Origin of the sequence: Neolewinella antarctica, from assembly GCF_011927835.1 — a bacterium.
Classification (GTDB): domain Bacteria; phylum Bacteroidota; class Bacteroidia; order Chitinophagales; family Saprospiraceae; genus Neolewinella; species Neolewinella antarctica.
In genome coordinates, this window is sequence record NZ_JAATJH010000011.1 from 1 (window position 1) to 100364 (window position 100364).

The 100364-nt window shown below is 55.4% G+C and carries 67 protein-coding genes; 19 read left to right on the forward strand and 48 right to left on the reverse strand.

Annotation, left to right across the window (positions count from 1 at the left end; genetic code table 11):
* Positions 1-52: 52 nt before the first annotated feature.
* The 5 genes from GGR27_RS18760 to lhgO form a co-directional block, all read right to left on the reverse strand.
* Positions 53-2149, reverse strand: coding sequence for a DEAD/DEAH box helicase (locus GGR27_RS18760; RefSeq protein ID WP_168040230.1), 2097 nt, complete (start codon positions 2147-2149; stop codon positions 53-55).
* Positions 2150-2161: 12 nt separating this feature from the next.
* Positions 2162-3466, reverse strand: a complete 1305-nt coding sequence (locus GGR27_RS18765; protein WP_168040387.1) for an ATP-binding protein — start codon at positions 3464-3466, stop codon at positions 2162-2164.
* 1 nt (position 3467) lies between these two features.
* Positions 3468-5834 (reverse strand): tellurite resistance TerB family protein, encoded by a 2367-nt coding sequence (locus GGR27_RS18770; protein WP_168040232.1) that lies wholly within the window; start codon positions 5832-5834, stop codon positions 3468-3470.
* Between the two features lie 190 nt (positions 5835-6024).
* The gene (darG, locus tag GGR27_RS18775) at positions 6025-7065 is read right to left on the reverse strand and encodes a type II toxin-antitoxin system antitoxin DNA ADP-ribosyl glycohydrolase DarG (RefSeq protein ID WP_168040234.1); all 1041 of its coding nucleotides are present in this window, start codon (positions 7063-7065) and stop codon (positions 6025-6027) included.
* A gap of 144 nt (positions 7066-7209) precedes the next feature.
* Complete coding sequence (gene lhgO, locus GGR27_RS18780; protein ID WP_168040236.1) at positions 7210-8415, reverse strand: L-2-hydroxyglutarate oxidase; 1206 nt, start codon at positions 8413-8415, stop codon at positions 7210-7212.
* 331 nt (positions 8416-8746) lie between these two features.
* Between lhgO and GGR27_RS18785 the strand changes: the two genes are divergently transcribed.
* From GGR27_RS18785 to GGR27_RS18800, 4 genes are all read left to right on the forward strand, one after another.
* Complete coding sequence (locus GGR27_RS18785; protein WP_168040238.1) at positions 8747-9079, forward strand: DUF6660 family protein; 333 nt, start codon at positions 8747-8749, stop codon at positions 9077-9079.
* Positions 9080-9221: 142 nt separating this feature from the next.
* Positions 9222-13553 (forward strand): CusA/CzcA family heavy metal efflux RND transporter, encoded by a 4332-nt coding sequence (locus GGR27_RS18790; protein ID WP_168040240.1) that lies wholly within the window; start codon positions 9222-9224, stop codon positions 13551-13553.
* Positions 13554-13761: 208 nt separating this feature from the next.
* Entirely contained in the window at positions 13762-15003 is a 1242-nt protein-coding gene (locus GGR27_RS18795; RefSeq protein WP_168040242.1) for an efflux RND transporter periplasmic adaptor subunit, read from the forward strand.
* Between the two features lie 23 nt (positions 15004-15026).
* On the forward strand, positions 15027-17498 hold the full coding sequence (locus tag GGR27_RS18800; protein WP_168040244.1) for a heavy metal translocating P-type ATPase: 2472 nt from the start codon (positions 15027-15029) through the stop codon (positions 17496-17498).
* A gap of 160 nt (positions 17499-17658) precedes the next feature.
* On the opposite strand, the gene GGR27_RS18805 is transcribed toward GGR27_RS18800, so the two are convergent.
* Genes GGR27_RS18805 through GGR27_RS18815 form a run of 3 tightly spaced genes read right to left on the reverse strand, consistent with a single transcriptional unit; the run spans position 17659 to position 20230 of the window.
* A complete protein-coding gene (locus GGR27_RS18805; RefSeq protein WP_168040246.1) occupies positions 17659-18933 on the reverse strand; it encodes a TRAP transporter large permease in 1275 nt (424 codons plus the stop codon).
* Positions 18930-19406, reverse strand: a complete 477-nt coding sequence (locus tag GGR27_RS18810) for a TRAP transporter small permease (protein WP_168040263.1) — start codon at positions 19404-19406, stop codon at positions 18930-18932. The genes GGR27_RS18805 and GGR27_RS18810 overlap by 4 nt, the downstream gene beginning before the upstream one ends.
* The gene (locus GGR27_RS18815) at positions 19403-20230 is read right to left on the reverse strand and encodes a TRAP transporter substrate-binding protein (protein WP_245184763.1); all 828 of its coding nucleotides are present in this window, start codon (positions 20228-20230) and stop codon (positions 19403-19405) included. Before GGR27_RS18815 ends, GGR27_RS18810 begins: the two co-directional genes overlap by 4 nt.
* Here GGR27_RS18815 and GGR27_RS20210 point away from each other — a divergent pair.
* The 3 genes from GGR27_RS20210 to GGR27_RS18825 all read left to right on the forward strand — a co-directional run bounded on the left by GGR27_RS20210 (position 20174) and on the right by GGR27_RS18825 (position 23578).
* Positions 20174-20359: a hypothetical protein gene (locus GGR27_RS20210; protein ID WP_245184762.1), complete on the forward strand. Its 186-nt coding sequence runs from the start codon at positions 20174-20176 to the stop codon at positions 20357-20359. The genes GGR27_RS18815 and GGR27_RS20210 overlap by 57 nt on opposite strands.
* A 448-nt stretch (positions 20360-20807) precedes the next feature.
* A complete protein-coding gene (locus GGR27_RS18820; RefSeq protein WP_168040265.1) occupies positions 20808-22289 on the forward strand; it encodes an SUMF1/EgtB/PvdO family nonheme iron enzyme in 1482 nt (493 codons plus the stop codon).
* Positions 22289-23578 (forward strand): T9SS type A sorting domain-containing protein, encoded by a 1290-nt coding sequence (locus GGR27_RS18825; RefSeq protein WP_168040267.1) that lies wholly within the window; start codon positions 22289-22291, stop codon positions 23576-23578. Before GGR27_RS18820 ends, GGR27_RS18825 begins: the two co-directional genes overlap by 1 nt.
* A 144-nt stretch (positions 23579-23722) precedes the next feature.
* On the opposite strand, the gene GGR27_RS18830 is transcribed toward GGR27_RS18825, so the two are convergent.
* The 3 genes from GGR27_RS18830 to GGR27_RS18840 all read right to left on the reverse strand — a co-directional run bounded on the left by GGR27_RS18830 (position 23723) and on the right by GGR27_RS18840 (position 27560).
* A complete protein-coding gene (locus GGR27_RS18830) occupies positions 23723-24265 on the reverse strand; it encodes a PepSY domain-containing protein (RefSeq protein WP_168040269.1) in 543 nt (180 codons plus the stop codon).
* 332 nt (positions 24266-24597) lie between these two features.
* Positions 24598-25785, reverse strand: coding sequence for a hypothetical protein (locus GGR27_RS18835; RefSeq protein WP_168040271.1), 1188 nt, complete (start codon positions 25783-25785; stop codon positions 24598-24600).
* A 200-nt stretch (positions 25786-25985) separates the two neighbouring features.
* Positions 25986-27560: a glycine--tRNA ligase gene (locus GGR27_RS18840; protein ID WP_168040273.1), complete on the reverse strand. Its 1575-nt coding sequence runs from the start codon at positions 27558-27560 to the stop codon at positions 25986-25988.
* A 475-nt stretch (positions 27561-28035) separates the two neighbouring features.
* On the opposite strand from GGR27_RS18840, the gene GGR27_RS18845 reads away from it, so the two are divergent.
* Positions 28036-29244, forward strand: a complete 1209-nt coding sequence (locus tag GGR27_RS18845; RefSeq protein ID WP_168040275.1) for an ATP-binding protein — start codon at positions 28036-28038, stop codon at positions 29242-29244.
* 97 nt (positions 29245-29341) lie between these two features.
* Here the strand turns inward: GGR27_RS18845 and GGR27_RS18850 are convergent, their stop codons facing one another.
* The 9 genes from GGR27_RS18850 to GGR27_RS18890 all read right to left on the reverse strand — a co-directional run bounded on the left by GGR27_RS18850 (position 29342) and on the right by GGR27_RS18890 (position 44437).
* On the reverse strand, positions 29342-31579 hold the full coding sequence (locus GGR27_RS18850; protein ID WP_168040277.1) for a xanthine dehydrogenase family protein molybdopterin-binding subunit: 2238 nt from the start codon (positions 31577-31579) through the stop codon (positions 29342-29344).
* A 20-nt stretch (positions 31580-31599) separates the two neighbouring features.
* On the reverse strand, positions 31600-32616 hold the full coding sequence (locus GGR27_RS18855) for an FAD binding domain-containing protein (protein ID WP_168040279.1): 1017 nt from the start codon (positions 32614-32616) through the stop codon (positions 31600-31602).
* Positions 32609-33100 carry a (2Fe-2S)-binding protein gene (locus GGR27_RS18860; protein WP_168040281.1) on the reverse strand — a complete coding sequence of 164 codons (492 nt, stop codon included), beginning with the start codon at positions 33098-33100 and terminating at the stop codon, positions 32609-32611. The genes GGR27_RS18855 and GGR27_RS18860 overlap by 8 nt, the downstream gene beginning before the upstream one ends.
* A 253-nt stretch (positions 33101-33353) precedes the next feature.
* On the reverse strand, positions 33354-34640 hold the full coding sequence (locus tag GGR27_RS18865; RefSeq protein ID WP_168040294.1) for an amidohydrolase family protein: 1287 nt from the start codon (positions 34638-34640) through the stop codon (positions 33354-33356).
* Between the two features lie 210 nt (positions 34641-34850).
* The gene (locus tag GGR27_RS18870) at positions 34851-37880 is read right to left on the reverse strand and encodes an amidohydrolase family protein (protein ID WP_168040301.1); all 3030 of its coding nucleotides are present in this window, start codon (positions 37878-37880) and stop codon (positions 34851-34853) included.
* Between the two features lie 308 nt (positions 37881-38188).
* The gene (locus tag GGR27_RS18875) at positions 38189-40543 is read right to left on the reverse strand and encodes a TonB-dependent receptor (protein ID WP_168040303.1); all 2355 of its coding nucleotides are present in this window, start codon (positions 40541-40543) and stop codon (positions 38189-38191) included.
* Entirely contained in the window at positions 40536-41450 is a 915-nt protein-coding gene (locus GGR27_RS18880) for a DUF4249 family protein (protein WP_168040305.1), read from the reverse strand. The genes GGR27_RS18875 and GGR27_RS18880 overlap by 8 nt, the downstream gene beginning before the upstream one ends.
* Positions 41451-41545: 95 nt before the next feature.
* Entirely contained in the window at positions 41546-42712 is a 1167-nt protein-coding gene (locus GGR27_RS18885; protein WP_168040307.1) for a hypothetical protein, read from the reverse strand.
* Positions 42713-43414: 702 nt separating this feature from the next.
* Positions 43415-44437, reverse strand: a complete 1023-nt coding sequence (locus GGR27_RS18890) for a glycosyltransferase family 4 protein (RefSeq protein WP_168040309.1) — start codon at positions 44435-44437, stop codon at positions 43415-43417.
* Between the two features lie 174 nt (positions 44438-44611).
* Here GGR27_RS18890 and GGR27_RS18895 point away from each other — a divergent pair, with 174 nt between their 5' ends.
* Together GGR27_RS18895 and GGR27_RS18900 are read left to right on the forward strand one after the other, a co-directional pair.
* Positions 44612-46330 (forward strand): mechanosensitive ion channel family protein, encoded by a 1719-nt coding sequence (locus GGR27_RS18895; protein ID WP_168040311.1) that lies wholly within the window; start codon positions 44612-44614, stop codon positions 46328-46330.
* Between the two features lie 102 nt (positions 46331-46432).
* Positions 46433-47788, forward strand: a complete 1356-nt coding sequence (locus GGR27_RS18900; RefSeq protein ID WP_168040313.1) for a hypothetical protein — start codon at positions 46433-46435, stop codon at positions 47786-47788.
* A gap of 138 nt (positions 47789-47926) precedes the next feature.
* On the opposite strand, the gene GGR27_RS18905 is transcribed toward GGR27_RS18900, so the two are convergent.
* From GGR27_RS18905 to GGR27_RS18950, 10 genes are all read right to left on the reverse strand, one after another.
* Positions 47927-50311, reverse strand: a complete 2385-nt coding sequence (locus tag GGR27_RS18905) for a TonB-dependent receptor domain-containing protein (protein ID WP_168040315.1) — start codon at positions 50309-50311, stop codon at positions 47927-47929.
* 302 nt (positions 50312-50613) lie between these two features.
* The gene (locus GGR27_RS18910) at positions 50614-52566 is read right to left on the reverse strand and encodes an ankyrin repeat domain-containing protein (protein ID WP_168040317.1); all 1953 of its coding nucleotides are present in this window, start codon (positions 52564-52566) and stop codon (positions 50614-50616) included.
* Positions 52563-52952, reverse strand: a complete 390-nt coding sequence (locus GGR27_RS18915) for a BlaI/MecI/CopY family transcriptional regulator (protein ID WP_168040319.1) — start codon at positions 52950-52952, stop codon at positions 52563-52565. The genes GGR27_RS18910 and GGR27_RS18915 overlap by 4 nt, the downstream gene beginning before the upstream one ends.
* A 755-nt stretch (positions 52953-53707) precedes the next feature.
* Positions 53708-54760 carry a mandelate racemase/muconate lactonizing enzyme family protein gene (locus GGR27_RS18920; RefSeq protein ID WP_168040321.1) on the reverse strand — a complete coding sequence of 351 codons (1053 nt, stop codon included), beginning with the start codon at positions 54758-54760 and terminating at the stop codon, positions 53708-53710.
* A gap of 221 nt (positions 54761-54981) precedes the next feature.
* A complete protein-coding gene (locus tag GGR27_RS18925; RefSeq protein WP_168040323.1) occupies positions 54982-56046 on the reverse strand; it encodes a DUF1611 domain-containing protein in 1065 nt (354 codons plus the stop codon).
* A 51-nt stretch (positions 56047-56097) separates the two neighbouring features.
* Positions 56098-57138: a pyridoxal-phosphate dependent enzyme gene (locus tag GGR27_RS18930; RefSeq protein WP_168040325.1), complete on the reverse strand. Its 1041-nt coding sequence runs from the start codon at positions 57136-57138 to the stop codon at positions 56098-56100.
* Between the two features lie 102 nt (positions 57139-57240).
* Complete coding sequence (locus tag GGR27_RS18935) at positions 57241-58494, reverse strand: TolC family protein (RefSeq protein WP_168040327.1); 1254 nt, start codon at positions 58492-58494, stop codon at positions 57241-57243.
* Between the two features lie 25 nt (positions 58495-58519).
* Positions 58520-59515 carry an HlyD family secretion protein gene (locus GGR27_RS18940; RefSeq protein WP_168040329.1) on the reverse strand — a complete coding sequence of 332 codons (996 nt, stop codon included), beginning with the start codon at positions 59513-59515 and terminating at the stop codon, positions 58520-58522.
* A 2-nt stretch (positions 59516-59517) separates the two neighbouring features.
* Positions 59518-60258: a DUF4956 domain-containing protein gene (locus GGR27_RS18945; RefSeq protein WP_168040331.1), complete on the reverse strand. Its 741-nt coding sequence runs from the start codon at positions 60256-60258 to the stop codon at positions 59518-59520.
* A 54-nt stretch (positions 60259-60312) separates the two neighbouring features.
* On the reverse strand, positions 60313-60807 hold the full coding sequence (locus tag GGR27_RS18950; RefSeq protein WP_168040333.1) for a hypothetical protein: 495 nt from the start codon (positions 60805-60807) through the stop codon (positions 60313-60315).
* Between the two features lie 282 nt (positions 60808-61089).
* Here GGR27_RS18950 and GGR27_RS18955 point away from each other — a divergent pair, with 282 nt between their 5' ends.
* The 3 genes from GGR27_RS18955 to GGR27_RS18965 all read left to right on the forward strand — a co-directional run bounded on the left by GGR27_RS18955 (position 61090) and on the right by GGR27_RS18965 (position 68048).
* Entirely contained in the window at positions 61090-61791 is a 702-nt protein-coding gene (locus GGR27_RS18955) for a GNAT family N-acetyltransferase (protein WP_168040335.1), read from the forward strand.
* A 264-nt stretch (positions 61792-62055) separates the two neighbouring features.
* The gene (locus tag GGR27_RS18960) at positions 62056-63684 is read left to right on the forward strand and encodes a plasmid pRiA4b ORF-3 family protein (RefSeq protein WP_168040337.1); all 1629 of its coding nucleotides are present in this window, start codon (positions 62056-62058) and stop codon (positions 63682-63684) included.
* A gap of 170 nt (positions 63685-63854) precedes the next feature.
* On the forward strand, positions 63855-68048 hold the full coding sequence (locus GGR27_RS18965; protein ID WP_168040339.1) for a hybrid sensor histidine kinase/response regulator transcription factor: 4194 nt from the start codon (positions 63855-63857) through the stop codon (positions 68046-68048).
* Here GGR27_RS18965 and GGR27_RS18970 read toward each other — a convergent pair.
* Positions 67975-68961, reverse strand: coding sequence for an aspartyl protease family protein (locus GGR27_RS18970; protein ID WP_168040341.1), 987 nt, complete (start codon positions 68959-68961; stop codon positions 67975-67977). The two genes, GGR27_RS18965 and GGR27_RS18970, sit on opposite strands and share 74 nt — an antisense overlap.
* A 200-nt stretch (positions 68962-69161) precedes the next feature.
* A complete protein-coding gene (locus GGR27_RS18975) occupies positions 69162-72764 on the reverse strand; it encodes a DEAD/DEAH box helicase (protein ID WP_168040343.1) in 3603 nt (1200 codons plus the stop codon).
* A gap of 180 nt (positions 72765-72944) precedes the next feature.
* On the opposite strand from GGR27_RS18975, the gene GGR27_RS18980 reads away from it, so the two are divergent.
* Entirely contained in the window at positions 72945-75038 is a 2094-nt protein-coding gene (locus tag GGR27_RS18980) for an APC family permease (protein ID WP_168040345.1), read from the forward strand.
* 3 nt (positions 75039-75041) lie between these two features.
* Here GGR27_RS18980 and GGR27_RS18985 read toward each other — a convergent pair whose 3' ends face one another.
* On the reverse strand, positions 75042-75407 hold the full coding sequence (locus GGR27_RS18985) for a SnoaL-like domain-containing protein (protein ID WP_168040347.1): 366 nt from the start codon (positions 75405-75407) through the stop codon (positions 75042-75044).
* Between the two features lie 158 nt (positions 75408-75565).
* Here GGR27_RS18985 and GGR27_RS18990 point away from each other — a divergent pair, with 158 nt between their 5' ends.
* The 4 genes from GGR27_RS18990 (at position 75566) to nadB (ending at position 79797) form a co-directional block, all read left to right on the forward strand.
* On the forward strand, positions 75566-76792 hold the full coding sequence (locus tag GGR27_RS18990) for a class I SAM-dependent methyltransferase (protein WP_168040349.1): 1227 nt from the start codon (positions 75566-75568) through the stop codon (positions 76790-76792).
* A gap of 19 nt (positions 76793-76811) precedes the next feature.
* Positions 76812-77396 (forward strand): STM3941 family protein, encoded by a 585-nt coding sequence (locus GGR27_RS18995; RefSeq protein ID WP_168040351.1) that lies wholly within the window; start codon positions 76812-76814, stop codon positions 77394-77396.
* 57 nt (positions 77397-77453) lie between these two features.
* Positions 77454-78050, forward strand: coding sequence for an STM3941 family protein (locus GGR27_RS19000; RefSeq protein ID WP_168040353.1), 597 nt, complete (start codon positions 77454-77456; stop codon positions 78048-78050).
* Positions 78051-78195: 145 nt separating this feature from the next.
* Positions 78196-79797 (forward strand): L-aspartate oxidase, encoded by a 1602-nt coding sequence (gene nadB, locus GGR27_RS19005; RefSeq protein WP_168040355.1) that lies wholly within the window; start codon positions 78196-78198, stop codon positions 79795-79797.
* A gap of 221 nt (positions 79798-80018) precedes the next feature.
* On the opposite strand, the gene GGR27_RS19010 is transcribed toward nadB, so the two are convergent.
* The 14 genes from GGR27_RS19010 to GGR27_RS19075 form a co-directional block, all read right to left on the reverse strand.
* On the reverse strand, positions 80019-80732 hold the full coding sequence (locus GGR27_RS19010) for a hypothetical protein (RefSeq protein WP_168040357.1): 714 nt from the start codon (positions 80730-80732) through the stop codon (positions 80019-80021).
* A gap of 136 nt (positions 80733-80868) precedes the next feature.
* A complete protein-coding gene (locus tag GGR27_RS19015; RefSeq protein ID WP_168040359.1) occupies positions 80869-81303 on the reverse strand; it encodes a type II toxin-antitoxin system VapC family toxin in 435 nt (144 codons plus the stop codon).
* Complete coding sequence (locus tag GGR27_RS19020; protein WP_168040361.1) at positions 81300-81581, reverse strand: AbrB/MazE/SpoVT family DNA-binding domain-containing protein; 282 nt, start codon at positions 81579-81581, stop codon at positions 81300-81302. Before GGR27_RS19020 ends, GGR27_RS19015 begins: the two co-directional genes overlap by 4 nt.
* 139 nt (positions 81582-81720) lie before the next feature.
* Entirely contained in the window at positions 81721-82890 is a 1170-nt protein-coding gene (locus GGR27_RS19025) for a thiolase family protein (RefSeq protein ID WP_168040363.1), read from the reverse strand.
* A gap of 143 nt (positions 82891-83033) precedes the next feature.
* Positions 83034-85433: a 3-hydroxyacyl-CoA dehydrogenase NAD-binding domain-containing protein gene (locus tag GGR27_RS19030; protein WP_168040365.1), complete on the reverse strand. Its 2400-nt coding sequence runs from the start codon at positions 85431-85433 to the stop codon at positions 83034-83036.
* 132 nt (positions 85434-85565) lie between these two features.
* Positions 85566-86201: a hypothetical protein gene (locus GGR27_RS19035; RefSeq protein ID WP_168040367.1), complete on the reverse strand. Its 636-nt coding sequence runs from the start codon at positions 86199-86201 to the stop codon at positions 85566-85568.
* A 121-nt stretch (positions 86202-86322) separates the two neighbouring features.
* Positions 86323-87021, reverse strand: a complete 699-nt coding sequence (locus tag GGR27_RS19040; protein ID WP_168040369.1) for a Crp/Fnr family transcriptional regulator — start codon at positions 87019-87021, stop codon at positions 86323-86325.
* A 233-nt stretch (positions 87022-87254) separates the two neighbouring features.
* Positions 87255-88325 carry a hypothetical protein gene (locus GGR27_RS19045; RefSeq protein ID WP_168040371.1) on the reverse strand — a complete coding sequence of 357 codons (1071 nt, stop codon included), beginning with the start codon at positions 88323-88325 and terminating at the stop codon, positions 87255-87257.
* A 51-nt stretch (positions 88326-88376) separates the two neighbouring features.
* The gene (locus GGR27_RS19050; RefSeq protein ID WP_168040373.1) at positions 88377-89618 is read right to left on the reverse strand and encodes an alanine dehydrogenase; all 1242 of its coding nucleotides are present in this window, start codon (positions 89616-89618) and stop codon (positions 88377-88379) included.
* Positions 89611-90042 carry a tRNA (adenosine(37)-N6)-threonylcarbamoyltransferase complex ATPase subunit type 1 TsaE gene (gene tsaE, locus GGR27_RS19055; protein ID WP_168040375.1) on the reverse strand — a complete coding sequence of 144 codons (432 nt, stop codon included), beginning with the start codon at positions 90040-90042 and terminating at the stop codon, positions 89611-89613. The genes GGR27_RS19050 and tsaE overlap by 8 nt, the downstream gene beginning before the upstream one ends.
* A gap of 225 nt (positions 90043-90267) precedes the next feature.
* On the reverse strand, positions 90268-90432 hold the full coding sequence (locus GGR27_RS19060) for a hypothetical protein (RefSeq protein ID WP_168040377.1): 165 nt from the start codon (positions 90430-90432) through the stop codon (positions 90268-90270).
* 299 nt (positions 90433-90731) lie between these two features.
* Complete coding sequence (gene pgl, locus GGR27_RS19065) at positions 90732-91472, reverse strand: 6-phosphogluconolactonase (protein WP_168040379.1); 741 nt, start codon at positions 91470-91472, stop codon at positions 90732-90734.
* Positions 91473-91587: 115 nt separating this feature from the next.
* Complete coding sequence (locus tag GGR27_RS19070; protein WP_168040381.1) at positions 91588-95724, reverse strand: DEAD/DEAH box helicase; 4137 nt, start codon at positions 95722-95724, stop codon at positions 91588-91590.
* Positions 95725-95957: 233 nt separating this feature from the next.
* Entirely contained in the window at positions 95958-96110 is a 153-nt protein-coding gene (locus GGR27_RS19075; protein ID WP_168040383.1) for a hypothetical protein, read from the reverse strand.
* A gap of 14 nt (positions 96111-96124) precedes the next feature.
* Between GGR27_RS19075 and GGR27_RS19080 the strand changes: the two genes are divergently transcribed.
* Complete coding sequence (locus tag GGR27_RS19080) at positions 96125-97585, forward strand: BNR repeat-containing protein (protein WP_209038004.1); 1461 nt, start codon at positions 96125-96127, stop codon at positions 97583-97585.
* Between the two features lie 187 nt (positions 97586-97772).
* Here the strand turns inward: GGR27_RS19080 and ligA are convergent, their stop codons facing one another.
* Positions 97773-99896, reverse strand: coding sequence for an NAD-dependent DNA ligase LigA (gene ligA / locus GGR27_RS19085; protein WP_168040385.1), 2124 nt, complete (start codon positions 99894-99896; stop codon positions 97773-97775).
* Between the last annotated feature and the right edge of the window lie 468 nt (positions 99897-100364).

Consider the following 100364-nt stretch of genomic DNA (forward strand, 5'->3'; position numbering starts at 1 on the left):
CCTACACCCGCAGTTAATTAAAAAAGTGTGGCCGGAGGTGGTTAACTTCGGACTACGTACGGCCCGAGCAGCCTAAAAACCTCCCCGGACCATTGTTAGATGAACCACTAATTAGAACAAAACGACCTTCTAAAGTAGCATCAAGACCAAACTGCCTGATCAGTAGACATAGTGTTTCCGTAGCAGCGTCGCCCAACCAGGGTGACAATACAATTCCGCCTTCCATTTCGTGTATCCAGCTTTCCGCAAAGCCAATTTCCTCATAGGCTGTACGTCCTTGCTTTAACAAATCTGTAGCTTTAGAATCCAAATAACTATATGCTGTTTTCGAGCTGAGCACCAGTTGCATCTGTTTCACTACGCCCGTATGTAATTGGCCGATGCCACCACCAAACGTGATAGGGTGCCCGCCCCTGCTGGGCTCTACCAAGATGGCCGCCCGATCGGCATCCACACCTGTTACTCGCCAATTTTTTCCGGCAAAAACAATGGTATCCTTAGTTGTGAGAACTTTATTGATGGGTATGGAGCCTAACTTCTTACCCCGATGCAGGATAGTAAACTCACGGTCCGTTTCAAAGGCAGCGTAGAAAGTGTAATGGCTACTAATTTTTTCACCCTCCCGCCCCAGCAACAATAAACCATCCGAAGATTGTTGGATAACAGACTTTGTCCCTAAGGATTTCAGGACCCTGGAAAATATAACCGGAGAAACAGCCTCGAACGGCCCCTGACTGCATAATGCACTATAAAGGTCCTTAGCGTGTGCACCACCATGTTGGACGATGACGCTGATTATTTGCTGTACCAGGGTAGATAAGTGGAGTGCCCCCGCCCGCTCGGGCTCGTACCAATTACGGAGGAGTAGTTCCACAATAGCAATGGATTGAACTAAATCCAGACGTAGGCGGTGAGATAATGGCGACTTTGGATTAAGGTCCGACTCCGGCACGTACATCCGCAGTATAGCATCTTCTTCATCTCGACGACCAGATCGGCCTAACCGCTGTCTTAAACTAGCAACGCCATGAGGTGGTGTGATTTGAGCGACGGTGTGGACGGCACCTATATCAATGCCTAACTCAAGGGTAGAGGTACAAACGGCCGTGGTGATCTGATCCGACTTCAATCTCGCCTCAAGCGTTTCCCGAAGATTTTTGGATAGATTACCATGGTGCGGGAAAAACTGGGGCGGGATACCTTTTTCCTCGCAGCGTTCCCGAAGTTTACTAGCAAGTGCTTCAACTCGTGAGCGGCTATTGGCGAAAGCAAGGTTTGTCCGACCATTCAAGTGCCGAAACAGATCGTCAGCAATAACGTCCAGGGCAGTAGTATTCTCGTCTTCGGGGTTGACGTCGTCCGCCGAATCCGTTGTGCCCGTGGTGGTTTCTGGCGGTTTAATTTCGTATCCCTTTACTTGAATAAGGAGTCGACTCGACTCAGCGGCATCGTTGATGACACGGGCGTCTCGTTGTCGACCGGGCCGCAAGAACCGGCCGGCTTCCAACATATCCCCCAGCGTAGCAGAAAGAGCTATTCTGCAGGGCCGCCGCCGGGTGGCTAGCTCAACCCGGTGTAGTAAACTTTGTAATTGCCTTCCTCTCTCGGAGCCGATGAATACATGCAATTCATCAACTACGATATAATCCAAATTAGCAAACCAGGTAGTCACATCTTGGCTCCGCCGCACAAACAGCGCTTCTAAAGATTCGGGCGTCGTTAAAAAAACCCCGCCCGGTTTTTTGAACGCCTTTGACTTTTCGGTGGCGCTCACGTCTCCGTGCCTCCGGTGAACGGCCACCTTACAACTCTCCCCCATACTTTTAAGTCTGACGTACTGGTCGTTAATGAGCGCCTTCAATGGGCTTATACAAAGTACTTGAAAAGACCCCTTACCAACGGCATCATTTATGGACAACTCAAGGTGGGAGAAAATAGGAAGAAATGCCGCTTCCGTTTTCCCACCTGCGGTGGCGGCCGTAATGATGACGTCCTGATGCGTCGCGGAGGTTTCGTTACGTTCGCTAAGAATAGCCGGGATTGCCTCGGCCTGCAAGGAGCGTAGTTCAGACCAGCCCTGTTGATATATCCACTTTTTTGCACCGTTACTAAGTTGGTCGTAAGGAGATCGCTCACCGGGGTTCTGCATACTGAGTAATGCTTATAAAGTGAAAGCTGTCAATTCATCATCGGCATTCCCTTGAGAATTGGTACCGTCCGGTTGCTCAAGTGGGGCTAGGTCCGGGTTGGACTCAACTCCGATGCCGACATTCTCGATCAGGTCGGACCACACCGCGTCCGGGTTTTGTTTGAGTACGGCAAGTAGATCGGAGAAGGCGCGGACCGTACTACGGGGTGTTCTGAAATAGGCATCACCGATTGTTTTTTGACAGTGGAACATAAAGGATTTCAGTGCGGCGTCCGGCACGATGAGTTCATCACTTTCGGAGAATACTCGTCGGATGTTACCTAGCAAGATAAATACATCTTCCGGAGAGAGATTCTGTAAACGAATAACGGGTCCGGAAAGATCGACGAGCCCGTTTGTGGCAAAGCTATTTTCAGCAAGGCGCGTCTGCAAGGCTTCGTAACTGTAGAGACCGCGGTAAGGATCCTGCAGAAAGTCGGGCGTACCGCCAAAGATGAATCCGATATGGCTAGCTAGACCCTGAAGGCTATCGTTTAGTATCGCTAATATTTGTTCGTAGTTTCTCGTTCGAGAAACTTTGTGATTGAGTTTATACAGATTGACCAACTCGTCAGCGAGTACCATTATTCCGTTATAGCCGGCCAGTCGGACGAATTGCGAAAGAAGTTTAAGGTAGTCATACCAGTTATCATCATCAATGATCGTAGTAACGGGCAAATCTCTTTTCGCAGCGGTTTTGTTGGGGTACTCTCCACGCAACCACCGGATGGCAGCAGACTTTACAGCTTCATCGCCAGATGTGTACGCGGCGTAATAGGTTGAGATGACGGCGGCAAAATCGTGGCCACTGACGTAATCCTGTAAGGGCTGCAGGGCAGCACGAATGGCAGCCGACCCGTCCTCACCCGTAGGCACCGTACGGCTAATAAAGCGCTCTACAATGGAGGTTAATGCACCACCGTCAGGTTTCGTCCGAGTAGCCAGATTTTTAATGAACTCTGAGTACAGGGCACGTGCGTGCCCCCCGGTAGATTGCAGACGTCGATCCGGGGTCAAATCCGCCTGCACGGTTACAAGCCCTTGCTCTAGAGCCGTCAAGCGAATCAGGTTGAGAAAGAACGTTTTTCCTGAACCGTATTCACCGATAATAAACCGGATCGTGGAGCCACCGTCAGCCACGTGATTTATGTCATCGACCAAGGCGCTCAACTCACTGGCCCGACCGACTTGAATATGTTGTAGACCGCTTCGGGGCACCACGCCGGCACGTAGTGCTTGAATAAGACTGCGGCGGTCCCGGGACCGTAGTTTAGGTATGCTAGGCTGACTCAAGTAGTAATGATTTTAATTGTGGTAATATATCAGGGTTCAGTGCTACGTCCTCATCGTCATTCAAGATAAAATCGTCAAACTTCTCGAATCCCCATTCGTTAATGGTTTCCATAGCACCACCGGGCATCAAACCTCCCTCCTCAGATAACTTGACAAATGGTACTTCTCCGCTTGGGGACTTGAGCTCAAAAATCAATTTGATCAGGTTACTGTGCTTGACGTCTAATCCGGCTATCAACTTACCCGCATTAGTGTCTCTATTGTCCGCTGTATTCTCACTTTCCTCCATTTCTTCTTCAAGTTCTTCTTCAAAAATCGACGCTAAGAGGTTAGCGGCACGAGCAGTCTCAGCACGTTTAGCGGCGATTATAGAGAAATCGAGTGACAAACCGGGTTCGGCTATGATCTCTTTCGTAGTCTCTTCCTGGGGGGTATAGGGCGGTACACTAATTCCTTTCGCCCGGTTGGGTGGTGCCTGTCTTACGACCACCGGCTCGTCACTTATCGGGGGCAGGTATTTCGTATTGTTCGACTGCCTCTGTTTCAGACTATTGATATCGTTGAAAATTTCTGACTCAGCCAGACCGAGTACGGAATAGAGTTTACGCATCATTTTCAGTTCTACTTTTTCTAAGGAGCCGTCGGCCATCGCCACCCGTAAAGCAGCATCAGCTACTATTCGCCGTTGAGCCAGGGTATGGCTAATTTCCTTAGTAGCTGAACCAAGCGTTGGCGGGGCCGCCGTGTAATAATTGACCAACGCATGTAATCTCCGTCTTTCCTGATCGGTTGGCACGGAAGACTTAGCCACGTATTCGCTCATTTGCGCTAGCTCATCATCGTGAATGAGGCCATCTCCAGCCGCTACGGTAGCTAGTATCTTCAGGGTAGTTGCGGCAATAACGTAATCAGAACTCGGTGCTATATCCAGGGGTTTCATTTCCTTATACAGGACAACCGAACTGTCTACGGATAGCTTTCTCTCCCCCAATCGTATATCCGGTACAATAGCAATATCCAGCATTTCTAGCAGACTGCATAAACCAATGTTCGCCGATTTTTTTAGGGAGCCGCTTTGTAATCGTGCTGATTGACGATCATCGTAGCGGTCAAGCAACTCACAAGCCGGAATCACTACGTTCCCCGCATCGGGTACTTGCTCTTTGAGCCAGTGAATTAGGGGATCATCCAATTTTCTTACTCGGTCAGCAGCAATTTCTTGCGGGAGTAGCGCGTAAGCGGCTTTTGTGCCTATTGCTTCTGGTGATTTCCCTATAAACCTACTGTAGCGGTCGAGCTCCGTAACACAGTCTTGTACGATATCGCCGAGACTTTTGGCCATATTGGCTAATCTAGCGGTATTTCTCAGGTTATTCCCAGGCAAAAGTTCTTTTGAAAATTCACCCGCCGCAGCTTTATAAGTAATTGATAGTTTGCTTTTGTTCTCCTTTAAAGTCATACCGTCCCCATGTGCCTCAGCGTACCGCACGGCAAATAGTTCCTGCAACTCCGGGAGGCAACGACGCATTACGGTCGTCCAGCTAACGCTTTCATGGGTTAGGGCTAATTTCAGCGCCCAGGTAGAAGGTAGCGCAACTCCGTCCTTTGCCACTTGAGACAGTGCTAACCGGGTAGGTATATCGATTTCGTATTGCTCCGCGTAACGTGGGATTGATTCATAAAATGGTATCCCGTCACCCCGTTGAAACTGGTCGGCAAATAGAAAGTCAGAGAGGTAATGATTTACGGATGGACGATCACCGAAGACAACAAGTAACCTAATAACTTCTTCCCGTATTTTCCGCCGATCCGCTTCCGTAGGCTGATCGTAAAATCGCCGGTACTCAAGGCCATAAAAGTACAAAAACACGAACCCCGTCTGCGCGTCCGTATTTCTTGCACCGCTGCCCAACCAATCCAGGTAAGCTCCCCTTAGCCCGGGCTCCATGTAGCTATACCTAGGCCAATAAGACAAATCACCACCGAATTTACTTGAGGACACATTTTCTTCGGGGTCAATATAATAGCGGGTCAGACTGTAGCGGTAAGGATCATCGATTACCCCTACGTAGACGCCGCCGGGTAAGTTGCGGCCGTGCACTTCGGTAGTTGACCCGAAGGGTACCCACCGTGGTTGATCCGCCCTGCGGTTTTGCCTAGAGCTGGCAAAGTTTTCAGCGATATCGTAAGAAACATCATCTCCGCCCATGGTATTGTCAAACCCGATATTTTCAAAACTTCTAGTGCTTTCATCAGCGGAAGGGGGCTGATAACTATCTGGTCCGGCCTCTTTTCCTTTCAGAAAGATGCGGTAAAGGATGTAGAGACCCAATAGGGTGAAAAAAAGAGTCATACTAACTAGATTTGACCTACAGTGCACGGCCGAGCCTCAAGGTATAAAAACTCTAGCTAATGTTTTACGGCATATCGTGTTTAGTCGCAAAACCCTTATGTCTTTAGGTCTAATCGATAGTCACTATACCAATCCACTCTTGAGAAAAGAATTGTATTCAATTCGCTCTAGTGAAAATCCTTCGGATTTGTCAAAAGGTCAACTTCCCCGCAAACCGATCCAGCCGACCAAAAGCGCCGGCGACATCCTCCGCACTGATCTCTTCGGAAGTCCGCTGCAACCAACCACGAGCGAACTCCACCGTCTGGGAAAATATGTCTTGCTTGTAGTGATACCGGATCAGGTGAACGGTTGCCAGCAGTTCAAGCCGGAAGACACTTTCGTGGCCCTTGATTAATTTCATTACATCCTCCAGCATCTGTTGCTGGGGTTTACTCAGTTGTTGGTCGGTAAACTGGCGGACGTAGGGATACGTCTCGTTCATAAATTGTAGCGGAGAAAAGTCATCACTGGTTAATCCGGTAAAATAATGGTTATTCAGACGCTTTAGGACGGTCGCGACGGCCGGCGCGGCGGGGCCGTGCGCAGAATTGACGAACGTCACGTTAGCGCCGAACGGTCCGCCCATCCGCTTCAGAAAGTAAACCAGTTTGTGGGCGACGAAGGGCGTGACGGGAAGTCCGCTCCGCTCGTAATTGATTAGGGATTGCAGCAACATGGCGCTGCCGTGTTTCAGGGGCGTCCCGATAGCTATCGGGACGGGTGCCAGGGTATTGGGTAATACAGACGTAGGCTGGAAAATGAAAATACTATTGGACAAACCACTCAATTTTTCCTGTATAATGGCTTTAACGTCCTCCCACGGTAATCCACCCGGAGTGCAGCCGAGGGCGGGGAGGGAGACGGAGCGTGTGGGGTTGGCCAGCAAGTATTCTCGTAGTTCATCGAGCCCGGTTGCGATCCACGGTAGGCGTGATTTCAGGCGCCAGTTGGCCTGGGTAGCGAAGTTGACGATGATTCGTTCGCCGGCCGCGTCGCGGTTTTCCGTGATGAGTAAGCGCCCGGGCTTTAGTTTACCCGCTTTGCAGGCCGCGCGGTACGTTGCGTAGTTTCCTGGGTAGCGATTTTTGAATTCCAGGGCAAGACCTTTATCTGCTTTACCCACCGTGTTGACGGGGTTGACGAGTACGTCGGTAAGATGGGTGAAGAGATCGCCCCGCGTAAAGACCATGGAGGATACGTATTTGCTTCGAGCCGGCCGTCTGGCAAAAAAACCCGGCACCCGCGACCGCGCAAAATTAATTTTTGGCACGGTAGAATGATTCAATTGGTCGCCGTCCGGCAAAAACCTACGGTAAAAACAGTAGCTCCAGTGTTACCCAAACCCCGCCCGCAAGCAAATAGCCTCCCCAATCGCCAAACTAGCCGTCGCGGCGGGGCTCGGCGCGTTCAGGACGTGGAGGCTGTTTTCACCCTCCAGGATGCGGAAATCACTGCGCGTGTCTCCTTCCGGGGACAGCAGGACGGCGCGGACACCAGACCGACCGGGGCGGATATCGGCTGCCGTCAGATCCGGAAGCAATCGCTGTAGGGTGCGTAGAAACTGACGTTTACTAAAAGCGCGGTGATATTCCTTGAGACCGAAGCGCCAGTGGTTGGCGAATAATTTCCAGGTCCCGGCGTACCCGAGGGCGTCGCGGGTATCGGCGAGGTTAAAGTCCGTTTTTCCGTAGCCCTCTCGCTTAAAAGTGAATACCGCGTTGGGCCCGCACTCGACACCGCCCGCGATCATTTTTGTGAAGTGAACGCCGAGGAAGGGGAAGGCGGGGTCGGGGACGGGGTAGATGAGGCCCCGAACTTTAGCCTGGGCTTGCGGCGTGAGCTCGTAGTAATCCCCGCGAAAGCCCACAATGCGCTCGGGGACGTTCAGCCCCTGCCCCCGGGCAAGCCGGTCGGCAAAAAGGCCGCCGCAAACGATCAGCTTAGCGGCCTGAAATTTATCGGTGCCGGTGTGGACGTGGTGGGTACCCGCTTCGGTGGTGATGGAGCGAACTTCCTGACCGGTTAATACCCGTGACCGCGGTTGCAGGCGTTCAATTTCTTCGGCCATTTTGAGGGCCACCTGGCGATAATCAATAATGCCGGCCTCGGGGACGTGCAGGGCGGCAATCCCACCGCAGTGTGGCTCGACTTCTTTAAGGTCTTCCCGATCGAGCAGGCTTAGCTGACTTAGTCCATTCTGCTTTCCGGTCTCCATGATCTGGCGCAGGCGTGGCAGTTCGGCCTCTTCGGTAGCCGTGATGATCTTACCACAGATGTCGTGGGGAATATCGTGCTCACGGGCAAATTCGATCATTTGGGCCAGCCCTTTGCGGCACATCCGTGCTTTCAGCGACCCCGGCGTGTAGTACACCCCGGAATGCAGCACCCCGGAATTGTGGCCGGTCTGGTGGGTGGCGAGTGAGGGCTCTTTCTCCAGTACGGTAATCTTGAGCGAGGCGTCCGCGCGTTGGCAGGCCAGTGCGGTGGCCAGGCCTACGATTCCGCCCCCGATGATCAGCAGATCGGTCGTTTTTTGCATACGGCGAAGATAGCCATCAACTGGCGTTTGCGGTTGGGGCGCAAATCGAGGCGCGGCGAACGGCGTGTGAATAGTATCCCCGCCTGCACCGGACGAAACAATACCCCATTAAGAAATATTTTGCAACCCAATTAATCCGAGTAAGACCGCCCAAACACCCCCGCGAACGCCAGCGTCGCCCCCTAGCCGACGCTAGCGGCACCGGCCCTTCCATCCCCAGCCGGGCGAACGGTAGCCAGCACTTCCGGGCGGAAGCGAGCATCAATAAACTTCCATTCAAATCAAAACCCTGAATTAAACAATCGTGCGTGCTCAAAGCGTTACCAGTCGAGTGCGCTTAATCCACCTGATCTTTTCGCTGTACGTCCTCCTCCTGGCCTTCGTTCCCTGCCAGGATAATTTCTCGTTGGTCGCCAACGGGGCCGCCGGTTCCGTGCACGCCGAGCACCCGGACCACGACCACCCGGAGTCGGACCACGAAGACCACTGCACCCCCTTCTGTATCTGCGCCTGCTGTGGTGCCGTGCTCGATGCACCGCCCGCCCTACTCGCCTTTACGGTAACGCAGCCGTTGCCGCCGAAAGGAAGCACCCAGCCCACCACAACCCAGAATTGGAACCCCGGCACTTTCGCCGCGTCCAGCTGGCAGCCACCCCGAGCGTAGTTAAACCGTTTTAGCGGGACACCCTCGTCCCGCCGTTACCTATCGGTTTAACCGGTGGGTTTGTCCGTGCGTCAGCCTTGCAGATACGTAGCACTACGCAAATTGGCGAGACTACGGACAAGCGCATCAGCAATTCTCCTTCATGTTCGATAAGATTATCGCGTATTCCGTCCGGAATAAGCTGGTGGTCGGGTTGTTCGTCCTGGCGCTCATCGCCTGGGGCGTCTTTTCCCTGCGCCAGATCCCCATCGATGCCGTGCCCGACATCACCAACAACCAGGTTCAGATTATTACCTCCTCCCCTACCCTGGCGACCCAGGAAGTGGAACAGTTCATCACTACACCCGTCGAGCTGGCCCTGCAGAACCTCCAGGACCTGGTCGAGATCCGCTCCATCTCCCGGTTCGGGCTGTCCGTCGTCACGGTGGTGTTCGAGGAAAGCACCGATACGTACCTCGCCCGCCAACTCGTGAGCGAGCACCTCCGGGAAGCCGAAGAGAACATCCCGCCCGGGCTCGGCACCCCGAAAATGGCCCCCATTTCTACCGGCCTGGGGGAGATCTACCAGTACGTAGTCCGCACCGAACCGGGCTACGAGGACCAGTACTCGCCCACCGAATTGCGGAGCATCCAGGACTGGATCGTCAGCCGCCAACTCTCCGGCACCGAGGGCGTGGTCGAGGTAAATACCATGGGCGGTTTCCTGAAGCAGTACGAGGTGGCCGTCGATCCCGAACTACTTAAATCCGTCGGCATCACCATCAAGGATGTCTTCACCGCGCTGGAGAACAGCAACGAAAACACGGGCGGCGCCTATATCGAAAAGAACCCCCGTACTTACTACATCCGCACCAACGGCATCGTCACCAGCCTTGCGGACATTCGCAAGATCGTCGTCGACGTCCGTGGTGGCCGACCCATCACGGTCGAGGACGTGGCTACGGTCCAGTTCGGCCGGGCTCCCCGTTACGGTGCACTGGTGCGCAACGGCGAGGAGGCCGTCGGCGGCCGCGTCATGATGCTCAAAGGGGCCAACTCGGCCGCCGTCACCGAACGCGTCAAGGAACGGGTGGTCCAGATTCAGAAATCTCTCCCCGAGGGAGTCATCGTCGAGCCCTACCTGGTGCGCGACAAGCTTGTTTCCACCGCCATCGGCACGGTAGAAAAGAACCTGCTCGAAGGTGGCCTGATCGTCGTTTTCATCCTTATCCTACTGCTCGGAAACTGGCGGGCCGGGCTGATCGTCGCCTCCGTCATCCCCCTGGCGATGCTCTTCGCCATCAGCATGATGAACGTGCTCGGCATCTCGGCCAACCTGATGAGCCTCGGGGCCATCGACTTCGGGCTCATCGTCGACGGCGCGGTCATCATCGTCGAATCCATCGTCCACCGCCTCCAGGCTGGTTTTGCGGGGCAAAAGCTTAGTCAGGAACGGATGGATGCAGAAGTGACCGACAGTTCCATCAAGATTCGCAGCTCGGCCGCCTTCGGTGAAATCATTATCCTGATGGTCTACATCCCCATTCTCGCCCTCGTCGGCATCGAAGGGAAGATGTTTGCCCCCATGGCCAAGACCGTCATGCTGGCCATCGCCGGCGCGCTGATCCTGTCGTTGACCTACGTGCCGGCCATGTCCGCGCTTTTTCTGAATAAAAACATCACCAATAAGCGTACCGTCGCGGACCGGATTATCGACTTTTTTCAACGCTTGTACACGCCGGTACTGCGGGCGGCGCTGCGCTTCAAGGTAGTGTTCGTCGTTGCCACCACTGCTCTTTTCGCCGTCGCGCTCTTTGTTTTTTCCCGGATGGGCGGTGAGTTCATCCCCACCCTCGAAGAAGGGGACCTGGCCATGCAGCAGATCCTGCCGCCGGGCACCTCGCTCAGTCAAAGCATCGAGATGACCGAGTTGGTGCAGCGCAAGCTGATGGGTGACTTTCCCGAGATCGAAGGCATCGTTACCGCCATTGGTTCGGCCGAAATTCCGACCGACCCCATGCCGGTAGAAATCGGTGACTACACCATTGTCATGAAACCCAAAGAAGAATGGACGTCGGCCGGCAGCCGCCAGGAAATGTTCGGGGCCTTTGAGGAATCCCTGCGGGTTTTCCCCGGTCTCGGGCTCGAATTTTCCCAGCCCATTCAGTTGCGGTTCAACGAGCTTATGACGGGCACCAAGGCGGACATCGCCATCAAACTTTACGGCGAGGACCTGGACCTGGCCTTCTCCAAGGCAAAGGAAGCGGAACGCATCATCAGCGGTTTAGACGGCGTCGGCACGGTGACCGTAGAGCAGACCGTCGGGATGCCCCAAATCGTCGTAGATTTCGACTATCCGAAAATGGCGCAGTACGGCCTCCGGACCCGCGACGTAAACCGCGTGATCGGCACGGCCTTTGCGGGGGCCTCCGCCGGCACCGTTTACGAAGGCGAACGCCGGTTCGACCTCACCGTCCGGTTGCGGGAAGGCAACCGGGCGGGGATCGCCGACGTGCAAAACCTGTTCATTCCGTTGGAAAACGGTAGCCAGGTGCCCCTGCGCGAGATCGCGAGCATCCAACTCGTCGACGCTCCCATGCAGATCAGCCGGGAGAATACCAACCGGCGAATTGTCATCGGCGTCAACGTTGGCGACACGGACGTAGAAACGCTGGTCACCGACATCCGCGCCGCGCTCGACGGGGGCATGGAGCTGCCCGCCGGCTACTACTTCACTTACGGCGGCCAGTTCGAAAACCTTAAAGCCGCGACCGACCGCCTGGTTATTGTCGTGCCGGCGGCCCTGGCCATGATCTTCATCCTGCTGTTCTTCACCTTCGGCAGCTTCGGCCAGGCCGCGCTCATTTTCGTGGCCATCCCGCTGTCCGCCATCGGCGGCATTCTGGCGTTGGAGCTGCGCGGCATGCCCTTCAGTATTTCCGCCGGCATCGGCTTCATCGCGCTGTTCGGGGTGGCCGTGCTGAACGGCATCGTCCTGATCGGTTACTTCAATCAGCTCAAGGAAGAGGGCTGGGACGACGTGCGCGCCCGCATCATCGAGGGCACGAAAGTCCGCCTGCGGCCCGTCATCATGACGGCCTCGGTCGCCTCCCTCGGTTTCCTTCCCATGGCCCTGTCTAACTCCGGCGGTGCGGAAGTGCAACGCCCCCTGGCGACCGTCGTGATCGGTGGTTTGCTCACCGCCACCTTCCTCACGCTAATCATCCTTCCCGTTCTCTACAGTTGGATGGAAAGTTGGAAAAAGCGGCGCGGAGGCGTGGGTAAGGCCGTCGTGCTGGTCCCGCTGCTCCTGTTTTCCTTCGGGGCGCGGTCGCAGGTGCCGGGTGATTTGGAAGAGCAAGGTATCCCTACGCCAATGACCCTTACGGAAGCCCTCGCCGTGGCGAATGCCCGCAACCCGACCGTTACCGCCGCCAACCGACTGACCGAGCAGAGCCGCAGCCTGCAAAACCTGCCCTACTCCCCCGGCAACACCGACATCAGCTACCGGGGTGACGGCCTTTTTCGGGAAAACGAACAGCGGGTCAACCAATTCTCCGTCGTACAGCAGTTCGCGCACCCGGCCGCCACCCGGGCGAATAATACCGCCCAGAAGGCCATCGTGCTGGCTAACGAAGTCAGGGGCCGACTCACCGCGGCAGAACTCACGTTGGAAGTCAGTAATCGCTACTACGAACTCCAACAGCGGGAAGCATTGTTGCGGCTCTACGAAGGATTGGTCGCAACCTACGCCGAGTATTACCGCACCGCACTGATCCGCGTGGAAGCGGGCGAAGCGAACCGGCTCGAAGTCCTCAACCTGAGTTCCCGCCTACGGGAACAGGAGTTACTGGCCGAACGGGCGCGGATCGCCGTCGGGTCGTTACGCCAACGGATCGGGGTTTTGATCGGGGTCGACGGTGGCGTTACCGTCGCCGATACGCTCAGCCAGGTTGCTTCTCCCTTTACGACCGATACGTCGGCAAGTACGCTGGCCGTCCGACTTGCCGGGCAGGACATTGCCGTTGCCCGCGCCGGCATCGAACGGGCGCGCGCCGACCTCAAGCCCGGCTTTCGTCTTGGCTATGCGGCCCAACGGTATTTCGCGGGTGGTTACCTCAGCGGCATCGAGGCCGGGGTGACGCTGCCGCTTTTCAACAAAGTGACCAAGCGGCGCGTCGAAGCCCAGCGTCTGGGCGTGGCCGTTGCGGAATCCCAGCTGGAAGCCACCCGCCTGCGCCGTCGCAACCAGCAGCTGGCGGCCCTGAACGATCTCCGCGAGACCGAAGCTTCCCTGGCTTTTTACCGGGAGCAATTAAGTACGATCAACCCCGAGATCGTCCGAATTTCCCGGCTCAACTACCGGGCCGGCGAGATCAGTTACCTCGAACTGCTTAATGCCCTCGACCTCCTGGCCGACAACGGTGTCGGCTACCTCGATAGCTTACTGCTTTATAACCAGGGTGTTGCTCGGGTTCTGTTTCTTAATAAATAATGAAACTAGGGATAATGAAAACGTGGGCTGCACCCTACGCTACGGTATACGCCCCTCCGGGAATAAATAAAATAATAAAATGAATTATATAAAACGTATAGGTGCTTGGACGAATTTATCGCTACTTCCTTCTTGCTCCATCGGCTATGCTGTCTCCCCTCTGCCTTTGGAGAGGGGCCGGGGGAGAGGGATACGAGATATTCGTTTAATGGTATCGAAGTACTTAGGTGGGGGTCTTTCCGCACTGCTCCTCCTGTTCCTTCTTTGCACCTGCGACCGCGCCCAAGAAGCAGGAGATGACCAAGAAATTGGGACAGTAGTTAATAATAACAACACGGTCCAGGACGACCACGCCGACGAAGACCACGACGATCACGGCGGGGAGGAAGGGATTCACCTCACTACCCTACAGTTGGAAACCATGGACATTGGTTTCGGTGATTTCGTTAATCTGAAGATCAACGACTTTGTCTCCGCCACCGGCACCCTGGACCTGCCGCCCAATGGCTACGCCGACGTCAGTGCCCGCGCGCGGGGCTTCGTCCGTAACGCCCGCAATTACGTCGAAGGCAATTACGTGAAAAAAGGGGCCGTGCTCGGCTACCTCGAAAATCCCGATTTTATCGACCACCAGCAACATTACCTGGAAGTAATTGCGGAATTAACCTTCTTACGGCAAGAATTGGAACGCCAGGAGGTGTTACTGGCCGCCGAAGCCGGTATTTTAAAGAATGTCCAACGGCTCCGGTCCGAGGTCGCGGCGAAAACGGCTCAGCTGGCTGGCATTAAGCAGCGGCTGGAATATCTGGGCATTAGAACCGCCGGCCTTTTGCCCGATAACATCACTAATCGCATCACGCTTTTCGCTCCGCGCGCCGGCTACATTACCAGCATTGCCATGCACGAGGGGATGTACGTCGAACCCAACATTAAATTAATGGAATTAATTGACGAAAGTCATTTTCACCTCGAGCTCGACGTGTTTGAGCGGGACGTTGCCAAGATCAGCAAAGGCCAACGGTTGACTTACACCATTCCCTCCCTCGGCCCCGAACGGTACGAAGCTACCGTACACGTGATCGGCAAAGAATTTAACGAAACCAATAAGACCGTGCGCATCCACGCGCACCCGACCGGCCGGCAACCGCCGTTCGTGCGGGGCCGCTTCGTCGAAGCGCGCATCTTTCTTACCGACCAAACCGTGCGGGCCCTTCCCGAAGCCGCCGTGCTGCGCGACGGTGAATCCGCCTACATTTTCGTGGCCCCGGCCGAAAACGATGGAGACGAGGTGGCATTCGAACGCCTCCGCGTCAACCCCGGCATCACGGACGGGGGCTACACCGCCGTTCGCCTGATCGACCCACTACCGGAAACCATGCGCATCGTTACCCGGGGCGCGTACTTCGTCTACGCCCAGAGCCAGGCCGGAGAGCTCGAACACGAACACTAAAATTACCCGACAAAAATAATATCATGCGTAAAATACAACTGGACCTCCCCGTCCTCCTCCCCCAAATACCCGACGAACGCGATCAGTGCGTCACTCGCCTCCTAACCGCGCTCAATGCCGAGGGCGGCATTGAAAAAGCCCACCTTAAAGAAGGCCCTACGCCGGAAGTTTGCATACACTACGATTCCGAGCAATTGTCCCTGAAAAAAGTAAAAGCCATCGCCCGACGTACCGGGGCGGAAATTACCGGCCGCTACCGACATTTATTAGTTGACGTGACGGGTATTCGCCACCAGCGGCACGCCCGCCAACTCGGCGACCAAATTGGTAAAGCACCCGGCGTGCTGGAAGCCGTCGTATCCGGTGCCGGGGTTGCCCGGATCGAATACGACAGCACCCTGACGGACGAAAGTGCCGTGCGGACGGCAATTACTAAGACCGACCTCCGGGTGACCGGAAAAGTAACCGAGGACAATCACGCCGGCCACGACCACGGGCCCGGGGAGCACGGTAAGGAAAAACATGGGGCCGGCGACGGGCATAACCACGACCACGGCGGCATCTTCGGTGAGAATACGGAACTGTACTTCGCCATCGGTAGCGGTGTTTTCTGGCTGACGGGGCTCGTGCTCAGTTTCCTGGCCGGAGTTGCGGAGGTCATCCCTACGGTACTGTTCGTCATTGCTATTTTGCTCGGGGGATACTTCATTCTCATCGAGGCGATTCAGACCATCCGCCAGGGGAAGTTCGAGATCGACTTTTTGATGCTCGTTGCCGCCGCCGGAGCCTGCGCCCTCGGCGAATTCCAAGAAGCCGCGTTGCTGCTGTTTCTGTTCAGCATCGGCCACGCCCTGGAAAACTACGCGATGGGCCGCGCCCGCAAATCCATTGCCGCCCTCTCCGATCTCGCGCCGCCCACCGCCCTGGTCAAACGCGACGGAACGACCACTGAGGTCGGTGTGGAGGAATTAAAAATTGGCGACGTGATCGTCGTCCGGCCCAACTCGAAGATTGCCGCCGACGGTGCCGTCGTCAGCGGAACCTCCGCCGTCGACCAGGCACCGATTACCGGCGAGAGTGTCCCCGTTGACAAAAGCCCCCTACCCGACCCCTCCGCTACCCCGGAACTCGGTACGCTGGCCCCCGAACACCGCGCTTTTGCCGGCACCATCAACGGCAGTTCGCCGCTCGAGATCCGGGTGCTCAAGCTCGCTGGCGACAGCACCCTTTCCCGCCTCGTCACGCTGGTGAAGGAAGCCGAAACGCAGCAATCCCCCACCCAGCAGCTGACGGATAAGTTCGAGCGCTATTTCGTCCCCGCCGTAATTGCTTTGGTGGTCCTGTTGCTCTTTGCGTTCCTGGTGATCGACGAGCCGTTCTCCAAAAGCTTTTACCGGGCGATGGCCGTGCTGGTGGCGGCCTCCCCCTGTGCGTTAGCCATCTCTACACCTTCTGCCGTGCTAGCCGGAGTCGCCCGCGCCGCCCGGCAGGGGGTGCTCATCAAAGGCGGGCGACCGCTCGAAGACCTCGGCGGCATTAACGCCCTGGCGTTCGATAAAACCGGTACCCTGACGGAAGGCAAACCCCGGCTTACGGAAGTCATCCCGTCCGCGGGAGTGACCGAGACGGAGTTGTTAACCGTAGCCATTGCCGTTGAGGAATTGAGCGATCACCCACTGGCCGCGGCCATCGTCAAGGGGGGTAAAGAAAGGCTCGGAGGAACGGTCGATATTATTTCGGCGGAAAACCTCGAAGCCCTCACCGCCCGGGGCGTCAAGGCAACGGTCGCTGGTAAAACGGTCCACATCGGTAACCGCCGCTTGTTCCGCGAGTTGACCGAGGCCGACATCCCCGCCGAGATCGACCAGCGGATGGCTAAGTTGGAAGACACCGGTAACACCGCCATGATCGTGCACCAGGACGACCGCTACCTCGGTGTCATCTCCGTGATGGACGTTGCCCGCCCCGAAGCAAAAGCAACCCTCGCCGCGCTTAAAAAACTCGGCATCGAGAAGATGGTTATGCTCACCGGCGACCACCAGAAAGTAGCCGACGCCGTGGCCGCTGACATCGGTATCACCAACCCACTCGGCGGTTTGTTGCCCGAAGACAAAGTCGCGGCCATCGAACGGCTCCGCGCGGAAGAAGGCATGGTGGCCATGATCGGCGACGGGGTGAACGACGCCCCCGCCATGGCTAAATCCACGGTCGGCATCGCCATGGGCGCGGCCGGCTCCGACGTCGCCCTCGAAACGGCGGACGTGGCCCTGATGGCGGACCGGCTGGATAACCTTCCCTTCGCGATCGGGCTGAGCCGGAAGGCCAAGTCGATCATCAAGCAGAACTTGATCATGAGTTTGGGTATGGTGGCGATTTTGATTCCGCTTACGCTGCTGGGTATTGCGGAGATCGGCCCTGCGGTGATCGCGCACGAGGGCTCTACGCTGGTGGTGGTTGGTAATGCGCTGCGGTTGCTTGGGTATAAAGCGCCTTAGTACCGCCTTTCTTTTCCTTGACGGGTAATGTCGAGTGTTCGAATAATTGACTAGCCGCGCTGCTTACCTTATCCATCCGAACACTCGGCTGCCCGTATTTCCCCTGCACCCGCGACGCATAGCTAATCCCGCACTTAGTCGAGGCGACCGCGCAAAAAAATCAATCCAAAAACAAGCGCGGCAACCACAGCGATAATTCTGGAATCAGCGTAACCAAGGCGAGGACCAGCAAACTAACCAGCAAGAAAGGAAACCCCGCCCGGCTAACCTCCCCAATCGATACCTTGCCAATGCCCGCCGCGACGAATAAGCAAACGCCCAAAGGCGGCGTCGTGAGGCCGATCATCAAATTGAGCAGCGCAATGACGGAGAAGTGAATCGGGTCGATACCCACCGCCAACGCGACTTTGAGCAGGATCGGAAAAAGGATGAGCAAGGCGGCAATGGTCTCCATGAAAGTGCCGACGAAAATGAGTAGTAAATTGATCAGCAGCAGGACCACGTAGGGATTGGTCGAAAAGCCGAGGATTTGCCCGGAGACGATCTGCGGCAACTGCTCCGTAATCAGAATATACCCAAATAAATTAGCGAAGCCGATTAAGACCATTAACGATGCGGAGGTTTTCATGGAATCGAGAAAAACCACCATCGCCCGGCGCAACGTCAGTTTTTTATACACAAAAATACCAATGACCAGCGCATACAGCACCGCCACGATCGACGCCTCCGTTGGCGTAAACAAACCACCGATGATGCCGTAGAGAATGATCACCGTCATCAGCAAGGCCCAGAACGTATCGATGAATCCCTTGCCGATTTGCCGCAAACTACTCCGCTCATGCTTCGGGTACTGCCTTTTACGCGAGATATAGTAAGTGTACCCCAGTAAGCTAACACCCAGCAAAACACCGGGGATCGCCCCGGCCAGGAACAACTTACCGACCGACAACCCAGTCAGCGTAGCGGCAATAATCATCGACACGCTCGGCGGAATGATCGGCCCCACGGTGGACGACGAAGCCGTTACGGCACACGCGAACGCCGCGTCGTACCCTTCCTTCTTCATCGCCGGAATCATGACGGAGCCAATACTCGCGGTATCGGAAATGGCCGTCCCCGAAATACCCGCGAAAAGCATGGACGCGGCAATGTTGGCCAGCGCCAATCCGCCCCGAATGTGCCCGACCAAATGATTACAAAAAGCAATGATCTTTTCCGTCAGCCCGCCGTGGTTCATCAAATTACCGGCCATGATGAAACCGGGAATGCTCAATAAAACGAATACGTCGATGCCCGAATACATTTTCATTGGGATGACGATGAGCGGTGTGCCCTCTACGAGCAAAAAAAGCAGGCACGAGATACCCAGCGAAAAGGCAATCGGAAACCGCAGCAGGATGCAGACGGCGAAGGTGCAGAGGAGGAGCGCGATCATTGTCCGGCGGCGTTGGCGGTGAAGTATTTGCGCAGCCGGTCGACGGCGTACACCAGGAGCGACAGCCCCATAATGAGCATCCCCGCAAACGGAATCGCCATCGGAAACTTCAGGCTCGGCGAGCTCTCCGCCCAGCCCATCAGCGTGAATTGCACCGCAAAAAAGGTGAAGATGGCGAAGAGCACCACCGTGAGCAGATCGATTATAAAAGATATCCGGCGTTGCCAGGGTAGACTCATCCGGTCGTAAAAGAAATCAAAATTCACGTATTCCCCACTCCGCAGCGCCAGCCCGGCCGAGAAGCCAATGGCGATGATGAAAAACAGCCGGGCGGCCTCCTCCGTCCAGGACGGCGCGGTCGGCAGCAACAGGCGGGCAAAGATCTGGAGCAGGATGCAGCCCACGAAGCCGAGCGTGCTGAGCAGCGTCCCCCACTTCAGGGCCACACCGACGTACTTGACGAATGGCCTCATTGGATGGTGTCTTTTAGGGAGAGGTAAACTTCTTTCATCGCGGGCGAAAGGGTGTTATAAATGGCGTTCCCGTGCTTTTTCACGAAGGCGGCGCGGTCGACTTCAATAAATTCCATTCCCTTCGCTTCGAGCGCGGCGCGCACTTTGGTGTCGTTTTCCGTGAACAGTTGCCGCTCGTAGACCTGCATTTCCCGGGCGCACTCCAGGAAAATGGCTTGCAAATCCGCCGGCATCCGTTGGTAGGTTTTCTCGCCGATCACGGGGTAGGTCCAGCCGAAGTTGTGGCTGGTCAGGTTCACGTAGTCCTGCACTTCGTACATCGCCGCCATGTTGGTTAGCGGCAGCGGATTTTCCTGGGCGTTGATCACACCCTGCTGGAGGGAGGTGAATACTTCGGAAAAGGCGATGGGGGTTGTCTTGGCGCCGAGCGCATCCCAGGCGGTGATGAAGGCGGGAATACTTGGGATGCGGATGATCAATCCGCTCAGGTCGTCCGGGTGGCGGATGGGCCGGTTGGAGGTGAGGTGGCGGGGCCCGGCCTGGAAGTAGCCGACGGGCCGCAGTCCGGTTTTGGTGATCATTTCGGCGTTGATCCGCGCGCCGACCGGTCCGTTCAGCATCGCGTCGGCTTCCTCCATACTTCCCATCAGGAAGGGCATTTCACAGAAGGTCATGATTTCGGTCCAGTTGCTGAGTAGGGCGCTGGTGGTGGTCATGTCGATCACGCCGGCCTGGATCATGCGGATGGCTTCGATCTCTTTGGCGAGTTGCTCGGACGGGTAGGTTTGGAGTTTGATGCGGCCGTTGGAGCGCTCGTCGAGCAGTTCGCCGAAGTGCTCGAAGGCGCGGAACCAAGTGTGGTCTTCGGCTACCAGGAGGCTGGCGCGGAGAAGGAATTCTGGTTCGTCGGGAGCCCGGCAGCCCCACGCGCCGGTCAGGAGGAGGCCAATTAGCAGGTAGCGGAGTAGTCGGATGGCGGGGTTGGCTTTGGGTTGGTGGTAAGGAAGGGCAATTTAGTGATTGTTCGGGAGTTGGGCGCCCCGATAGCTATCGGGGCGGGTGCCGGGTTTTCTGGGGGGAGCAGCCGAAAACAGTGGGTAGCCAGTAAGTTAGGAACCGTTGTTGAGCGCAAATCTTGATCTGGGACCGTCAGGTAGATATTCCCGGCCAATCTGCGGAAGTCCCAAAGTAGGGCTACCGACCGACGCCAAAACCTTTACCACGAGCGTCAGTGTCCCTTTATCGCTACGGCAATCGGTAAGCACACGCCCCCGGCTCTTCACCAATTCTCTCTGCACCCGCGGCCGCGCAAAAAAAGCTTTCCCAAATAAAAATTTGCGTCCAGCGTGTAACGCAGTCACTCACTACGGCCATAGAAAGGTAAACCAACAATTCTTCGCCATGAGAACACTACTTACGCTCACCTTTTTATTTTCCTCGCTGCTGAGTTACGCGGGCAACGTACAGATCACCAACCTCACCCTGCAGTCGGACAACGGCCAACTGTACGTCACCTACGACCTGAGCTGGCAGAACAGCTGGCGCGTTAGCACCGGCCCGGCCAACTTCGACGCCGTCCACTTATTCGCCAAGATCAGCCGCAACGGCGGGGCCTGGGAAACGGCGCGGATGGACGACGTGCTCAACCTGCCCGCCGGCTTCACTTACGTGAGCAACGCCGACCGCGTACTCGTCCACCCCAGCGCCGATTACGCCGGCAACGTCTCGCTCAACGGCCTACGAACCGACCTGCCGACCCTCCCGACGGATAACAACGCCGACATCGAAGTCCGCATCTTCGGTATCGAAATGGTGTACATCCCCGCCGGGGGCTACTTCCTCAACGGGCTCGGTAGTTTCAACGAACGCGCTTTCAATAGCTGGTACGGCAGGACCGCCACCGGCCCGTCCGCCGACTTTACGAACTACCGGGTAACGAACGAGAACGCCATCTCCTGGGGGCCCACTCAAGTACTGGCCTTAGAACAAACCGACAGCGACGCCGGTCCCGAAACCGGTACCATCGGCGCGGACTTTCCTAAGGGAACCGAAGGCTTTTTTGTGATGAAGTACGAAACGACCCAGCAGCAGTACGCCGATTTCTACAACACCCTCACCTTTAATCAAAAGACCAACCGGGGCCTCACCATCGATGAATCTTTTCCCGGCCGCAACGAACTCACCGTCACCGACGGCGAGATGAGCACCACCCTACCCCACGTACCGGTTAACTACATAAGCACCAACGCCATGTTGGCCTACCTGGCCTGGGCAAAGATGGGCCCGCTGACGGAACTCGAATACGTCAAGGCGTGCCGGGGCCCGAACCAGCCCAGCGGCCTCGACTACGTGTGGGGGACGCAGCGCATCGCGACCACCACGTACACGATCGTCAACGAAAACTCGAGTGCCGAAACGGTCAAAGTTGGTACTAACCTGCCGCGCAACGTTGGTAACGCGATTTATATTCGAACCCGACCAACATTTATCAACGCCAGCCCAGGAAGTAGCCTCGGTCCCATCCGTACCGGCGGCATCGCGGCCGGCTCCCCCGTAGCGGCCCGCGAGGAAACGGGCGGCACTTATTACGGCGTGATGGATATGGCCGGCAACCTCCTAGAAATGACGATCAATGCCGTCAACGGGGGATCCCGAAGCCTGGGGTGGTCCGACCAGGGTAATTCCCTCAGTGCCTCCGGCGACGCGGTGGCCGACACCTGGGGCAACCCACTGGACACCGAGGAAATCATCTGCTACAAAGGAGGGAGTTTTGCCTCTAACGTACCCCGGCTCCTTATCGACGACCGCTTCAATGGCGAGATCGCCGGTACCGCATTTGGGGTATCAGGTTTCCGGGGTGTAGTCCGTATCACCGTACAGTAATGAAATACGTAATCCTAATTCTCCTCCTGTTACCTTCCCTGACTTGCCAACTCTACGGCCAGTTCCTGGGAAGCGACGACGACGGCTACGCCACGGCCGCCCGGGCTTCGGAGTTCGGCCCGCAGTTTCCCGAAGTCTACGGCGCCAGCGCTGACGACGGGTACGCCTTTGCCCTCACGAGCGCCGCCTACAGCCCCGCCGAGTTAGCCGCCCTGTTTCTGGGGAGTAGCGACGACGGCTACGCCAGCGCCGGGGCCGACATCATGACGATCATCGCCGAACTGACCGCCCTCTACCGAGGCAGCGCCGACGATGGCTACACGACCGCCCGCGCTAACCTGATGGAAAACATCGCCGGCCTGAGCGCCCTCTACCGGGGAAGCGTGGACGATGGCTACACCAGCGAAAAAGCCGATCTGAATATGATCATAAACGTGCTTGGCGCCCTCTACCGCGGGAGCGTGGACGACGGCTACGCCAGCGCCGCTACCTTTTTGGAGTTGGTGGCGCTGGAGCAAGCGTTGCTGTTCCGGGGTGGCATCGACGATGGTTACGCCACCGCCGCGGCTGCGCTGGAACTGATGGGTCCTGAACTCGCCGCGCTCTTCCGGGGCAGCGTTGACGACGGCTACGCGACGGGCGGGGTGTCGGTGATGCTGATGTCCGCCGAGTTGGCGGCACTGTTCCGCGGCAGCACGGACGACGGGTACGCCAGCGCCACGACGGCCGTTGCCCTGCCCCTGGCATTGATCTCCTTCGAGGCAATCCCGCACGAGAAATTCGTCCTGCTCAAATGGGTAACGGAGAATGAGGTGGACACTGACTTCTTCACCATCGAGCGCACGACCGACGGCGTTGCGTACACGGAGGTCGGCACCACGCTGGCCGCCGGCTTCACCGAGCCGGGCGAGCAGCCCCACTACGAGTTGCCCGACGACAGCCCGCTGCCCGGCACGAGCTACTACCGGGTCCGGACGACCGATTTCGACGGCACCTTCCAACTGAGCGGCCTGCGCGAGGTCTTTTACGAGGACGCCGCCGCAGAGTGGGATTTCCGTCTGTTCCCCAACCCTGGCGATGGCCGCACGGTCAACGTCGAGCCGGTTGGTTTTGCGGGGGATGCCGCACTGAGCGTTTACGATGTCGCCGGCCGGCTACTTCAGCAGTCGGTGGTGGTTGGCGGGGCGATTACGCCGGTTGATTTTCGGCGGAAATTGGCGGCTGGTAGTTACGTAGTTCGGCTGATGGTCGGGGGGTCGGTGCGTAGTAAATTGATTATTGTGCGGTAGGGTTTGGGGGCGCGGTCGCGGGTGCCGGGTTCTTTAGGAAGGCTCAATATCCTGGTACTTCGGTCGTTGCGAAGTGGATCTCATTTTAAACCCAAAACCGTTCTTCGTAGAGCACTTGTTCTACCCTCTCGTTGCGCAAGCCCGTTACTTCCCCGCCCGCCGCATCACCTTCGGCCCGTACCAAAGCCAGAAGCCCGATACCGTAAAAACAACCGTAGCCAGGCCCATAATGCTGGAGTAGATGACTTTAAACGTATCCCCGACAATACTCCCGTCGTGGATCTGCTCGATAAGGTCAGCGCGGCGCACGCCAATGCTCAGTAGCGCCCCGGTAGCGCCGTCGAGTTGAACTTCCCACGTATGGTCCTTGAAGAGGAATTTGACGATGCCTTTGCCCGGTCGGTAATCCAGCCGGTCGATTTCGGTGGGATGGTTGCTACCTAATGAGTCAGTTAGCGCCGTTTGGGCTAGCGTAAGTAGCCCGGCGGCCGGCAGCCATTCGGTCAGTTCGGTGGCCGTCCCGCTCCGGGTAGCCGGTTGTAAATATTCGCTGTTCTTCTTCCAGCCGAGTAGTACGCTAGTTACGCCGACTACGAAAAAGAAAACGAAGAGGGTCACGCCCGTCCAGCGGTGGAGGCGGCGGGTGCGGCGGAGCCAGGTGGCGTGGTGTTGGCGGCGGGTGGGCACGGGGGTTAGGATAGGTTAAGACGGGGTTACTTGGTCGGCGGGAATAACCTTTTTCGCGGGTAGCCCGTGACGAAAGATAATCGTAGATCGTACGACTCACCAAACATACTGTCGGTACTCGAGACAAACACAGGTTGGCGGCCACCCTTAGTTCGTATCCCCACAATCCACGAACCGACGACGAATGGCGGTTGCTTTGACTGCCTAGAAAGATACGCAACGGTCAACGGGTAGTTCAATGAGCGCGCAGGAACTAAGAAAAACCAACACTGCAAAGTTGATCGCAATCAGATCAGTTAAATCAACGACAATTAGAATACTTACCTCTCGCCTCAAAACGGTGAATACCCAATGATGAGCGACAGCGTTTTAAAACTCGAAGTGAACCCCCCGTAACTGTTCAGTACGTCCCGCCCCGGCTGATACCGCACTTCGGCAATCACCTTGTCTCCGTAACGAAAGCCGATCCCCCCAGCAACACTGCCCTGAAAGCCAAAATTTAAACCGTTGTCGTTACTGAACGTAATCGCCTTCTTTTTCCCAAAATCCAGCAAGTAGAGCGCGTTCAGAAAAATTGCGGATTTATCGTTCAGGTAGAAGTAATGCCGGACGCCTCCCGGTAATTCAAAAGAACTGTAATTGACTTCGGGTGTCTGGCCCGGGTTCCGGTTCTTCGTCGACGCGAGCGAGTGGTACGTCGGTTCCACCAAGAGCGCCCACTTGTTTCTATGAAACGCAAGGTTAAACTCTAACTCCACCCCAAGCCGGTAGCCGAGTCCACTTAATTCTACGTCGCGTACGCCATTATTATTAAGTCCATATGCCAACGAAGCCGAGTAAATGCCGGGACGGATGCTTAACCTGAAGGCGCTTTTCGAAGTTGTTTTCGTGAAGGCTACGAACGGTTCGTTACGGCACTCGTTGTAGCGCACGAAATAGTCCACCAATGGGCGCTGGGAATAATCCAGGTTTGCAGTTGAGTTTTCAGACGCCCCCGGGCAGAACACCTCCGTCGCCAGTTGAAACCGGTACCGGTCGTTCGTGCCTACCGCCATGGTGCTCGTTAGGTATTTTTTGTAGGTGAGCGGCTTGATCGGTCCGTCGCCAGTACTGAAAAAGAACCGGAGTAAATTACCGCTCACGTATTTGTACAAACTCGCCTCCCCGACCACCAAGGCCTCCAGGAAAAGCACTTCTCGGGTAGTATCCACCGCGCGGTAAACGCTCAGCTCCTGAACATTCTTGCTGGACCGGTCGAGTTGCACCCCGGCGCGCAGGTACCTGGATTGATCGGTTACCCCAAATTCCTGGACGTTGCCCAACTCTGCCCACTTCTCCGGTTCTTCTTCGGATCGTTTGTACCTGAACCGGGTCGGAGTATTCATCCACTCTACGTTCTTGATAAGGCAGTCGACCCGCCGGCCGTCATTATCAATAAAATAGCCTTTTTCGAAAGTGATTTGTGCGTATGTGGAAATGCTCAGTAAAGTAATAAATAACGCAAATAAGAAACGTAGCACGGGGGGGTGTTTAGGGTTTACTTTCTACGGCGGCAAAACGTAGTAATCGCTGGCCGTATGAGAGAGACCCGTAATATATGAATATTAAGGTCTGTACAGGAAAAGTGTGATCTCAAATGATTAAATAGGAATAAATTACTTTTAGCCGAGCATCGTGCCCGTCCGAAAGCGTAACTAGTTTCGCAGGCGGTTATTCAATCCTACTCCCCCGCCGCCAACAAAACCGCCATATCAACCTTAGGCCCAATAAACCCAACCAAATCCTCGATCCGCACCCGCGTCTGCGCCAGCGTATCCCGGTCCCGCACGGTGACGGTGCCCTTGTTCTCGCCTTCCTCGATCGTATCGAAATCAACGGTAACACAGAACGGCGTCCCCACCGCATCCTGCCGGCGGTAGAGCTTACCGATCGCGCCGGTGTCGTCGTACTGGCAGTCGAACTTGAAGCGTAGCTCGTCGAAGATACCCTTGGCGACCTCCACGATCTCAGGCTTATTCCGCTTCAGCGGCATGATGGCAACTTTGATCGGCGCGATGGCCGGGTGCAGCTTCATCACGTCACGCACGTTATTCTCGTCGTCCTGTCCGGGCACCATTTCCGTACGCAGCGCGTGGCTCATCGTGGCAAGGAACAGCCGGTCGGCACCGATGGAGGTTTCCAGCACGTAGGGCACGTAGTTCTCTTTCGTTTCGGAGTCGAAGTACTGTAGCTTTTTACCGGATAGTTCCATATGGGCGGTAAGGTCAAAGTCCGTCCGGCTGTGGATGCCTTCGAGTTCCTTGAAGCCAAAGGGAAAGTCAAACTGAATATCAACGGCCGCGTCGGCGTAGTGGGCCAAATTATCGTGGTCGTGGAAGCGCAGTTTTTCGGCGGGGTGGCCGAGCGCGCGGTGCCACTTCATCCGGGTCTCTTTCCACTTATTATACCATTCCATCTGCGTTCCGGGCTGGATGAAAAATTGCATCTCCATCTGCTCGAACTCCCGCATCCGGAAGATAAACTGGCGGGCGACGATTTCGTTCCGGAAGGCTTTTCCGATCTGGGCGATGCCGAATGGAATCTTCTGGCGGGTAGATTTCTGGACGTTCAGGAAATTCACGAAGATGCCCTGGGCCGTTTCCGGGCGCAGGTACAACTTACCTTCCTCGCCGGCGATGTTACCGAGTTGGGTGGAAAACATGAGGTTGAATTGCCGCACGTCCGTCCAGTCCGCCTTACCGGATTCAGGGTCATTGATCTTGAGGTCCACCAGCATTTGACGGAGTTCCTCCATATTTTCGTCGGTCATCGCGGTGGCCAGGCGCTTAGCCACGTCGTCCATTTCGCCCTGGTAGCGTTTTACGTTACCATTTGTAGCGCGGTACTCCGTTTCGTCAAAAGCATCGCCAAAACGCTTTTTCGCCTTCGCAATTTCCTTATTCAATTTGCCCTCGACTTTGTCGATGTGGTCTTCAATCAGCACGTCGGCCCGGTAGCGCTTTTTGCTGATCTTGTTGTCGACGAGCGGATCGTTGAACGCATCCACGTGGCCGGAGGCTTTCCAGGTTTTCGGGTGCATAAAAATGCTCGCGTCCAGCCCGACGATGTTATCGTGGAGTTGCACCATCGAGCGCCACCAGTATTCCTTCAGGTTGTTCTTCAGCAGTACGCCGAGGGGGCCGTAATCGTAGGCCGCGCTCAATCCGTCGTAGATTTCGGAGGATTGAAAGACGAAGCCGTTGTCTTTGGCGTGGGCGGTTAGTTTTTTGAAGTCGGCGAAGATGGGGGCTGGCATTTTTTGGTCTTTGGTCTGGGGTCTTTAAAGTCTGTGGTCTGTGGTCTGTGGTCTGTGGTCTGTGGTCTGTGGTCTGTGGTCTTACCATAGACTACAGACTTTAGACCTTAGACCATAATTCCGGCAAAGATAGCAGCTTGGAAGCAACATTCTAGGGCGCGGTCGCGGGTGCAGGGTTGATAAAAAAGCAAAATTAATTGAACCCCTCATAGTGCATAATCATTATTTTCGATCTTTCTGTGGGTCAATACAGCTATACATGACCGACATTTCCTGCTTTACAGAAAAATGAACTACTGAAGGTTCACAATTAGACGGCAAAGTGAACAATCCATTGTACACTTGTAATCATACTTTTGTATTATTGCCTTTCTAAAAGTACAGAAAACTATTTTTTCGAACTTTCTAAAGTGCGAATTTAGTATATTTACGGACGAATTTACCTCTGGCACATTTTTGCACTTATAATAGTACAATGGACTTAACTCAATTTCAGAAGGAATCCAACATCGCGCTTGATCAGATAACGATGAAGCGGATTCGGCCTTTGTACGAAAAGATTCACTGGCCGGATCGGTTGATCGGAATCAGGGGCGCCCGGGGCGTAGGCAAGTCTACGCTCCTTTTACAGTACGGCAAAAAAATGCGGGATGAGGAAGAGCGGAAAGTTCTTTACGTATCGTTGGATGAGATTTTCTTCAAAACGCATACGCTGGTGGATACTGGTCGTGCCTTTAAAGATGCCGGAGGGGAAATCCTGATTTTGGACGAGGTACACCGTTACGGCCCTGACTGGTCAGTCGAGATCAAGCTTCTTTACGACAAGTTTCCTTCCCTAAAAATTCTCTTTACGAGCTCCTCCATCATGGAACTTTACCAAGCACGGGGAGACTTGAGTCGTAGATCTTCTATCTATGATATGTACGGATTATCTTACCGGGAATTCATCCACTGGAAGTACCAGCTTTACATCCGCCCAATTTCGCTCGATGACATAGTTAAGCACGGGAAAGAATTAGCGGAAGATTACATCGCGGAAAATCATCAGCCATTGACCTTGCTTAAGGAGTACTGGAAGGTTGGCTATTACCCTTTTTACTTTGAAAATGAGGCGCAGTACTACCGCAGGTTAAGAGAAGTAATGTCACTCATCCTGGAGATCGACCTACCTAATTACTACAACCTTACACCATTAACGGGTAAAAAACTTGCTACCCTGTTATCAGTCATTACAGAAAGCGTCCCCTTCACACCCAACATCTCGAAGCTCGCGACATTTTTGGAAACCAACAGGGAGCACGTTCAAAATTATCTGTACTATCTGCACCAGGCGAAATTGATTGGCTTACTCCCCCGACAAGTAAGGGGCATGATTCGCACCCAAAAGCCCGAAAAAATCTACCTGGACAACCCCAATTTAATGTACGCTCTACCCGGAGCCGACCCCAACCTCGGTACCATCAGGGAAACGTTCGTCTACAATGCGCTATCAACTGTTGATATCGACTTAGGCTATACCAAACAGGGTGATTTTCAAACGGATAACTACATTTTTGAAGTTGGTGGTCGGAACAAGACCAACAAACAGCTAGCTGGCCTACCCAATGCTTACCGAGTGGTGGATGATCTCGAAGTTGGGTTCGGAAACCGAATCCCCCTCTGGCTATTCGGTCTGCTGCGGTAGGACAATAACACAAGCAACCGCGCGACTTCTTGGGGATTCAAAAACCCTGCCTTCCCCATTCCATTGCACCCGCGTCCGCGCCCTAGTTTAAAAAAAGCTAGAGCAAATCCCCCACCTTCAACGGAAGCGCCGTGACCAATTTCCCGGTGGCGTTGTAGACTGCATTAATGATCGCCGGAGCCATCGAGATCATCCCGATCTCCCCGATTCCCTTCGCGCCAAGAGCGTTGATGATTTCATCGTGCTCTTCCACAAAAATCACCTCCAGGTCATGAATGTCAGCGTGGACGGGCAGGTGGTACTCGCCCAGGTCATCATTGACGTATTTGCCCATCTTTTTATCGAGCAAACTCTCCTCGCGCGTAGCCAGGCTGATGCCCCAGACCATGCCGCCCAGAATCTGGCTACGGGCCGTTTTGGGGTTCATGATCGCTCCGGCCGCCACCGCCGTGACCGCGCGGGTCACGTTAACGATGCCCAACTGCTCGTCTATTTCGACTTCCACAAATGAAGCTGCGTGCGCCGCCCGGGTGTACTGCTTGAGTTTGAATACGTTGGGGATGTTGGACTTGGAAGCCTTTACCGGCTTGCCCTGGTTAAAGGCAACCACGTCCGTCAACTTCACCCGAATCGTGGGGTCTTTTTTTACGATGATTTCCCCATCCATGAAGTCGACATCCTGGGGTAATGCGTCACCGAGCGGGAAACCGTCCAGGATCTGCGCGAGCTTGAAAAGCTTATTTCGCAGCGCCAGACAGGCTAACTTAACCGCCGAGCCAACCACACCCGTGGTGTAGGAACCGCCCTGAATCGGGGACAGCGGAAGCTCACTATCACCGTACACAAATTTGACCGATTCTAAAGGCAACCCGAGTTGGTCCGCCGCAATCTGACTGAACACCGTGTAGGCTCCCTGGCCGCAATCGTTCACCGCGCTACTGACGACCAATTTCCCCTCTGCATTAAACTCCGCGGTGGCCTTACCCGGCAGGGCAATGACGTCCCACAATCCGGAACTCATACCGCGACCCACGATTCGGTTCCCCCGTTTTTCGGGTTGCCCCGTCGGCCGGCGATCTTTCCAGCCGAAGCTTTCCGCGCCCTGGCGGTAACACTCCCGAAGTTCCTTACTGGAAAAGGGTTTGTCGGAACTGTGGTCCCGCTCGGCGTAATTTTTCAACCGAAACTCCAGCGGATCCATACCCAGCCGGTCGGCGACCTGGTCCATCGTGTTTTCCACCGCGACCATTCCCGTGACGCCACCGGGCGCGCGCATGTCCATCGGCGTAGAAACGTCCAGTGGGACGAGCTTGTAATCGAGCGTAACGTTCTGGGCGGGGTAAAGCATGCCGGCGTGGTTGACGACCACCTCATTGTAATCCTCGTAGCGCGACGTTTCCGAATGCGCCACGTGGTTAACCGCCGTTAGTTCTCCATCCGCCGTAGCACCGAAGCGAGTGTGCTGAATGGTTTCCGGCCGGTGGCCGTAGGTGAACATCTGGGAACGGTCCATCGACACGCGCACGTTGCGCTTTAGGCAGAGCGCGGCCAGCACGGAGAGCACTAGCTGGTGCTGAGGCCGGAGGCCGGAACCGAATCCACCACCTACGTAGGGCGCGATTACCCGGACGTTACCCATCTTCAGTCCGAAGATATTACCGATGAACAGCTGGGAGTTATTCGTGCCCTGGGTTTTGTCGTAGATCGTGAGTTTGCCTTCGCCTTCGTAGACGGTCGTGCTGGCGAACATCTCCATTGGGTTGTGGTGCTGGGCACCGTGGTGGAATTCACCCTCGAACTTAGCGGTGGCAGTGGCGTAGGCAGCGTCAAAATCTCCGCGCGGGCCGGGTGGCAGGGGCTTAATTAATGTAGCCAGACCCATGGACGGCTTCTTGGCGCGGTCCAGATTGGTCTTGAGGTTGACGTCAAATTCCTCTTCCGTATAAGTTATTTTCAACAGGGAGGCGGCGTAACGTGCGGCCTCAAAAGTTTTCGCCACGACGAGCGCGATGGGCTGGCCGTGAAACTTTATTTCAGCGTCGTAAAGCGGGCGGAAAGGGGAGCCGGGAGGGGCGTCCATATCCGAATACTGCATATCGAAGTAGGCCATCTTCGGCCGATTCTCATGGTGGATTATGTCAACGACACCGGGGACGGCGCGGGTGGCCGCCTCGTCGATGCTTTCGATCTTACCCTTTACGATGGTGGCGTTTACGATGTAACCGTGCAGCAGGTCCGGCACGTTATATTCGGCGGCGTACTTCGCTTGTCCGGTGACTTTCAGTTCCCCTTCGATGCGGCGGCGGGCGCGGCCTATTTCTTTATTCTTGGTCATTATTTATCTGGGTAGAAGGATTAAAGGGAAGGTGGGGCGCCGGGGCGTTGGCAAGAAGGGTCGAGGGCCATCATGCCACTGCGGACGATGGTGCGGCGGGCGAGTTCGATCTTGAAGGCGTTGTGCTCGAAGCCCTGTGCGCCGGCGAGAATCAGATCGGCGGCACCGGCAAAGGATGCTTCGGTGGGTGCTTTCCCTTCCAGGTAGGTTTCGGCGGCTTCGACGCGCCAGGGAATATGGGCGACGCCACCCAGTGCGATTCTGGCGTTGGCGATCATGCCCGCTTCGAGTTCGTAGCCCGTCGCGACACTCACCAACGCGAAGGCATAAGAATTTCGGTCGCGCAGTTTCAGGTAGTTGTGGTGCTCGGCGTAGCCGCGCGGTGGCAGGTCGATGGCGGTGATCAGTTCATCCTGGCCGAGGGTGTTGTCCAGTTCCGGCCGGTCACCGGGGAGGCGGTGGAAGTCGGCGAAAGCGATTTCCCGGGAGCCGTTCGGTCCGGTGACGCGCACGACGGCTTCGAGCGCGGCGAGCGCTACGCACATATCGGAGGGGAAGGTGGCAATGCACTTGTCACTAAAACCTAGAATGGCGTGGAGTCGGTTCTGCCCCTCGACGGCCGGGCAGCCGGAGCCAGGGTTCCGCTTATTACAGGGGGAAGCCGGATCGTAGAAGTAGTAGCAACGGGTGCGTTGCAGTAGATTACCACCGTTCGTTGCGCTGTTGCGAATTTGGGCGGTGGCTCCGGCGAGAATAGTCCGGGACAGCAACGGGTAACGCGCTTCGACGAGCGGGTGATAGGCGGTGGTGTTATTAGTTACCAGCGCACCTAACCGCAGACCGCCGTTCGGCAATTCCGTAATGGTTTTTAACTCCTCGATGCCGTTGACGTCCACCATCTTTTGCGGGTGGGTCAGGTCGTACTTCCAGAGGTCGAGAAGGTTAGTTCCCCCAGCAATAAAGTAATTCTCTGCGCCCTTACCGGCCAGCACCGCTTCGTCGACGGAACTCGCTTTCGTATAATGAAAATTATTCATGGTTGCCGTCCTTTACCGCCATGATGGCGTCGATGATGTTAGTGTTTGCTCCGCAGCGGCAGAGGTTGCCGCTCATGAGGTCTTTGACTTCTTCGCGCGTCTTGCCGTGGCCGGCTTCGATCATGGCCACGCCGCTACAGATTTGCCCCGACGTGCAGTAGCCGCACTGGTAGGCATCGTGCTCGAGAAAGGCTTCCTGGAGCGGGTGCAGATTACCCGGTTGGCCGAGGCCTTCGATGGTTGTGATTTCGCTACCGTCCTTCATCACCGCCAGGGTCAGGCAACTGAGGATGCGTTCGCCGTCGCAGATAACCGTGCAGGCGCCACACTGACCGTGGTCACAGCCTTTTTTGGTGCCGGTCAGGTCGAGGTCGTGGCGGAGGGCGTCGAGTAGCGAAACCCAGGGCGCTACTTCTAGCTGGGCGGGTTTTCCGTTGACGCGCAGGCTGACGCTGCGGGTGGCGGGGGGTGGGATGTTTTGCATGATTGAGCGGGGTAGCCCGGCGCGGTGGTGCGGCCGGATTATACATCACTGCAAACCCAACCATCGCGCCCAAGTTCCCGCAATAACCTTGTTATCGGAGGAAAAGGAGATGTTAGCCAAATAAAAGTTTACACGGCAAACGCTACGCATACTACTTGACCACACAGAACACAAAGGCCACAAAGTGTTGCTCTTCTCTGTGGCCTTTGTGTTCTGTGTGGTTAAGAAACATCATGCCAGGTCGTACCCGCAACTACCGCCCCCGACTAAACTTCTCCCGAAACTTCTCCGCCAACTCACTCTGCTTATTAGAAAGATCGACCATCCGCCCGTCGATGAAGGCCATTTCAACCTCACTCGTCCGCATATCCAGCACGTCGCCGGAAACGACGATGAGCGTGGCGGATTTGCCGTTTTCGAGGCTACCGTAGCGATCGGCGACGCCGGTGATTTGCGCCGGGGTCAAAGTCAGGGCCGTGATGGCGGCTTCATAGTCGAGCCCGAAAGCAACCGCCTGGCCGGCGATGAAGGGGATATTCCGCTGCTGCCAAGTGCCTTCGTGGGAAAGGGCGAACGTCACGCCCGCCGCAGCCAGCAAGGCCGGGTTGCGGAAGGGCTGATCAATCGCGTCGTCCTGATTATTGGGTAGCGCCTGGGTGCTGCTGAGAATGACGGCGACGTCCTCTTTCTTAAGAAAATCCGCCACTCGGTACGCTTGGTAACCACCAACGATAACGGGTTTCGCGCCCATCTTTTTCAGCAGCGTCACGCCCTCCTGGATGTCCCGCGCCTCGTCGGCGTGGAGGTAAACGTTCTTCGTTTGGCTCATCGCATCACACATGGCTTCAAGTTTGGTGAGCCGGTCGCCCTGGCGGTCGGCACCGCAGTAGGCGGCGGCTTCCAGAAGAAAGCTTTTGAGGGCGGTGACGAGTTCTTCGTACTTCTTGTTCTCGATCAGCCGGCCCGTCTGCCAGTCGTAGCTGTTACGGCGAGGCCAGTTGACGTGGACGCCGTCGTCGATACCGACGCCAGCATCTTCGAAGTTCCAGCCATCGAGTTGCATCACGCTGCTCCGGCCGCTGACGAGGCCACCTTCGGGTGTCGCCTGGGCGAGCAAAACACCGCGGCTGCGGACGGTCGGGATGACCTGGCTATCGGTGTTGAAAGCAATCAGTGCCCGGGCGTTGGGGTTCACGACGCCGACCTCCCGTTGGTCGTTTGTGGCGCGTACGGCGTCGATCTCGACTAATCCGAGTTGGCTGTTCAGCGCGAAAAGTCCCGGGTAGACGTGTTTCCCTGCTCCATCCACTTGCTTGGCATCCGTCCCGACTAAGTCGGGACCCACGTTTTGACCTACTTGCGTAATCCTGCCATCTTCAAAAAGTATGCTTCCATTTTCGATCACCGTGCCGTTACCAACGTGGATGGTGGCGTTGGTGATTAGGATGGGTTGTGATTGCTCTGGGGCCGGCGTGGGGTTTTGGGCGTGGGCGCTGGTGCAGAGTAGGAGGGTTAGGAGCGATGTATATAAGTAGTGCATGTTAGTTTTTGTGTAGCTTAAAAATCCTCTCCCCCGGCCCCTCTCCGAAGGCAGAGGGGTGAAGCTTTTGTGGAGAGGAAATGCTATATTATTAGGTAGGGATGTATTGACGGACCGCCGATAATCATAGATGCCAAAGGCAATCATCTGACCACGTCAAATCAATCACCCCTCTCCTCTTCCGGAGAGGGGCAAGGGGGAGAGGGCTACCTAGTGCGAGTGCCCCCCCAAACTATGCTCCAAAGAATCACAATGCAACATCCGCCGCATTTTCCCCTCAGGTTTCTGCGTCTTATCGCCACCATTCTTAGCCGCCAGCGATTTCTGAATCAACGCGTTCCGCTCCTCCGCAATGTCACCGCGCAGCTCCTCATCCCGTTCCCGGTTGAAGTATTCGATGCCGTCAACAAAGGTCCGTTCGGCCTTGGCGTAGATGCTCATCGGATGATCCGACCAGACGACGACGTCCGCGTCCTTACCAGCCTTTAAACTACCCACCCGGTCATCGAGGTGAAGCATTTTTGCCGGGTTTAAGGTCACGAACTTCCAGGCATCTTCCTCGGAAACACCCCCAAAAAGTACCGCCTTGGCCGATTCCTGATTCAAGCGTCGCGCCATCTCCGCATCATCTGAATTGAAAGCCGTCAAAACTCCTTGCTCGTGCATGATCGCCCCGTTGTAGGGAATAGCTTCGTTGACTTCGTATTTGTAAGCCCACCAATCCGAGAACGTAGAACCGGCCGCGCCGTGCTCCGCCATCTTGTCGGCTACCTTATAGCCTTCGAGAATGTGGGTGAAGGTGTTGACCCGGAAGCCGAACTTCTCCGCCACCTTCATGAGCATGTTGATTTCGCCCTGCTGGTAGCTGTGGCAGGAGATGAAGCGCTCGGAATTGAGAATTTCTAACAAGGTTTCCAGTTCCAGATCGCGCCGTTGCGAGCGGCCGGCCTTTACGTTCTCACCGTATTCTTTCGCCCGGCTGAAGTAGCTTTCAAAGACCTGCTCCACGCCCATCCGCGTCTGTGGGTAGCGGACGCGATTGGCGTCGCCCCAGTTGGACTGCTTGACGTTCTCACCGAGCGCGAATTTGATGAAGGGGTCAGCGCCTTCGAAAAGCATCTCGTCCGCCGTCTTTCCCCAGCGGAGTTTGATGATGGCCGACTGTCCGCCAATCGGGTTGGCCGATCCGTGGAGCAGTTGGCTGACCGTCACGCCACCGGCTAGTTGCCGGTAGATATTCTCGTCGTTCGCGTCGACGACGTCTTCCATCCGGACTTCCGCGCTGGAAGCCTGGGCGGATTCATTAACGCTCGTCAGGGCAATGTGGGAATGCTCGTCGATGACGCCGGAAGTGACGTGTTTGCCCGTCCCGTCAATCACTGTCGCGCGGCCGGCGTTGAGGCCGGTTCCTACACCAGATATCTTTCCGTCGACAATGAGTACGTCGGCATTTTCGAGAATACCTTCGGATTCGTTCGTCCAAACCGTAGCGTTACGAATCAAGAAAGAGCCCGTTTGCGGCTGCGAAAGCATTCCGTAGGCAATATTGGGATAAGTAAGTTTCCCAACGATAGAATCGTTGCTCTCCTTGTCATCCTTGTCCTCGTCATCCTTGTCCCCCGTTCCCCCCGTAGGCGTAGCGCTCCAGGTGATAATCTTACCCTGCGGATCACGACCGGTTCCGGAGTAAGTTCCGTTCGCATCGGCGAGTCCACTCAGGCGGTAAAACCCATCTTCCCCCTTCGGCTGATAAGCGAGCGAAATCAGACCGCCGGAGAGATTCAGTTTAGCATCGGTTCCGGTCGTATCCGAGTCTGTAGTCACCTTCATTTTCTGGCTCCCGGCTTCTCCAGAGAGTTTACCGACATACGTTTTGTTACCAACGTTAATCCGGTATTCCTTTTCGAGCTCAACCATTTCAAGGTCCTTGATCGCGTAAGGATTACCCTGTACCCAGTGTTGGTAAATCGCGGCTTTCTCTTCGGAGAAATAGTCTTTGTCGGTTATGAAGAAGCTGGCGAGTTTACCGTTTTCCAGCGTGCCCGTCATTTCGCTGATGCCAAGAAGTTCGGCGGGGCTAGTGGTGAGGGCGGCGAGGGCTTGCTCGGGCGTCAACCCAGCTTTGATGGCTTTGCGGAGGGCGGGGGCGAAGTCGGACATCTTTTTCAGCTCGTCCGTCGTCAGCATGAAAGGAATCCCGGCTTCAGCGACGGCGGCGGCGTTCCCCGGCGCGCGTTCCCACTGGCGAAGTTGGCCGAGGGTCACGATGTCGGCGGCAAAGGGATCGGTGACGTCGTAGGCTTCGGGGAAGGTCACTGGGAGAATGAGCGTAGCCCCGGAAGCCTTAATGGCGGGAAGGCGTTCGAATTCGTCGCCGCCGCCTTTGATGACGTATTGTTTGCTGAATTCGTCGCCCACCAGGTCGGCACGGAGGGCATCCTGCCAGTTATCGACTTCAAAGATTTGTGGAAGGTCTTGCGCGTCGGTCCACGCCTGGATGCTCAGGTTGGTTTCTTCGCCGCGCTGTTTGCCGTACCAGTCCGCGTCGAGGTACGTCTGGCGGAGAAGGGCCATCGCGCCCATGCGGGAGGTGGGGTAGTTTTGCTTGGAGGAGCCCTTGGAAAAGCTCAAATGGTGGGCCGCGCCGGTTTTGATGAGGACTTCGTTCTCGGTCGTCTCGGCGGTGCTGACCACGGCGGCCGTGCCCCGGCTAATGCCATCGTGGTGGTGGGTGCTAACGAAGCCGAAGCCGGCTTCCCGTAAGGCTTTTGCGTCCTCCTTATTGATGGTAAACACCGCGGCGGCATCCGTTTCGGAGCGGAGAGCTTCGTTCCAGGAAAAAGCGCCGTCTTTGTTGGATAGTAGTTGGGGTGGGTCGTTCCAACTTCCCTCGGACGCTTTTACTTCGGGCATTCCGTAGCTGCCGTAGGGCTCGATGAAACTTGGGTAGATGTGCTTGCCCTTTAGGTCCACTTCCACGGCACCCGCGACCGCGCCAGAGGCACTTCCTACACTGACAATTTTACCCCGTCGGATAATCAACGTTCCGTTCTCAATCGTCCGCGTGGGGCTGACGTGGATGGTCGCGTTAGTGAAGGCGTAGTGGCCGTCGCGCTGGTCGTAAACGCCGTTGTAAGGGTAGGTTTGCTGGGCGCGGACGCCGGTGCAGAGAAAGACCGTGAAGAGCAGGGTAAGGAAGGCAAATACCCGTGCTTGATGGTTCGTTTTGGTGCTTAGCATATTGTGGTTGCTGGTTGGGGTGGGTAAGGTCGGCAAAAATATCGAACCCTTCCGCAAACTAACACAAACAAGCTAAGAGCATGTTGGGACTTTGGGTTCCTGGTCGGTTTTGAGGCATTTTTGTGGTGGTTGAGGCAGTAAAACCGGAGTTTAGCCATAGCTAAATGAGGATTTTGCTAACGAAAACCAGCGCAAAAGTGACCAAAACAAGGCCGGAAGGCAAAGTCCCAAGATGCTCTAAGCGGCCGATTCCGGATGATGTGTGCACTACTCAAACTCAAATAAGAATACGTAATATGCAGGCGCGATTACTTACGGCCGATTATGTTGACTTGATAGGAAACACCTGGAATAAAACCGAAAGCGGCGCGCGTAGTAGCTATGCGCCTGACCTGTACGACTTCTTGCCCCGTCACCTCATCTAATATCGTGTTACGCGCAATCTGAATGTTAATGAAGTAAGGATTTTTACGCGCATAAGCATTGTACAAAGAGAATGTCAGCGAGTGCTGCTTCCCACTACGTTTTTTAGCCGACCAGACTTTACGGCACGCTAAGTTCAGTCGATGAAAGTCAGGATAACGACCATTGTTTATACCATCGTAGATGTCAAAATTTCCCGCAGTGAGGATAGGTGCAGTAAAGGCTATTCCACTTTGAAAAGTGAAATCCGCGTTAGCAGTCCAACCATTCCCAAGCGTGTAGGCGACTTGAGCATTTATGTCGTGCGGACGGTCAAATGTGAACGGGAAGGTTCGATCCTCATTGAGGTTCTCATACCTCCGCTCACTTGAGCTGAGTGTATAGGCAAGCGACAAACGTAATCTATTTTTTTGGTGGCGCACATAAAATTCCAAACCACGCGCCACACCAGTTCCGTTGAAAGCATAGTTACTACCGTCGTAATCCTGGTAGAGGGTAGTAGAGGCTACCCGACCGGGCCGAATTTGTGTCAGACCCTCCATGGATTTGTAAAACCCTTCTACGGACCACACCGTTGACCCGATACGTCCGCCCACTCCCAAATGAACCTGACTGCTACTACTTTCGCCCCTACCGGATTCCGCTAACAGTAATATATCCGTTGGAAATAGAGAAACGGTTGTTTGAAGTTGATTTTCAAATTGTACGTTCAAATCATAACCAGCATTCACGTATGTATTTGTAAGTACCTCATAACTCAGGCGTAGCCGCGGTTGAATTATTGGTAGTGCGGTGAGCCCAGATACCAGATCACTTCGTAACGTTGCCATAATTCTGAACAACTTGTTGCGAGAAGTGTAGTCGGCTTGAACAAACGGACTCGCGGAATTCAAGGTTTGCATTATTCCATTTTGACTGCCGTCCGCTACGAGTTCCTGCCTCTGACCATCATTTGTGCGTCGGCTTAGTTCTAACCCGGCGCTGACATCCAAGGCATTATTGATGTGATACAGAATCCTACTTTCGGCCGAAAGCCTACCATATCTCAAACCGTCAGTCTGGTTGAATACTACGTTTCTATCTCCATCTTGCCGCCGCACGAAATCCGTAAATTCTTGATTGTATTGTAAAAAACTTATTTGGTTAATCCACTCCGCCCGTGCCCCCAAGAACCGTCGGGCACGCAATGAGTAAACTTGATTGCTCCATTCAAAGCTTATATTGTCAAGTAAAGTCTGACCATCAAATTGGTCGTATCCCTGATCTCCACTAAGAAATATGGTAAACCCTAATTGCCAGGGGCCGAGTTGTGTGGTGACCTTTGCTAATGCGTCGCCTAACCATACGTGCTGATTAGTTCCTTTATCATTTTTACGGACGCTACTTCCCTTAATTAGAGAGCGTAGGAGCGTAGGGTAGCTTAATCTACCATTTATTAGAAAGCTACTTTTTTTACCTAACGGACCTTCCAGCCCGGTTCTAAGTAAACCAAGACCGACGGTGTGTTCCCTTAGCGTAACATCCTTACGCCCATTTCGGAACTGAAAATCAACCGTTCCACTTAGTCGACCACCAAAGCGACCCGGCATCCCCCCTTTGTAAACCACTGCTGATTTTAGTCCAAAACTTGGTACAGCGGAAATGAAACCACCAACGTGATTAATATTAAGTAATTGGACCCCATCTATAAGCAGATTAGTTTGATTCGCATTGCCTCCTCGAAGCAACAATGCCGAAGTTCCCTCTACTCCGACGCTAATACCCGGTAGGGCTGAGAGTGCTTTTAACGGATCGACTTCACCCGCCATAGCAGGTGTACTTTTCAGGTCTTTGATGGATGGTACCACAACGGAACCTGAACCAATTGCGAACTGATACGGGACAGTAACCTCAATCACTGGCAACACCGCCGTAGCAGATAACTGAATGCGGGTCGTCTGTTTCTCCTTCCAAGCCCCAGGGTTTATACGTTGAGTTGCATATCCGACGTAGGAAACTAGAATCGTATCGTATAGCGCAATTTCCTCCGGGACGACAAAATAGCCATCAGCATCCGAGTATATAGAAAAATCCGCTTTAGCTGCGGAGATTGTAGTAAATGGTAAACTTTCACTGGTAGTTGCATCGAGGACGAGCGCACGAAAATCTTGCGCTGGCAATCCTCCTCCGCAGAGTAATAGCCATAGTAGAGAAACGAGACGTTGAAATGACTTTATTATAGTTTTATAATTTTTACTCATCACAGACAAATTTACTGTCGATGACGGTAAAGTAGCCGAAACCATCCGTAAAATTATCTGGTAATGGTTGGCCGTTATATCTCGGGTTGGCTACTTCTTCGCGGTCTTGTGTCGAGTACAATTCAGCAAACTCTAAGTAATGTCGAGTCCGGTGTGTTATGTAACCACAAAATGGTGTTTCATCTGGGCTATAGTCATCTTCGAAGATGCTATTTTCTGGAATGACCTCTGTGTAAGAGCCAGCTCGGATATCTACACCGTATATTGGCCGGCTTACGGAAAGCTGGTACGGGTCAGCTAACCAAAATCTATTTATGTAAGTGTTGTCAATATCTTGGTTCCACACAAAGGCATCGAGGGTGATCTCACCCTGTACATTCTCAGTTATATTAAAATTGATAGTATCCACAAAGTACAGTCGTCCGTCCGTATTTTTAGTGATTGTGCGGGCGGCGGTTGCCTCACCGATCACTTTCGTGAATTTTACTGCACTACTTTTGGCAACATTATATCCAGGTGCACGAACCTCAACTCTGTAGAATGAATTATCGCTAAGCTGGGCTTTTTCAGTACTAACATAAACGCTCGGAGAGACCGGTATATCGCTAGCGATATACCGGTCCATTGTTCGTTCTGTAATAGTGTATACGGGAACATCATCTTCAAATACCGTTATTTCGGCATCACTAACGCGGTAGTCGACTAATTCATTCGTAAAATTTTGAACCGTGCTAACTATCACACCAATGGATTCCCCGTTTCTAATTACGGCAAGTATAGCCAAGCTCTTTCCATCATCTTCCACATCGTTAATACCTATATCATTTTGGCAACTTACTATTGCTAGTAAGCAGACCGCTACTAAAAGATATTTGTAGCGTGAAGCTCGAGGAATAAACCTGTTCATTCTGAAAGTTTATAATCAAATTACACATTCAACATTTGTTAGAAATAAACATGCCCCCCGAAGAATTATTGCTCGGGGGGCATCTTGAACTTTATCTACCTACAATTATACTCGACCGAAATAGGATCATTATCTACATCATCGCCACGGTTCGTCCAACGCGCCGAAATTGTGCCATCGTGCTGAATATGCTGAAAGCGAGTTTCAACAATAGTACCAGGTACAAGAACTTCAAAAAGAGCCGAAAAATCATCAATCACTACAATACGGCCTGCAGATCCATCGCTAGTTACGGTAATCGGAATGTTGTCGTGCTCCGTCAAAAAAGTTTCTAAAAGAGGGGCATTCGCTTCATCTTCCGTAAGGTTATCCCGGACAATTGTTCCATTCTGATCGATGAACGCTGTAGCCCAGCGAGAGATTATCAACGGATCTATAGTCGAACCAGGTCTACTACCATTGTCTTTTTCGTATCCTATTCTAACCTTTGGATAGATAGACCGCCAACCGATCCATCGTTTTCTTTGGGTAACTAAGCCCATTGTGGAGGACCATACTATATCATATGTCCTTGATTGTGCCGAACCGGATAATGTTTGCACCTGCCGGATCCACGCGCTTTGCATACGCTCGCGATTACCATCGAATCTTTGTTCATCTTCCAGAGCAAATCCTGATACTGATCTACCATTCCTGTCTACGGTTGTACGATCCAAGTGGCTATTTATGCAAAAGAGGTTACCTTGTTGAACTTTTTCGCTCGCAGCACTCTGGCCAAATTTATTCTGATTTGAGTACACTAGCGGTTCATAAATAACTCCGGTGCTGTAATTAGTTATTCGATCAATCTTAGCCCGTTCAAGCGTGGCTAACTTTTCATCGGTGACTAATATGTGGTGTTCACGGGTAAATTCGTGCAAACCATCACCAATCTTCAGGCGACCATCGTAGTTTACGAGGTAAGGCGCTGCTTGACCAAACATAGTTAGCATTGGCGTACTATCCTGCATGACAATGTACTTTCTGTCCTGATTAGATAGCAGAGCCTCTTCGTCAGCGTAAGAATTACAGGTAGTCTCTACTTGCTGTCGGATTTCTAACATTCGAGATTGCTGTGTTAGTATACCTAATTTTTCTACCCATTCACGATATTCTTGGGCTGAGCTACGTGTTGTAGCGTGAATCGCTTCCCGATAGGCCTTCGAATCTGGAAATACAAGCATACCGTCTGCTACGTCTACCCGAACTTGGGATAAGGGCAAGTCTTTGTTGACTGGAGGTTGAACCTGAAGTCGGGTCGTTATTGAAGAGTCAGAGTTGTCGACTTCAACATCCTAGAGGTCTTGTTCACATGACACAAGGGTCAATACAGATATGAACATGAAAAGCCCTGTTAAAACAAGCGAATGAAATGGGGGGGGGAATAGCGCATGGTGCGATGGTTTGGGTTAGTTACCTACGACGAATGTCAAAGTGTATTATATTGCCTGTAGGTTAAATTTTTCGGTGTTAATTATTTGAGAGGCAGTTCTAAATCACCACAGCACTCTGGAGGCCGTGTTGTCTAACAATAAAGATAACCAAGACATATCAAACATACAACTTTTAGAGTATACAAATTGATCGGGCCTTTCTGATTGACTATCAACAATGCTTGTTGTGGCCGAAGATTTTAACCTTCTACTAATTAGCTTTCAAAAGATATATAACGATTACAAATGGTAAGCAGTTAATGGACTTAATCAAAAGCAGTTTTCCAATTTATAGCCCCACTTTGATGCAACTTGCGAAGAGTTTTATAAAATAATTTTTTAGCTGATTATACTGCGCAAAATTAGCCACAGGTCCAAGAAAAAATAGGAAGCGTCCAGGAGGATCAAAAAGTGAAAAATTAGACAACTGGTTACGGACTAATTAGCATCTTTTTGCAGGAGATATGGGTTAATTCAAATTCTGACCACTACCTATCTATTCGGTTGCTCCATTAGTAGAAACTTGTAAATATCTAGATATCCCGCTACCATTCTCTCCACCGAGAAACGGTCCAGCGCCCGGTCAGCTACGTAGCGCCGGTCCAGGTCACTAACTTTTTCAACAGCCGCTACCGCAGTTTCAACACTACTCGTCAAAAACCCCGTCCGCCCGTCCTCAATCAACTCCGGCATCGAACCCCGGTTCGTCGCAATCACCGGCGTGCCCGTCATCATCGCTTCAGCGACGCTGAGGCCGAAGGGCTCGTCGAAGCTAATGGGGTGCAGCAGTGCCAGCGCACTACCTAGAAGTTTGTCCCGCTCGGCCGGACCGACGTTACCGACGTAGCGCACGCGGTCGTCATCAATGAATGGCTTTACACGATTGTTAAAGTACCCTTCGTCCTGCACCAACCCAGCGATAATCAATGTCTTCCCCGCACGACGCGCGATGTCAATGGCTTCGGCCGCACCCTTTTCCGGGTGAATTCTACCGAAGTAGAGCAAGTAGTCGTCCGGTTCCTCGCGGAAGGTGAACTGGTCCACGTCAATACCGTTGTAGACAGTTGCCGCGTAGTCCAGCCGCGCATCCCGGTTAGCGTCGCTGATGCTAACGTAGGCGCAAGTTTTGTTGTAGCGCTCGTAGAGGGGGATGATGCGTTCGGAGCTGAAACCGTGCACGGTCGTCACCATCGGTACGCCGAGGTGAGGACTGAAACTGAGCGGCATGAAGTCGAATTGGTTGTGGATCAAATCGAACTCCCCCACCCGATCCATCACCTGGCCGATGTGGCTGTATTCCATGACTTTTACGTCGCCACCTGGCCGTTCCGCGTAACCTGCCGGGACGGTCGCGACCAGTTTACCGGCCGTCCGGCTCGTGCCGGTCGCGAAGAGCGTTACGTCGATGCCGCGGGCGACGAGGCCTTCGGTCAGGTGGGAGGTGACTTGTTCCCAGGGGCCGTAGGCGGCGGGGGGCGTGGCCCAGGCTATGGGGGCTAGCATGGCTATTTTCATGGATATTGGTCTGGTGGTCTGGTAAGGAACTGGGGTATGAGGTACTGATTTCGGTTTTTGGGTAATAACGCTGCTTTCGTACGTACTTGCTTGCACCCGCGACCGCGCCCTGAATATTTAAAGCAGGAATGACGGCAAAACGAACTTCGGCAACGCCTATTCTTATATAAGAATATGCTGAAATTTACCCATTTATTCCTGTTGTTGGTGTCCGCTACGAGCCTAGTCGCGCAGCAGGGGGATGATGACCTACCGACCCGCGACAGTATTTTCGAGTACGCCGCCGACCGTGAAATCAGTAACACGCTCGGGGAGTACAACGCGGCTTATTACCAAGTGGATGAACTGAACCCCGGCCTGGCACCCCGCCCCGACGGCATGTCTTTACGCACGCCGCAGGCGACCCTGGAATTATTCATCAAGCAGGCCCGCAAGAATAACTATGGCCTCGCCGCCCAGGCCCTCAACCTTAATTTGTTACCAGCGGACCTACAAAAGTCCGAAGCCGCCACCCTCGCCGAAAAACTCCATTACGTCATCCGCCAACGCGTCCCGATCTCCTGGGGTGACCTGCCCGACCGGCCCGACGGACAAACCAACCGCAGCACCACGCAGGAAGCCATCGCCGGTGAACCGCGCCGGACGATCAACTTCGGTTCGCTGGATGTCGACGGCCGGAAGGTCACCCTCAGCCTGCAACGCCTCCGCGTCAAGGAAACACCGCCCGTGTGGGTCATCAGCGCCGAAACAACCGAAAACATCGAGGCGCTGTACACCGCTTACGGACCGACCTGGCTCAACCGCGTCATGCCCGAATGGGCGGAGCAGCGCGTGCTCGGCGTCAAGGTCTGGAAACTCGTCGGGCTAGTAGTTTTTGCCCTGTTGTGTTACTTAGCGGCCCTGCTGATTTACCGCTTTGTCGCCTGGCTCGTCGGGCAATCGGACGCCGAATGGGTGAACGACCTGGGCGATAAGATGGCTACGCCGATCAGTCTGGCCGGTGGCAGTCTACTGTTCTACATCGTCATGAACGACTTGTTGAAGATTGCCGGCGGTTGGTCGCCCTACCTGTATAGTTTGCTCCTGGCCGTGGTCATTCTTTCCCTTACCTGGTTGATCATGCGGGTGATCGACTACGCGATCGAGCGGATCCGGGACCTCAAGGTCGCCGACGTTTCCGACGAGGATAACCTCGAAAGCCGTCGTTTGCTCACCTACATTTCTGTTGGCCGCTGGGTGCTGACGACCATCGTCGTGATGGTCGGCATCAGCGTCATCGTCGGCCAATTTCCACAGTTGCGGAACCTGGGCGTGAGCCTGATCGCTTCGGCGGGGATTGCGACCGTCGTGCTCGGTATCGCCGCGCAGAGTACGCTCGGCAACGTCGTCGCCGGCCTCCAGATCGCCATCACCAAACCCGCCCGGATCGGCGACAGCATCATTACCTCGAACGGGGAATACGGGACGGTAGAGGACATCCGCTTTACTTACCTGGTCGTCAAGACCTGGGAAGCGCGGCGGCTAGTTATTCCTTTAAAGTACTTCATCGACCACCCGTTTCAAAACTGGTCGATGAACGATCCGCACATGTTGAAGCCGATCGTTCTGTACGCTGATTTTGGCGTGGACGTGGAGCGGATTCGGGAGAAGTTTATCGGGCTTTGCAAAGCCAACGAGCATTACGATGGGGAATCGGAGCCGAGCGTGCAGGTGGTTGGTTCGGATAAGGAAGCGCTAAAGATTCGCTGCCTTACCTCGGCTAAAGATGCGCCTTCGGCCTGGACTTTGCACGTGGAGTTGCGGGAGGCGATGGTAAAGTGGCTGGCTGGTTTGGACGGTGGTGGGAATTTGGCCCGGGAGCGGGTGCAGGTGATTTCCGAAGGGGAGCAATAATCGTTTGGCGTAACGCCCCAGGATTTATTCAGTAGAGCCGGTTCCCTAAAAAATGCCGGGGCCAATTACGGCGGATCGACCATTGCGAATTATCTTCCCAGCATGGACGAGGAACCAAAGGGCGCTCCCGCCCCCATCACGGACGATAAAGCGTGGCTGGACCGCCTCCAACAGGAAAGTTGGCAATTAGAACTGATCATTAGTGACTTCTCCATCTTTTTATTGCTGGCTGGTCTGGATCCGTTCCTGAGCAGCACGCCTTCCGTCTTTGCCCTGACCGATCAGGCCCAGCAGTACTTTATTTTCGGCCTCATCACGGGGTTTATGAGCATCGCCTACCTGGCGCTACTGATCTGCCTGATCGTCCACGTCGTGTTTCGGGGGCTCTGGATCGCCGCAATCGGTTTGCGGTACGTATCCGGCGACATCGACTACGTAGCCCTGCGTTACCAACCGACCTACCAAAAATGGCTCCGGCGGCGGCTCGGCACGTTTGACGAATACATCCTACGGTTGGAACGCTACAGCAGCGTGATCTTCTCCGTCGCTTTTCTCGTGCTGTTTTGCTTCATCAGCGTGACCGCTTTTTTCGCGTGGATCTACCTCCTCCAGCAACTCGACGGTTGGCTGACTGGCGTAGAAATGTCCGAGAATGGGGTATTCGCCGGTGGCGGAATATTCGGCATTACTGGCTGGGTTTTGGGGCTGCTTTACCTAATTGATTTCTTTACCCTCGGTTTCTTTAAGCGCAACCGCTTCACGGCCAAAGTTTACTACCCGATCTACCGGCTCATGGGCTGGGTAACGCTCGCCAACCTTTACCGCCCGCTGTACCATAACCTGGTCGACGATCGGTTCGGCCGCAAACTCGCCCGGCTGCTGCCCCTGATCGTGATCGGCGTCATGTGCCTGGTTAGCCTGCGGATTATAACGCACCCCTACTTTCCCGGCTATTTCCGCGACGGCGAGGTGTGGGTAGACTATCGCAATTACGCAGACGAAGGTGCCGATATTCGTGGCCAGCGGTTCCGCGTCACCCTAGCTAGTCGGTACGTCCAGCACGATTACGTCGAAGCGTTCGCCAGCTACCGACCCCGCAATCAGGATCCGGCGATCGAACGTAAGTTCCCCGACCTGGATTACGCCCGCTACACCGGGCTGAAACTGGGCGAACCCATCCAGCTCACGCCCATCTACAATTTCGACCCCGCGTACAGCTACGATACTTTGCTCCTAGCCCTTAGCAGCGTGTACCGCTTATACGTGAACGACAGCCTGCGCCAGGACGTGCCCGCGCGGTTCTTTCACAGCGAGTGGCGCGACCAGCCCGGGCTACTGTACATGATCCCCACCCACGACCTCCCCGTCGGCGAGCATATTTTGCGGGTTGACCTGCAACGGTTACGGAACGATTCGTTGGTTTGGGAACGGGGAGATGGGGTTCGTTTTTACAAATAGGTAGTTTGTGTTTTTGCTCGCTTTCAAAGGGAGGCTAAGTGCACGGCCCTACGTATGCGTTGCAAAAACCCCGGCACCCCCGATCCCGATAGCTATCGGGATCGGGGTCCGCGCCCCAGATTTAAACGGTGCCGAATCCTATCGAATACTCCCCCGGATTCGCCGCTCGTCCGAGCCCGCACCGCGTTCGAAGCGCCAGCGGAAGGACACCCCACCCCGCCAGCGCGTCCACTCGAATTCGTTTAGTTCGGTGAACGTCGGTTGGTTAAATTCCGTATTGCGAAAGCGGGGGCTGCGTAGGTAAGCACTTACTGTGTACTTGCCCTTCCACTCCTTGCTCGCCCCAAAATTCGCGGCCCAGGCGGGTAAGTTCACGCCCTGCGCATCCTCGCGCCGCGCCTCGTAGAAACCCTGCACCTGGAGTCGAACATCACCCGGAACGGTCAGTCGCCCACTGAGACTGCCTGACCAAGTGCCGCCGGTAGCCGCGAAATCCCGACCTTCTACCGTGCCTTCCTCGCGAAAAGCGAAGTAGTTGATTTCCCCGGAAAGCGTCAGGCTTTCCGTCGCCAGGTAGTTGGCCGTCAGCTCCACGCCCAGCACTTGTTCTTTGCCGAGGTTCACCGGCCGGGTGACGATCGTCCCCTGTTCCAGCCCGAACACATTTTCCGGCGTTTGCTCGACGACGACCTTCCAGAAATCCCGTACCTGTCCGGCGTAAACGGCCGGGTTCAGCGTCAGTTTTTCCTTGCGGTAGAGCACGTTCCATTCGATCCGGTCGAGGTAGATGGGGTTGATGTCCGGATTACCGACGTAGAGGGTGGTCGGGTCGGAAATACCGCCGAAGGTGTTGATGAAGTAGAAAGGCGGGCGGCGAATCCGGCGGCTGTAACTGACTTGGCTGGAGGTGGCTTCGCTGAACTGGTATTGCAGACTCAGGGAAGGGAATAGGTTAAGGTAGTTGTCATCTACCTCCGGTGTTTCCACCCGGTTTTCGGTGCGGACGGAGGTGAATTCGGCGCGAAGGCCGGCCTGGACACTAATCTTCTCCTTCGACCAGCCGTACTGCCCGTAAGCTGCGGCGATTCGTTCGAAATATTTTAACTCATTGGTCAGGGCGGCAACGGGCCGGAATAATTCGCCGTCGGCTAGTTCCGTGATGTAGTCCGCCCGGATGATGCGGGTTTCGGCGCGGGTGCCGAGCTCAAGTTTTCCGTATTCGCCGAGGGGCGTGGTGTAGTCGGCTTGCAGGAGGTAATCGTTGCTGCCTTCTTCGGTGTCGGTACGGTAGCGGAAAGAGTTTTCCGGGGTGGCGGCGGTGAGCGTCACGTCTTCGTATTCCGGCTCCGACCAGCGGTCGTTCTTGAAGTAGACGTTCAGGGTGCGACCTTCCGTGGGGTAGGTTTTGCTGAAGGTGAGGTCGGTTTGCTGGTAGGTGCCTGGTTCGAGGTAGTCCCTGAATTGTTGAGAATTTTGCGTGGACGCGGGTGCCAGGTTAGGGAAGGAGAGCGCAAAGTCTACGGTCGTTTCGTCCTTGTTGCGCTGGTGGTAAAGCGAATAGCTAGCGCTCAGACTGCTGGAAGAAGTCAGTTGGTATTCAAGCCCGAAAAGACCGCTCCCGGCCAGGTCGTTCCGGTCCATCGCCGTCGTCTGGCGGAATACGGACGGGTTGTCGTTCAGCGTGCTGGACCGGATCAGATCCCCACTCCCGAAGTAATTCGAGTAGCGGCCGCCGACGTTCAGGTAAGCCGAAAATTTCTCCCGACGCAGGTTCAAACTCAGGTCGATTGTGTGCTGGTCGGGAATGCCCGTACCGACGTTGAGCGTCCCGCCGTAACCCCTGGTAGCTTCCTTTTTCAGGATAATGTTGAGAATACCAGCCGTCCCCGCCGCCTCGTAAATGGCCGAAGGGTTAGTCATGATTTCCACCCGCTCTACACTGGAAGCTGGAATGGCGGACAACCCGCCCCGATCGGCCAGCGCGGAAGGCCTTCCGTTGATGAGGATCTTAATGCCCCCGTCCCCCCGGTAGGCCACCGCACCGTCTACCCCGACGGTCACCGACGGGATTTGCTCCAGGATTTCGTTGGCCGTCCCGTTAGCACTCAGGGCATCTTCCCCCACGTTAAAGACTTTCTTATCCAGGCTCAGACTCATTTGGCTGCGTTGGGCACTCACCTCCACGGCATCCAAATCAACCGCCCCGGAGCTTAAGCGCACGGCTTCCATAACCAACCCTGCATCCAGCGACAGCGCCACCTCTTTTGCCGCGAAACCGATGAACTCGAAACGTAAGCGGTAATTACCTTTTGGTAAGGATAATTCCCAGCGGCCGGCCACGTCGGTGATCGTCCCGTCCACCAAAGTCGAATCGGGCGCAAAGGCGGAAACGGTCGCGTATTCCAACGGCGGCCCGCTTTCTGACAGGATGATCCCGGAAAGTAAAACCTTGGTTTCGGGCAAAGCAGTAGCTGGGAGGCTGCCGGCAAGCGCCAGCAGACTCAGGAGGAAGAAGAGTCGCATTGGTGTGTTTATTTGTGACGCCGACTGGTGGGTTGGCACTAGTGTTTCATTTACACATCTGATGAACTTTTGGCTTTCATCGCTGCGCGCTGAAAGTCAAAAGATGCATCCGATGAGAAATGAAGATTTCGCTACGTTTGATGATTACGTAATGACAGCGAAAATTGAATTGAAGAAAATGTATTAATTAAGTCAGTTCTAGCTGCGCTGCTGCCAACGGCGGTCATCGGATGCATCTTTGGTAGGTCGTTGCGGAGCAATGATCTACCAAAGTTCATCAGATGTGTAACTGACGGGATAACCTACCGCGTAGCCCCCGCCTCCAGCAAATAGTCAACAATCCAACCATTCCCCTCCTCGGCGGCGTAGCTCAGCGCCGTCCGGCCGTGGAGGTCCACGACGTTCACCCCAATTCCCTGCTCCAAGAGGTACAGCACGATCCGGTTGTTCCCTTCTTCCGCCGCGTAGTGCAACGCCGTGCGCCCGTGGCCATCGAGTGAAATGATGTCAGCACCGTTAGCAAGCAAAGATTTAACGATTGAAAGGTGGTTTTCCTCGGCCGCGGCGTGCAGCGGCGAACCCATTTTCCGCAGGGCGTTGATGTCAGCACCAGCCTGAACCAGGACCGTGATCATCTCCGGGTGGCCCTCGCTGGCGGCCATCGTCAGGGCGGAGCGGGGGGTGCCCGGCACGTCCGCTTTGGCACCCCGGCTCAGCAGTAATCTGGCTACGTCCACCGCATCTTCGTCGGCGGCTTCGATGAGTGCCGTCCAGCCGTTACTGTTGACGTAATTGACGTTAGCGCCGCGCTCGATGAGTAACAATGCGGTAGCTTCCTGGTGCTCGCTGGCGGCCACCATTAGCGGTGTCCAACCGTCAGCGTCTTCGCCGTTGACGTCCACGCCGAGGCTGAGAAAATACCGGACGCGTTCTTGATCTCCTTCATCCACCGCGCGTAGGAATTGGGTGAATTGCTCGTTCTGCCCCTCGTTAATGTCGAGGTGTCGGTTCACCCGATTTGCTGCCATCTCGTCTTCTACTTCCGTTTCTATTCGAACGATTTCGGCGTTGGGAACCGGGGGTTCAGGTGCTGCGGGCGGCGCAGTTGGGGGCGGGGGCGGTGGAGCGGGAGGTAGCGGCACCATCGAATTTTCGCTTGCTTCCGTGAAGTCGTTACCAGCCAGTCGGAGTTCGTTGTCGGGCTGACTGGAAAGCGTGATCGCCAACGCCATAATCCCAAAAATAATGACGGCGGAAGTGAAGCCTTCTCCGTACGTACCCGTGCCGAGGTAGCCGGTCAGCAGGCGTTTCACCCGTCCCTGGAACCCGCGGCCACGCCCCTTGAAGGCCATTGCCAAAGCAGGCGTTAGTTCTGATTCTTTCAGTTGAATGAGCGTCTTTGCGTACCCGACGCGTTCGCCGGTAACCGCAATGGCCAGGTCGTCGCAACAGTGCTCGCGTTCCTCCTCGATCCGCGCCGACATCCACCAGACGGCGGGGTGATAAAAGAACAGGATGCAGAAGAGCGTTTGGCCGAGGTTAACCAGAAAATCGTGGCGTTTGACGTGGGCCAGTTCGTGGGCTAGGATGGTGCGCAATTCCGGCTCGGCCAGTTGCTCTAGCAGGGTGGCGGGGAACATGACGACGGGTTGCAGCCAGCCGACCGTGAAGGGGGAAGTTACGCGGAAAGAGGTCAGGTAGCGGACGGCCTTTTGCAAGCCCATCTTTTCCTCCAGCTCCCGCAACATCGGCGCATATTTGGCTGAAAAAGACTCCGCGCCGTAGTTTTTGAGCCGTTGCAGAAATACTAACTGCCCAATGAACCTCAGTTGGAGCACCAGCACGCCGAGTAGCCACAGCGTGACGATGAGCGGTAGGTGCTCATTATAATAACTTGTGACGCGCTCCAGAAAATTTGCTTCGTAGCTATTTCCCGTATAATTATTTTGCGCAGTCGCGGGTGCCAAGTCAGTTTGTAAAGCGATGCTTGCGGGTAAGCCCCCCGCTTCCTGGATAACGACGGAAGCAGTTGTAACATCCGCCCCGTAAAGAGAAGCAAACGTCAGCCCCACCGTCAGGAAGAAACCACCCAGCATCGCGATGGACACGTAATACCGCGCCCGAGCACTGTACTTCCGCAAAGCCAGCAAAACCAAGCCCAATCCAAGGGCAAAAGCCGCCGCCTGCCAGAGCGAATGCACGAGCGTCCAGCCGGTAGCGTGGACGAGTTCCGGAGAAAAGAGTTGCTCGATCATGACTGGTCTTTTTCGATTTTTTCAATCAGGGCCTTGAGCTCGTCGAGGTCCTCTTTGCTGGTCTTGTAGTTACCCAAAGCCCGCATCGCAAGCTTCTTAGCCGAGCCCCCGAAAGCGCGGTTGACGAACGTGTCGAGTAAACTATCCTGGGTCGTCTCCCTGGCAATGGCCGCGCGGTAGATGTGCTTGCGCCCCTGGCTCTCCCGGTCGAGGAAGCCGCGCTCTAGCATCACTTGCATTGTTTTAAGGATGGTCGTGTAGACCACCTCTTTCTCCGCAGAAAGCCGCTCGTGAATGACCCGGACGGGCTGCGGACCGTCCTCCCAAAGGATCGCCAGGATGGCAAGCTCGGAGGCGGTTGGTTGGGGATTAGGATCTTTGGGCATAGCTCTATTACGATTTTTGTCGTAGTAAAGGTACGGGTGTAGTCGTAGTTAAACAAGTTTTATTACGATTTTTATCGTAATAGATGTTTGGGGAGGTTTAGCTCAATAGTGTATTCAATAATTTGAATAGACTTCGATGAGGTCTGAGAGGTAAAATATCAGATAGGTAAGTAAGTGGATAATATTGAATTGGCATTCTAAAACCCTCTCCCCCGACCCCTCTCCAAAGGTAGAGGGGAGACAAGGCAGCTCGCTGCGCTCGTCGAAATGTTACAATAATATTGTCTGACTACTCAAGCAGAATGTTATTTGTGCCGAGTATCGTTTCTAATCTAAGGCGATTCCTAGGTACTTGTTGAACGTCCCTTGAGTCTGGCCAATGTATTGGTGCTTGAAAGGCGTTAAGAAATCCGTACTGTTTGAGCCCCCACTAATTACAGATCAAAACCACGAGCTAGTGTTTCCGATAAGCATAATGTTGAAACACAGAGTGAGTGGCGAGTTTACGGATTTTAGCCTTTCAAGCACCAATACATTGATCAGCCAGGCTCAAAGGACAAGAATTTTGTTTCTTTTTTTCCAAAAAGAAAAGCAAAACGGGCAGAAACGAAAGCGAAGCAGAGGTGTATGAATGCTATATACTATAAAAAGCAGCATATCGATACACCTGTAATTTTATTAATCTGGACTCTGGCAACTAAGTATCAGTCTCATTCCAATGAATAATTTTATACCAAAATCCAATATTACAAATCCTACTCCCGCCCCAACCCAGCCACCCCATTAGGCCGCATCACCCCCTTCTCAATCGTAAACAAATCACCAAAAGGATCCTCCACAAAATCCAAATGCCCGTCCAGATCAGCATAAACAATATTCCGCCGACTTAGCGCAAAATGTAACCCGGCAGAAATCCCCAATCCGCACTCATCCAAACACCCCACCATCACCTCGTTCCCCGCCGCGAGGGCTACGGAGTTGATGTGCAGCCCCGGCGTCAGCCCACCCACTTTTTGTAACTTGATGTTGATCATATCCGTAAAGTCGTTCCGCGTCAGGCGGAAAGCGTCTTTCAGGGTTTTCAAGCTCTCATCCGCCATCACCGGCAGCGTCCCGCCCATACTCACTTCGCCCATCAACTCCTCATCTTCGATCGTAGTCGGCTGCTCCAGAATTTCCACCCCGATCGGTTGGGCGGCCGTGACAAAGCGCAAAGCCTGGTCGAGCGAGTAGCCCTGGTTACCGTCGAACCGGAGCGTCAACTTGGGATACTTGTCGCGCATGGCTTGTAGGCGCGCGAGATCCTCCTGCACGTCCAACCCACCCTTCAGTTTGATAATTCCGAATCCCTGGTCAACGTACTGGGTCGTCTTAGCCATCGTCTCCGCCATCGTCGGCATGATGGTGACGGTAACGCTCGTAGCGATGCAATCCCGGTAACCACCGAGTAACTGATAAAGCGGCACGTCCGCCTTCTTCGCCATGATGTCGTGCAGCGCCAAATCGACCATCGCCAGCGCGGATGAATTGAGCCGGCTGCGGAGCGATTCAATTAGAAAAGCGTAGTTCAGCGGGTTTTGACCGAGCAGGGCGGGCGTGATGACCGTCCGGATGATCTTTTCCACGTCGTCGCCCGTCTCGCCCGTCACTTCCGGGTCGGGCGCGGCACAGCCCATGCCGATGATGCCCCGGTCGGTCCCGAGGTAGAGAATTAGGTTGGACGCCCGGCTGATGGTTTCGTAGGCGATCGTGTAGGGCTCGGTGAGTTCCAGGTCCAGGCGCTCGTAGTCGACGGTGGTTATTCTCATGTTTTGGGTGGTAGGCTAGTAGGCGGTAGTTTGGTAGGCGGTAGTTTGGTAGGCGGTAGTTTGGTAGGCGGTAGTGCTTACCGTCGCTTTTGCCATCCTCCGAGCGTAGTTAATTTCGTTATTACTGTTTACGTATTGTTAGTCCGGCTGAAAGAACAGGATTTAGGCTAGTACCGCTCGCTGCCACCCTCCCCGGCACCCGCGACCGCGCCTATCCGAACCTACTTGATCTGCTTAGCAACAAGCGTCACCAATTCCCCGGCACCCCGCGCCAAAACGTCGAAACAAGGCAAGCCCGTCTCCGCCGTAACCGCCGCGCAGGCCGCGTCGATTTCATTGTCTTTTAAGCCTTCGTGATTAAGCGTAATGGCCAGTACCTCCCGCCCAGAGACGACTTTAATGGCGTTAATCTGCTCGTTAATCGAATGCAAGCGGTAACCAGGAAAACCATCGTATTCCTTCCGCGTCGGCGCGTGCTGCATGATGACGAAATCGGGCCGACCGGCGGCGAGAATTTCGAAACCACCGGGGTAGGCGGGGTTCATCAGACTTCCCTGCCCCTCAATCACGACGACATCCGGCGCCTCGTTCCGGTAAGCGCTCACCACCGCGTGCTCGATCTCACCGGCCACGAAGTCGTTGATGCAGCTATCCATGATCATGGAGTATTTCGCGCCCTGCATCCAGCCCGTCTGACCGGTGCCAATCATCTCGGCCTTCTTACCCGCGTCACGCAGTCCGTGGACCAGCAACCAAGCCGTGGTCCTTTTACCAATCGCGGAATCCGTACCCAAAATAGCAATTTTCAGACAGTCTACTTCCTCGATGTCACCACTAAAAAAGTGCAACGTATCCCGGTCCGGCGTCTTACGCACGTCGCGAATCCGCAGACCTTTCCGCTCCGCGATCTCGGCGATGCTCTTGTCGTTGCTGAGGAAATCGTGGAGACCAGAGTCTAAGTGCAGTCCTTCGTTTAGCGCATCCCGCAAAGTCTGCCGCGCTACCTCCGGCAAGCGACCACCGTCGGGGGCCAGACCGATCACCAAGTATTCCGCACCACTCTGCGCGGCGTACGCGTCGGCGAAAGAAGCGTAGATGGGAATACCGTTTGGCTTATTATCTAATACCTGGCCGCTGTCCTTACCCGCGTAGTTCGAGTCGATTACCCCCAGTACTTCGTAGCGGTGGGTAAACCGAACCAGCCCGTGGGCGGTCTTGCCGCTGGGCGTATTAAATGCGTTTTGGCAATAAACAATTGCTTTGCCGTCGAGTGGATTGGTGCTCATATTTTAGTTTCTCTTTACTCAAATTATATATTTAGCCTGGCGGTAAAGTTGTTACCGCTTAGCCGTCAAAATAGCCACGTGCTTCCCTTCCCCCAGAACGCCTTCCTCGTGCATTCTCAGCAAAGAAATTAATCCGGCGGTAGAAGCGGGTAGCACCCGCAAGGCTTCTTTATTGGCCAGGTAACTCGTCATCTTCCGCATCCGCTCGTCGCTGATGTTGTACGCCGCGCCTTTGGAAGCATGAAGCGCGTTCAGTGCTTCCTGCCCGTCAAAGCTATGCCAATTTATGAGGGGTTCGTTAATTCTCGTCTCTTTCATTTTGGCCGGGTCAAGGTCAACGCACTCGGTCAGGCCCCGGCGGAAGGAATACACGATCGGGTTCTTGGCCGTGGACGAGCCCGCAACGTAGCGGGTACTCCCGGCCGCTTTCGTGCCGTGGTGGATGCCCGCCAGGAGAGTACCGTTGGAGACCGGGACGGCGCAGGTGGCCGGCGCTTCGCCCAAGTCGGCGATCAGTTCTTTGCCGATGCCGGAGTACGCTTCGATCTGTAATTGAGCGTTTTTTCCACCGGGGTTCGCGTTGTACCAACCTTCGTCGGCGGCGCGGAGGCTGCTGTGTGCGACGACGGTTTCGTAGGTACCATCGGGTCGGTAAATTTTACCCCCGAGCGCTTCCATCTCGTGGAGGCGGTCGGAGTGGTAGCCGGCGGGGAGGAAAATGTGGCAATTCAGTCCGGCCAGTTGGCACGCGAGGGCGACGGCGACGCCGTAGTTACCGCAAGTAGCGAGCGCTACGTCGTTCTGTCCGTTTTCGAGCGCTTCGGCGACTTGCGCGAAGGCAATCCGGTCTTTCTGCGTGCCGGTGGGGTTGTCGCCCTCAAATTTTAGGTACAGGTTTTCCAACCCAAAATCTCGTTCAAACGCCTTGCTCGGACGCATCCAGGTCTGGCCGACTTCCTTGGCGATGATGGTTCTAAAGGCTTGGGCGCGGTCGCTGGATGCCAGGTTTTTGTCAGCAGCAATGCGGGCGGATTCCCGGGCGAGGGAGCCAATCGTGTTGGCGGCGGTGGTAACGTTATCGCGTAAAGTCATTCAGGGGTAAAGTGGCCGGTTAGGGAATACTAGAACAATTATTTAGAAAAGATGGTGGGTCCGGAAGCAAAATTATTCCGAACTACGTATACAAGATGGACACTAGCGACGCAGATAAGTTCCGCCCGGCTCGGCACAAAGGGCGCTGGCCTCCCGCAGCCCTTTCAAATAATCGTCCGTCAGCCGGAGCCGCCGATCCAGCAAACGGAGTTCGTTACGGACCTGCCGCTCCCGTACGTTGAGCAGCAAATCAGGATCGGTCGCCGTAGCCCGGGCGATTTGGGCGGTGAGTTCATTGAAGTAAGCCAACTCTTCGGCGTATAAATCCTCCCGTTCCGCATAAGCCGCCACGTCCGCGCGCAAACGGGTGCTAACTTCTTCCCGCATGGTAGTCGTTTCGGTGAGGATGGTAGCTTGCTCTATCTCGAGTTGTTCCCGTTCTATCTCCAGCTCTCTGACCTTCAGCCGGTCGTTCCCGTCGTTGGGTATCCGAAATCCTAACCCAACCGAGAATCGCTCCCGGAAAAAGTCATCGTTCGGGCCGCGATATTTAAATTGCAAGAAGTCGAAATACTGTTTTTGCTCGGCCCGCTCCAACGCCAGTTCCGTCTCGATGAGCGACAGATCGTAATCATTCTCCCGGGACTTCGTTGTACTGCCGCCCACGGATGAATCCGCTACGTCTAAAGAAAGCTGCCTGGGTGTCGGGAAGTCGGCAAATAGGAGGCTATCGCCACCCAGTCCATAAGCCGTCAGCAGGCTATTCTCCTCCGCATTCATTTCACCCAGCCGGATCGTCAAATCCGTCCGGGTAGTGCGCAGTCGGATCAGCTCCGACCAGTCAAAATCTAAACTCCCGGCCATCTTCCCGAGGATGGTTTCCCGGTCCTGCAGGACGGCCAGCAATTGTTCCAACAAAGCTTTCTCCTGCGTCAGCGCAAACAGGTCCAGCCAGTCTTCGTAGCGTTGTTCGATTACTTCACACGCCCGCTCCGCCGCGTTAAAATCTGGCATCGACTCCCGCGCACGGCCAAGATTTTGCTGGGCGCGGCGCTTGCCGGGCGTGCTCGGAAGGAGGCGCATGGTGAACTCCTGAGAGCCCGGATCAAAATCCCGCGTCTCCGTCCGGAACACGTAGCGTTCAATCCACGGCATCCGGGGCACGCCCGTGGACGACGCCCCGATTGCTATCGGGGTTGGTCCCGACGCGACCGAGGTAGCCGGGTTGGCGAGAGGGATTAACGTTTGACCGGCGGGAATGGCAAAGAACCGGTCGGCCGTAATCGTCCGCTGACCGTCAGCAGTCGAACCAGCCAACAGCAGTAAAACCAAGAAAAATAGGGGGCGGACATTCATAAGCAACGCAGGGGTTCAACGGTAATCAACGGGGCGTCCGCAGCCCCACTTTTTCTTTCTGTAAAAAACCATTATCCAGCGTGATCTCCACAATCACCTCCCGGCCGTACGTCTCGAAGTCCGGTAATTTCCGGAGCCGCGTGGGGATGCTTACGATCCGGGAGCCGAGGCCGACGACGGTGCCCGCGTAGATGAGTTCGGGGTTTTTCAGGGAGAAGACTTCCAGTTTATCGCCGGTTTCTACGCGCAAAGTCTGGTCTTCGTGCAGGTAGCCGCGGACGATGCCGGAGTGGGGTTCGTAAAAAGATAATAAGGTTTCGTAGGACGGTACGTGCTCTTCTTCCTTCACGGACAGGTTACCGATCAGCCCGTCGGAAGGAGCCGTGACGGCGAAGGGTTGAACGCGTTGGCCTTCGTCAAACTGGGCTTCGGCGGATAGCCGGTCGATCTGTGCCCGGTAGGGGTTGCCACCGAGATTTAGCTCACGTCTTAGGCTTTGCTCCTTCTCCTTTCCTTGCACCTGCGTCCGCGCCAACTCTTCCTTCAAAGCGATAATTTTATCTTCCTGCGGTCGGTAATTAGAAGTGGGAACGGTCACGCTCGTTAGGCCTTCTGACAGGCTGCGCTGATAATCCAACTTACGTTCGGCTTCCTCGATTTCTCGACTCAAACGTACCGTAGCATCCGTCATTTTACGATCGGTTTCCGCCAGTTCATCCTGCTTGCGCCCGCGCCAGATGCTTTCCTCCGACTGGAGTTCCCGAATGCGAAACTCCTGGTCGGCCAGCGTCTCTTTCGACCGACGGCGGCTGACCTGCAACAACACCTCCCCGGCCTTCACCGCCTGCCCCGGCCGCACGAGAATTTCTTCCACGACCACCGGGTAATTGTAGTTGATGGCCGTCTCGTTGCTCTCCGCAAACCCGTAGAAATTCAGCTCACTTTCCACCGGCGGCTGAAAGAGAAAAACGAGGGCGACGCCGACCAGCGCCACGGCGGGGTAGAATAGATTGAAGCGCATGGTTACAGTTTGGTGTCGCGTTGGCGGAAGCTGAGGCGGAGGCCGTCCAGCTCCCCGATTTCTTCGAGGGATTCGCCGAGGGCGCTGACGCTGCCCTTGTGTTTCAGCTTAATTAGGTAGGTGAACTCCTGCAAGTTATCCCGGGAGTATTCTTCGACGGTTGGGATGCCGTTCTCGTCGTAAGATTTGACGCGCTTCGGGTTTAGAAAGCGGACGCGCTCCAGTTCGATGTCGCGGCATTCCCGGTGCAGGATACTTTCGATAATGCCCTTAAATTCATCTCCCTTCGGCACCTGCAAACGGACCTCTCCGATCAGTTCGTTCGGGTTACTCAGCGGCGAGAAACGCAGGATCACGGCGGCGAGGCAGAACACGATCGTCCCCGTCAGCGCCACCGAAAAGCCGAGGACGCCCGTGGCAATCCCCGCCCCCAGCGAGGCGAACATGAAGGTGATGTTACGGGGGTCGTCGAGCACCGTCCGGAAGCGGATGATCGACAGCGCACCGATGATGCCCAGGCCACGCGCGAGGCTGTCGCCGATGGCCTGCATCACCATCGCGGCGACCATGCCGATGAGGATCAGCGCCTGCACGTAGTGCGCGCGGCGGTAGATGCTCCGGGTCGTGAATTCGTAGGTAATCGCGATGGTCGAGCTCAGGACAAACGCAAAGAGCGTCGTGAGTAGGACGACGTAGAAACTAGGCGTTTCGGGGTCGTAATTGAGCCATTCGATGTTGAACATGGGCGGGGTGCTGGGTAAAAGAAAGGGCTGTACCTAACGGGCTTTCCGTCAGAATTATTCCGCCTTTTGTTCGCGGGGCAAGTTCAGTATGGCCACTTCGTGGAGCCGCGCCGCCTCGCGCATCCAGGACGGGCCTTTTTTGCCGAGGTAATCGTCGAGGCTAATTTGGTCACCGAGCACGACGCCGACGGTGATGTCCTTGTCCTCGGTCGTTTTGTAGTGTTGGCGCAGGAGGGACAGCTTCAGCACGTCCGCGCTGATTTTGCGCTTGACGCCGGAATTGAGGCCGCCCTGCTTGGGGTGGATCTCGAAGGCGAGGCCGGCGTCGAGGTTCAGGTAGCCGACGCGGATGGTGGCGTCGTTAGCCTTCACCTGGCCGGGTGTGAGCTTGCAGCCGTGGGTAGTTTCGAGGCGGGTGAGGAGGGCGGCTTCGTGAGCTTTATCCTGGGCGGCGGTGTTTGCGGGCTGCGGGTTACGGCCGGTGCCGGCGGGTTTGCTGGCGGGGCTACGTTTGCGGAAGCCGGGGCTGGGGTTGGGTCTTTTGGGCATGGGGGCGAAGGTACGGGTTTGGGGTCTTTGGTCTGTGGTTTTTGGTCTTGAGTCTGTGGTCTGTGGTCTTCAGTCTTCAGTCTGCGGTAGTGGACCAAAGACTTTATTTTTTTGGTCCCGACTAAGTCGGGACGGGTGCCAGGTATTTTAGCTTGTACGTACCGGCAGCAGTTACGATTCAGAAATATTCGACCAAGAACGAAAAAGCTGGTACCTGCGTTAAGCTAATTTTTTAAGAAGCTAAGGTTACTACTGAAGCCAATGCCGTGGTAAATTAGCCTTATGGCTACGTCAAAACACCCAGTTGGTCTTTACCAGGAGTTACCGATTAAGCTCACCGCCCACGATATGTTTTTCATCCACCGCAACCTGGGTCGCCCGCCGCGCTGGACTTTTCCCGGCGTGATCACCGGCTACGGCTTACGGTGCATTCGGCTGAGTTTTGAGAATTTCGATCAACTATGGCCTTTACTGGCCGAAGGGGACACGACCTACGTCGACGAGGAGTACCGGGAGCGGGCGGGGTTGTACGAAACGCTACTGCACCGCTACGGTCACGACGTTTACAGCGGTAAGCACGGGGCTTGTGATTGGCTAATCGTGGAGACGGACAAAGCACCGAAAGCACCAACTAGTTATGATGGTTGGGCGCAAAGCGGGAACGTCAGACTAAGGGACGGGGAACGGCTGGTGGGTGTGCTGCACTTGCACGCGCTGAGTGCGGAGCGCCTTGGTTACGGGATGCCGAACCCTTTCGTCGGCGTTCAATTAAGTGACGCGGACCGGGGCCGGGGCCTCGGCGGGCGGGCGATCGGTTTACTGGAGTGGTTCGTAAGTAGTACTTACGAAGAAGCTACCGGGGTCACGGCGCATATTTTGGCTGGTAATACGCGGAGTTTGCGGCTGTTTGAGAAGCTTGGGTTCGTAGAGAGTGATGCCTACGCGGGGCGGGCGGGGGAGGTGTTTTTAGTTAAAGAGCTTTAGGGCAGCAGAAAAATGTTATTAAGGCGTACGTTGAAAATTTACGCGCGTATGGACGTACTCGTCAGGTCATCGTGGATCATTCGGTAGATAAGTCGGGGGGCTCTATGCTTACAAAATAGCAAATCAAAATCGATGATTCACTTTGCTCTTACCCCCTACCTTGCACCGGTCCCGACTTAGTCGGGACGCAAAAACAGCCTATGGTCTATGGTCTGTAGTCCAATTACTCCAGACCAGAGACCCCAGACCAAAACCCCTTCCGCCATGCACCCCCAAGTCTCCCTAATCCTAAAAACCTGCCAAACCGCCGCCGCCACCGGCATCATCACTCAGGACGACCATTTTCTTCAAGCCCTGACTAGCTACCGCGACTACTTTACCGCCCTCACCACCGGCCGCGAACCAGCTAGCAGCGACTTCCCCGATCCCGTTGACCAACTACTCGACCTTCTCGAAGACGCCCTCGCCGACCGTATGGACTTGGGGCTAGATGACTTGCTCATCCCCGGTGAGTATCCATCACTCGATCGCCTGAGCGCGGACAGTTTCACCGAAATGCTCGACATGATCGACGAAGCACGGGAGGCGGGGTACACCATACAAACCTGGTTGGCGGACATCAACCAGGTCATCAGCTTCGACTACCGCTGGCTACGGGATGCGCGGAGGATTCGGATCACGCCGAACCCGGTACGCCCGCTCGGTGAACGTTTGCTTGCCCCCGGCTCGGTCGGTGAGTTTGACCCGGAAGAATACGAGGACCAACTAGCCCGGCTCGTGCAGGATTACCCGGACCACCCGTTGGTCGTTGGGGAGCTGATCCAGTACAGCTCGGATAACAAAATATTGCGACGGGTCGAGCGGCATTTGCGGCCCCTGACCGACTTCCCTGCGGGTGAATTGGGTTTCTACCAGGACCGGGAGTACGTTTCTATCACGATGGCGCACGCCCGCGTGGCGGCGATGAATGAGGACGTCGATGTTTTGTATGAGTGCGGCGAAGACCTGTTACGCCTCGGCGTCCCGAGTGATAACCTGATGATGATCGGGACTGCTATCGCCGCCATTATTATTGACAATGGCAACCGGGAAGGCAACATCACGCACATGCTGGTGGGCCCACCGGCCCGGCCCAGTCATCCGCTGGCGAGCGCGCTCGTGGCCGAAAGCTTTTCTTTAGTCATGGAAGTAGGGCTCGGTCAGCTGGGGCTTTCCGAAAGTGAGTTGACTACCATGCGCATGCTCTCCGGGCTAGGGGACGGCGAATCGGACTCCGGGCCGCGCACTTCCGCTCCGGAGTTCCTGCAGGCCTTCGGGCCAATCGAGCCAGTGGCTTCTCCGGCTGATCTACTGCAAGTTCGGGTGGACCTACGGGGGGCTAAACCACCCATCTGGCGGCGTTTGACGCTACCGGCTACGACCTCAATGGCGGACCTTCACCGTATCCTTCAGGCCACTTTCGATTGGGAAGGTTACCACCTCCACAATTTTATCTACGGGCGGCGCTTTTTCGGACCCGCTGACGATCAATTTTCCGACGCCGAGCCGTACCACGATATCCGCCTCGGCGACCTGCTAGTCGAGAAAAACGATTCGGTCACGTACTGGTACGATTTTGGGGACGACTGGCACCACGCCGTCAAGTTGGAGAAGGTGCTTCCCCGAAAAGCAAACCAACACCACGCTACTTGCACGGCCGGCCGCAACGCCGCTCCGCCGGAGGATTGCGGAGGGATCTGGGGGTACGAAAGCTACCTCGAAGCGCTGAAGGACGGGCGAAAGAATGAGTATTATGAGGACGCAGTGTATGCGCTGGGAAAGCGGTTTGATCCAGCTGCGTTTTCGGTGGAGGAGATTAATGGGCGCTTGAGTAAGGTGGTTATTGCTGATTAGGGTAGTTCGTGGTTTGTGGTCTCCTGCGACTAAAGACCACAGACCGCAGACCCTAGACCAAGCCCCCCCCAGGACAAACCGCCCAACCCCCGGACGAACTACCCGTTCACCCCGTTTTCCCTACCTATCCACGAAAAAAGCCGGTACATTACGTTCATCCTCAACCGGCCATGTCAACAAGATTTTTGCGCACGCGCACTGCCTATTTATTATTCTACTACTTGATTTTATCGGGTCCCCTACTCTTTGCCCAGAGCGACGGTGGGGGGCCCGACTTTTTTTTCGAGCAGTTCCAACTCCCGCGCGGCCTCAATGGCAACCACGTGCAGGCCGTAGTGCAGGATTCCGTCGGGTTCATGTGGTTCGGCTCTCAGTCCGGCCTGCACCGGTGGGACGGCTACGAGATGCGCACCTACCTGCACGACCCGGACGACTCGACCAGCCTGGCGTCCAGCTACGTCGAGTACCTGTACGTAGGCAAAGACGGGAGCCTCTGGGTCGGCACCTACGGCTACGGCCTGGACCGCTTCGATTACCAGCGGGAGCACTTCGACCACATCGAGTACGCGACGGAAAGCCCCGAAATCAAAGACCAGGGCTACGTGGCGGGAATCACGGAGGACCGGGACGGTCACCTGTGGGTGGCTACCTACGGTGGGCTGTACCGCTACGACCTGGCCACCGGTAAATCGCGAAGATTTCTGCACCAGTCCGACGATTATAACAGCCTCAGCCACAACCTGAGCCGGGTCGTTTACGTCGACCGGCAAGGAACCCTTTGGGTAGGTACCGGGATGCCGTGGGAAAACAACGAAGACGGCGGCCTGAACCGCTATCGCCCGGAAACGGAAGACTTCGTGCGCTACCTCCACGAACCGGGGGACACGGCCGGCCTGGCCAGCAACAAGGTGACGGCCATCTTCGAAGACTCCCGGCAACGCCTCTGGGTCGGTAGCGGCAATAACGGCCTCCACCTGCTCGACCGGCCCAGCGATGAGATCAGCAAGGTGTCCGGAAAGCTAAGCGACGTCCTTTCCCGCTTTTACAAGAACGAACAGCACGTACGCTTCATCTTTGAGGACCGGGACCGCCGCCTTTGGGCCGGGTACTGGCGGGGGGGCATCACCTCCGTCGACCTCGCTACGGGGGAAGAAAGCTTTTACGAATACGAATTCGACGACCCGAACGGCTTGCCGGAGCCTTACCCGTGGAACATCTTTCAATCCCGCGACGGCACTTTGTGGTCACTGACGGCCGGCCCCAACGCGCGGGTTTCAAAACTGTTGGACAACGCTTGGACCGTCCACCCCCTCCCCGGCTTGATCAATGACGTGACGGCCTCCGGAGAAGCGCGTAACGGAGACCTCTGGCTTGGTAATGCAAAGCAGGAATTATCACGCTTCAACACCCGTACGTACGAAATTACCTCCGTCGGGGCGGCGGGCTTGATACCCAAGTATCCAGGAGAATTCGTGGAGGACGAGAATGGCCACCTGTGGATGAATAACCGCACGGACGGCGGGGTCCTGCGCTACGACCCCGCAAGCGGGCAAAAGTGGTTGTACCCCCACGAGGCTTCCGACGAAAGCAGCCTTGGCCCCGGTATGATCATGGACATCCACCAGGACCGTAAAGGGGGCATCTGGATCGTGACCGGCCTGGGCTACCTCTGCCGCTACCGCCCGGAAATCGATGGATTTTCTAACTACCCGATACTGGACGTCCTGGGCCAGGATATTATAACGGAGTATTTTATTGACGTCAGCAATGCGGCCGACGGCGGAATCTGGATGATCGGGTCGGGCTTCGCGCGTGATAGTTTGGAGACAACGGTCCGCCGTTTCTCACCGGAGACGGGGACCGTTGACCTGGAAGTCGATGCGGTGCCTTTCAGCAAGTATTTTTCCAGCGACGAGCGCATTCAGCAGGCGAGCAGCGATTTGGCGGGCAATTTGTACTTAATCACGGATCGCCACTTTATTGCCATCGGGCCGCAGGGAGCGGATAAGCTAGTACTCGACGCGACCCACTTCGGGGCGGAAGGTTTTAATGACCTGATGGTCGACGGCCAACAGCGGGTGTGGTTGACTACCGACAAAGTACTTTTACTCGACTCCGACTCAGAGGGTTTTTCCGTCATCGCGACGCCCGGCAATTACTCAGACTGGGTAAGTCAGAACGGGTTGGGATTTTACGCCAGCTCAGGGAAGATCTACACCGGCACGGACGAGGGCTTGCTGGAGATCGACCCCACCAAAGTGGGCCGTGTTTGGGATTCCGGCGCGGCCGCCAGCATGATCAGTGATTTTGCGTTGTTGGTAACTGGCCAGGATTCGAGTGAGTCGGTCGTCACGCTCCCGCCCCGTGGCAGTAGTCTACCCATCCGGCTAGCCCACGATCAAAACGCCTTCAGCATTCACTTCGGTAGTCCCAATTTCCGCACCTCGGAGCCCGGGCGACAGGAGATCAAACTCACCGGCTACGACGGTATTTGGCGGCCGGCACCCAGCAACGGCGAGGCGAATTACCTGGGGCTCAGCCCGGGGAAATATACGTTCGCGGTGCGTACGGCGAATGAGAATGGAACGTGGGGCCCGTCGTCGAGTCTGGAGATAATTGTCGCCAGCCCCTGGTGGCTGACCTGGTGGGCCTACTTGGCTTATCTGCTCCTGACGGCAGGAGTGGTAACCTTGATCTATCGCTTTCAGCTTAAGCTGCGTCTCAACGAAGAAGAAGCGCGGCGAATTAAAGAACTGGACAGCGTCAGAACAAGATTATACACCAACATTACCCACGAATTCCGCACGCCCCTCACCGTTATTTCCGGCATGGCCGCCCAGATAGAATCCGACCCCGACCGCTGGCTGGGCGAAGGACTGACGATGATCGAGCGGAACGCCCAGCGACTGCTCGGCCTGGTCAACCAGTTACTCGATCTGAGTAAACTCGACAACGGCAGCACCCGGGTAGACGCGCGGCGCGGCGACGTAGTGGCTTACCTCCGCTACGTGGCGGACAGCGTAAACGGGCTGGCCTCCCTCAAAAACATCGGCCTTCATTTCTACGCCGAGGAAACGGGTATCGAAATGGACTTCGACCCCGAAAAGCTGCAACAGATCTTCGTCAACTTGCTGTCCAATGCCGTGAAGTTCACGCCGGAGGAAGGCAACGTGTACGTGACGGTGCGGAAACTACCGGCGGGGGACCCGGCCAGCCTTCCTGGCAACGCCCCTACTTTGTACTTACACGTTCGCGATACCGGCCCGGGCATCCCTGAGGATCGGTTGCCGTACATTTTCGATCGGTTCTACCAGGCGGATGATTCCGACACGCGGCGGGCGGAGGGCACGGGTATCGGTTTGGCGCTGACGCAGGAGCTCGTGCGGGTTTTACAAGGGAGCATTGTCGTCAGGAGTCAGTTCGGCCAGGGAACGGAATTTACCGTTTTGCTACCCGTAAGTACCCACGTCGATACTCCGGTATTGACTCTGGCACCCGTGGTTTCTCCCACCACCCCCGCTCCTCCACCCGACCTTGCACCCGCGACCTCGCACTACGATCCTGAGTCGAAAAACCCGCGCGTGTTGCTCATTGAAGACAACGCCGACGTGGTCGCTTACCTCGCGACTTGCCTGGGAGATGACTATGAATTACTCGTGGGTCGGGACGGGCAGGAGGGTCTGGAGATCGCCCGGGAGCACATTCCCGACCTCGTCATCACCGACGTCATGATGCCGCGCAAAGATGGATTTTCCGTCAGCCGCGACCTGAAGCGCGACACCCTGACCAGCCACATTCCCGTCATCCTGCTGACGGCCAAGGCGGACGAACAAAGCAAACTCACCGGACTGGAAACGGGGGCCGATGCCTTCCTCACCAAACCTTTTCACCGCCGGGAACTGCTGCTGCGGGTAGAAAAACTCATCGAGGGCCGAGCGCGGATGCGGGACTACTACCGGCGGGTGGCGGGCGCAAAAAAAAGCGCGCCCCGGGAAGCACCGAAGGAGGAGAATCGCCGGGAGCAGGAGTTCGTCGAGCAGTTGAGGACCACGGTGGAAGCGCACATGAACGACTACGAATTTACCGTCGAAAGCTTCTGCAAGGAGGTCGGCATGAGCAGCTCACAACTCCACCGCAAACTGACCGCGCTGACGGGCCTTTCTCCGGTCCGCTTCATCCGTTACGTGCGCCTTGCCCGCGCAAAAACCTTGCTGGAAACCACCGACGAGAGCATCAAAGTAGTCGCCTACGACACCGGCTTCAGCGACCCCAGCTACTTCAGCCGCTCCTTCAAAAAGGAGTTCGGAATGACGCCCATGGAATACCGCGATCAACTGCCGGCACGGGAACGGGGGCCGGAGTGAAGCGGTGTACGTAGAGCATCCGGCGGGGGTAATCGATGGTGAAGACCCAGGGGCCCAGAAATTCCCGCCCGAGAATGCCGTCTAATTCGGTGCCATAGATATCCTCCAGGTGGGACAAATCGACCACGAGCGTGCCCATTGCCGCGCAAGTGTGACGTTGCCCCAGTAAAACTCGGTAAAGTTTCCCGCCCCTTATCCTGGCCGACCGTCCGTCGGCGGAGAGCACCCTAACCTTTCTTTCCCGCTTGAAATACGGTGTGGCGTGGTCGGCGTGGCGGGGGTCGAGAAGGTTATATTCCGCGCCGGTGTCCAGCCCCATGCGCAGGGAACGACCCGCCAACGTTACCTCAATTACGGGGATGAAATTTTCCAACTCAAAGGCGAAGCTGTCGGCGTACTGGCCGGCGAAGGGGCTAAACGCATTCGCCGGGCTGAAAACAACTACTTGATTCCGGTAGTCCAGCGTAATCGCGTAGGCTTTTAAGGTAGCGTGGCCGAGCAGGCCCAAGAGCTGGAAATCATGGTTGCGCGCCAGGTGTTCGAGGTCGACGACCGCCGCCCGGGTGGGCACCAATTCTAAACCACCAACGGATAGTTGCCGGACCCAGGCTTGGGCTGCCTCGACGTCTCCGAACAGACCCTTGGAATTAGTGTGATTGCGAGCGCAACCGGAGAAGTACTTTTGGTTAAGTACTAAGCCTTCGGCACCCGTATCGAGAATGAGTTTGCCCGTCCGCCCGTCGACGACGGCGTCGATCAGTAGCTGCCCGCCCACTTCCGTGAAGGGAATGACGGTGGAGTTTTGGGAACTGGCCTGCAGCGGGGTGGCCGACGTTAGCAGGAGTGAACAGTAGAGTAGAAACGGGATGAAGGAGGCGTTTGCTAACGTTCTCAGTCGAAATGAAGCGTACATTTTGGGCGGGTTTTCGCCGGGCCGCTAGTGACTCGGTCGTTATCCCAAAATTGGTGGCCGGTGTAGTTTTCGGCTTGGAGAAACTCGTTTTGTGGTGGACTGGGGTGGGGAAATGGTTAGGACATTTCCCCGGTATCAATTCTGATTGGCTCGTGAGTGTCTAGGCGAAATGTCCTACAAGAGTGCAACACCACCCTCACCTACAGCTTAACCAACGCCCGCAAATCACCATCCGACATCCGCCCCAGGAAGCTCCCGCCGGAACCGACACTCAAGTCCGCCAAATCCCGCTTACTACTGATCAACTCATCGATTTTATCCTCAAAAGTGTTCTCCGTCACGAGCCGGTGGACAAACACCGTCCGCTCCTGCCCGATCCGGTAAGCACGGTCGGTCGCCTGGTTTTCGACGGCCGGGTTCCACCACAGATCGTAGTGGACGACGTGGTTGGCCGCCGTCAGGTTCAGGCCGGTGCCGGCGGCTTTGATGGATAGTAAAAAGATGGGGCAGGCGGGGTCGTTCTGGAAGCGGTCGACCATTTCTTCGCGCTGTTTGATTGAGGTACCGCCGTGGAGAAAGGGTGCTTTGATACCGAATTCGTCTTCGATCATCTCCGCCAGCAAATCGCCCATCTTGCGGTACTGGGTAAAGATCAACACCTTGTCGCCGGCATCCAGGATGCTTTCCAGGCGCTCACGCAGGAGCAGGGATTTTCCGGAAGCAGCAAAGGTGGGGCGGCCCGCCTTCAGGAATTGTACCGGGTGGTTGCAGCATTGTTTGAGGGCGGTGATGAGTTTGAGGATCAAGCCTTGGCGGCCGATGCCTTCACTTTCCTCTACCCGCCGCATATTCTCGTCGAGGATGGATTGGTAGACGGCCGTTTGCTCCGGCGTTAAGGTGCAGGTTTCGGTCTGGACAATCTTGTCCGGTAAGTCCGAAATGATGGATTTGTCCGATTTTAGTCGGCGCAGTACGAAGGGCTCCGTCAGGCGGCGGAAGCGATCGGCGACTACTTGGTCACGTTCCCCCTGGATGGGCCGGGCGTAGGTTTTTTTGAAGTAGGTTTTGGAACCGAGGAACTTTGGTAGTGTGTAGTCGAGCAAGCTCCAGTAGTCCAGTAATTTGTTTTCTACCGGTGTGCCGCTCATGGCGATCTTGATCGGGGCCTTCACTTTCTTGATCGCCTTAGTCTGTTTGGCGGAGGGGTTTTTGATGGCCTGCGCTTCGTCGATGACCATGATTTGCCAGCCGGAGCCTGCGAAGGTTTTTTCTTCGCTCCGCAAAACGCCGTAGGTTGTTAACAGTACGTCGTAAGAAGAAGTCTCGGGGATTTCTCGCGTCGATCCGTGGTAGATATGCGCCCGTAGTGCCGGGGCAAAACGCTCGATCTCCCGCCGCCAGTTACCGAGCAAGCTCGTGGGGACGACTACCAGTGCTTTTTTCTTGTCCAACGCGCCTTCTTCCCGGTATTTTTCCAGCAGCGCAATGACTTGGAGTGTCTTTCCTAGTCCCATATCGTCGGCGATGATGGAACCGAAACCTAGTTGTGAGTTCGAGTAAAGCCAGTCGAAGCCCACCTTTTGGTAGGGCCGCAACGTAGCGTTGATTCCCGCCGGAACGAGTGTAATTGTCCCCTCCCGCAGCTTATTGATTTGCTTACGCAAGCGCGGAGAAAGCCGCACCGGCTCGCCGTCGTATTCCTCCGTAAAGACAGCCTCTAACCGCTCGTGCTGTTTGAGTTCCGGCGGACCGGCTTCCAGTTGGTCGAGTAGTTTGGCGATTTCAGCGGGGTCGACGAAGGCGTAACCTTCCTTGAGCTTGACGAGTCCTTCGGTGGAGTCGAGCAGTTTACGGAATTCCGCTTCCGTCAGGTCGTTTTCCCCGAGCGCCGCCTGCCAGTTGAATTGGAGAATGTTGTCGAGCGAGATAATACCTGAGAGTTCGGAAACATCCTTGTCGCCCTGGCTGTCCGCCCGCAAAGCCAAGCTCGGACGGAGGAGTTTGCGCAGCGCCGTGGGGAGCATGACCGTCAAGCCGAGTGCTTCCAGCGCGGGTAAAGCAGCCATCAGCACCGGGGTAAATTCCGGAACGGAGTACCGTAATGCTTTTTCACCTCCACCGGATAAATACCGCTCCAGGTCCGGAAAGTGGCGGGTCAGTTTTCCGAGTAGGGTGAGTACTTCCACGGAGTTCGCTCCCTGGCCCGCCTCCGATCTCTGCCACTCGTCGAACTTACTCGGCACCCAAGAGCGCGACGCGTCAGCAAGTCCCGTACTCTGTCGGGACGCCCTATCCTGAATCAGGATGTCGATGAGCAGATCATCTTTATCCTCCTCAATGCGGAAAACCGGCTGAAAAGCGCGCTCCGAAAGGTGTAATTCCGAGAGCCAACGCTGGATCGCCGCCGGGAAACCGGTCGTGCCAACCAGCGTAAACTGTTGAGGATTTTGCAGCAAGAAGAGTTTGCGGGCGGGCGCGTCGGAGGATAAGAGTGCATTCTGCACCGCCGTTTGCACCAGCAGGCCGATCATCAGCGAAAGCAACGCCCGCGGGGCCTCCTTCGGCAAAAACTCCAGCGTTTCTTCCGCAGCGGAATAGTAGTAGAGCAGCGTCGGCGAAGCGAGCGCGTAGGTCCGTTCGAGCAGTTCGCGTGCTCGCTCGTCGTTGGTGGCCGGGACGTACCGCAGCAGGTAATCCCCATCGCCGCCGTCGAAAATTTCGGGCACGTAGGCGCGGGTTTCGGCGATGCGGCGGGCCAGTTGGAAGAAGAGTAACATTGTCCGCGCTTCGGCGTCGAGGTGGTGGCGTTCCTGGGATTCGAGGCGTTGGAGCCAGTCCACAAACATGGGTCGGCCGTCGATCCGTAGCAGTTCTTCGTCCTCGCCGTCGAAGCTGGCCAGGAAGTCGAAGGCCAGGTTTTGGTCGAGGTGGACTTCCAGTTTTCCACCGGGCGGAACCAGGTCGGCGGCAGCGTAAGTAGCGCGGCCGGAAGCGTATAGTTTTTCGGCGATCCGTGTGGTTTTGCCGTAAAGTGTATCGAGAAATTTAGTCAGGTTCCCGTCGCCGTCAAAAGATGGGTTATCGGGTAATCCGGCGAGTGCGCGCCAGCCGGCGTCGGTGAGGACGTTGAAGTGGAGGGCTTGGTAGGCGGTCTCGTCCCAGCGGTATGCGGGCGGGTCGGTGACTGCTTGCAGTAAGTCGGCTAGTAACGGAACTTCGGCCTTGGCTTGGCCACCGCGCAGGTCTTTTAGGGCGGCTTTCAGATCGAGGCCACGCAGGGCGAAGAGCTGGAACGGGTCACCGTCAATGTCGGCGGCGATGACGAAAAGCAGGGCGGCCTGGTGCTTGCAGGGCGTGGCGTAATCGGGGCAACTACAGGCCAGATTGAGGTCGCGGAAATTGCGGGGGAAGATGTCCAGGCCGTGTTCCCGTAAGTTATTCAGTAAGCTTTCCGGCAATTCTCCGGCCAGGAGTTGGGCGAGCAGGGCGGCGTTGCCGGTGATCTCACCAAGTATGGTTTCGGCCTGCTTTTTCGTCCACGGCCGCCAGTTCATCGCGATGCGATAGGGCTTGGACATACTGCCCTGGATTTCGGCGGTTAGTTCCCCCGCGCCGGCGCTGTCGATGTTGAGGACGAGTCCCTTGTTAGCGTAGGTTTTTCCGCGAGCCAGTCGGCCGGTGTTATCGGCGCGTTGGAGGGCTTCGAGGAACTGGGCTCCCCACCAGGTGGTGCCGTATTTGCGGCGGTAGGCGCCGGCTCGGGCGGCGGGGGCTGGGTTGTATTGGGTTTGCCAGTTGGGCATTTTTGGTTTTTGGGCTAGGGTCTTTGGTCTAGGGTCTGTGGTCTGTGGTCTGTGGTACTACAGACTATAGACCATAGACTACAAACCCTTTCTCTGCAAAGTAAAGGCTTGGGAGTGATGGAAACATAATTTTAAGATTTTGCCCCGAACGCAGAACCCTTAGTCAACGCTTTACTAAGCATGGCTGACCAAAACCCTGACGAAAACCAAACTCCACAATCTTTAGAACGCTCCCTGGGGCTGCCCGCCGCCCTTGCTATTGGGGTTGGGACAATGGTCGGCGCGGGCGTTTTTGTTTTTCCGGGGTTGGCCGGTGGGGCCGCGGGCGCGGGTGCCAGCATTAGTTTCGTGATCGCTGGGTGCATTGCTATGTTGGTGGCGCTGTGTACGGCGGAGTTGGCAACGGCGATGCCGAGTAGTGGTGGGGGGTATTTTTTCGTTTCGCGGGTGATGGGGCCGCGTTTGGGTACGCTCGTCGGGTTGGGGCAGGGGTTTGGGTTGATCTTCGCTACGGCGTTTTACCTGACGGGGTTGGCTAAGTATCTACTAGAATTTCTGGCTGAATTCAACATTGATATGGGCGAGCCGGTCGCGCTGATCGGTGTGGGCTTTGCTATTTTGATGCTGGCGCTCAATTTATTCGGGACGGAGAAAGTGGGGCAGGCACAGAATTACATTGTAGCCGGGTTACTGGTCATCCTGCTCACGCTGTTCGGCTACGGCGTACTGAGCGTATTTGGCGTTGTGGGGGAGAGCAACTTACCGGAAGCGTTCGTTCCCGAAGGCTGGGGGCCGGTGTTTTCGACGACTGCGTTGGTGTTTACTTCTTTTCTCGGCTTCGTCCAGATCGCCACGGTGGCCGGGGAGGTGAAGGCACCGCACAAGACTTTGCCCCGGGCGCTGATCGGGAGCGTGTTGATCGCCACGTTCATTTACGTGCTGGTGCTGTTCGTGACGACCAGCCTTTTTCCGGCCGAAGAATTAGCCGAGATGGGCGAGACGGCAACGGTGGAAGTGGCGCGGTCGCTGGTGGGAAGATTTGGCGCAATAGCCATATTATTTGCCGGTTTACTGGCGACTTTGTCTTCCGCCAATGCGTCCATCATGAGTGCGTCCCGGACGGTTTATGCGCTCGGTAAGGACAAGCTCCTGTCGGAAAGAGTCGGTCAGTTGCACCCGAAGTACGGGACGCCGCACATCGGCCTGGCCGTCGTCGGACTACCGATCATCGCCTGCATGTTTCTGGGCCGGATCGAGGTGCTGGCCGAGGTAGCTAGTTTACTTCACTTGATTTTGTACGGACTGATCTGCGTGACGCTCATCCTCTGCCGCAGACGGAAACCGCTGTGGTTCGCACCTACCTATCGGATTCCTGGCTACCCAGTCGTACCGATCATCGGGGCGATCGCCTGTTTCGCACTGATCGGCTGGATGGAATGGCTGTCGATGGCCATTGGCGGTGGGGTGATCGTACTTTCCCTGATCTACTTTTATGCGTTCGACCGGGGCAAAAAAGTCTCCGCTCCTTCCCCCACCCACATTGCACCCGCGCTCCGTCGCCCTTATATTTTGCTCCCCATTAACGTGGACCCGGAGATCGACGATCTACCGCAGCTCGACTTCATCGACAACTTCGGCCGCCTCGAACTACTGGCCCTGGGCTACTACAAAATCCCCGAACAAACCACCACCGACCAGGCGCGGGAAGAATACGGTGAGGCGGTGAAAAAACAACTTGAGACCGATTTAGAGTCCCTGCCCGTAGCCGGCAAAGCCATCAAGTCCGAAACGGCTTTCACCAGTGATCTGCCCGCGTTGATGGGGCGCTACCTGGAAGAAGAAAACTGTCAGGCCATCCTGTTCCACCACCGCGCTACCCGCATCGAGCGCCTGGTGCTACCGGTGAGCGAACCAGAGGAATTTGGTATACGCATGGTAACCGTACTGCGTGAACTCGTGCAGGGTCGCCAACTTCCCGTGCTGGTGTTGCTGCTCGACGAAGGGGAAGATGAATGGTCGGAAACCTTTGAGGAAGACGCCCGGGGGCTGATGAACCGCGCCGGCGTCCGGGCCGGAGAGTTTACCGTGACCCACGCCGACACGAACGACCTCACCGACGCGCTCGCCAACCACACGGAGGCCAACGACTTTATTCTGCTCCGCGAAACCGAGCGCGATAATCGCCAAAAGAACATGAAACGCGTGCTCAATGACACCGAAACCGCCGTGTTGCTGGTGTTGGAAAAGCGGGAGACGGACGCCGATGAGCGGTAGCGATCACCCCATCGCGTAGATAAAGCGTTCACTCTGAATTTTGCCGTTGCGAACGTGGTAGACGCAGATCTCCTGCTCAAGACCGCTGCGGGTGCCGTCCTTTCTCGTCACGTCGATTCCCATCCCGAGCGCAATGAATTCTCCGTAAATGACGGGGTCGCTCACCTCCATTTGGTGAACCTCGGTGAAGCCTGTGTCGTAAGCGGCGCTTTTAGCGAGAAGGGCATCGAGGCCTTTGGTATCTCCGTCCGGCACGCCGGGCATTTCGTGAGAAGTGGCTTCTTTAGCAAATAGCTCTTTGTAGGCTTGCTCGCTCTTACCTTCCCGGGTAAGCGTTACGAGGCGGTCGGCAACTTGTTGAATCGTCATGATGGATGGATTTACGTATGTGTGCAAACAAATATAAGCATTTATCCTAGTACCAACAAAATGTTTTTATTGGTTTATTTACAAACTTTCTCTTGTTAGCGTATTCATCCGCCCGTTGCGTTCCGTGAATGATACCTTTACAGTTCATTTTCTGTCCTATGGCCCTCTCCCCCCAACTCCACCAATTCTGGACCGCCGCCCGCGTCACCATCCAGGCCCGCGAACTAGTTAAGATTACCCTCGCCAAGCCCGCCCGAAAGTCTACCGACAAGCCCAAGAATCTCTACGCGCGTTTGGTGGAGATCAAGGGGCAAACCGTTCTCCAGATCAACCACCGCTACCACGACCGGGAGGAGGTGAAAAACTACGATATTACCGAAGGGCTGGGCATCCTACGGACCAAGCTTGGCTTTGAGTATTTGAGTGGTGATCTGTTTACGGTCCACGATCACGTGAGCGTCGTGGTGAGCCGGAAGGGGAACGCGCGGATTCGGTCGCAGAATAACCTTTTGGGCGGGCCAACGGATGCAGCGGCGTCATCCAGTGACGAGCCCGCGCTGGTGGCCAAACCGATCGTGCAACCGCACGACCGCGCGAAGCACCGGGACATCACGGCCGATAAACCTTACTTACGGAGCCTCGGCATTACGAACAAGGAAGGCGTCGTCCTCCCCGCCGGCAAACGGAAGTTTAAGCAGATCAATAAATTCGTCGAGATTATCGACAACCTCGTGAAGGAGCATCCGCTGAAGGCCGGCGCGCACGTTGTCGACATGGGTTCCGGTTCCGGGTATTTGACCTTTGCGCTGTACGATCATTTGGTTAACACCCTTAAATCAAATGTCCGGGTCACGGGCGTGGAGTTGCGGCCGAAATTGGTGGATAAATGCCGGGAGATTGCCGAGGAAAATAAGTTTACGGATTTGCGTTTCGTGGAAGGTTACATCGATACTTACAAACCCGCGAGTATTGAAATGCTCATCGCCCTCCACGCCTGCGACACGGCTACGGACGACGCACTTTATCAGGGATTACTGAAACAGGCGGAGATTATGGTGGTAGCCCCGTGCTGCCAGAAACAGGTGCGGCGGGATATGGACGTGCCGGCCGATTTGAAGCCTTTACTCAACAATGGAATTTTACTGGAACGCCAGGCGGCGATGCTGACCGACGGGTTGCGGGCGCTGATTCTGGAGACGCAAGGGTATAAGACTAAATTATTTGAATTCATTCCGTTGGAGCATACGGCCAAGAACGTGATGATTACGGCCATCAGGGTCCCGACTAAGTCGGGACGGGAGCAGACGGAGAGTAAAATAGCCAAGCTGAAAGAGACCTTCGGTGTGACCAAACACCGATTAACGGATCTAATAGCTCAGCGGTAAGCACGACCAAATTTAAATAATGGATTACCCCTATCTAATACAACGCAGCAAAAAGAAGAGTTACCTCGCTATTTTGGCTTGCCTGCTCTTCGTTGGTCTGGGTGTTTTCACGCTGGCGTTGGACACGAATGGCACCGGGTCAGCTATGATAATGACCGTAATCGGCTGGTTGAATATTATCCTCTTTACCCTAGGGGCCGTCTTTTTTGCTTCCCGCCTCCGTAAAAAACAGCTTCCCCTGGAAATTACCGACGAGGGCATTCGGGACAATAGCAGTTTCATTACCCCGGGTTTGACCCGCTGGGAAGACATTAAGGGCTTTAGGTTTAAGAAGGCCATCCCGCAGAGCGTGATCCTAATTGACGTACACGACCCGGAAGCCTACGTGCAAAAGGTGGACCACCCTACCCTGCGGGCGAATATGCGGCATAACGTAAAAACATTGGGCAGCCCGGCCATCATCAATACCACCGCGATCGACGTCTCCCCGCGGAAACTATTTGAATTGCTTCAGGAGGAATTGAAATTCCAGCAAACCCTGCGTTCCAGCCCCGGCATCACGCTTCCTGAGTTACTCCGTCAGCGCGATGAGTTATTTAGGTGAGGTTGCCGACCTTTCAGGTAGCCAAAACCGCCTTAAGCTTTCACCGTTTATTGAGCCATGGATTACCCGTATCAGATTCCTTTTAGCAAAACGAAATTTTACGCCTTACTGGCCGCCGCGTTGGGATTCGTAGTGGCGGGTAGTTGGTTTGTCACCGTACCAGATATGTTTCGGGGGGCGGGAAGTTTGTGGCCCTTCGTCATTATGGCCATTGGCTTAATAACCATTCTCTTCTTTGGCGTTGCCGGCGGTTTTATGCTGAAAATGCTGCTCTCCGATAAAATGGCCCTGGAAGTAAATGACGAAGGCATTCAGGACCGGACCAGCGCCGTAGCCGTGGGATTGATTCGTTGGGAAGACATTACCGACGTGAAACTGCACCAAATAGGTAGTAATCACATGATCCTACTGAACGTACGTAACTCGGATGACTACCTCGATAAGGCGAGTGGCGGACTGGCACGCCGAGCCATGGCGCAAAATGCGGAGCTACTCGGTACCCCCATTACCGTTAATTGCAGCACGCTCGATCTTCCCGCCCGGGAAGTTTTTGAGTTACTACGGGAGGAATGGAACTTTCAGCGGGAGCTGCGCGGTGGTGAAGGTGTGTCTCTTCCGGAACTGATTCGTAAGCGGAACGAACTACTAGGATAAATCCAGCTTCTTCCCCCCACTCTACTTGGCACCCGCGACCGCGCCGCATAAGCTGAGTTCGTACGCAAATGGAGAGCCCGAACTATCCACCTCCCGCGAAGTTCTACCAACACCACTTACCTTAGGCCCTAAACCAAGCCCGCCCATGCTCAATACCGACGTTCTCATCATCGGCTCCGGAATCGCCGGCCTCTCTACCGGCATCAAGCTCGCCGTACTCCGCCCAGACCTCAAGATCGATGTCCTCACCAAGGTAAACGAGCGGGAGAGCAATACGAGTTACGCACAGGGTGGCGTGGCGGCCGTCTGGGACCACGGCTCCGATACCCACGAAAAGCACATCGCCGACACGCTCGACGCCGGCGCCGGACTGTGCGACGAACACATTGTCCGCATTGTCGTGGAGGAAGGACCGACGCGGGTCGAAGAGATCATTGAGTGGGGCACCCGCTTCGATCTGGACCAGTTTAAAAAATACGACCTCGGCCGCGAAGGTGGGCACTCCGAAAACCGCATCCTGCACTACAAAGACCTAACCGGCTGGGAAATGCAACGCGCCCTGAGCGCAAAGGCGGCCACGCTGGATAACCTCGTCGTCCACGAGCATTTCTTCGCCCTCGACCTCCTTACCCAACACCACCTCGGCTACATCGTCACCAAACTGACGCCCGACATTGAGTGCTACGGTTGCTACGTTCTCAACCGCAAAACCGGTGAGATCGACAAAATCCTGGCCAAAAACACCGTCCTCGCCGCCGGCGGTAACGGGCAGATTTACCGCTCGACGACCAACCCCGTCATCGCCACTGGCGACGGCATTGCGATGGCTTACCGTGCCAAAGTGCACCTGGAGAATATGGAGTTCGTCCAGTTCCACCCTACCGCGCTTTACAACCCGGTTGGTGATCCGCAGGCTTTCCTCGTTAGCGAGGCCGTCCGTGGTGAAGGTGCGATCCTGAAGCGCAAGGACGGTTCCGAGTTCATGCACGACTACGACCCGCGCGGCAGCCTCGCGCCCCGCGACATCGTCGCCCGCGCCATCGACAACGAAATGAAGCTCGCCGGCGTCGAATGCATGTGGCTCGACTGTACGCACATCGACGAAGCACACTTCATCAAGCACTTCCCGACCATTCGCGATAAATGCCTGAGCATCGGTATCGACCCGGCGAAGCAGATGATCCCCGTTTGTCCGGCGTGCCACTACATGTGCGGCGGCGTGAAGGTGGATGAATACGGCAAGTCTTCCGTCCGGCAATTATACGCCTGCGGAGAATGCACCAGCACCGGCTTACACGGCGCTAACCGTCTGGCGAGTAATAGCCTTTTAGAAGCATTAGTCTTTGGTCACCGCATCGCTCATTCCATCGCCGCAAATATCGACGTGGCGGAAATCGAAGAAAACATTCCGCACTGGAACCGGACGGCGACGATGGACCCGAAGGAAATGGTTTTAATTACGCAGTCGACGAAGGAACTGAAGGAAGTTATGTCGAGTTACGTCGGTATCGTGCGTAATGACAAACGGCTACTTCGGGCGCGTAAGCGGCTGGATTTACTGGGTACGGAGACGGAGGAACTATATAAGGAAAGCTTGGTCAGTACCCAGCTTTGTGAGCTCCGCAATCTGATCACGCTCGGTCATTTGGTGACCAAAGCGGCTAGTTTGCGGCACGAGAGCCGGGGGCTGCATTACAATACGGATTATCCGGAGCGGGCGGCTTTTGTGCAGTATTCTATTTTATAAGGTACTCAAGTATTAGAAGCTTCTTGGAATGATCAAACTTCGCTCCGACTTACTTTCTTTGCACCAGCGACCGCGCCACAAATAGTAGCTTAAAGCCAGCATACCTTATCCGGTGACCCTACGCAAATAGGAACCACAAAGGACACGGAGAACACAAAGATTAGCTCTCTTTGTGTTCCCTGTGTCCTTTGTGGTAGAAAAAAGGTGTTACCTAACGAGACTTATTTAGTCTCGCTGCCGCACGCTTCACTGTACGTAAGAATGTGGTTGGAGAAATCTTTCCATTTCGGCTTATCGACATTCAGGACAGCATCACAGCCCTTGAAAATATCTTCAAATTCCTTCTTGTAGCGTACTTTAGAGACGAGCGTTACGTAGCGAGCGGTACCCAATTGTACGTAGAAGTAAGCCGTCGTGCCGGTCACGCCAGGGATCATCATACTCCCAGTTTTCTTATTGCCACCTGGCATGTGGTATACCTTTGCACCATTGCTGAATTCAGGATTTGCTAATTGCAGCAGCGCCGTCATAGTTTTTTTCTTCCCTTTGATCTTTACGCTCTCAAGAACGAGATATCCGTCGTTAATCAGGTTTCTGTCCACGTTAGGGTCAAACCAACCTTCTCCATTAGAGAAGTTGATAACCTTGGCTACTTTTTCAATACCACTCGGGGCGGCGTAAAACTGACTAACCTTTGCGGCCGGAAGATTATATTCCTTTCCGCCGGTGGATTCGATCATGATGAAGGTCACCATGCCTTTTTTGCGGGTAACCTTTTTAAGGTCGCCTTCGACCTTATCTCCGGTTTTGAGGACGACGGTTACCGGCTTTTTGCGGGAAAAGCTCTGGAAGTCTTTGGTGAAATTTTGGGCAGTGAGGGGTACACCAGCTCCAATAAAGAGGAACAGGAAAAAGGTAGTAAGAAACAGTTTCATTTGTTATTAGTGTTTTTGTGTTTGCTAATCTATTCGCAAAGATATAAATATTGGTTATTCATGAACACCAACTTACTTTTTTGAGAGAAACTTAACGATTAGCGGGATAAATTTTGCGCAAGCATTAAGTAGATAGTCAATAAGGAGATTTAATACCGAACGTAATCTCTTCCGTTTTCAGGCGCTCGAAGTCGCGCAGGTTACCGGTGTAGAGGACATTGACCTTAGCTTTGATGGCGGCCTGGAAGTGGAGGGCGTCGTAGACGACGCCGCCGCGTAGACCAAGGCTAGTACACCGATCGATTGCCGCTAAGTAATCCGTCATGTTCAGTTCAACATTAACGTAACGGTCGGCTAGCCGGTGAACGGTAAGGTTAATCTCAGCTACGGTAATGGCAAGCCGAGGTTGCTTCGTCAGGTTATTGAATAATTCTGCCATGAGGTGTGTATTCAACACGATGACTTCGGCGTTTGCCTCACAGTTTTTCAACAGCTTATAACATGCTTCGTGCTGCGTGTGCTTTACGTCGAGAGCGGGAAGGAGCACGGACGTATCAAAAAGTACTTTCATACGCCAAATCGAGACTTGTGGTATTCTTCGTAAGATTCTTTGAGAAACGCAACGGTATCAAAGTCCGCGGGATACGGTTCCCCACCAACAATCAGAGGAAATCCGTCGGAATCGAACGTTAGCTTCGGTTTCTGTGCTTCAGCTTTAGAAGTGAGGGTTATTTTATGAGTAGTTGAATCTACTTCCACCTCGACTTCGCCACCAGGTTCTATCTGAACCATTTTTCGCAGCGCTTTAGGAATCAACACCCTGCCAAATTTATCCATCGTCAACGTCATAATGCCAGAATTTGGCAATTTAAACGGTGAGTTTGGCAGAAAAGTTGCTGAGGGAATATTAAGTGGAGCACTAAAATAAGAAAAGCCCCGCAACAAACTTGTCGCGGGGCTTCTATTATCTATCGCATCACAACGAGGTCTACAACCGCTCAAAAATACCAGCAATCCCCTGCCCACCACCAACACAGGCGGTGACCATACCGTACTTCTGGTCCCGCCGCTTCATCTCATCCAGTAACTGAATGGTCAGTTTAGCGCCGGTACAACCTAATGGGTGGCCAAGGGCGATCGCGCCGCCGTTCGGGTTAACGGTTTCCGGGTCGATGCCCATCGTCTTTATCACGGCCAGCGCCTGGGTGGCAAAGGCTTCGTTCAATTCCGTCTGCTGAATATCTTTAATACCCAAGCCAGCCCGTTCGAGTGCTTTCGGAATCGCTACGCAGGGGCCAATGCCCATGTACAGCGGGTCAACACCACCGACGGAACAACTCACCAAGCGGGCGATCGGCTCCAGGTTAAGCTTCTTCACCATCCGTTCGGAAACGACGAGCGTAAACGCGGCCCCGTCCGAAGTCTGGCTGGAGTTACCGGCCGTCACGACGCCATCCGTCTGGAACACCGCGCGCAGGCGGGCGAGGCCCTCCATGCTGGTACCCCGGCGCACGCCTTCGTCCATCTTCACGGTGTGGCTCGACTTAACCATCTTGCCATCCTTCACGAAAACGTCTTCTACTTCCACCGGCACGATCTGCCCGTCGAATTTCCCGGCGTCGATCGCCGCGGCGGCTTTTTCGTGGCTGGTAACGGCAAAAGCATCGGCTTCCTCGCGCGTCACGTTGTACTTTTTAGCGACGGCCTCAGCGGTCTTACCCATCGAAACGTGGTAATTCAAGTTGTCCATCGCCGCCTTGTAGCTGGGGCTGAGTTTGTAGCCCGTCATCGGGATCTGACTCATGCTTTCCGTGCCACCGGCCAGGTACATGTCACCGAAACCAGCCTTGATTTTACCCACCGCCATCGCGATCGATTCCAAACCGGAAGCACAGTAGCGATTGATGGTAATTCCGGCAACTTCTTTACCGAGCGCACGGGCGGCGATCAGTCGTCCGATCTGTAGGCCCTGTTCCCCTTCCGGGTTCGCGCAGCCGACGATCACGTCGTCGATCAGCGTCGGGTCCACTTCCGGGACGGTGCTCATCAAGTGCCTGATCACGTCGACGGCAAGGTCGTCGGAGCGGTAATTTTTGAATCCTCCCTTCTTGGCGCGGCCAACGGCGGAGCGGTATCCTTTTATGATGTAAGCTTCCATTTTAAGGTGCTTTGTAGTCGTTAATTAATTTTGCGCGGACGCGGGTGCAGGGGTTTTTTAGGCGGTAGTCTGTAGGCGATAGGCGGTAGGTTCCTACGTTATAAATGACGGAACCTACCGCCTACAGACTACCGCCTACCCTCTTAGTTCCGCAACGGCTTATTATTCTGCAACGTATACTGAATCCGTTCCAGCGTCTTCTGGTTACCCAGCAGCGAAAGAAATGCCTCCCGCTCCAGGTCCAGCAAATACTGCTCGGAGACCAGCGTCGTTTGCGTCAGCTCGCCACCACAGAGGATGTTCGCTACGTGCCGGGCTACGACACCGTCGTACTCGGAAATGTACTTACCCAGCTTGAACTCGTTGATGGCCGTGTAGATAGCCGCCAACCCTGCCCGCCCGAGAACGGTGATATCCTCCCGAATGCTCGGAGCCACGTATTCGCGGGATAGTTCCAGCACCTTACGCTTCGCCTCGCCGATGTTGCGCTGCATGTTTACCTCCACGAAGTCTTTTCCTTCGATCAGGTACTTGTAGTCGAACGCTTCGGAAGCTGAAGTCGATACTTTAGCCGTAGCGACCGTCTGGAAGGCATTCAGCAAAGTAGGCATCTGTACGTCACCTTCGAAGTAGCTGTCCGAAACTCGCAGGGCAAGTTCCTTCGTACCGCCACCGCCGGGAATCAAACCAACACCCACTTCAACGAGGCCAATGTAGCTTTCCGCCGCGTAGATACCAGCGTCACAGTGCATAGCAATCTCGCAACCACCACCAAAGACATAACCCTGCGTAGCCACCACGACGGGCACCTTACAGGTTTTGATCTTCATGTTCAACTGCTGGAAGCCGTCGATCAATTTGTCCAGATCGTCGAACTGCTGGCCCATGGCCATCATCCCGACGTTCATCAGGTTAGCGCCAACGGTAAAATTCTTGGCGTTATTACCGATCACAATACCTTTCCAGCCTTCCGCTTCCGCCTTATCGATGGCTTCGGAAATTGCTTGGCCGATGGCGTCGTCGATGGAGTTGGACTTCGAAGTGAATTCCACGCACATCACGCCGTCACCCAGGTCGTGGACGGTAGCGGATTCGTTCTTGATGACCGGCGATTGCTCGCGTAGGGTATCCAGAATAATGTAGTTACTCAGAGAAGGTACCGGCTGGTAGCTCTTCGTGGATTGATCGTAAAACTTACGTTCACCACCTTCTACTTTGTAAAAAGATGTGTGGCCGGCGGCTTTCATCTCCGTGACCCAGTCGGCGACTTTCCCGTCGACCTCACCGATCATTTTGATACCTTCTTCCAGGCCGATTTGGTCCCAGGTCTCGAAGGGGCCGTATTCCCAGAAGTAGCCCGTCCGCATGGCGTCGTCGATGCTGTAAAGGTTGTCGGCGATCTCGGGGACGCGGTTGGCGGAATAAGCGATTAGGCCGGAGAAGTACTCGCGCAAGAACTTACCTTCCTTCTCGTCGGACGTCACGATGGAGTGCATCCGGCGGCTCATGTCCTCGATCATCTTGCTTTTACCGATGGCGGGGCGGGGGCTTTCGGCCTTGGCGTATTCGAGCGTCTTCAGGTTCAGGGCGTGAATAATGGACTTACCGTTCTCATCCCGCTCCTTCGTCTTCTTGTAAAAACCTTGTCCGGTTTTGTTACCGAACCACTTATTGTCGAGCAAATGCGCCATAAATTTAGGCGACTTTTTCCCTTTCACCAGGTCGATGTACTCGTCGTCGGAAACATTGCCCATCACGAACTCAGAAACCTTCGCGCTGGTGTCGATGCCGACCAGATCCTGCAAACGGTAAGTAGCCGTGTTCGGCCGGCCGATCAGCGAGCCGGTGATGGCGTCCACTTCCTCGATCGACATGTCGTACTTCACCGTCAAGTTCATCATCTGTACGCCAGACATGACGCCGATCCGGTTACCGATGAAGCCCGGGGTATCCTTACAGAGAACAGTCTGCTTACCGAGGTAGACGTCGCCGTAGTGCATAAAGAAATCTACGACGTCCTGCTTGGTTCCCTCGTGGGGGATTACCTCGAAGAGACGCAGGTAACGGGGTGGGTTAAAGAAGTGCGTTCCGCAGAAGTGAGTCCGAAAATCGTCACTCCGGCCCTCCACCAGCAAATTGATGGGAATGGAAGAAGTATTGGACGTAACGAGGCTACCGGCTTTCCGGTACTTATCCACTTTAGCAAAGATCTGCTTCTTAATGTCGAGCCGCTCGATGACAACCTCGATGATCCAGTCGCAATCGGCGATCTCCTCGAAGTTATCGTCAAAATTACCGGTCGTGATCCGCTTAGCGAATTCCGGCTTGAACAGAGGGGCGGGTTTCGATTTGATGGCGGCGGCCAGCGCACTGACGGCCTGGCTGTTACGCTTGACGGGGTCTTTCTTGTCCTCGTCGCTGAGGTTGAAGGGCACGATGTCGAGTAGCAGCACGTCGAGCCCGATGTTCGCGAAATGGCAGGCGATGCCCGAACCCATGACGCCAGAACCGAGCACGGCTACTTTTTTAAGACGGTATTGCATGTTTTTAGTGATGTTTTTAAGCTTGGGGTGCAAGTTAGCGAAAATTCGCTGGAAGGGGAGGGTGGGTAATAGGCGGTAGGCGGTAGGCGGTAAGTATTCACAGATGATTGAACTGCCGGGGTGTTGTGCCAATTAGTTTTGCCCCGCCATCCGCAACGCCTCCGCCACGGTAATGCGCTGGCCGTTATTTTTGGCGACGATGAAGGCACCCGTTACGCCCATGACTTTGAGCCGGTCGCGTAGCTGGGCGGCATTTTGGTAAGTACGGAACTGGCTAATGACTACTTTCTGGACGCCGTTCTGATCCTGTAGTTCCAGCGCGTCTTCCGTAGCGAGCTCGGCGTCGACCCGATTTTGCGCGTAAGCACCTAACTGTACCTGGAAAACTACGCCCTGGACGACGGCTTTGTCCGTATCGACTTGGTCGTTCTTGGTCGCGGCCATGGTGGCGATCTGCTGCCGTAATTGCTCATTCTCGGTCTGCAAACCCTGCACCTGCGTCCGCGCCCCCGCTAAGGTTTCGTTGGACTGATCACTCTGGCTCCGGTAAGTAGTCAACTCTTGCTGGGCCGTCAGGAGGCGGGCCTCGTTGGCTTCGCACCCTTCGGCGAACATGCGCAGGGCGGCGGGGTCGTCTTTATACTGCTTGGCGCGGGCGGCCCAATCCGTGCCGTCTTCACCGATCGCGCCGGCCGTGGTTTTGGGAGAGCAGGACGTGGCGATGAAAAGGGAACAACACGAGAAGAGGAGAAAAAGGGGCTTGCGCATGGGAATTTGTGGGTTTAATGGTTGGAGATGAGTCGCAGATTCGAACTACGTTAACCCCTATTCAACGCAAGAAACCAGCAGAGTTCCCACTTCTCCAAAAAATCATTTGGTGCGGCGGCCACTACGCTGCGGTGTCGGTTTCCCTGAGTCGATCCATGTCCCGCACCAACATGCGCTTCCGGTCGAAGGTCAGCACGTTGTCCCGCCTTAAGTCATTCAGCACGGTGTTGACCGTCTGCCGGCTAGTTCCGGTCAGGTCGGCGATCTCCTTGTGGGTCAGCATGTTGCGGACTTCCCGCTCGTAGCCCACGGCGCGACCTTTCGTCAGGGCTAATTCGTGGAGAAATTCCACGATCCGCCCCCGGCTCGTCTTGAACATCAGGTTTTCCAGCCGTTGCTCCAGTTGTAGCGTACGGTTACCGATGAGGCGCATGAAGAATTGTTGTAGTTCGGAGCGTTCACGGAGCATACTCTGTAGGTCTCCCTTTTCCAGCACGCAGAGCGAAGTCGGCTCCAGCGTGTAGGCAAAATCACGGCGATTATCGTCGTTAATCAGGGCTAATTCACCAAATACTTGCCCCGGAGAGAGAATCGCCTTGGTCACTTCCTTGCCGTCACCGCCGTTGTACGTACCGAGTTTGACGCGCCCCTCGTTGATCAAAAATATCTTTTTAGCCGGCTCATCGGGTAAATAAATGTACTGGTTAGCTTCAAAGCGAAGATGGTCCTTTGCTCCCAACATCCCCATATCTACTTTTTTGGGGCAAAAAATGTTGGACAAATCAATGTTCTCAACGTACCATAAAGACTGCTCAGCCATGATTTTTTTTGAAGATTAACCCAGAAGGTCACGGTGGGTAACTGGTTAAAATAAGCGATTCTAGCGTAGGCATAACGCGCGTAAGGGACATAATATACAGTCCTTTAGCAATAAGAAGTGACGCCAGCACAACAACAAGGTGCCTTGTTTCAGCGGGTTCGGTGTTTGAACTACTAATACTGCGACGCAGGGGCCCCGGTTACTCGGGGACTAGTTCGTTGTCCGCCGGTACTTTACCCTTCCGCCCCGGTGTCATCGGCTACGTCGTCAGCGTCCACCAGTTGGCGCGCCTGCCCGACCCAATCGTCCCGTTCGATGGCGCCGGGGAGGTAACCGATTAACTCCGTGTAGTTAACAATGTCATCCGCCGCCCACGCAGCGATTTGTTCGTAGCGGTACACGTCGACTGCGTTGAGTTGATTTTGCAAGAAGTCACCAATGCGGCGGATACGCGTCAGGTCATCCCTTATTTCGTCTTCGGCGGGGGTCAGGGGCGTGTGAAGCGACGGCGTAGTTTGCACGATGATTTTCGCGTTACCGGCGTGGCCGACCCTGACGCCCGCCTCGGTGGTGTCGGCGCGGATGACGAGGGGCTCGCCTTCTGCGTCCGTCGCGACTGGTTCCCAACTGCCGTACGCATCGTTCGACTGTGCGTTTGGGGCAGCGATGCGGGCGGTAAATTCTCGTTCTTCGGCGAGGCTGGCCATCCGGTTTTCGAGGTAATCGAGTCGCCTTTCGAGGTCCGATAGATTAGGCGCGGTCGCCGGGACCGAGTTGTTTGGGTAAGGAGCCAGGAACGGATCGTCGTAACTGGGGCCGCCCTGCCCTTCCTGATCGTCCGCGCTTCCGGAAGTCCTTCCCTTCAGCTGTTCATTCTGGGTTTTCAGCCCGATCACCTGGTTGTTCAGAGACTCGATGGTGGACGCGTAAGTCTGATTGCTTACCTCGAGCGCTTCTACCTGGCTACTCAAATCGACGTTCCGCTCCGTCGTCACGAGGCCCTCCCGTTCGAGGGTTTGAATGCGTTCCAGTGCGTCGGTTTTCTCTTTCTTGATGAGGTCTATTTCCCGCCCGAGGGAAGATTTCTCTTCCTCCAACCGGGCATTACGATCCGACAACAAATCACGTTCCCCCTGCAAAGACAGCACCTCCTGACGGAACCGCCGAGTTGCCCGCCGTTGGATCAACCAGCCCAGGATCAGGCCGAGAGTAAAGATGACGACGCCAATGATGGCGAGCAAAATGGCTAAATCAGGGGGTAGGCTGACGAAAAAATTCGCGATCCGATCGAAAAAAACATTCATTCCGCCAAGGTAGGGAAAATAAGGGGCGGGTTCCGCGTGGTTGCGTGTAACCTACATACTACTCGTCATCAGTAAGTCGATGTCCGTGCTCCGCATTTCAAATCTTCGGCCCAGGTAAGTATTGGTCAGGCAGCCCTTAAAGGTGTACACGCCGTGGCGCATGCCTTTGTTACGAATGATAAAGTCGTTGAACGACCGCGCCCCGTCCGCCCGCAGCAGAATTGGGACGAGAATGTTACTAACCGCGATGCTGGCCGTCCGCCCCACCCGGCTGGCGATGTTGGGAACGCAGCAGTGCGTCACGTCGTGCTTCACGAAAGTAGGGTTGTCGAGGCTAGTCAGGTGGCTCGTTCCGAAGCACCCACCCTGGTCGATACTCACGTCGATGATGACCGACCCCGGCTGCATCCCCCGCACCATGTCTTCACTCACCACCACCGGCGTCCGTCCTTCCTTGGAGTGGATTGCGCCGATGGCTACGTCCGCAGTGAGGAGCTCGCGCCGTAAGTAAATGGGGTTGAGCGCGCTCGTGTAAAGCTGGCAGCCTACGTTGTTCTGCAGACGCATCAATTTGTGAATATTGTCGTCGAATACGCGTACTTCAGCTCCCATACCGAGCGCGGTCCGCGTGGCGTATTCAGCAACGACGCCGCCGCCCAGGATAACGATCTTCGCACTCGGCACGCCGGAGATGCCGCCGAGTAAGACGCCGGGTCCACCGCGGCTTCCGGCGAGTAATTCCGCCGCCATCTGAATGGCCGTGATGCCGGCCATTTCACTCATGATGCGGACGATGGGGAAGCAGCCCTCCTCATCCCGGAGGTATTCCATGGCAATAGCCACGATGCGTTTGTGCTTGAGGCGGAAAAGATATTCGGACGTGATGATGGGTAGCTGGAGGGGAGAAATGAGAATCGTCCCCGGCTGCATCATGTCGATTTCATCGAGCGTCGGTGGCGCTACTTTAATGATGATCTTCGACTTCATGTACACCTCCATTGCGGAGTGCGCAATTTCGCCGCCGTGCTCGCTGTAGTCGTGGTCGGTAAAATTACTGGGCGTACCGGCTCCCGTTTCGACGAGCACCCGGTGGCCCCGGCTCGTCAGGTTGGCCACCCCGCTCGGCACGAGACTTACACGCCGTTCCTGTAGGGTGATTTCCTTTGGGATACCGATGAAAAGGCTTTCCCCTTTGGTGTCAACCAGCAAGGTTTCGGTCATCGTCTGGCCGTAACCGGACGTAAGTTCGTCGGGTAAGGATACCTTGGGTCGGTCTTGCTCGGTGCTACTCATCGCTGGTTTCGTGGCCGTGGGAAATGCTCAGGCGCCGCGACTGGCCGCCGGGGGCGTGTTCGAGGTGCAAATGAACAACGCCCGACCCCAGAAGTGGTTCTATCACGGCTGGCCATTCGACGAAGGCGGCCACAAAATCACGCCCGAATAATTCTTCCAGCCCTGCGTCGAGCGCTTCTTCGATGGAATTGAGGCGGTAGCAATCCAGGTGGAAGATCGGCCCGTCGGTGGCCGCGTATTCGTTGACGATGGAGAAAGTCGGGCTCGACGTGGGTTCGATGACGCCCAATTGACGAGCCATTTCGGCGACTAATGTCGTTTTCCCCGCGCCTAATTCACCGGTTAGGGTGTAAATAGTGCCAGCAGGTTCATCCTTTAATAGCTGGGCGGCTATTTCCGAAAGGGCATCGAGGGTGTACTTCACACGATCATTTTTGTGCGGACGCCACTACAAAGTAGTGCGCTTAGGCCCGGAGGGTCGTCTCTCGTAGCGTGGGGATGCTTCCCCACGTTTTCGTTGCGTTGTTTTCGTTGCGTTGTTTTCGTTACGATGTTTTTGTTGTGAATCATCCGACACCAAACCCCGCCTGCGCATATAATATCCCTGCACCCGCGACCGCGCCAATTCATACATCATCCAGCACCTAACCTACATATACCCCAAAGCCATCACCAAAAACGTCAGCATAAACGGCATCGACACCCAGAACCATTGGTTCATAAAGACCAGCATCAACATGAAGATGACGAAGAAAACAAAAAAGTACAGCCAGTATTTGCGGCGGTCGGCGGGGGTGGAGTTGGTGGTAGCCATGTGATTAGTTTTTGGGAGGGGTAAAGATAAGGACGGGGAATTTTAGGGGATGTTCGGACGGGGAAGAGTTTCTTTAAGTATTTAGTGCTTTGATATTTCAAGCTACGAGTTTCCCTAGGCGGGAGGAAGGTTAGGCGGTAGGAAGGTTAGGCGGTAGGCTAGTAGGCGGTAGGGCTACCGCACTTTGGTTCGAAGATTTTTAAAGGCTCGGTAATACTTGTGAGCATTAAATCTTTTACGCTCGGGTCTCTACCGCCTACCAGCCTATCGCCTCTCTTTCTCCCTACCCCCTACTCTTCTTAATACCCCACCTCACTAGCCGCCGCCTCATCCAAAAACCAGATTAACTTCCCACTAGTCGGCTTAATGTGCGCCGTCGGGAAGTTCACCGCCCCGTTCTCTTGGTTGATGATCTGGGCAACGCGTTGCGTCTTGCCGTTACCCGTAATCAGAAAGCAGACTTCATCGGACGCGTTCAGGACTTTCCCGGTCATGGTAACGCGCTTCTGCCCGCTGTCCGGATGGGTAGCTACGGTGCAGATCTCGTCGCTGGCCATCATCTCCTTCATGTTGCTGGGGAAGATGGAGGCCGTATGCCCGTCGCCGCCCATACCGAGCATGTTGATGTCCAGGATCGGTAGCCCGTCGGAGTTGCTGGGGAGCAGCTGCATCATCTTTTCACCATAGGCTTTGGCGGCTTCTTCCGGTTCCAGGTTTGTCTGTACGGCGTGGATTTGGCTTTTCACTACTGGCACCTTGTCGAAAAGTAGCTTTTTGACTTCTCCGTAATTGCTTTCCGCATCATCGTGCGGCACCATCCGCTCGTCACCCCAGAAGAAGTGTAGTCGGCTCCAGTCGATCTTGTCTTGGTACTCCGCCGCCAGCAGATTGAATAGTAGCTTGGGTGTGCTACCACCGGACAGCGCCCAGAAGAGTGGGCCTTCTTTCTTTTTGTTAAGTTTAGCGACAATGTGGTCGGCGAAAGCGCGGGCTACGGCGGGGCCGTCGGTGGAGATTCTTAGATCGGGGTTGTAGGGCATGGGCTTGTCATTTATGGTGTGAGAAAGGTTGAGGGCATCTTGCCCGAACGCTCGTGCGGCAGCTTTTGCGACAGACCGCTACCGCACGTGCATTCGGGCTAGAAGCCCTCAACCTTTACCCAAACTTAATCATATTCAACAAATCCTCCGCACTCAAACTAGCACTCTGCTCCGTACCACTCAGTAAACTATCCGCCAAATCTCGCTTCTGGTGGTGCAGTTCCACGATCTTTTCTTCGATCGTGTTCTCACTGACGAAGCGGTAAACCGTAACTGGCCGTTGCTGCCCAATTCGGTGCGCCCGGTCGCTCGCCTGGTCTTCCACGGCGGGGTTCCACCAGGGGTCGAGGTGGAGGACGTAGTCGGCGGCGGTAAGGGTGAGGCCCGTTCCACCAGCTTTCAGACTGATGAGGAATACGTCGCCCTCGCCACGCTGGAAAGCCTGCACGGCCTCGTCGCGTTTTTTGCCCGGGGTCGACCCGTCCAAATATTGGTAAGGCACGTCCATCTCCTTCATCGCCGTTTCGACGATGCGTAAGTGACGAACGAACTGGGAGAAAATGAGGGCTTTGTGGCCACCTTCGCGCAGTTCCCGGACGGTTTCGATGATGAGTTCGAGCTTCGAACTATCGATATCAACGGTTGGGTCTACCATGCGCGGATTACACGCAGCCTGCCGTAGTTTCATCAACTCAGCCAGGATCTGGAAGCGGCGGTTCTGCCCATCGCTCTGGTCGATTTGTTCCAGCGCGTTCTGGCGGAGCGCCTCGTAAAAAGCACGTTCCTGGGACGATAGTTCGACCGTAAGCGTGACTTCCGTCTTCGCGGGCAGTTCTTCCAGTACTTCTTCTTTGCGCCGGCGCAGGATGAAGGGTTGGATCAAGCGGCGGAGTTGCTGCCGGCGCTCGTTATCGTTATTTTTCGTGATTGGAATGGTATACTTCTCGTTGAAGCGTTGGAACGTTCCGAGTAAGCCCGGATTGAGGAACTGGAACAGATTCCAAAGTTCTCCTAAGTGGTTCTCGATCGGCGTACCGGTGGTAGCAATTCGAAGGTCTCCCTGCAATGACATGGCGACTTGGCTCCGTTTCGTCCCCCGGTTTTTAATCGCTTGGGCTTCGTCCAAAATGATCGTACCAAAGCGTTTTGCGGCTAGGTTCTCTCCTTCGAAGGGCAGCAAACCGTAGCTGACGACGAGTACGTCGTACGGACCGACGGATTCAATCATCGTCGCACGGTCCGTTCCGCCCAGGAGAATCGGGTTGAGCGTAGGCGCGAATTTAGCCGCCTCCCGCATCCAGTTTCTGGTCACGGATGCGGGTGCAATGACGAGGGCGGGGCCGTCTTCGGCGCGGGCCAGCAGGCACGCGAGGCCCTGGATGGTTTTACCCAGGCCCATATCATCCGCCAAACAGGCGCCGACACCCCAGTTCGCCAGGCGCATCAGCCAGCGGAAACCATCTACCTGATAAGGCCGCAGTTCCGCACGGAAAGTAGAGGGTACCCGGGCAATGTTTTGTCCTACGGTTTGAATACGTTGGATCGATTCCCGCCAAGCCACGTCAGCTTCAAACTCGCCGAGCTGGTCGGCTACATCGTCGAGAATACCGGCGGCGAGTGGGTGCAGCTGCATTCCGTTCTCTCCCTTGCTCATCAAGCCTTCCATTTCGGAGAGCTTGCGGCGCAGAGATTCGGTAAGCGCCACGTACTGTCCCTCGCTGAGTTGGACAAACTGGCTCTGCTCGTTCTCCGCCACCTTTTCCATGAGCTCCCGGAAATTAATGACTTGGTTATCGTCGACGCGGAGTTCTCCTTCTACATCAAACCAACCGGCTTTCTCTTTTACACCGAGGCTGAGGTCACCAAAGTCAACGCTACCAACGAGTTTGATTCTTTCGCCCCGCGGGTGTTCGAGCACAATACGGCCGAGCGCTCGGAGGGGTTGGAGTTGTAAGAGAATACTCAAACACTCTTCCACCTCATCTACTTGCCATTCGTAATCGCGGTGGACAATCTTTTGTAGGGTCGGGCAGTCAAGGATCACTTCTTCGGCCAGTTCGATTTCTTTCGCCAGGTTGCGTTCCGCCAGGCGACGGTGACCGTCGTTATCGCCAATAACTTTGTTGCGGCCCTTTCCGGGTTTAAAGTACTGATCTTCTTCCGCTAGTGGCTTGACGAAAAATTCTACCTTAAAGGTATCCCCGATCGGCAGCAAATGCACGTACGTACGCTGGTCCGCTTTCGTCTGGTCGACGTCGTCGATGAGGCCATTCAGTGTGCTTTGGACTTCCACCATCTTCCCCAGGTTCCGGCTCACTTCCTGTACGCGGTGGCGCGCGCGTTTAGGTATTTCCAGCCCGTCACCAATCTGCCGGTGAATGGCATCGTGGTTATCGGTAACCTCGATTACTTGGTAACGCGTCGGTGTTTCTTTGACGACCTGTACACCCGTCCCCTTGAAGTCCTGTGCGAAGCGGACAAACAGGCGGTTATCACCTTCCTCGATCAGTAATTGTGGGTTACGACGAACTAAGTCCACCCCGACCGCAGAGTTCTTAATCAGGTATAAATGCGGGTGACCGACGAGGGCCAACAGCGCATCTTCGTACCGGATCGTATAGCTATTCGCGGGTTGGTATTTTGTGGCGTCGTCTTCAATTGTTTGAGTAACGCTCACGTCCTGAGGAGTCATCCCTTCCACGTCGCCGGATTTAACGCGCTTGAGCGACACCTTCCGGCCCTTCGACCAAGAACCATTCTTACCGAGTGTTTGCTCGCGGGGCTCCAGTTCCTGCGTTTCGAAGTCGACGAACCAGACGAAGCGGGAGGTTTTCTTCGCTTTTTTCCCGTTTGCGGACCCGCCCATCGTCATGGTGGCCAGCACTTCCAGCGCGCGTTCCCAAGGCTCGATGCGGGGCATGGCGTCGGCGAGGGAGTAGATGCGCAGTTCGTCGCTGAGGGCGGTGGCGCGTTCGGCGAAGGCCTGGCGGGCATCCTGATTGTCGTGACGGAGGGAGAGGACTTTTGTGAGTTCCATTTCCATCCAGCGGTAGCCGTTGGTGTGGGCTTTGTCCCGGAGGGCATCGAGGCGGGCTAACTCTTCCGTGCTGGCGGGCTCGGAGTTGCTGGTCGTCCAGAGATCGTAGAGCGCTTTAAAGGTAAGCGTGAAGGCATTTTGCTCGACGCTTTCCAGTCCGTTGATGGCGATGAGTTGGGCGGCTTCGTCGTTGCGCAAGTACGCGTGTAGCGCTTTAAACACTAAGTAAGTCCCTCCCAAACGGAGATTGTGAACGGGCTCGATCTTATCCAGCTTCCGACCAAATCCGTCGGCACTCTGTACCCCGCCGTGGCGGAGCATGGACAACAGGTACAGGTAACCGGCCAGGTGTGCCGGAAACTTATCGGCGTTTTCCCGTCGGTAGCCTTTTTTGACGGTACCAATTAACTCTTCGGCACCTTCATCATCGTCGCGTAGTACGCGGTAAATTAGGTTATTGGCCGCTTGGCGCCAGTCGTCCGTTTCGAGGTCGGCCCAGAGTTGTAGTCTCGACCAGGAGCCCTGGAGGACGAATGCTTCCGCTAGCAATTCCCGCATGGCTCCCGCGTCCGCGTCCCTAATTCCGTCGTACTGCTCCAAAAATTCAATGAGGGGCGCGAGGGGTTCCAAGTTATCCAGCGCTGCGCGGAAGGCCCGGTCGACGCTGATCACGCGCCAGGCGGCGGGGAGGGTTTCGACCCAGCGGGCGTTGAAATTATCGAACAGCGGATCGATGAAAAAGCCGGCGAGGGCGCGGTCCGGATAGAACGTCTCCGTGTCTTTCTGCAGACGGTCGAATTGGCTTTCGTTCTGGAGGTAAAAGTTGATCCGAATCTCCCGCATGAGGGCGCGGGCGCTGCTGGGCTGCCAGTACGTTTTGTAGGGCAGTTCCCGGCGGATCTCGTTCAGCAGGTGGCTGAAGTCCGGTCGGCGGCTGGCGCGGCGCATCACCGTTTCGCTGATCTCGGGCGAGATGCGCCAGGAACGATCGTCGTGGTTGAGGACCAGCCCCATCTCGGATAACTTATGGACCATCACCTCCGTCACGGCGTGCGTAAAGCGCGGCTCGCCCGGGGGCGGGTTCAGGCCGATCTTGTTGAGTAGACGGGATAGGTCCAGGACGGATCGCTCCTCGTAAACCATGCTCAGGACGACGATTATGTCGCGTTCGGTGGTGCTCAGGGCGGTCCAGGTTTCTCGAAAATTGCCGTTCATTCAGTTGGGGTTAACCCCGTTTAAAGGTCTGGCGGGAAGGTTTGGTTGCCCTACGGGTTGGTTTTTTGGGGTTGGGAAATTGCTTAGGGTGTAAGGGGTTGACTGCTAGGGGTTGGGGTGGGGAATAAAAATGAGGGAGACGAAAATGAGGATAACGAAAACCCGGGGCACGAAGCGGGTTACGCCGCGTTCGTACCCCGGGATAGCTAGTTGACCCTTTCAGCGTCTTGCGCTTAGCCTAATTCGTCCAGAAATTTCTGTTCGGTCACGATCGTGACGGCAGCCTGGGGTCTGTCTTCTTCCGTTTGGCGGACGTTGCCGCCGAGGTTTTCCAGCTCGCGGAGGAGCGCGGCACCATCGGGGTTAGACAGGTCACACCCCGTCATAAGATAACGGCCCGATGACCGTCACCTCTCACCAAAAACAGCAAGCGATGATTGGTATCTTTACCCCAGACCCCAACCTCCCCACCGTCATGTCGATAACCCACCGGCCCGCCATCCATCTTCTTACAGCGGCTTTATTCTTCCGATCACGTTACTTGCTGATGGCGGCAGGTTGCGCGGTGGCTGTTTTACTTACCTCCTGCGCCGTGACGAAATCTGAAGTCGAAGGCAATCAACCCGTAGTATTTCCAATTGCCAAGGGGTGGGCCGAAAATTCAGTCAACGCGGTGGTGTTCCGAAGGAATTCCGTCGTTTCGGATGAAACGCACCAGTATGTTGCCTATTACAACGCCGCCGGTAAGCTAATGCTGGCCAAGCGTAGACTCGGCTCGGCCGACTGGGAAATCAAGGAAACACCCTATTCCGGTAATACCCGGGACGCCCACAACACCATCAGCATCATGCTCGACGGCGACGGCTACCTCCACGTCTCCTGGGACCACCACGGGCACCAGCTTCGTTACTCCCGGAGTGTCGCTCCGGGCTCGCTCGACCTGACGGAAAAGATGGCCATGACCGGTGACTTGGAAAATAAAGTAACCTATCCGGAATTCCACCGACTTGCCAATGGCAACCTCATTTTTCTGTACCGGGACGGAAGCTCGGGGGCGGGCGACCTCATCATGAAAAAATACGATACCGGCAAGCGGGAATGGGTTTTACTGCACGCACCGATCATCGACGGCGAAGGTGCCCGCAACGCTTACTGGCAGATGTGCGCCGATAAGCTGGGCGGCCTCCACCTGTCGTGGGTCTGGCGGGCGTCGAGCGACGTGGCCACGAACCACGACATCGCCTACGCCAAATCACTGGATGGCGGCGTAACGTGGCAAAAGTCGACGGGAGAAATGTACCAACTTCCGATCACCGCGGAGCAGTCGGAATACGCGGCCATAATCCCAATGAACAGTGAGCTGATCAACACGACGTCCATGTGCGCGGACGAGGCGGGCAACCCGTACATCGCTAACTACTGGCGGCGGGGGGATTCGGACGTACCCCAGTACCACGCCGTTTACCACCGGGGCGGGTCGTGGCGCGTGAGCCAGGTTACGAACCGAACGACGAATTTCTCCCTCAGCGGTAGCGGTTCCAAGCGCATCCCCCTTTCCCGGCCGCAAATTCTAGCCGCCACCAACGATGGAAAAGAGCGGCTGTACCTGATCTACCGCGACGAAGAGCGGCAAAACGGGGTTTCGGTAGCCATCTGCGAAGACGTGGATAAGATGGAGTGGAAAACGGAATACCTCTACGCGCAGTCCGTCGGGTTCTGGGAGCCCAGTTACGATACCGAACGTTGGAAACGGGACGGTATATTAAGCCTGTACCTGCAATTCGTGGAACAGGGCGACGCAGAGGGGACAGTGGCTCACAAGCCGACGATGGTCTCCGTGCTGGACTGGCAACCGCGGTAGGCTAGACCGCCTGAACAGAATACGGTTCCCGCTATGAAACGGCTTCCTTCAGCAAGCTCCAATACACGGGTGGCGCGCCTCGGGCACCGAACCGTTCCGGGGCCGGGTGTAATTCATGTCGTCGTTTTGATTCGCTACGAATGTGGGCTGCGCTACTTTTTCAAGGTCTTTCAGGATCGGAGCCATCTTATCCTAAAGTATCCAAGAATTCCTGCTCCGTCATAATCTTCACCGTCCCCAACGCCTCCGCTTTCTTCAGCTTGGAGCCCGGCTTCTCCCCCACTACCAGAATGTCCAGTTTTCCAGAAACAGCGGAGACAATACGCGCGCCGGCAGCCTTGGCTTTATTCTGCGCCTCCTTGCGCGAAAGCTGTTGCATAGAACCGGTAAACAACATCGCTTTGTCGATGAAGGGACCTTCCGTAACGGCCGCTTGGGGCTTATCCGCCTCCGTCTGGTAGATGTTGACGCCGAGGTCCGCTAGCTCGCGGAGGAGCGCGACGTTACTTGGGTCGGCGTACCACTCGGTCACGTTCTGCGCCACCGTGGGGCCGATATCTTTGATGTTGGTGAACTGTTCTTCCGTCCAGTGCTCCAGGTCGAGGGCGCTGTCGATGTTCTGGGCGACCAATTGACTGGCTTTCTTACCGAAATGGTGAATAGAAAGGGAGTAAAGCACGCGCCACAAAGGGCTTTGCTTCGCCTTATCGACCGCTTTTTCGAGGTTCGCCGCCGAGCGTTTCCCAAAACCTTCCAGCGCGGCAATCTCGTCGTAGGGCAGCCGGTACACATCCGCAATGCCGTTCAACCAGCCCTGCTCGTTGAAAATATCGACGTAGCGTTTGCCCATCCCGTCGATGTCCATGGAGGCTTTCGAGACGTGAAAAATGATGCGCTGGAGCGTCCGGCCGGTGCATTCGTAGTTTGGGCAACGGACGGCCGCTGCGCCTTCCGCGCGGACGAGGCCGGTGCCGCAAAAAGGACATTCGGTCAGGAATTCGATCGGTCGTTCGGTGCCGTCGCGTAAATCCGCAAGGGGTTTGACGATGTAGGGAATTACGTCGCCAGCCCGTTCGAGCAGGACTTTATCACCAATGCGAAGATCTTTGTCCCGGATAAAATCTTCGTTGTGCAGGCTCACGCTGGAGATCATCACGCCGGCCAGGGAGACGGGGACGGTCTTGGCCACCGGGGTGATCGTACCGATCTTACCGATCTGGTAATCCACCCCTTCCAGGATGGTCGTCGCTTGGCGCGCGGCGAATTTATAGGCAATCGCCCAGCGGGGGTGGTGGCTGGTGTAGCCGGCGCGTTCCTGCAGCACGAGGTCGTCTACTTTCACGACCATGCCGTCAATTTCGTAGGGGTACTCTTCCCTTTGCTCCTCCCACTTCACACAGAATCCCGCGGCCGCGCCAATGTTGCCTACGCTGATGCGCTCGTAATCGGTGGCGGGGACTTTGAAACCGAGTTCCGTCAGCACGTCCATCGCCCGGGTGTGGGTGCCGAGGGCCTCCACGGCGTCGTTGCCGTCCGCGTCCACGCCGTAGCCGAAGCTATAAATGAAGGCTTCCAGATTTTTGTCGGCGACCTCGGTGGGGGATTTCATGCGCATGCCGCCAGTGGCCGTGTTGCGGGGGTTGGCGTAGAGCGTTTGGCCGGCCGCTGCGCGCTGCTTGTTCATCTCCAAAAAACGGTCTTTGCGGATGATGACTTCGCCGCGAATCTCCACTTTGTGCAGGCCATATTTACTAAAGTTCGCCGTTAGCGGAATTGAGCGAATGACGCGGGCGTTGTGCGTCATCTCCTCGCCGAGTACCCCGTTACCCCGGGTGGCGGCGCGGACGAGCTGATCGTTTTCGTAGACGAGCACGATCGTGCCACCGTCGTATTTCGGCTCGACCGCGTAGGCCAGCTCTTCATCCTCCTCCATGTTGAGCATGCGCTTGACTTGCTTGTCGAATTCGGCCAAATCCTCGGCGTTGTAGCTGTTCCCGAGGCTGAGCATCGGGACAAGATGGGGCACGCTTTGGAAGTCGCCCGTCAGGTCGGAGCCGACGCGCTGGGTGGGGCTGTCCGGGGTGATCAGGTCGGGATTTTCTTCCTCGATCCCTTCAAGTAATTTGAAGAGTTCGTCGTATTCTTTGTCGCTCAGCACGGGGTCGTCCTGCACGTAGTAGCGCCATTCGTGGTAGCGGAGCAGGGCACCCAGTTCGCTGGCTTGTTCGGCCGCTTCCCCCGGGGCTTCTCCGGCCAGGTAATCTTTGGATTGTTGGTAGAAGGCGGCTTGTTGTTGGGGGGTGGCTTGCATTGGGGTGCGCTATTTGGGGCGCGCAAGATAGGGCGCGGTCGCGGGTGCGGGGGTTACCCGGGAAGAGCTATGGCAAATACAGCTAACTCCGTAAGCTACCTTTTCGATAGACGACGGATGAAGCGAGATCGACGATATTCAGTTGGCCACGCTGCTACTAAGGGTGGTTGACCCCATCAGAAATATGGGATATAGACTCGTCTTGGTGAGAAGGCTGAATTGTGGTTCCAATTACTGTGTATTTAGATTTCCCCACACAGTTTATGCTGAAGGACTACCCTGTAAATATGCTGTACCGAAGGATCCTGAATTACTCCTCGTTGAAGACCAAGGTACGCGTCGCTAACAAATAAATTTACTAGATCCTATTCAGCAATGGTCCGGGGAGGTTTAGCATAGTGTAATCAAGAAAAACGGGCAAGTCCGTATCTTGGAAGTAACTACACATTCCCGATATGACTTGCCCTA

Coding starts and splice junctions, on each gene's coding strand:
- GGR27_RS18760 (WP_168040230.1), bottom strand. CDS start 2,149: ATGCAGAACCCCGGTGAGCGATCTCCTTACGACCAACTTAGTAACGGT.
- GGR27_RS18770 (WP_168040232.1), bottom strand. CDS start 5,834: ATGACTCTTTTTTTCACCCTATTGGGTCTCTACATCCTTTACCGCATC.
- darG (WP_168040234.1), bottom strand. CDS start 7,065: ATGGTCTTTACGCGGGGCGATCTCTTCACCCATCTTACCGACGTACTC.
- lhgO (WP_168040236.1), bottom strand. CDS start 8,415: ATGCAAAAAACGACCGATCTGCTGATCATCGGGGGCGGAATCGTAGGC.
- GGR27_RS18790 (WP_168040240.1), top strand. CDS start 9,222: ATGTTCGATAAGATTATCGCGTATTCCGTCCGGAATAAGCTGGTGGTC.
- GGR27_RS18795 (WP_168040242.1), top strand. CDS start 13,762: ATGGTATCGAAGTACTTAGGTGGGGGTCTTTCCGCACTGCTCCTCCTG.
- GGR27_RS18800 (WP_168040244.1), top strand. CDS start 15,027: ATGCGTAAAATACAACTGGACCTCCCCGTCCTCCTCCCCCAAATACCC.
- GGR27_RS18805 (WP_168040246.1), bottom strand. CDS start 18,933: ATGATCGCGCTCCTCCTCTGCACCTTCGCCGTCTGCATCCTGCTGCGG.
- GGR27_RS18810 (WP_168040263.1), bottom strand. CDS start 19,406: ATGAGGCCATTCGTCAAGTACGTCGGTGTGGCCCTGAAGTGGGGGACG.
- GGR27_RS18820 (WP_168040265.1), top strand. CDS start 20,808: ATGAGAACACTACTTACGCTCACCTTTTTATTTTCCTCGCTGCTGAGT.
- GGR27_RS18825 (WP_168040267.1), top strand. CDS start 22,289: ATGAAATACGTAATCCTAATTCTCCTCCTGTTACCTTCCCTGACTTGC.
- GGR27_RS18840 (WP_168040273.1), bottom strand. CDS start 27,560: ATGCCAGCCCCCATCTTCGCCGACTTCAAAAAACTAACCGCCCACGCC.
- GGR27_RS18845 (WP_168040275.1), top strand. CDS start 28,036: ATGGACTTAACTCAATTTCAGAAGGAATCCAACATCGCGCTTGATCAG.
- GGR27_RS18850 (WP_168040277.1), bottom strand. CDS start 31,579: ATGACCAAGAATAAAGAAATAGGCCGCGCCCGCCGCCGCATCGAAGGG.
- GGR27_RS18855 (WP_168040279.1), bottom strand. CDS start 32,616: ATGAATAATTTTCATTATACGAAAGCGAGTTCCGTCGACGAAGCGGTG.
- GGR27_RS18860 (WP_168040281.1), bottom strand. CDS start 33,100: ATGCAAAACATCCCACCCCCCGCCACCCGCAGCGTCAGCCTGCGCGTC.
- GGR27_RS18865 (WP_168040294.1), bottom strand. CDS start 34,640: ATGCACTACTTATATACATCGCTCCTAACCCTCCTACTCTGCACCAGC.
- GGR27_RS18870 (WP_168040301.1), bottom strand. CDS start 37,880: ATGCTAAGCACCAAAACGAACCATCAAGCACGGGTATTTGCCTTCCTT.
- GGR27_RS18875 (WP_168040303.1), bottom strand. CDS start 40,543: ATGAGTAAAAATTATAAAACTATAATAAAGTCATTTCAACGTCTCGTT.
- GGR27_RS18880 (WP_168040305.1), bottom strand. CDS start 41,450: ATGAACAGGTTTATTCCTCGAGCTTCACGCTACAAATATCTTTTAGTA.
- GGR27_RS18890 (WP_168040309.1), bottom strand. CDS start 44,437: ATGAAAATAGCCATGCTAGCCCCCATAGCCTGGGCCACGCCCCCCGCC.
- GGR27_RS18895 (WP_168040311.1), top strand. CDS start 44,612: ATGCTGAAATTTACCCATTTATTCCTGTTGTTGGTGTCCGCTACGAGC.
- GGR27_RS18900 (WP_168040313.1), top strand. CDS start 46,433: ATGGACGAGGAACCAAAGGGCGCTCCCGCCCCCATCACGGACGATAAA.
- GGR27_RS18905 (WP_168040315.1), bottom strand. CDS start 50,311: ATGCGACTCTTCTTCCTCCTGAGTCTGCTGGCGCTTGCCGGCAGCCTC.
- GGR27_RS18910 (WP_168040317.1), bottom strand. CDS start 52,566: ATGATCGAGCAACTCTTTTCTCCGGAACTCGTCCACGCTACCGGCTGG.
- GGR27_RS18915 (WP_168040319.1), bottom strand. CDS start 52,952: ATGCCCAAAGATCCTAATCCCCAACCAACCGCCTCCGAGCTTGCCATC.
- GGR27_RS18920 (WP_168040321.1), bottom strand. CDS start 54,760: ATGAGAATAACCACCGTCGACTACGAGCGCCTGGACCTGGAACTCACC.
- GGR27_RS18925 (WP_168040323.1), bottom strand. CDS start 56,046: ATGAGCACCAATCCACTCGACGGCAAAGCAATTGTTTATTGCCAAAAC.
- GGR27_RS18930 (WP_168040325.1), bottom strand. CDS start 57,138: ATGACTTTACGCGATAACGTTACCACCGCCGCCAACACGATTGGCTCC.
- GGR27_RS18935 (WP_168040327.1), bottom strand. CDS start 58,494: ATGAATGTCCGCCCCCTATTTTTCTTGGTTTTACTGCTGTTGGCTGGT.
- GGR27_RS18940 (WP_168040329.1), bottom strand. CDS start 59,515: ATGCGCTTCAATCTATTCTACCCCGCCGTGGCGCTGGTCGGCGTCGCC.
- GGR27_RS18945 (WP_168040331.1), bottom strand. CDS start 60,258: ATGTTCAACATCGAATGGCTCAATTACGACCCCGAAACGCCTAGTTTC.
- GGR27_RS18950 (WP_168040333.1), bottom strand. CDS start 60,807: ATGCCCAAAAGACCCAACCCCAGCCCCGGCTTCCGCAAACGTAGCCCC.
- GGR27_RS18955 (WP_168040335.1), top strand. CDS start 61,090: ATGGCTACGTCAAAACACCCAGTTGGTCTTTACCAGGAGTTACCGATT.
- GGR27_RS18960 (WP_168040337.1), top strand. CDS start 62,056: ATGCACCCCCAAGTCTCCCTAATCCTAAAAACCTGCCAAACCGCCGCC.
- GGR27_RS18965 (WP_168040339.1), top strand. CDS start 63,855: ATGTCAACAAGATTTTTGCGCACGCGCACTGCCTATTTATTATTCTAC.
- GGR27_RS18970 (WP_168040341.1), bottom strand. CDS start 68,961: ATGTACGCTTCATTTCGACTGAGAACGTTAGCAAACGCCTCCTTCATC.
- GGR27_RS18975 (WP_168040343.1), bottom strand. CDS start 72,764: ATGCCCAACTGGCAAACCCAATACAACCCAGCCCCCGCCGCCCGAGCC.
- GGR27_RS18980 (WP_168040345.1), top strand. CDS start 72,945: ATGGCTGACCAAAACCCTGACGAAAACCAAACTCCACAATCTTTAGAA.
- GGR27_RS18985 (WP_168040347.1), bottom strand. CDS start 75,407: ATGACGATTCAACAAGTTGCCGACCGCCTCGTAACGCTTACCCGGGAA.
- GGR27_RS18990 (WP_168040349.1), top strand. CDS start 75,566: ATGGCCCTCTCCCCCCAACTCCACCAATTCTGGACCGCCGCCCGCGTC.
- GGR27_RS18995 (WP_168040351.1), top strand. CDS start 76,812: ATGGATTACCCCTATCTAATACAACGCAGCAAAAAGAAGAGTTACCTC.
- GGR27_RS19000 (WP_168040353.1), top strand. CDS start 77,454: ATGGATTACCCGTATCAGATTCCTTTTAGCAAAACGAAATTTTACGCC.
- nadB (WP_168040355.1), top strand. CDS start 78,196: ATGCTCAATACCGACGTTCTCATCATCGGCTCCGGAATCGCCGGCCTC.
- GGR27_RS19010 (WP_168040357.1), bottom strand. CDS start 80,732: ATGAAACTGTTTCTTACTACCTTTTTCCTGTTCCTCTTTATTGGAGCT.
- GGR27_RS19015 (WP_168040359.1), bottom strand. CDS start 81,303: ATGAAAGTACTTTTTGATACGTCCGTGCTCCTTCCCGCTCTCGACGTA.
- GGR27_RS19020 (WP_168040361.1), bottom strand. CDS start 81,581: ATGACGTTGACGATGGATAAATTTGGCAGGGTGTTGATTCCTAAAGCG.
- GGR27_RS19025 (WP_168040363.1), bottom strand. CDS start 82,890: ATGGAAGCTTACATCATAAAAGGATACCGCTCCGCCGTTGGCCGCGCC.
- GGR27_RS19030 (WP_168040365.1), bottom strand. CDS start 85,433: ATGCAATACCGTCTTAAAAAAGTAGCCGTGCTCGGTTCTGGCGTCATG.
- GGR27_RS19035 (WP_168040367.1), bottom strand. CDS start 86,201: ATGCGCAAGCCCCTTTTTCTCCTCTTCTCGTGTTGTTCCCTTTTCATC.
- GGR27_RS19040 (WP_168040369.1), bottom strand. CDS start 87,021: ATGGCTGAGCAGTCTTTATGGTACGTTGAGAACATTGATTTGTCCAAC.
- GGR27_RS19045 (WP_168040371.1), bottom strand. CDS start 88,325: ATGAATGTTTTTTTCGATCGGATCGCGAATTTTTTCGTCAGCCTACCC.
- GGR27_RS19050 (WP_168040373.1), bottom strand. CDS start 89,618: ATGAGTAGCACCGAGCAAGACCGACCCAAGGTATCCTTACCCGACGAA.
- GGR27_RS19060 (WP_168040377.1), bottom strand. CDS start 90,432: ATGGCTACCACCAACTCCACCCCCGCCGACCGCCGCAAATACTGGCTG.
- pgl (WP_168040379.1), bottom strand. CDS start 91,472: ATGCCCTACAACCCCGATCTAAGAATCTCCACCGACGGCCCCGCCGTA.
- GGR27_RS19070 (WP_168040381.1), bottom strand. CDS start 95,724: ATGAACGGCAATTTTCGAGAAACCTGGACCGCCCTGAGCACCACCGAA.
- GGR27_RS19075 (WP_168040383.1), bottom strand. CDS start 96,110: ATGACGGGGTGTGACCTGTCTAACCCCGATGGTGCCGCGCTCCTCCGC.
- GGR27_RS19080 (WP_209038004.1), top strand. CDS start 96,125: ATGACCGTCACCTCTCACCAAAAACAGCAAGCGATGATTGGTATCTTT.
- ligA (WP_168040385.1), bottom strand. CDS start 99,896: ATGCAAGCCACCCCCCAACAACAAGCCGCCTTCTACCAACAATCCAAA.